The organism is Micrococcus sp. EWR3.9.1 (genome assembly GCF_052615555.1).
In genome coordinates, this window is sequence record NZ_JBQXFD010000006.1 from 1 (window position 1) to 111,156 (window position 111,156).

The following is a 111,156-nucleotide window of genomic DNA, read 5'->3' on the forward strand; positions in this document are numbered from 1 at the left end:
AAGATGAACTCGCGGTCGTAGGAATCGCGACCGCCCAGGGGAGCGACGCGCTCCTCTATGGCCTTCAGGTTCAACCTCGCCACTGCAGTCCCTTCGTCAGGTACACGATCGTGCACTCACCACCCTAAGGTCGGAGGCTCACCGCGATCAGCAGGCTCTCCGATCACCGACAACCCAACCGAGCAGGTAGCCGGCTACGTCGCCGCGGTAGCGGTATCGTCGGGGCCTTTCGCTGATCTGGCGGTGACTCCAGCGGTGACGTCGATCCCGATGCAGCCATGACTCGCTGCACTGTCGGTCACATGAAGCTTCATGCATCGGCCGCCCCGATGTGGGCGCCTACTGCACGAGATCGACCGCGTCAGGATCGAGCGTCGCAAACGCTTCCCGCATCTCTGTCGTCACGTCCAGGCCCAAGCTCTCAACCTGACGCAGCGTGGCCTGCCGCCCATTCGTGTGTCGGCTGTATGGGGCAACGGCCTCAACAGAGTCGGCATCGACTTCGCGCGCGAGCACGAGTTCAAACGTCTCTGCCGCGAAGATCAGGAACACCGCAGTGTCGAAGTCGAAGCTCCGAAACGGGCTGAACTTCCCCGACCGCCCGACCACGCGGCCACCCATTGCCTTGACCTGGACCCGGCGACCACTCTGATCCGTCACGTCGTGCGACTTCGTCGAGTTGGGTTCTAGGACAACACCCCGCGCGGCCAACACCACCTGCTAAGCGATGTCGCCCAGCGGTTTGTTGTTGGTACGCACCAGACCACGCCCGCGCAGTTCGGAGACAATGGATGCCTCGAGTTGAAGTAACTCCCTCACCCGAAGGGTTTTGAGATCCGGGACCCCATCCATTGCTTTCGTGGCTCAGGAGCTCAAACGTTGAACCGGAACTCCACCACGTCGCCGTCGCGCATCACGTAGTCCTTGCCCTCCATGCGCACCTTGCCGGCGGCCTTGGCGTCGGCCATGGAGCCGGCGGCGATCAGATCGTCGAAACTCACGATCTCCGCCTTGATGAAGCCGCGCTGGAAGTCGGTGTGGATCACGCCGGCGGCCTCGGGCGCCGTCGCCCCCACCGGAATCGTCCAGGCGCGCGTCTCTTTCGGCCCCGCCGTCAGGTACGTCTGCAGGCCGAGGGTGGAGAAGCCCACGCGGGCCAGCTGGTCCAGCCCGGACTCGTCCTGCCCGGCCATCTCCAGCATCTCGGCCGCCTCCTCCTCGGAGAGCTCCACGAGGTCGGACTCGAGCTTGGCGTCCAGGAACACGGCGTCGGCGGGGGCCACCAGATCCCGCAGCTCCTGCTGCTTGGCCTCGTCCCCCAGCACACCCTCGTCCGAGTTGAACACGTAGATGAACGGCTTGGCGGTGAGCAGGCTCAGCTCCCGCAGCCGGTCCATGTCCAGCTTGTCCTTGTCCTTCGCGGCGAAGATCGTCTCGCCCCGCTCCAGCACCGCGAGCGCGGCCTTGAGCGCCTCGAGGTCGGCGGGCTCCTTCTTCTTGCCCTTGACCTCCTTCTCGACGCGCGGGATCGCCTTCTCCACGGTCTGCATGTCCGCGATGATCAGCTCGGTGTTAATGGTCTCCATGTCCGAGGCCGGGTCCACCTTGCCGTCCACGTGGACGACGTCGCCGTCGTCGAACGCGCGCACCACCTGCGCGATGGCGTGGGCCTCGCGGATGTTCGCCAGGAACTGGTTGCCCAGGCCCTCCCCCTCGGAGGCGCCCTTCACGATGCCGGCGATGTCCACGAAGCTGACCGTGGCCGGCAGGATGCGCTCGGAGCCGAAGATCTCGGCGAGCTGCGGGAGGCGCTCATCCGGCAGGTTCACCACGCCCACGTTCGGCTCGATCGTCGCGAACGGGTAGTTCGCCGCGAGCACGGTCTGGCGCGTCAGCGCGTTGAACAGGGTCGACTTGCCCACGTTGGGCAGTCCCACGAATCCGATAGTCAAAGCCACAGTCCGGCAGTCTACCGGCGGGCCCGCCGCGGCGGAGGCGTCCCGCACCGGCCCCGTTCCGTGGGCAGAACCGGCAGCCCCGCCCGCTCCGTGGGCAGAAAGCGCGCTCTCCCCTGTTCCGGAGGCAGAACCGGCAGGGTTTTCGCTTCCGGGGGCAGAAACCCTTGCTTTTCTGCCCACGGAACCCAGAGGCCCGGCGGCCACGGGGCCCGGCAGCCCCAGCCCCCGCCCCCACGCGCCCACGGAACCCAGAGACCCGCACCGCCCAGCACGCATCCCCGCCCAGATGACCGATCTGTAGGGTGGGCGGGCCGCCCAGACCCCGACGAGAGGACGCACACCTGTGTCTGCCGACCAGAGGACGACAGCCGAGACCGCAGGGCCACCGGGTCCCCCCCCTCGCCAAGTCCCGCGGCACCGTGCGCCTGCGCTCCAACGACTACCGGGACAAGCCGGCCGTGGACCCGCGCTACTTCACCGACCCGGAGGGCCATGACATGGCCGTCGCGGTCGCCGGCATCCGGCTGGCCCGGGAGATCGTCTCCCAGCCGGCCATGGCGGCGTGGGCGGGGCGCGAACTGGCCCCGGGCGAGCAGGCGCAGACGGACGAGGAGATCGCCGACTACGTGCGCCGCACCCACAACACCGTGTACCACCCGGTGGGCTCGGTGCGCATGGGCGCCGAGGACGACGCCATGAGCCCGCTCGACGCCCGTCTGCGCGTCAAGGGCGTGACGGGGCTGCGCCTGACCGCCACGCAGATGCGGCGGGCCCCCGGTGGGGGGCCCGCCGCATCTGCGTTCGGGGGACGGACCGCGCGCCGGCCGCGCGCGGCTCCGTCAGAGGCCGGTCACTCGCCGGTGGTCTCGGCGGTCTCGCCCTCCACGGTCTGCCCGGCCACGGGGGCAGCACCGCCGTGGGTGACGGAGATCTTGCGGGGCTTGGCCTGCTCCGCCACCGGGATGGTGAGGGTCAGGACGCCGTCGCTGTAGTCGGCCTGGATGCGGTCGAGGGCGAGGCCCTCGCCCAGGGTGAGCTGGCGGGCGAAGGTGCCGGCGGAACGCTCACGGGTGAGCCAGCGTCGGTCCTCGCGGGCCGGGTCCTCCTTGCGCTCGGCGCGGACGGTGAGGGTGCGCTCCTCCACGTCCACGTCGATGGAGGCCGGGTCGACGCCGGGCAGCTCGACCTCGGCGACGAAGACGTCGCCCTCGCGGTACAGGTTCATGGGCATGGACACGGTGCCGGTCGCGCGGGGCGTCAGACCGTTCACCAGGCGCTCCATCTCACGGAACGGATCGATAGGACGGGCCATGTCGGTTCACTCTCCTCGGTATTCGGGTGGGCGCCGCTGACACCGCGGCGTCTGACCACTACAACAGCACGCCCGGCGAGCCTATTCCAGAAATCTACGTGAAGTTCGATCAACTTCCAGGCGGGCGGTCAGGACCCTCCCGGCCCGGGGTCAGCCCGCCGAGGCGATCTCGCTCTCCACCACCCACTTGTGGTTCCTCATCCGCATGCCGTCGGACTCGTAGTCCACCATGTAGACGGTCTCATCCGTCGAGGAGTGCACCGTGCCCTCCGCACCCTGCATGCCCGGCATGTGGTCAGCCGCGAGGGTGACCGCCGCGCCGTCGGGCAGGCGTTCGGCGCCCGCGTCCTCCAGCTCCTCCTGGACGACCCACTTGTGGTCCGTCACCTCGGGCCCGCCCGTCGTCGGCCGGTAGTCTACGGAGTAGGCGGTGGTCTCGTACGCGCCCACGACGGTGGCGGCGGCCCCCTCCATCCCGGGCATGTGGTCCGCCATGAGGGTGACCTCGGTGCCCACGGGGTGGGCCGGGTCCGCGGCGGGCTCGATGCCCTCGGGGGCGGGGCCGCCGTCCATCGCGTGGCCCGCGTGCCCGCCGTGGGAGGACGACGTCGCCGCCTCTTCCCCTCCCGTCGCGCAGCCGGTGAGCGCGAGCAGACTCGCCGCAGTCACGGCGACGGTCCTGGTCCAGAAACGCATGGTCATCGTCCGGTGTCTCCTTCGTCATCGGTGGTCTGGGGGGCCTCGAGGTGCCCGAGCGCCGCACGGAACGCGGCCTCCGCCGTGTCGCCGTAGGGCACGAACAGCACCTCGTCCACGGTGCCGCCCACCTCGTCCGCCATCGCGTGGCAGGTCTCGACGGCGATCCGCGCCGCGTCCTCCATGGGCCAGCCGTAGATCCCCGCGGAGATCGCCGGGAACGCGACCGTCCGGGCGCCGAGCCCGGCCGCCACCTTCAGGGACTCGCGGTAGCACGAGGCGAGGGTGTCGGACTTGTCGATCGTCTTGGCCCACACCGGGCCCACCGTGTGGATGACCCAGCGCGCGGGCAGGCGCCCCGCCGTCGTCGCCACGGCCTGGCCGGCGGGCAGCCCCTCCGGCAGGTCGGTCTCGCGCAGGCGGCGGCACTCGGCCAGGATCTCGGGACCGCCACGCCGGTGGATGGCGCCGTCCACGCCTCCGCCGCCGAGCAGGGTGGAGTTGGCGGCGTTGACGACGGCGTCCGCGTGCGTGGCCGTGATGTCCCCGGGGGCGATGGTGAGCTGCATGGGTTCACGCTAGGCGCGGGTGGGCGCCGTCGGACAGGGCCGGTAGCCTCGGCCCCATGAGCACCCCGACGCCCACCGGACCGACCCCCACGCCTCCCGGCGGCGAGCTGCTGCCGCTGATCAGCCTCGCGGTGGAGCACGTGTTCGACACGCTCGGCCGGCAGTCCGTGTTCGCCCCGACGATCCTCGCCGTCGCCGCCGACGGCCAGCGCGGCATGTGGGAGCACCCGGACCTCGAGCCCGAGCAGGCGGCCGCCACGGTCGCGACGATCAGCCCGCGCCCCACGCGGGCGGTGGCCGTGTTCGACGGCGAGATCGAGACGGCGGACGGACCCCGCCCGGCCGTCGCGGTGGAGGCCTTCGACGCCGCCGCCCTGGCCTCGACCCGCATGGTCTTCCCGTATCTGCCCGGTGTGGCCGCGGCGGGCATCGCCGCCCGCGTCGACGGCGACCCGCAGGTCGTGGCCAACGGCCCCAACCCGCTCTTCGGCTGAGCCGCCCACCACGACGACGGCGCGCCGCGGCCTACCGTGTCCGTGCGGCCTGCGAGGGTGGGGGCATGGAGATCCTCAACCTGCTGCTCGCCCTCATCCTCGGACTCGTGCTGGGCGCCCTGGTGGGCGCGTGGCTCATGTGGCGCCGGGCGGCCGGTGGCGGTGAGGAAGCCCGCCGGGCCCAGGCCGAGCTGGCCGCGCTGCGCACCGAGCACCAGGGGGCGCGAGAGGAGCTCGCGGCCGCCCGGGCGGAGCAGCGCGCGCTCACGGCCGCGCGCGCCGAGGACGCCGAACGCCGACGCGCGGAGTCCCAGGTGATGTCCACGCTCGCGCCGCTGGGCCAGCGGCTGGCGGCGCTCCAGGAGCAGGTGAGCGTGCTGGAACGGGATCGGGCCTCCCAGTTCGGCCGACTCGGGGAGCAGCTCCGCGCCGCCGCGGCCACCGACCGGGACCTGCTGAACCAGACCACCTCGCTCATGGCCACCCTCAAGTCCACCTCCGCCCGGGGCCACTGGGGCGAGGCGCAGCTGCGGCGGGTCGTCGAGGCGGCGGGCATGCTCCACCACGTGGACTTCACGGAGCAGGCCACGCTGTCCGGCAGGGACGGCGAGCGCCTCCGCCCGGACCTCGTGGTGTCCCTGCCCGGCGGCAAGGCCATGGCCGTGGACGCCAAGGCCCCCATCGGGGACGCGCTGGCCGCCGAGGCCCTCGCGGATGAGCCCGGCGAGGAGGCGTACGAGCGGCGCCAGGCGCTGGCCGCCCAGCACGCCGCGGCCGTGCGCCGCCACGTGGACCAGCTCTCCGCGAAGTCCTACTGGGACGGCCTCGAGCACTCCCCCGAGCTGGTCCTGTGCTTCCTGCCCGCCGAGTCGCTCCTGGCCGCGGCGCTGGACGCGGACCCCGGGCTGCTGGACCACGCGTTCTCCCGGAACGTCGCGCTCGTCGCCCCCGTCTCCCTCCTGACCGCCCTGAAGTCCGTGGCCTACGCGTGGCGGCAGGACACCCTGGCCGAGAACGCCCACACCGTGGTGGCCAGCGCGAAGGACCTCTACGAGCGTCTCGGCACGCTCGGCACCCACCTGGACCGCATGGGCGGCTCCCTCAAGACCGCCGTGGACCGCTACAACCAGCTCGTCGGCAACGTCGAGTCGCGCGTGCTCCCCGCCGCCCGGCGCCTCCGCGACGCCGACCCGGGCCTGGCCCCCACGCCGGACATCCGCACGCTCGAGTCCGCGCCCCGGCCCCTGGCCGCCCCGGAACTGGTCGCGGGCGTGGAGGAGGACGAGCTGCGCCGTCGTCGGGCGGAGACGGCGCGGGAGGCGTGAGCGGGGCCGGGCGGATGGGCCGTCGCGGCCCTGACGTCGTCTTTCCGTGTCCCAGGCCACTTGCTACCGTGAAACTCACAGAGAATTGCCAGGCCGCGCCGAGGGCCTGACTTGATGAGGAGGCCCCGTGGAGTCCCGATCGACCCCCCCGCCGAGCAACGTCAACGAGCACGTCTCCCGCTTCAACCCCCGGGCGGCCGCCCAGGAGTTCGAACACGAGCTCTCCCCGGGCATGCGTGACGAGCCGCTGACCGGCGGCGAGAACGTCAAGCGCATCATCGGCCTCGTGGCCGGCCCCCTGCTCGCCGTCGCCCTGTTCCTGCTGATGCCGGGCGACCTCGGCGTCTGGCCCCGCCTCGTCGCCGCCACCGCCGTGCTCATGGCCGTGTGGTGGATGACCGAGGCCCTGCCCATCCCCGCCACCGCCCTGCTGCCGCTCGTGGTCTTCCCGCTCGGCGTGCCCGCCGAGGAGTCCGACGGCGGCATCACCTTCGACGCCGTCGGCGCGAGCTACGGCAACAACATCATCTTCCTGTTCATGGGCGGCTTCATGCTCGCCCTGGCCATGCAGCGCTGGAACCTGCACCGGCGCATCGCGCTCGGCGTCCTGACGTTCATGGGCGCCAGGACCGTGAACCTCGTCCTGGGCTTCATGATCGCCACCGGGTTCATCTCCATGTGGGTGTCCAACACCGCCACCGCCGTGATGATGCTCCCCATCGGCGTGTCCATCCTCGTGCTCGTCCAGCGCTACGGCACGGACGGCGCCCTGACCGGGGACGAGGCAGCGGACCAGGCCGACCGCCCCGCCGCGCCCGCATCCGCGCCCGGCGAGGCCCCCACGCAGGCCGAGATCCGCTCCCTGACGAAGACGAACTTCGGCACCGCGCTCATGCTCGGCATCGCCTACGCCGCGTCCATCGGCTCGCTCGGCACCATCATCGGCACCCCGCCCAACACCCTGCTCGCGGGCCACATGGCCGCCGAGCACGGCGTGGAGATCGGCTTCGGCCAGTGGATGCTGGTCGGCGTGCCGATCGCCGTCGTGCTGCTCTTCGCGTGCTGGTTCCTGCTCACCCGCGTGCTGTTCCGCCCCGAGATCGACGAGGTCCCCGGCGGCCGCGACCTGATCGCCACCGAGCTGGCCCGCCTCGGCCGCATGAGCGCCCCCGAGGCCAAGGTCCTCGCCGTCTTCATCCTCGCCGCGCTGGCCTGGATCACCGTGCCGCTGATCTCCGAGTACGTCCTGGGCCTGGAGTCCCCGCTGCTCTCGGACGCGGCCATCGCCATGGTCGTCGGACTCATCCTGTTCCTCCTGCCGGCCGGCGGCGGGGCCGGGCGCGGCGTGCGCCTGCTCGACTGGGAGGCCGCGAAGGAGCTGCCGTGGGGCGTGCTCCTGCTGTTCGGCGGCGGCCTGGCCCTGTCCGGTCAGTTCTCCAAGTCGGGCCTGTCCACGTGGCTCGGTGAGCAGGTCAAGGGCCTCGGCGACATCCCCGTGTGGGTGCTCGTGGTGATCGCCGCCGTCGGCATCCTGCTGCTGACGGAGATGACCTCGAACACGGCCACCGCGGCCACGTTCCTGCCCGTCGCCTCCGGCGTGGCCCTGGGCACCGGCGTCCCCCCGCTCATGCTGGCCGCGCCCGTCGCCCTCGCCGCGACCTGCGCGTTCATGCTGCCCGTGGCCACCCCGCCGAACGCCATCGCGTACGGCTCCGGCTATGTGACCATCGGCCAGATGGTGAAGGGCGGCGTGTGGCTGAACATCATCGCCGCCGTGCTCATCTCCATCGCGTCGATGACCCTGCTCGTCTGGGTCTTCGGACTCTGAGTCCTGACCACCCGCCGGCCCGGCACGCTGAGGCCCGGGCACACCGAGGCCCGCAGACTCGCCGCTACGTCGGCGTCGCGACGGCGAGTCTGCGGGCCTCAGCGAGGAGACGAGGGGCGCGGTCAGGCCTCGGCGTCGCGGCGGCGTCCGCCGAGGGCGCGCCCGTCGTCGCCCACGCGCTTCATCTCGGCGCGCAGCTCCTTGGGCAGGGAGAAGATGATGTCCTCCTCGGCGGTCACCACCTCGTCCACCTGCCCATAGCCGTACTCGGCCAGCAGCGCGAGCACCTCCTGGACCAGCACCTCGGGCACGGACGCGCCCGAGGACAGGCCCACGGTGGCCACGCCCTCGAACCAGGACTCGTCCACCTGGTTGGCGAAGTCCACGCGCTCGGCGCGGGAGGCCCCGTACTCCGCGGCGACCTCCTTGAGGCGCACCGAGTTCGAGGAGTTCGCCGAGCCCACGATGATCACCAGGTCGCACTCCGGCGAGATCGACTTGATGGCCGCCTGCCGGTTGGAGGTGGCGTAGCAGATGTCGTCCGAGGGCGGGTCCTGCAGGTGAGGGAACCGCTCGCGCAGCACGGAGACGATCTCGAGGGTCTCGTCCACGGAGAGCGTGGTCTGGGAGAGCCAGATCAGGTTGTCCGGGTCCTCCACCTGGACGGTGCGGGCCTCGGCCACGTCGTTGATCACCGTGGTGTGCTCGGGCGCCTCGCCGAACGTGCCCTCGACCTCCTCGTGACCGTCGTGGCCGATCAACAGGATCCGCTTGTCCTGCTTGGCGAAGCGCACGGCCTCGCGGTGCACCTTGGTCACGAGCGGGCACGTGGCGTCGATGGTGCGCAGGTTGCGCTGGGCGGCCTCCTCGACGACGGCCGGGGACACGCCGTGCGCGGAGAACACGGTCAGGGCGCCCTCGGGCACCTCGTCCAGCTCGTCGACGAACACCACGCCGCGCTCGGTCAGGGTGTCCACGACGTGCCGGTTGTGGACGATCTCCTTGCGCACGTACACGGGGGCGCCGTGGTGCTCGAGGGCCTTCTCGACGGCGACGACGGCACGGTCCACGCCGGCGCAGTAGCCACGGGGGGCGGCCAGCAGCACGCGCTTCTCACCGGACACGGGCGCGGCCGCCTCCACCTCCTCACGGGAACGACGAACGCGCGGGACCTGCGGCATCCCGAGGCCGACGGCGGACGGACGGGCGGAGACGGAGGGAGCGGACATGCCCTCCATGCTATCGGCCGGGACGCAGACCGCGCCCGGGCTTCGCCGCGGGCTCAGCGCGACGTGTCGTCGGCCGCGGTGTGGGAGCGGCCCACCGCGGGGGACCGTCCGCCCGGGCGGCACGGACCCGGCCACGCCGAGCGACCCCGAGCTCGGCCAGGGCCAGCAACAGGCCCGCGGCCAGCACGATCCAGCCCAGGGTGGTCAGGGTCTGGGGGTAGGAGGCGACGGCGGCCGCGAACGCCGGGCGGGCGGCCTCCTCCATCTGCTGGACGAACGCGGCCACCCCCGGGGAGGCCCCCTCGGGCGCCGTGAGGTGGACCGCGTCCGGACCCAGGCGGGCGCCGCCGATCAGCCCGCCGGCCAGGGCGACCGCACCCGCCACGGCCACGGCGAGACCCCGTCGCCCTCGGGGGGCGAGCAGCAGGGCGCCCACGAGCGCCAGCACGGACGCGGCGGCGGCCCAGCGCCAGTGCGCGGAGGCGTCCACCCAGCGGTGCACGGTGGCCCGGTCCGTGCCGGCCAAGGCGTCGATGCGCGCGTCCATGCGCAGCGCGGTGCTGTCCCGCAGGTCCGCGGCGCGGTCGTACAGGGGTGCCAGCAGCGTGTCCGCGGCCCAGTCGCCGACGTCCGCGCCCGCGATCGTCTCCAGCAGCGCCTGCCCGGGCAGGTCGAACCGGTCCTCGCGCAGGTCACGTTCGATGTCGCCCAGGGCGGCGGTGATCCCGGACTGTGCTACGGGACCGAACGGGATGGTCACGTCCGCGCCCGAGCCGGGCTCGTCCGCGCCCTGCGGGTCCTCGAGCTGGGCGAGCCAGGCGCGCCGGGCCTCGTCAGCGGTGTCGGACCAGCCCTGCACCACCTGCGGGTCGTCCGCCACGCGCTGGGCCAGCGGGCGCAGCAGGTCCTCGGCCGCCTGGGCCAGCGGGTCCGGCACCTGCTCGGGGACGGCGTCGTGCACGACGTCGTCGATCACCCCCGGCACGGCGGCGCGGACCTCGGGGTCCACGGCGACCTGCTCCGTCACCCCGCGCAGCAGCTCCGGGCGGTGCGTCGCCTCGTCGACGAGGGCACCGGCCGTCGCGAGCACCGCCAGCAGGCCCGCCAGGGCCGCGACGAGGACACTGAGAGTGGTGCGCATGGGGGGGTCCTTCCATTCCGTTCCGTTCCGACCCCGTCGAGCGTACTGATCCTGGCCGGACGTTCCCCGGTCTGAGCGCCCGACCGGGCCGGCGGCGGGTCCGGGGGACGCCCGGGCGCCGTCTTGCGCGTCCGGCGAGGGCGGTACGGTGGGCCCGTGCCCGGGCGGACCGGGCGCGGACAGGAGGGACCCGGATGGACCAGCCCGTGACCGAGGGCGCCTCGGCGGCGTCGGACATGCCCGTCTCGGCGCCCGCCCGCGCGGGCGAGACCTCCGCCGAGCGGCCGTGGCCCCTGCGCCGGCTCTCCGAGAACCTCAAGGCCCACATCGAGCGCGCGCCCGCCACGTGGATCGAGGGCCAGCTCATCGAGTTCAAGAACAACCGCGGCAACGTCTACATGACCATGCGGGACCTCGAGGAGGAGGTGTCCCTGCCGCTCACCGCCTGGCGGAACGTCGCCATGACCCTGGACGGGACCGTCCAGCAGGGCTCCCGCGTGGTGGCGCGCGTAAAGCCGAACTTCTGGCTCAAAGCTGGGCGCCTGTCCATGAACGTGCAGGAGATGCGACCGGTCGGCCTCGGCGATCTGCTGGCCCGCGTGGAGCTGCTGCGCCGGGCCCTCGCCGAGGAGGGGCTGACCTCCCCCGCGCGCAAACGACCCCTGCCCCTGCTCCCCCACCGGATCGGGCTCATCACCGGCCGCGACTCGGACGCGAAGAAGGACGTGCTGCGCAACACCCTGCTGCGCTGGCCCGCCGCCGAGTTCGAGATCCGTGAGGTCGCCGTGCAGGGCGCCGAGGCCCCTCGGCAGGTGGCCGCCGCGCTCGCCGAGCTCGACGCCGACCCGGCCGTGGACGTCATCGTCATCGCCCGCGGCGGCGGCGCGCTCGAGGAGGTCGTGCTCCCCTTCTCGGACGAGGCGCTGGTGCGCGCCGTGGCGGCGGCGCGCACGCCCGTCGTCTCGGCGATCGGCCACGAAGCGGACCGCCCGGTCCTCGACGACGTCGCCGACCTGCGTGCCTCCACCCCCACGGACGCGGCCAAGCGGATCGTCCCGGACGCGGCCCAGGAGGCCGCCGGACTCGCGGATGCGCGTCTGCGGCTGGCCGCGGCCGTCGAGCGCCGCGTGCGCGCCGAGGCCGAGGGGCTCGCGGCCCTGCGCTCCCGGCCCGTGCTGGCCCGTCCGCACGTGATGGTGGACACCCGGCAGGAGGAGACGGACCGGTGGCGCGAGCGCGGCCGGTCCGCCCTGGGCCACCGGCTCGTCCGCGAGGAGGACGCCCTCACGCAGCTGCGCGCCCGCGTCCGCGCCCTGTCCCCGCAGCGCACCCTGGACCGCGGCTACGCCGTGGTCCAGCACGCCGGACAGGTCGTGCGCGACGCGGACCAGGTCGCCCCGGACGACCGGCTCGACATCCTCGTGGCGGCCGGACGGATCGCCGCGGACGTCGTCGCGACGCACCGGACCACCCCGACCCCATCCCACGAGAGGACACGACAGGCATGAGTGAGCAGGGCATGGAGCAGACGCAGGACGCGGGCCGCCCGAGCGGGGTGGAGGGCTTCACCTCCGCGGACGTCTCGGACGTGGCCCAGATGAGCTACGAGCAGGCGCGCGCCGAGCTGATGGAGACCGTGGGGCGGCTGGAGGCCGGTGGCGCCGGCCTGGAGGAGTCCCTGGCCCTGTGGGAGCGCGGGGAAGCGCTGGCCGACCGCTGCCAGGCCTGGCTCGACGGCGCCCGCGCCCGCCTCGACCAGGTGCGCGGCGAGGCCGCCCCCGACGCCAGCTGACCCCGCCCCCCACTTTCGTTCGGGAAACGGCGGCCTCCGCCACGCTTTCGTTCGAGAAACGGTGGGGGCGGGGGCCATCGGCCCCCGCCCCCACGCGGCTCGCTCCCGACGTCGGTCAGGCGGTCTGGTCCTCGTGCTTGCCCTCGCTCAGCTCCTCCACGAGCTTGGCGTTGAAGGCGTCGAGGTCGTCCGGGGAGCGCGAGGTGGTCAGCCCGTTGTCCACGACGACCTCCTCGTCCACCCACTGGGCGCCCGCGTTCTTCAGGTCAGTCTTCAGGGACGGGTAGCTGGTCAGGCGGCGGCCCTCCACGACGCCGGCCTCGATCAGGGTCCACGGGGCGTGGCAGATGGCCGCCACCGGCTTGTGCTGCTCGAAGAAGGCACGCACGAACGCCTGGGCGTCCTTGTTGATGCGCAGGGCGTCCGCGTTCAGGGTGCCGCCCGGCATCACGAGGCCGTCGAAGTCCTCGGCCTTGGCGTCCTTCACCGTCGTGTTCACCTCGAAGGACTCGCCGTGATCCCAGTCGGACTGCATCGCGGTGATGGTGCCGGACTTCGGCGAGACGAGCACGGGGGTCGCGCCGGCGGCGATCACGGCCTCCCACGGGGAGGTCAGCTCGACCTGCTCGACACCGTCGGTCGCGAGGAACGCGACGGTCTTGCCGGTCAGCGGGGCGTTCTGGACAGCGTTCTCGGACATGGGTCCACCTTTCGGATCGGATCCGGCACGCCTCTGCGGCGCCCGGTGTTCCCCATCAACTCACTGCGGCCCCGGGCCTGGCAAGGTCCGGCCACCACTTCCCCGCCCACCGCGACGACGGCGGCGCTCAGCCCGCCAGCAGGCGACGGCGGGCGGCCGCGACGTCGAAGTCGGCCTTCGGCCAGTCCAGCCCCATCCCCTGCAGGGTCTCGATGATCAGCTGCTGCACCGCCAGCCGCGCGAACCACTTGCGGTCCGCCGGCACGATGAACCACGGCGCGTCCTCGGTGTCCGTCCGCTCGATCGCGATCCGGTACGCGTCCATGTACTGGTCCCAGTACGCGCGGTCGTCGAGGTCGCTCTCGCTGAACTTCCAGTGCTTCGTGGGGTCGTCCAGGCGGGCCAGCAGGCGCTCGGCCTGCTCCTCCGGCGAGATCCGCAGCATCACCTTGACGATCCGCGTCCCGGCGGCGCGCACGGCCGCCTCGAACTCGCGGATCGCCCCGTATCGCTCCTCCACCTCGGCCAGCGGGGAGAGCCCGCGCACGCGATGCACGAGCACGTCCTCGTAGTGCGAGCGGTCGAACGCGGAGACGAGGCCGGGCCGAGGCAGGTGCGGGCGGATGCGCCACAGGAAGTCGTGGGCGCGCTCCTCCGCTGTCGGCGCCTTGAACGCGTGCACGTGGACGCCCTGCGGGTCCATCGCCCCGATCACGTGGCGCATGATCCCGCCCTTGCCGGCGGTGTCCATGCCCTGCAGGACGACCAGCAGGGACGGCGCCTCCGCCACGGGCGCGTGGCGCACCGACTGGGCGAACAGCAGTTCCTGCAGGTCGGCGAGCGCCCGGCCGCGCGCGGCCAGGTCCTTCTTGCCCTTCGCCTTGTCCCCGCCGTAGCCGGGCGTCGCGGCGGCGTCGACGTCGGCCGGGCCCCGGACCTCGTCCCCGCGGCGGGCGGCGAACAGCTCCCGGGCGGGGGCGCCGAAGACGCCGTCGTCGGTGGGGCGGGCGGGTCCGCCCGCCTCGGCGGCCGGGGTGTCAGCCATGGCGCTCCCTCCAGTCCTCGAGGAAGTCCTCGAGGCGGTCCAGGGCCACGTCCAGGTCCTTCACGCTGGGCAGCGTGACGAGCCGGAAGTGGTCGGTGTACGGGTAGTTGAATGCCCCGCCGTGCGAGACGAGGATCTTCTTCGCCCGCAGCAGCTCGATGACGAACGCCTCGTCGTCGTCGATCGCGTAGACCTCCGGGTCCAGCCGCGGGAACAGGTAGAGGGCGCCGTGGGCCGGCTGCACGGACACGCCGGGGATGGCGTTCAGGCGGTCCTGGGCGAGGTTGCGCTGCTCGAGCAGCCGACCGCCGGGCAGGACGAGGTCGTCGATGGACTGGTAGCCGCCCAGTGCCACCTGGATGGCGTGCTGCGCGGGCACGTTGGCGCACATCCGCATGTTGGCCAGCAGGGTCAGGCCCTCGAGGAAGTCGGCGGCCCGGTGCTTCGGCCCGGACACGGCCACCCAGCCGGAGCGGTAGCCCGCCACCCGGTATGCCTTGGACAGGCCGGAGAACGTCAGGGTGAGCACGTCGTCGGACAGGCCGGCGGCGTTGATGTGGCGGGCGCCGTCGTAGGTGATCTTCTCGTAGATCTCGTCCGCCATGAGGACGAGGTTGTGGCGGCGGGCGACGTCCACGATGCCCTGCAGCACGGCGCGGGAGTAGACCGCGCCAGTGGGGTTGTTCGGGTTGATCAGGACGATGCCCTTGGTGCGCTCCGTGACGAGGGACTCGATGTGCTCGAGGTCGGGCTCCCAGCCCTCCTCCTCGACGCAGCGGTAGTGCACCGCTCGGCCCCCGGCCAGGGTGGTGGCGCCGGTCCACAGCGGGTAGTCGGGCGAGGGGACGAGGATCTCGTCGCCGTCGTCGACCAGGGCCGTGAGGACCATGGTGATCATCTCGGAGACGCCGTTGCCGATGAACACGTCGTCCACGCCGATGTCCCGGATGCCCCGGGACTCGTAGTACTGCGAGACGGCGGTGCGCGCCGAGTAGATGCCCTTGGAGTCCGAGTAGCCCTGCGCGTGCGGCAGGTGCTGGTGCATCGCCGCCAGGACGGCGTCCGGCGCCTCGAAGCCGAACGGGGCCGGGTTGCCGATGTTCAGCTTCATGATCCGGTGGCCCGCGGCCTCCATCCGCTGCGCCTCCTCCAGGATGGGGCCGCGCACGTCGTAGCGGACGTTCAGCAGCTTGGCGGACTGGCGGATCTGGCGGGGACGCGGGGTCGGCATGCCCTCCATCATGGCACTCCCCGGGCGGTGTGCGTCACAGTCGCGCTCGTGCGACGCGGGCCGGCGCCCCGCCTCCGTGCGGGCTCAGAACCAGGAGCCGCGGGGCACGAACCAGTCCTCAGGCGCGTCCTCCAGGCCATGGTCCACCAGCCAGTACTGCGCGGCCTCGGCGGCCGGAAGCGGGTCGGCGCCCGTGGTGAGCCGTTCGAGCTCCCGCAGACCGTCGCCGTCGAGGGCGGACATCACCTCGGCGATGCGCCGCTCGGCGTCGTCATCCAGCGTCGCGGCGGAGCCGACGGCGGTCAGCCGCCCCTCCGGGAGCACGCGGCCGTCGTCCTCGAGCGGGACGAGCGTGTTCGCGTCGATCTCCGGATCCGTGTCGGTCAGCAGCGCGACCTGGGCCTCGTCCGCGACGAGGGCGGCGCTCGGGTCCTCGGTGTCGGCCAGCCAGGTCTCGGGTCGGCAGCCGGCGAGCCGGTCCAGGCGGGCGCGCAGGGCCGTGGCCGCGTCCGGATCCGCCGCGGCGGTCAGGGGCGGGGGTGCGACGGCGGTGAGCGACTCGCACCGGCCGTTGAGGTCCGTGATCGACTCGAGCTCGAGCCGGGCCGCGGTGGTCTGGGTGACGACCGCGGTCAGGCGCAGCACGCCCGCCGACGAGGACAGCACCGCCGGGGCCTCGTCCTGCGGTGTCCCCGCCGCGGACGTCTGCCCGGCGAGCAGCGTCTCCAGGACGCGCCCGGCCGCCGGGGCGTCGGCCGCGGGGTCGCCGACGGGCAGCGCGGTGGGGCTCGGGGCGGCGGTCGAGGCGGTGGCCGAGGCGGTGGGCACGGCGTCCGTGGACGGGCCGGCCTCCATCCCGGTCGGCGTCGACGCCGGCGACGGCGGGGACGGCAGCGCCGCTGCGGGGTCGGCGGCGGTGGCCAGGGCCAGGGTGTCCACGACGGCGACCGTGTCCCCGCCGGCGGCGGACCACGCCGACTGCTCCACGGCGACGCCGTCCTCGTCCGCCACGGCGTGGCCGTGCAGGCGCAGGTGACGGGCCAGGACCGCCGCGACGGCGCCCTCCAGGCCCTCGCCGCCGTGCACGACCGTGATCGGGGTGCCTGACGCGGAGGGCGTCGGCGGGGCGTCCGCCTGCCGCGCGCACGCCCCCAGGGCCAGCGACAGCACGAGGGCGGAGGCGGCGAGGGCCGTCGGGCGGCGGTGGGCGGGGCGGCTCACGTGTCCACCCCGGCACGGGCGAGCGCCTCGGTGACCCAGGAGGCGGTGCGCAGCTCGCTGAGCTCCGCGAGGTCGAACCAGCGTGCGTCCGTCGAGGATCCGCCGACCTCAGGGCGCAGGACGCCGCCCGTGATGCGGGCGGTGTAGAGGACCTGCACGGTGAGCAGGGGCAGCGGCTCGCCCCGCAGGCGCTTCTCCACCGGGATCGTCCCGGTCGTGACGCCCAGCAGGCCCGTGAGCTCGGCGGTGTGGCCGGTCTCCTCCCAGACCTCGCGCAGGCACGCCTCCTCCGGGCTCTCGCCGAGCTCGATGCCGCCGCCGGGCAGCGTCCACTGCAGGAACTCGGGCCCCTGCCACGAGCTGAGCAGGACGCGGCCGCCGTCCACGATCAGGGCGTAGGCGCCGGCGCGCGTCTGGAACGGGCCGGCGGGGTGTGCTCCGGCGGCGTCCGGGGCGGCGGGGGTGGTGCTCATGGCTGCGGACTCCTGGCGGCAGTGGGACGGCCCGCGGCGGGCGACGCTGCGGGCCCGGCCAGTCTACGAGCACCGCCCACCGCGAACAGCGGCACGGTCCACCGACCCGCGCCCTAGGCTGGAGGACCACCCGTCCCACCCCCCGGAAGGAGCCGCGCCCGTGGACACCCCGCAGGACCCGCCCCACCGGGACGACCCCTCCGGCGGCCCCGTGGAGCCGGCCGTCGACGCCGCCCTGGACCGGGTGCGCGCCCTGCTCCGGCAGGCCCGCGGCACCGCGGCGCCCGACGCCCCGACCGCCCTGGACGCCCGAGGCTGGTGGGAGCTCTCCCTCGAGGCCGCGCTGCGCGACGAGCCCCGGGAGTCCGCCCGCCTCGCCGACTCCGGTCTCGCCGCGCTCGGGCCCGGCCAGGACGACGTCCGCCTCGCCCTGCTGCGGGCGCTCGCGGTCGCCGCGGGCCAGGTCGGGGACGAGGCCGCCCTGACCCGCTGGGTGGAGGCCCGGGCGGCGCTGCTGCGCCACCTCGGCCGGCCCCGGCAGGCCGGGCTCGAGTCCCAGCTCGGCGCCGCCCTCGTGCGCGACCCGGACACGGTCGAGGCGGCGGTGCTGGCCGGCGTCGTGGAGGACGAGCCGGGCGCTCCCGGCGAGGACCCCGGGGACACCGTCCTGCCCGAGGCCGCCCTGGCCCTGGCCGTGCACCCCGTGCACACCGGGGACCTGGACGCCGCGCTCGAGCTGGCCCGCCGCGTCATCGCCGTCCTGGGCGGGCTGCGCGCGGCCGGTGCCCTGCTGCCCACCGGCTCGTGGTCCAGCGCGCACCTGCTGCTCGCCCGCCTGCACCTGTGGCGGGGCGAGCACGCCGAGGCGGACGCGGCGGCCGCCGTCGTCACCGCGCTGCCCGCCGCCCGGGCCGTCCTGGCCTCCGCCACCACGGTGCGGGCGATCGCCGCCCATGAGCTGGACCGTCCGACGGCGGCCCTCGACCTGGCGCTCGAGGCGGCGGAGCGGATGGCCTCGGTCGGTCTGCGGCGCGGCGCGGCCTCCGCGGCGGCCCTGGCCGGGCGCGTGGCCGGCGACCTCGACGGGTACGAGGAGGTCGCCGTGGCCGCGTGGGAGCTGGCCTCCGTGCACGCGGAGAAGGCCGAGGCGCCGGAGGCCTCGAGCCTGAGCTACTGGTGGGCGCACCAGCTCGTGCTCGCCGGCCGCGCCGACGAGGCCGAGCCCCTGCTCGCCCGGTTGGTGCGCCGCGAGGCCACCCACGGCCGGGACGTCGAGCAGGCCCGCGCCCTCGTGGACCTCGGCCACGCGCACCACGACCAGGACCGCGCCGAGAACGCGCTGCCCCTGTGGCGGGAGGCGGCCGGCCTGTTCGAGGCCCACGGCCAGTGGGAGGACGCCGCGCGCACGCTCCTGGCCGCCGGCGCCCTCGTGAACCGCGAGCGCGACGAACGCACCCGGCCCTCGGCCCTCGACCTGTTCGAGCGGGCGGTCGCGGCCGCGCGCCAGGCGGTGGACGAGGACCCGGCGGTGCTGCCGGCCGCGCTGCACGCGCACGGGTACCTGCTGTGCGAGTCCGGCCAGGCGGAGGGCCTCGACCTCCTCGAGGAGGCGCTCGCCCTCGTGCGGGACGCCGGCGCCGACTGGCAGGTGGCCGACTACACGGACACCCGCGCCCGGGCCCTGTGGTCGCTCGAGCGGGGGCCGGAGGCGATCGCCACCGCGCTGCAGGCCGCCGACCTGTTCACGGCCGCCGGGGACCGCGAGGGCGCCGCGCAGGCCGAGCTCTTCGCCGCCTACGTGGTGGCCGAGGACGGCAGCCCCGAGCAGGCCGCGACGCTCTTCCGCCTGGTGTGCGACTCCACCGACTCCACGCTCGTGCGCCTCGGCGCGCTCACGGGCCTGCACCAGTGCCTGTCCGCCCTCGGGGACCACGACGGCGCCGCGCGCGTCCGGGACGAGCTCGACGCGCTCCGGGAGGGGCTCGGCGCGGACTGACCGCCGCTCGAGGGGGTGGCCGCCATCGCGGGTCAGAGGCCGACGCGGGCCAGGGCGGCGTCGGCGGCGGCCCGGCGGGCGGACCGCACGGCGCGGGGCGCGGTCGGCTGCGCCGCGAGGGCGGCGAGCACGGTCGCGACGCGGGCCGCCAGCGCCACCTCGTCGACCTCGCTGCGGGCGTGGCGCCGGAACCGTGCGGCCACGGCGCGCAGCGCGGCGCCGCCGGCACCGAGGTCCACGGCGCCCGCCTCGAGATGGGCGATCAGGACGGCCCAGTCGTCCACGCGGTGCCCCATGCCCAGGTCGTCGGCGTCCAGCACGCCGGTGATCCGCTCCCCCGCCGCGTCCACGTGCAGGTTCCCCGGGTGCAGGTCGCCGTGCACGGGCACACGTGGGCCGGGATCCCCGGCCGCGAGCGCCGCGCGGAGCCGGTCGGCCCGGGCTGCGACCTCGTCCTGGGCCTCGGGGTCCAGCACGACGGCGGCCCACGTGGCGTGCTCGAGCAGGATGGCGGGTCCGCCGTCGTCCGTGTCGGCGCACCCGGCCGCCCCGGCCGTGGGGCCGGCCGGGCCGGGGGGCTCCTCGGGCACCGGCGGCAGCCGGTCCAGCAGCGCGGCGACCCGCGCGGGGTCGAGGCCGGCGGCCTCGGGCCCGGCCAGCAGCGCCCGCCAGGGCAGGCCCGGCACGCTCGCGAGCGGGAGCACCCCGTGCTCCGGCGTCGCGAGGACGGCGGGCACCGGCACCCCGGCCGCCCCCGCGGCGGCCTGCCGCCGGGCGACCCGTGCGGCGCGCGCGGGCGGGAGCACCTTCAGGAACGTGCGGGCCGCGACGCCGTCGTCGCCGGTCGCCTCGACGGCCAGGACCGCGCGGTCCCGCGGCCGGTAGCCGCGCCACGTGAGGCGGGCCCGGCCCGGCGCCGTGCCGAGCAGGGCCGCGAGCGCGTCCGGGTCGGCGGTCAGCGTGAGGCCTGGCAGGACGGGGTCGGCGGGGGCCCACCACCACAGGGTGCCGTCCTCCAGGATCCCGCGCTCGCCCGGGACGGGCGGGCACGCCGCGGCGGGGACGTCGGGGTGCCGGGGGTCGCGGGCGAGGACGAGGGTGCGGGAGCGCACGCGGGCGTCGCCCGCGCGTCCGGTCATCACGTCCAGGTCCAGGACGCGCGCGAGCCGACGCCCCCGCTGCAGGTGCAGGGCGTCGGCTCGGGTGCGCAGCCAGCGCTCGCCCGACGCGCGGACGGCCTGGCGCGCGGCGGCTCGGTCGATGCTCACGGGCGCGGCCGCCCGGCGGGGCTCAGCAGGCCCGGCGCCGCGCCAGGACGTTGTCCAGGTCCAGGGCGGCGATGTCCTGCTCGGCGGCGGCGCTGATCTGATCGTCCGCCGTGCGCGCGGCGTCTGTGAGCCGGGTGTCCGCGCCGGTGGGGGCGGGGGTCTCGAGCGGCGCCGGCAGGGGGCGGGCCATCTCCGGTGCGTCCAGATAGGTGGGGCGCGGCACCGCGGGGATGGTCACGACGCGGTCCGCTGCGGGGGCGGCGGCGGAGGCGGTCACCACCACGGGCTCGACCCGGGGTGCGGCGGGCGCGGCGGCCGGGCGCGGCGCCTCGGTCTCGAAGGCCAGCACGGTCTCCAGCACGCGGCGGTCCCGCTCGGGGTCCGCGGGCGGGGCCTGCCGCTCCTCGGCCGCCGGGGCGGCGGGGCGCTCCGGGACGACGACGGCGGCGGGCCGGGCACGACGGGTGCGGTCGCGGACCGCGAGGGCCCGCAGGCCGGCCAGCCCGGCCACGGCGAACAGGAGCGACCAGCCGGCCAGGGCGAGCGTGCCCGCGCCGAACGCCGCGGCGAGACCGGCCACGAGGAACACGAGCAGGGCCACGAGGGCGGCGAGGAACAGCGCCGTGCGCCCCCACCGGATGTGCAGGCCGGTCCGGCCGCGGGCGGCGCGCGCCGCGTCGGCGGCGGCGCTCAGGCGGCCCGAGAACCGGGCGGTCAGGGCACGGACGGCGGGCGAGCTCTGCAGGCGGTGCATGAAGGACCTCGGCATCGACGGGCGGGCGGGGGCGGACGCGAGACGATGGCGGCGCAGCACGAGCCGCCAGGCCAAGAAGGCCACGAGGGCCACGATGACCAGCGACGCGCTCACCCGGGCGTCGGCCAGCGCGTCGAGCGCGGCCTGCACGGCCCTCGTCGGCGCGGTGGTCTCGTCCATGCGGTCAGCCTAGCGCCGGGGGCGGACCGGTCCGGCCATCGCGGCGTGTCCGCACGCGGCGTGTCCCGCCGGGCCGCTCAGGGGCGCGGCCGGGTGGCCAGCCACCCGGCCAGCAGGCCGTCGGGGACCTCCTCGGCGGTCACCGCGAACGTCCGGTGGTCCCGCCAGGCGCCGTCCACGTGCAGGTACGCGCGCCGCAGGCCCTCGTCGCGCAGGCCGAGCTTCGCCACGACCCGCAGGCTGGCCGCGTTCTCCGGGCGGATGTTGACCTCGACCCGGTGCAGACCGGCGCTGCGGAACGCCCAGTCCGTCGCCATGGCCACGGCCGTCGGCGTCAGCCCCCGACCCGCCTCGCGACGGTCGATCCAGTAGCCGATCGAGCCGGAGAGCACCGAGCCGTACTGGATCCCGCCCAGGGACAGCAGCCCCACCAGGCGGTCCCGGTCCGGGCGGTCGTCGTCGAGGGCCATGCCCCACGTGTAGGCGCTGCCGTCCCGGCCCTGGCGGCCGTGCCAGCGGACCATCTGCCCGAACGACGCCGGACCCGCGCCCGGCACGGGGCTCGTCGCATCCCACGGCGTCAGCCACTCGCGGTTGTGCGCCCGCTGCTCCTCCCACGCCTCCCGGTCCCGCCTCCGCAGCGGCCGCAGGGCGAGGGTGCCGTGCCGCAGGGTCACGGGCCAGGGGGAACGCTGCCAGGACATGGCGTCGATCCTATGCGCGGCCGGGCGCGGCACCGGTGCGGCGGGCATCATGGGGACATGCGCACTCCCCCTCCCGTGCCCGAGCCCGCCGCCACGGGCCCCGTCGCCGGCGTCGACGACGTCGTGGACGCCAAGGCCGCCCTGCGTGCGCGCCTGCGCACCGCCCGCCGCGACCGCTCCCCCGCGCGCCGCGCCGCCGAGTCCGCGGCCGCCGTCGAGCACCTGTGGGCGTGGCTGGGTCCGCGCGTGGCCGCGGCGACCGCGGACGGGACCGCCCCGGTGGTGGCCACCGTGCTGCCGATGGCCACCGAGCCGGACACCGGTGGGCTGCGCACCCGCCTGCTGGCCGCGGGGGCGCGGGTGCTCGTCCCCGTGATCGAGCCGGAACGACGCCTGAGCTGGGCCTCCTGGCACCCGGGCGTCGCGACGGCGCGCGCGGCGAACGCCCCCGTGGACGAGCCCGTGGGCGAACGGCTCGGGACCGACGCGCTGGCGGCGGCGACCGCGGTGGTCATGCCGGCGCTCGCGGTGGCCGAGGACGGGATGCGCCTGGGCCAGGGCGGGGGCTACTACGACCGCTTCCTCGCCGAGCTGCCGCGGAGCGTGCCGACCGTGGCCCTCGTGTTCGAGGACGAGCTGCTGCCGGCGGGCGCCATCCCTGCCGAGCCCACGGACCGGCCCGTGGACGGCGTCGTCACCGCGGCCGGGCTGCGCTGGGTCTGAGCCCGGCCCGCGGCGCGGAGTAGCATCGGGGGTCGGATCCCCCCAGAACCGCGCGCCCCGGCGCGCCCCGAGCGAGCTGGAGCTGAGCATGCCCACCTACGCCTACCGCTGCAAGGACTGCGGCCACGCCTTCGACGTCGTCCAGGCCTTCACCGACGACGCCCTCACCGAGTGCCCCGCGTGCGGCGGCGTCCTGCGCAAGCAGTACGGCTCGGTCGGCGTGAGCTTCAAGGGCTCCGGGTTCTACCGGACCGACTCGCGCTCCGGCACGGGCGGCACCGGCTCGGCCGGCGGATCGACCTCGGACTCGGCCGCCGGGTCCTCGACGTCCTCGACGTCGTCCTCGTCCTCCGCCCCCGCGGACTGACCCGGCCGCATCGGGCCGGCTCAGCCCCAGTGGGGCGGGCGCTGCTCGCGCAGCCAGCGGTCGCGCTCGGCCTCGGCCGCACCGGTCTCGACCCCGGCCTCATGTCCGGTCGGCGCGGTCGCCGGCGACGTCCCGGCCTGCCCGGTCAGCCGGGGCATCCCGGGCAGGCGCGGCTCGCGGCCGTCGGCGGCTGCCGGGCCGGTGCCCGGGGCGTCCGCCCGGCGCGGGCCGCGGCGGCGCGGCGCGCCGTCAGCGGGCATCGTCGTCGGTCTCGTCCGTCTCGTCCGCCGGCTCCACGCCCAGCCGGTCGGCCAGCTCGCGGGCCACGGACTCCGGGTCCGCGAACACGTCGATCGACCACAGGGTCCGGGGCTCCCAGCCGCGGGCCTCGAGCCCCTCGGGCAGGGTCCGCGAGCGCTGCCGCACCGTGAGGGCGCGGTACACCTCGCCACCGTCGCCGGCCAGGGCCAGCGGACGGGGCGCCTCGTCCTGGTCCGCGCGCGGATCGAGCACGGCCAGGTCCATGACGCCGGCGTAGCGGGGCAGGACCCGGGCGCCGTGCTCCTCGAGCCGGTCGCGCAGATCGGCCAGCAGCGGATCGCCCCCCATGCCCACGGGGTCCGCGGCGTCGTCGCCCAGGTAGGCCTCGAGCAGCCGCAGGAACCAGAGGGCGCCGCCGTCGAGCCGGTCCTCGTCCAGGTCCGCGGCGCGCAGCGCCGAGACGAGGTGCAGGCGCCGGCGGGCGCGGGTGAGCGCAACCGTGACCATGCGCTCGCCGTCCGGGTCGGAGAAGGCGCCGAAGTGGTGCACCACGCGGCCGTGCGGGGTGCGGCCGTAGCCGGGGGTGAGGATCACGGCGTCACGCACCACGGAGGCGGCGCGCACGACCGGCACGATCACGAACGGCTCGGCGTCGGCGGCGTCCTCGCCGCGGCCGCGGGCGAGGAACTCGTGGGCCCACGGCGCCTGCGCGGCCGTGGCCTGCACGGCGGCGGCCACCCTGCGGGCGTGCTGCTCGGACACCGTGACCACGGCCAGGGACTGCTCGGGCCGGTCGCGGATGTGCTCGAACACGCGCTCCACGGTGCGGGCGACCTCGGCGTTCGTGGACTCGACCACGTCGCCGCCGGTCATCGGGATGCCGGTGCCCTCGGGCAGGTACTCGGCCGTGACGGCACGATCCCGGCCGGTGGCCTCGCCCGCGGTGGGCAGCGCGTCCAGGGCGCCGTCATAGGCGAGCGCGGAGAGCAGGCGCACGAGGCGCCGCTCGAGGGGGCGGTGCACGGTGCGCAGCGGCAGGGTGGGCAGCACCTCGTCCAGCGCGTCGTGGGCCGAGCGCAGCGGGCGCAGGGGCCCGGCGGTCGCCGTCGGGTCCACGGACACCTGGAACGACTGCGGGCGCCCGATGACCGGGTCGCCGAGGGCCACCACCTGGGGGGCGCGGGTGAGCGCGCCCATCGCGGTGGCCAGGGCGGTCGCGTCGGCCTCCAGCAGCACGACGACGTCGGCGCGCCACTCCGGGGGGAACTCGGACAGGGCCATGGGCGAGGTGGTGACCACCGGCACGAGCGGCTGCAGGAGCTCGGGGGTGATCGTGGCCAGGGACTCGACCGTGGGGCTGCCCTGCTTGAGCAGGGTGCGCAGCACGGCCGCGTCCGCGCGATAGGTGCGCAGCGCCTCCCGCCAGCGCGCGGCCAGCGCGGCGGAGAGCCGGGCGCCGCCGCGCTCGAGATGGGCGCGGTCCAGGTCGCGGAACCCGCGCTCGACCTCCGCCAGGTCCGTGCCGCTCATCATGGCCAGGAAGTCGTCCCCGGAGATCATCGCCTCGAGCGCGGACTGCCACCACGCCAACTCGAGCTCGGCGGTCAGGGCCTCGGTGGGCACCTCGCGGTCGCGCAGGTCCTCGAGCAGCTCCGCCAGGCCGTGGTCGCGCAGGCTGTCCAGCACGAGGGTGCGCTCGGGCAGCGTGGCCAGGGTGTCGCGGTCCGCCACGAGCCCGTCGACGGCGGCCACGAGGTCGTCCACGTCCCGCTCCTCCAAGGGCGCCTCGGCCACGGCCTCCGGGGCGAGGACGCCCTCGAGCCGGCGCAGGCGCTCGCGCACCTGGCCGACCTGGCCCATCACGTGCTCGCCCTGGTCCGGCACCTGCGGGGGCGTGCCCGGCTCGGCGGCGTGGCGGTTCCAGTCCTCCAGGACGGCGGCGGCGTCCACGAGGGCGCCGTGCAGGTCCGTGGGCTGCACGCCCGGGCGGACCGCGTCCTTCGCCGCGCGGCGCAGGCGGGACCGGGTCACCGAGGACATCTCGACCAGGTGGAGGCGCCGCCACGAGCTGGTGGCGGTCGCCGCGACCAGCTGGGGCACGTCGAGGGAGAACACCTCGGGGGTGAACTCGGTGAGGGTGCGGGCCACACGGCGGTAGAGGTCCGCCTGCTCCGCCCAGCCGGCCACCGTGCGCTCGGGGCGCAGGCCGGCCTGGGCGGCGGCGGTGTCCACGGCGCGCCGGGTGGTGTGCAGGGCGGCCGCCAGCTCGTCGGCCAGCTCCGAGGCGGCCTCGGTCTCCTGCACGTTGCGCACGCGGGCGCCGAACCAGCGGCTCTCGGTGGCGGCGGCCGAGAACGCGCCGAGCTCCCCGGCGCGCACGAGCTGCTCGCCCACGGCCTGCCGGTTCACGGTGGAGTCCAGCACGGAGCGCTTGAGGCGCACGGTGGTGGCCGGCGGCGTCTCGAGCCCGGTCAGGGCGGCCAGGGCCTGCATCGCCTGGAACGGCGAGCAGCCCCAGCGGGGGCGGACGTGGTGCAGTGAGCCGACGTGCTCCTGCAGCCGGCGCCGTCGTTCGGTCAGGGCGGCCTCGTCCCGGGCGGTGTCGGGGTCCACGGCCCGCTCGGAGCGCAGGACGGCCTGCACGAGCTGGCGGCGGAGCAGCTCGGGGTCCGCGTTGGCGGGCACATCCAGCGCGATCGAGCGCAGGTCCGCCTCCTCGAGGCGGTCGAGCACGTCGGCCAGGGCGGCGGAGCGCTCGGCCACGACCAGCACGCGCCGACCCTCCCAGGCCAGGCGCGCGGCCAGGGCGGCGGCGGTCTGGGTCTGCCCGGTGCCGGGGGCGGCCGCCACCACGAGGGACTCCCCCGCCGCGGCGTGCTCGAGCACGCGTGCCTGGGCGGCGTCGACGTCGACGACGAGGCGCTCGTCCGCCGGGGCGACGTCATCCTCCGCGGGCGCGCCCGTGGGCTGCAGCGCCGCCGGGCGGGGCACCATGCCGGTCCCGGCGTCGTACAGGGCCTGCACGACCGGCAGATCCTCGAGGGAGGCGGGCAGGGAGGCGGTCTCGCCGAGGTCCGCGAACGTGGAGACGAGCAGGCAATCCTGGATGTGCAGGTCCGCGATCGCGGCGGTCTCCTCGCGCAGGCGGGCGAACGCGGGGGCGGGCTCGAGGCGCGCCGTGGCGTAGGCGGCCTGCTGGTACGCCTCGGGGTCCAGGGCGATGCCGTGGTGCCGGCGCAGGTTCCGCACGAGCGCCGGGTTCAGGCGGGCCGGCTCGGTGATCTGGACCTCCAGCTCGTCCCGGCCCCGGGCGCCGCGGCGCACCGTCAGGGCCACGCGGGCCAGCAGCACGGGGGCGGAGCGGCGCTCCCGCCGACCGTCCTCCTCGGCCGTCCACGTGGCCACGCCCACGGCGAGCGCGCCGACGTCGATGCCGCGTTCCTCCGCCAGCTCGCGGACCTTGGCGCGCAGGCCGAGGGAGACCTCGTGCGCCGCGTCCAGCTCCGGGCCGGCCGGCAGCAGGGTGGACAGGCGGGTGCGCCGCCCCAGCAGCAGCTGCGAGACGCCGGAGGAGTTCGCCTCCGTGAGGTCGATGCTGTTGGCCGCCGAGGGCGCGAACCGCAGCATCGTGTCGTTCTCGGCGCCCGAGCCCAGGGAGGACACCCAGGCGGCCGGGTCGGGGCGGGTCTGCCCCTCGTCGGGGCGTGCGGCGGCGCGGGCGCGGGCCAGGCGCGGGAACTCCTGCTCGGTCACGTGCGTGCGGTCCTTCCTCCGTCGCCTGGGTCCAGGCGGTCTTCGTGCGGACGGCCGCCCCGGTCAGGGGCGGCCGGATGCGGCGCCGGACGCGCCGCTCACTCCCACTCGATGGTGCCCGGCGGCTTGCTGGTCACGTCGAGCACGACGCGGTTGACACCGTCGACCTCGTTGGTGATGCGGTTCGAGATGCGGGACAGGACGTCGTCCGGGATCCGCGCCCAGTCCGCCGTCATGGCGTCCTCGCTGGTGACGGGGCGCAGGACGACCGGGTGGCCGTAGGTGCGGCCGTCACCCTGCACGCCCACGGAGCGCACGTCCGCGAGCAGCACCACCGGGCACTGCCAGATCTGGCGGTCCAGCCCGGCCGCGGTGAGCTCGGCGCGCACGATCGCGTCCGCGCGGCGCAGCAGATCCAGGCGCTCCTGGGTGACCTCGCCGATGATGCGGATGCCCAGACCCGGGCCCGGGAACGGCTGGCGGTGCACGATGCCCTCGGGCAGGCCGAGCTCGGCGCCCACGGCGCGGACCTCGTCCTTGAACAGCTCGCGCAGCGGCTCGCACAGCTCGAACTCGATGTCGTCCGGCAGGCCGCCCACGTTGTGGTGGGACTTGATGTTGGCCGCCCCGTCCCCGCCGCCGGACTCGACGACGTCCGGGTAGAGCGTGCCCTGCACGAGGAAGCGGACCTCGGTGGCGTCCGGGTCGTGCTCGGACTCGAGGACGATGTCCGCCTGCGCCTTCTCGAAGGTGCGGATGAACCGCTCGCCGATGATCTTGCGCTTGGCCTCGGGGTCGGTGACGCCGGCCAGCGCGGACAGGAAGTCCTCGCGCGCGTCCACCATCACGAGGCGGGCGCCGCCGTGGGCCTCGCCGAAGGCCTGCTCGATCTCGGCGGACTCGCCCTCGCGCATGAGGCCGTGGTCCACGTAGACGCAGGTGAGGCGGTCGCCGATGGCGCGCTGCACGAGGGCCGCGGCCACGGCGGAGTCCACGCCGCCGGACAGGCCGCAGATGGCCCGCTTGTCCCCGATCTGCTCGCGGATGCGCTCGACCTGCTCCTCGATCACGTTGCTGACCGTCCAGTCCGCGCCCAGGCCCGCACCCACGTGCAGGAACTGTTCGAGCACACGCTGGCCGTGGGAGGAGTGGCCCACCTCGGGATGCCACTGCACGCCGTAGATGCGGCGCTCGCGGTCCTCGAACGCGGCGACGGGGGCGCCCGCGGTGGAGGCCGTCACGGCGAAGCCCTCGGGCGCCTGCGTCACGGCGTCCCCGTGGGACATCCACACGACCTGCTCGAGGTCCTGGCCCGCGAACAGCACGGAGTCGGCATCCACCGAGTCCAGGCGGGTGGAGCCGTACTCCCGGGTGCCGGTCTGGGCCACGGTGCCGCCGAGGGCGTGCGCGATCGACTGGAAGCCGTAGCACAGGCCCAGCACGGGCACCCCGGCCTCGAGCAGCGCCGGGTCCAACTGCGGGGCGCCGGGCTCGTACACCGACGACGGCCCGCCCGAGAGGATCAGCGCCGCGGGCTTGCGCTCCAGGATCTGCGCCGCCGGGGTGGAGGCGGGCACGACCTCGGAGTAGACGTTGGCCTCGCGCACACGACGCGCGATGAGCTGCGCGTACTGGGCGCCGAAGTCCAGCACCAGCACCGTGGGCATCACGTCGCTGAGCGGGGCGGGGGTGTCGGGGTGGGGGGCGTTCTGCGTCACCCGTCCAGGATAGTCGAGGCGATCAGTAGCGCCGCGCGGCGTCCGGGAAGCGGTGCAGCTCGTCCCGGACCACGCGGGTCATGCGCTTCTCCACCACGAAGGACAGGAACGGGACGACGCCGCCGCCGGCCATCGCCAGCAGGCGCAGCGGCTCCCAGCGCATCAGGGACCACAGGCGGAACGAGGCGAGCAGGTACACCACGTACATCCAGCCGTGGGCGATGAGGATGAACAGGGACAGGTTCACTCCCCCGGTGACGCTGTCCGTGGGGTGCAGCCCCAGGCCGTTGGCGTCTCCGTCCAGGGTGGTGCCGCCCGCGTAGAGCTCCACGTGCATGCCGTACTTCAGCACCATCTCCGCCACAAGCAGCAGGAGCATGATGCCGGTGATCCACGCGCACACCACGTAGAGGCGGGTGGCGGAGCGGATCTGCTGCTGGGTGCCGGCGAAACGGCGCTGCTCCCGGCCCGGCCGCGGGGGCGGCTCGGGCAGGTCGGCCTCCGTGATGTCCTCGGGATCCGGCAGGCTCGCGGGGTCCACCGGTTCGGGGCCGGGGTGCTGGGTGCTCATCGGCTCTGCTCCTCTCGGGGCCCACGGGGGCCCGGGTCGCGGGGGTCGGGGCGCGCGGCCCCGTCGTCGTCGTGGTCCTGGCGTGGGTGCGCCGCGGCCTGCGCCGCGACGGCCCGCTCCTTGGCCTCGCGCGCGGCCGCCCGGCGCCGCTCGAGCTCCTCGGCGCGCCACTGCGCGGCCCACTCCTCGTCGAGCCGGCGCTCGTGCTCGTCCCGGACGTGGTCGTCGCGGACGAACCGCCACCACAGGAACAGGGCGAAGCCGGCGAAGAGCATCCACTCCACGGCGTAGAAGACGTTGAGCCAGATGATCTGGGTCTCCTCCGGCTGCGGGGCCACCCACACCGGCTCGAGCCCGCCGGGGCCGGCCGCGCCCGTCTCGGCGCCCGCGGCGTCGACCATCTCGAACGCCGCGACGTACGCCGCGTAGGACGGCTCGTCCCACACGTTCACCAGCTGGGCCGGGGCCAGGCTGCGGTACAGGAGCCGGTCGGCGGTGTCCTCGGCCGTGGCCTCGCGCGGCAGGGGCCCGTCCGGGGGCAGCAGGCGTCCGGTGACGGTGACCTGCCCGGCGGGCGCGGGGTCCACGACGTCGGCGTCGGCCGACCAGCCGCGGACCACCGGGACGACCTCGCCGTCCGGGGCGCCGGCCACCCGCAGGGCCGTGACCGTCCAGTAGCCGTCGCGGCCGTTCAGCAGGCGCGGGCCGACCAGGACGTCCGTGCCGGGCACGAACTCCCCCTCGACCGTGACCACCTGGTCGGCCTGCGAGCCGAGCAGGGCCTCGTAGGGGCGCACGTGCTCCAGGAACGGCACGGCGTGCTCGGTCTGGGTGCGCGGCGGCGGCGCGTTCGTCTCCGCGGACTCGAACTGCCACTTGGACAGCGCCACGAAGACCGCAGCTGCCACGAGGGCCAGCACCAGGGTGGCCAGCCAGACGGGCTTGAGGGCGGTGCGCAGCACGCCGTATCAACTCTTCCGGTCGGGGTGCCGCCACGCGGCGGCGGGGATCAGACGGTCTGGGTGGGGGTCACGAGGACCTCCACCTTCTGGAAGTCCTTGAGCTCGGTGTAGCCGCAGGTGGCCATGGCGCGCTTCAGGCCGCCCATCAGGTTGGACGTGCCGTCCGCGTGGCGGCCGGGCCCCCACAGGACCTCCTCCAGCGGAGCCACCTGGCCCACCTGGGTGCGGTGCCCGCGCGGCAGCTCCGGGTGGGCGGCCTCGAGGCCCCAGTGCCAGCCGCCGCCGGGGGCGTCGGTGGCGCGGGCCAGGGCGGCGCCCAGGACGACCGCGTCCGCGCCCATGGCGATCGCCTTGACGATCTCCCCCGAGGTGGAGACGCCGCCGTCGGCGATCACGTGCACGTAGCGGCCGCCGGACTCGTCCATGTAGTCGCGGCGCGCCTCGGCGATGTCCGAGATGGCCGTGGCCATCGGCACACGGATGCCCATGGCGCGGCGCGTGGTGGTGGACGCGCCGCCGCCGAAGCCGACGAGCACACCGGCCGCGCCGGTGCGCATCAGGTGCAGGGCCGGCGTGTAGCCGGCCGCCCCGCCCACGATCACGGGCACGTCCAGCTCGTAGATGAACTGCTTGAGGTCCAGCGGCTCCTGGGTGGAGGAGACGTGCTCGGCCGAGACGGTGGTGCCGCGGATGACGAACAGGTCCACGCCCGCCGCCACGACGGTGCGGTAGAACTCCTGCGTGTTCTGCGGGGTCAGCGAGCCCGCGACGACGACGCCGGCCTCGCGGATCTGCGCGAGGCGCTCGGTGATCAGATCGGGGCGGATGGGGGCCGCGTAGGCCTCCTGCAGCTTGCGGGTGGCCTCGGTCCCGGCCGGGCCGGCCTGGAGGGCGGCGATCTCCTCGAGCAGCGGGCGCGGGTCCTCGTGGCGGGTCCACAGGCCCTCGAGGTTGAGGACGCCGAGACCGCCCAGCCGCCCCATCGCGATGGCGGCCTCCGGGCTCATCACGGAGTCCATGGGCGCACCGATCACGGGCATGTCGAACGTGTAGGCGTCGATGCGCCACGTGAGGCTGACGTCCTGGGGATCCCGGGTGCGCCGCGCGGGCACCACGGACACGTCGTCGAGGGAGAAGGCCCGGCGGCCGCGCTTGCCGCGGCCGATCTCAATCTGGTTCGTCACCGGGCCAGCCTAGCCCAGGCGCCACGGGGGCGGCGCCGATCGTGTCGTCGGCGCCGCCCCGTCCGGGGGCTCCCCCGGACCCGACGTGCAGGTCAGCGCGAACGGTAGTTCGGGGCCTCGACGGTCATCATGATGTCGTGCGGATGGGACTCCTTCAGGCCCGCCGCGGTGATGCGCACGAAGCGGCCGTTCTCCTTGAGATCGGTCACCGTGGACGCGCCTGTGTAGAACATCGTCTGGCGCAGGCCGCCCACGAGCTGGTGGACCACTGAGGCGACCGGGCCCCGGAAGGGCACCTGGCCCTCGATGCCCTCGGGGATCAGCTTGTCCTCGTCCGGCACGTCCGCCTGGAAGTAGCGGTCCTTGGAGAAGGAGCGCGTGCCGTTGCGGGTCTGCATGGCGCCCAGGGAGCCCATGCCGCGGTAGGTCTTGAACTGCTTGCCCTGGTAGAACACGAGGTCGCCCGGGGACTCGGCGGTGCCGGCCAGCAGGGAGCCGAGCATCACCGAGTCGGCGCCGGCCACGAGAGCCTTGCCGATGTCACCGGAGTGCTGCAGGCCGCCGTCGGCGATCAGCGGGACGCCCGCGGGGCGCGTGGCCTTGGCCGCCTCGTAGATGGCGGTGATCTGGGGGACGCCGACGCCGGCCACCACACGGGTCGTGCAGATCGAGCCCGGGCCCACGCCCACCTTCACGGCGTCCGCGCCGGCGTCGACGATCGCCTTGGCGCCCGCGTAGGTCGCGGCCTGACCGCCGATGACGTCGACGTGCGCGGCCGCCTTCTCCTTCTTCAGGCGCGCGATCATGTCCAGCACGCCGTGCGTGTGGCCGTTCGCGGTGTCCACCACGAGGGCGTCCACGCCCGCCTCGACGAGCGCCATGGCGCGCTCCCAGCCGTCGCCGAAGAAGCCGACGGCGCCGCCGACGCGCAGCCGACCCTCGTCGTCCTTCGCGGCGTCCGGGTACTGCTCCGCCTTGTCGAAGTCCTTGATGGTGATCAGGCCGGTCAGGCGGCCCGCATCGTCCACGAGCGGCAGCTTCTCCACGCGATTCTGGGAGAACAGGCGGATCGTCTCGGCGCGCGAGACGCCCTCCTGCGCGGTGACCAGCGGCATGCGGGTCATGGCGGTGTCCACCGTGCGGGTGGCCCACTCCTCGCGCGGGATGAAGCGGGTGTCGCGGTTGGTGATGATGCCCAGCAGCGTCATGTCCTCGGCCACCACCGGCAGGCCCGAGACGCGGTACTGGGCGCACAGCTCGTCCAGGTCGGCGAGCGTGGCGTCGGGGCCGATGGTCACGGGGTCCTTGATCATCCCCGACTCGGAGCGCTTCACGGTGTCCACGTGGCGGGCCTGGTCCTCGATGGACAGGTTGCGGTGGATGATGCCCATGCCGCCCTGGCGGGCCATGGCGATGGCCAGGGGAGCCTCGGTCACGGTGTCCATCGCCGCGGAGACGATGGGGATGTTCAAGCGGATGTTGCGGGTCAGCCGGGTGCCCGGGTCCGCGTCCGCGGGGATCACGTCGGTGGCGTTGGGCAGCAGCAGGACGTCGTCATAGGTGAGGCCGAAGAAGCCGAAGGGATCCGAGGAGGAGTGGACGGGCTCGGGGCTGGGACCGGTGCTGGTGGTGGTCACGAAGACGCCTTTCGGGACGGGTGTTTCCGCGATTCTATGCCCGGGGGTCAAACCGGCGACCCGGGTGCGGGCCACGTCACAGGGCCTTCGCACTGGGCCACGCGGGGACGAGACGGACGTCACCACGACGTCACATGGCGCAATCCGTTTCGGCGTCATGGTATTGGACTGCCTAACCTCCCCGGATGAGCACCGCACAGTCCTCCCCCGCACCGGCGCCCCGACGCCGGCTCCCCGCCTGGACGTCGAACTTCGGCTGGCAGATCGCCGCCGCCCTCGTCCTCGGCCTCGTCCTGGGCCTGATCGCCCGCGCGACGGGGCACACCGCCGAGCACCCGACCTGGCTCGGTGAGACGCTGGCCACCGTCGGCAGCATCTACATCAGCCTGCTGAAGGCCGCGGTCGTCCCGCTGGTCTTCTTCGCCGTCGTCGCCTCCATCGCCAACCTGGCCCAGGTGACCAACGCGGCCCGCCTGGCCGCCAAGACCCTGCTCTGGTTCGCCATCACGAGCCTGATCGCGGTGCTCATCGGCCTCGCCGTCGGCGTCGTGCTGCAACCGGGCGTGGGCACCGGCCAGACCGCGCCGGCGTCGTACCAGGCCAAGGACGTCGGCTGGCTCGACTTCCTGACCTCCCTGGTGCCGGCGAACTTCCTCGGCCTGACCGTCAAGACCACGGCGGGCGAGGACGGCGCGCTGGCCTCCTCCCCCACGTTCAACGTGCTGCAGATCCTCGTGATCGCGATCGTCGTGGGCGTGGCCGCGCTCAAGGTCGGCGAGAAGGCCGCCCCGTTCCTCACGTTCTCCCGCTCGGTGCTCGCGATCATCCAGAAGCTGCTGTGGTGGATCATCCGCCTGGCACCGATCGGCACCATCGGCCTGCTGGGCAACGCCGTGGCCTCGTACGGCTGGTCCACGATGGGCACGCTGGCCAAGTTCGTGGTGGCGGTCTACGTGGGCCTGGCCCTCGTGATGCTCGTGGTGTACCCGCTGCTGGCGCGCCTGCACGGGCTCTCCGTCAAGCAGTTCTTCACCGGCGTGTGGCCGGCGTTCCAGCTCGGCTTCGTCTCCCGCTCCTCCCTCGGCACGCTGCCCGTCACCCAGCGGGTGGCCGAGCGCAACTTCGGCGTGCCCACCGGCTACGCCTCCTTCGCCGTTCCGCTGGGCGCCACCACCAAGATGGACGGCTGCGCCGCGATCTACCCGGCGATCGCGGCCGTGTTCGTGGCGCAGTTCTACGGGGTGGACATGACGATCGGGCAGTACGCGCTGATCGTGCTGGTCTCGGTGCTGGGCTCCGCCGCCACCGCGGGCACCACCGGCGCCACGGTGATGCTCACCCTGACGCTGTCCACCGCGGGGCTGCCGCTGGAGGGCATGGCGCTGCTGCTCGCCGTGGACCCGATCGTGGACATGGGCCGCACCGCCACCAACGTGGCCGGCCAGGCCCTCATCCCCGCCCTGGTGGCCCAGCAGGAGGGCATCCTGGACCGCTCCCGCTACGACGCCCCGCACGCGGACGTCATGGCGGACGAGGACGAGGAGATCGTGGAGGCGCGCGCCGCCCGGACGAACGGCTCCCGCGAGGAGCTCGTCGGCTCGCAGGACTCTGGGCCCCGGCGATGAGACCGCCGAGGCCCCCTGGAGACCAGGGGGGCTCGGCCGTACCGGTGAGCGCGGTCGTCGGTCAGGCGACCTCGATGCCCGGCTCTGTGCCGCCCGCCGCGGTGGAGTTCGTCAGGACGAAGGTGGTGGACGCGTCGCCAGAGGTCACGATGAAGGTGGTGCCCTCGTCCGTGCCGTCGGAGCCCTTGCGGAGGTACCCCGTGGTCCCGTCGTCCAGCGCCACCTGGCCGTTGGCATCCGTGGTCAGGGTGATGGTGGCGCCGACGCCACTGCTGAAGGGGCGCGTGGTGGCCAGGGCGTCGTCTGAGCTGACCGCCCGGTCGGACACGAAGTAGAACGTGTTCTCGTTACCCCGGTAGTTGGAGATAGTGAGGGTGACCGGCTGGTTCGGCACGGGCAAGCCGTTGGCGTCCCTGATGGTCACCACGACACCCTGGGCAATGAAGCCGGAGTAAAAGATCAAGTCGCTCCAGCGCGTGATGGGCGTATCGACCTGGATGGTGGCGGGCGCCCCGGGAGAGGCGGCACGCGCGGGTGCGCTCACCGCGACGGCGACGGCGGGAGCACCCCAGGCCAGGGCGGTGGTGACGTGGCGGCGGGAGGGGTTCTGAGCAGTCATAATACTTCCAATCGGGAGGATTAAAGGGCACCGTGCAGGCCGACGGGTGCCAGCACCTTCCATTGAGCGCCCTCTAGGAGGATCGTAGGGGGCGAAGCCTCAATCTCTCCACTGATGAACCCTCGCCTGCCTGGCCGGCCGCATGAGGGAGGTCACGTCGCTCGCATGACGCCCCCGCCCGGGGCCTCAGCCGACCGGGACCCGGACGCGCGGGCCTACCCTGAACGGGTGGGCACCCCACTGCAGCAGGCCTCCGACCTGTCCCCGGACCGCTCCGGCCCCGCGATCCCCGCCCCGGCTTCGCGGACCCGCACCCGGCTGCGCCGGTTCGTGCACGAGGTCACCTACCAGCACGGCATCCACCCGGCCCTCGTGCCGGGCGTCTCGATCGAGGACCAGCAGGTCCGCTACCGCGTGGACAAGGTCGTCCTCCTCGTCGTCGGCGCCCTGGTGCTGGGATTCGTGGCCTGGGGCGTCACCCGACCCGACGACGTCCTGGCCGTCTCCAGCGCGGCCCTGTCCTGGGTCATGACGAACCTGGGCTGGATATTCTCGCTGCTGGCGATCGGCCTGGTCGTGTTCCTCCTGGCCCTGGCCTTCTCCCGCTACGGGGACATCACCCTGGGCCTGGACGGCGAGAAGCCCGCGAGCTACGCGGCCGTCACCGGGGCCATGGCCCAGGCCGCGCTGCACTGGGGCGTCAACGCGTGGGTGATCTACGCCGTGGTGGGCCTCGCGGTGGCGTACGTGTCCTACCGCCGCGGACGTGTGCCGCTCATGAGCTCCATCCTCATGCCGCTGTTCGGACGCGGCGACCGCACCGACTCGTTCGGCGCCCGCCTGATCGACTCCCTCGCCATCATCGCCACCCTCTTCGGCACCGCGGCGTCCCTGGGCATCGGGGCGCTGCAGATCGGCCGCGGGGTGGAGATCGTGACCGGCTGGTCCCCGGGGGCAACCTGCTGGCCATGGGCATCATCGTGCTGCTGACCATCGGGACGATCGCCTCCGCGGTCTCCGGGGTGGCCCGCGGGATCCGCTGGCTCTCCAACGTCAACATGGTGCTGGCCCTGGCCCTCGCCGTCTTCTTCTTCGTGGTGGGGCCCACCGCGTTCATCCTCAACGTGATCCCCGGCGTCCTCATGGACTACGTCGGCGAGATGCCGGACATGCTCGGCGCCAGCATGGCCGAGGGGCCGGCGATGCAGACCTTCCTCTCCTCCTGGACCACGTTCTACTGGGCCTGGTGGGTCAGCTGGGCGCCCTTCGTGGGCGTGTTCGTCGCGAAGATCTCCCGCGGCCGCACCATCCGCCAGTTCGTCCTGGGCGCGCTGTTCATCCCGGCGTCCGTGATCATCGCGGCGTTCACCGTCATCGGCGGGACCACCATCTGGCTGCAGCGCGAGCGCGGGGCCATCGCCCCCGACGGCACGGCGGCCTCGATGCCGGCGCCCGCGGAGATCTTCTGGACCGTCCTGGACCAGTTCCCGGGCGCGCGGCTCATCGCGCCGCTCGTGATGGTCATGCTCGCCATCTTCTTCATCACGACGGCGGACTCCGCCTCCCTCGTGAACTCGCAGCTGTCGCAGCGGGGCGCGCCCCGGCCGAACCGCCTGGTCACCGCGTTCTGGGCGCTGTGCATGGCGGGCATCGCCGTCGTCATGCTCCTGACCGGCGGCGACACGGCGCTGACGGGCCTGCAGAACCTCATCACCGTCACGGCCCTGCCGTTCTCCGTGGTGATCGTCCTCATGGCGGTGGCCCTCTACCGGGAGCTGCGCCACGATCCGCAGGCCCTCCGGGAGCAGTACGAACGGGCGGCCCTGCAGAAGGCGGTGCGGCACGGCATCGAGGACCACGGCGACGACTTCACCCTGGCCGTGGAGCCCGTCCCCACCGGCAGCCAGTACGCCGTGGGCGCGGAGTTCGACTCTACCGCGGCCGAGGTCACGGACTGGTACCGGCGCACCGACGAGGACGGCAATCCCGTGGACTACGACTACGCCACGGGCGAGTACCTCGAGGAGGCCGACCGGCGCGGATGAGCCGCCCCTCCCCGCCCCGGTGACGAGGCCGCCCCCGCACCTTCCGGCCGGAAGGTGCGGGGGCGGCGTCGTCGAGGGGAGCGGTCTCGGCTCGGACGGGCCGGGGCCGGCTCAGTGCTGGTGGTCGGCCTCGTCCTCCTCGGCGGGCTTGTCCGCCACGAGGGTCTCGGTGGTCAGCACGAGGGCCGCGATGGAGGCGGCGTTGGCCAGCGCGGAGCGGGTCACCTTGACCGGGTCGATCACGCCGTCGGCGATCAGGTCGCCGTAGACGCCGGTCTTCGCGTTGAAGCCGTGGTTCGGCTCCAGCTCGGCGACCTTGGAGACCACCACGTAGCCGTCCTCGCCCGCGTTCTGGGCGATCCAGCGCAGCGGCTGCTTCAGGGCCTTGCGGACGATGTCCACGCCCACGGCGGCGTCGCCGGTCAGGGCCTGGACGTCGGCGTCGGTGTCGAGCGCGGTCAGCGCGTTGATGAGCGCGGTGCCGCCGCCGGCCACGATGCCCTCCTCGAGGGCGGCGCGGGTCGAGGACACGGCGTCCTCGATGCGGTGCTTGCGCTCCTTGAGCTCCACCTCGGTGGCGGCGCCCACGCGGATCACGCCGATGCCGCCGGAGAGCTTGGCGAGACGCTCCTGGAGCTTCTCGCGGTCCCAGTCGGAGTCGGTCGCGGCGGCCTCGGCCTTGATCTGGGCGATCCGGGCCTCGACGTCCTCGGGCGCACCGCCGCCGTCGACGATGGTGGTCTCGTCCTTGGTGACGGTGATGCGGCGGGCGGAGCCGAGCACGTCCAGGTCGGCCTGCTCGAGCTTCATGCCGAGGTCCGGGGAGACGACCTGGGCGCCGGTGAGGATCGCGATGTCCTGCATCATGGCCTTGCGGCGGTCGCCGAAGCCCGGAGCCTTGACGGCCACGACGTTCAGGGTGCCGCGGATCTTGTTGACCACGAGGGTGGACAGGGCCTCGCCCTCGATGTCCTCGGCGATCACGAACAGCGGCTTGTTGGCCTGCACGACCTTCTCCAGCAGGGGCAGCAGCTCCTGCACGTTGGAGATCTTGCCCGAGTTGATCAGGACGTAGGCGTCCTCGAGCACGGCCTCCTGACGCTCGGCGTCGGTGACCATGTACGGGGACAGGAAGCCCTTGTCGAACTGCATGCCCTCGGTGACGTCCAGCTCGGTGGAGGTCGTGGAGGACTCCTCGATGGTGATGACGCCGTCGGTGCCGACCGTTTCGAACGCGCGGGCCAGCAGCTCGCCGACCTCGTCGTTCTGGGCCGAGATGGCGGCCACGTGGGCCACCTCCTTGCCCTCGACCGGGCGGGCGTTCTCCTGCAGGCGCTGCTCGACGGCGGCCACGGCCACCTCGATGCCCCTCTTGACCTCGCCCGGCGCGGCGCCGGCGGCGACCTGGCGCATGCCCTCGTTCACGAGCGCCTGGGCCAGGACGGTGGCGGTGGTGGTGCCGTCGCCTGCGATGTCGTTGGTCTTGGTGGCGACCTCCTTGGCGAGCTGGGCGCCCATGTTCTCGTACGGGTCCTCCAGCTCCACCTCACGGGCGATCGTGACGCCGTCGTTGGTGATGGTGGGTGCGCCCCACGCCTTGTCGAGCACCACATTGCGGCCCTTGGGGCCGAGGGTGACCTTGACGGTGTCGGCGAGCTTGTCGATGCCGGCCTGGAGGGCGCGGCGTGCGTCGTCGTTGAAAGCCAGCTGCTTGGCCATGACGGACGCTCCTTTCGTTCAGGGAGTCAGGGGGTGCGGGGACGCGAGGGGCCCGGGGCGCGCGCACCGGTGCGGTGCGCGCCGCTCACCGGGCCCGTCGCGGCGGGGTCACTTGGTGACGACGGCCAGCACGTCGCGGGCGGAGAGCACCAGGTACTCCTCGCCGCCGACCTTGACCTCGGTGCCGCCGTACTTGGAGTACAGCACCACGTCACCCTCGGCGACGTCGACCGGCACGCGGTTGCCGTTCTCGGCGACCCGGCCCGGGCCCACGGCCACGACCTGGCCCTCCTGCGGCTTCTCCTTGGCGGTGTCCGGGATCACGAGGCCCGACGCGGTGGTCTGCTCGGCCTCCAGGGGGCGGACAACGATGCGATCCTCGAGGGGCTTGATGGAGACAGACATGCTGCACACTCCTTCTTCGTCGACGTGCGGCTCCGGCGGGCTCGCCGGTCCGCTGATGCTGTGGTCTGCGGGTGCGCCACGGGCGTCAGACCCTCCGTCGTCGCGGTGCCGGACGGTCCACCTCGGGCATTGGCACCAGGTACCCCCGGGTGCCAGCCCCGATTCTACTCCGGGTTTTGGCACTCCTTCAACATGAGTGCCAGCCGTGTCCCCGCCGTCCGCCGAGGGCGGAGGTCGGTGGCACGATGCGGTGGGGCGGCGGGCGGGGCGGGTTCCGGGCCCAGGAGCACACGGAGTGGTCACGACTGCGGCCGGGATCCTGTCCCTCCCCCACTCCCCACCCTGCCCCCCCGCCACCCTCCGTGGGCAGAAACCGCACCCCCGCCACCCTCCGTGGGCAGAAACCGCACCCCCGCCCACCGCGTGGGCAGCATCCGCAGGTTTTCGATCTCCGTGGGCAGAAGCGCCCTCTCTTCTGCCCACGGATGTTGCGTGGGCGGAACTCCTCGCAGTTCTGCCCACCGAGCCATGACGACGTCGTCCCGACGGGACAACCGGCCGTCGCCGAGTCCTGCACAGCCGGCCCACCCCGCGCCGTTGTGCACAGACACGCGGCCCGCCCGGCCGCCGTCGGACCGACCGCGTCAGGGTCGACCCATGTCCTTCGCCCCCGATCTCCCCCTCGTCCCCGTCTTCACCACCCGCGACGTGCTCGAACGCGGTCTGCCGCCCAGCCGGGTGCGGCGGTCCGACGTCCTCCGCCTCGCCCGCGGCATCCACCGTCGCCGTGACATGCCGCTGCGCACCTGGGAGTCGGCCGGGCTCCCGCCGCCGCACCACGGGGTCGGCCTCGACCTGCTGACCGCCCTCCTGCGGTCCCGTCCCGACGCCGTTCTCTCCCACGAGACGGCGGCGCACCTCCACGGCCTCCCGCTTCCCCCGGGCGGGGCCACGCGACGCGCCGCCGTCGAGATCACGTTGCACCGCGGCACCGCACGGGCGCGGATCCCCGGCGTTATGGAGCACCGCAGACCCCTGCCCGCCGGCCACGTCACCTCCGTGCTCGGGCTACGGGTGACGACGCCGGAACGGACCTGGCTCGATCTGTGCTCGATCGGCCACCCCTGGGACGAGGCATCCCTCGTGTCGGCGGGTGACCACCTGGTCCGTCACCCCTGGTCCCCGCGCGGCCGGCGGCCTCCCATCACCACGGTCACCGCGCTGCACGAGGCGATGCGGCCGCTCGGGCGGTTCGTCGGAAGACCGCGGGCGACGGCGGCGCTCGAGCGCGTACGGGTGGGTGCCGACTCGCCGCAGGAGACCCGGCTGAGGCTGGCGCTCGTCGAGGCGGGGCTGGGCGAGCCGACGCTGCAGCACGTGTTCGACCCCGGGCGGCGGAACGCCCCCGAGGCCGATCTGTGGTTCGAGGACTGCCGGCTCGTCCTCCAGTACGACGGCGAGGTGCACCGGAGTGCCGAGCAACACGCCCGGGACGCCCGACGAGACCAGTACTACGCGGAGCGTGGGCAGATGACCCTGCACGTCACGGGCCGGGACGTCGGCGAGGGATATGCGCGGGTGATCGAGGCCGTCCTCAGACGACGAGCACAGGTCTCGAACGGCTGGGATGCCTGACGTCGTCGTCGCGTATGGCCCTGCCGTCCATGCGCAGGGGTTCCGTGGGCAGAAGCGAGGGTGCTTCTGCCCACGGAACCTGGAAACACGCGGGTTCTGCCCCCGGAAGGCGAGACCCGGCGGGTTCTGCCCACGGAACGCTCGCGTCGGCCGGGCACCCGACCCCCGCCCGGACCGACCCGGGCCGGCCTCACCGTCGCCCGCCTCAGTAGTACACGGCGAGCGGCCCGTGCGGTCCGTCCACCACGCTGCAGGGGGTCTTGAAGATCCGCTCCAGCACCTCAGGGCGCAGGATCTCGGCCGGGGTGCCGGTCTCCACCACCTGGCCGTCGCCCATGGCCACGATCCGGTCGGCGTAGTGGGCGGCGAAGTTGATGTCGTGCAGCACGATCACCACGGTCCGGCCCAGCTCGTCGGCGGCCCGGCGCAGCTGCTGCATCATCTGCACCGAGTGCTGCATGTCCAGGTTGTTCAGCGGCTCGTCCAGCAGCACGTACTCGGTGTTCTGCGCCAGCACCATCGCCACGTACGCCCGCTGCCGCTGGCCGCCCGAGAGCTGGTCGAGGTACCGGTTCTCGAACGGGCCGAGGTTGAGGAAGTCGATCGCGTCGGACACGTGCCGCTCGTCCTCCAGGGTCAGCCGCCCGCGCGTGTACGGGTAGCGCCCGAACCCCACGAGCTGTCGCACGGTCAGCCGCGTCACGAAGTGGTTCTCCTGCCGCAGGATGGACAGGGTCTGCGCGATCCTCCGGGACGGCATCGTGGTGATGTCGTGCCCACCCACGGCGATCGTCCCGGCGTCGGCGTCCTGCAGCCGGCCGATCATCGTCAGCAGCGTGGACTTGCCCGCCCCGTTGGGCCCCACGAGCGCGGTCACTCCCCCGGCCTGGATGTCCAGGTCCACGGGTCCGATGCACACCTCGTCGCTGTGGCGCTTCACCACGCCGCGCAGCTCGATCACAGACGTCCCTTTCTCATCACGACGATCAGGAAGGTGATGCCGCCGATCAGCTCGATGACCACCGTGACCGCACCTCCCGCGTAGAACACGTGCCGCAGCACGAAGTAGGCGCTCGTGAGCACCGCGTACCCGGCCAGCGCCGCCACCGGGAGGATGAACCGGTGGTCGTGGGTGTCGACGAGGCTGTACGCCAGCGTCGCCACGAGGAAGCCGAGGAACGTCATCGGGCCCACGAGCGCGGTGGTCATGGCCATCAGCACGGAGACCAGCAGCAGCGTCACCATGAGCTCGCGCCGGTGGTGCAGGCCCAGGTTGGTCGCGGCGTCGGCGCCGAGCGCCAAGGTGTTCAGGCGGCGGGAGCGCAGCCACAGCAGCGCGCACACGACGACGGCGATGGGCGCGGCGATCGCCACGTACTCGGTCCGGGCGTTGGAGATGTTGCCGAAGAGCCGCGCGCTCAGCAGGTCGAACGAGTTCGGGTCCAGCAGTCGCTGCATGAACGTGCTCAGCGCGGCCAGCCCGCCGCCCAGCACCACGCCCACGAGCAGCATCAGATGGACGCTGCCATAGGGCCGGGACAGCAGCCACGAGTACAGGGCCGTCGCCAGCGCCACCATGAGCGCGGCCTGGGCGAGGAACGGCCCCACCCCGGTCAGCACCGCGACGCCGGCGGCCCCCAGCACGTACACGGCGGCGGTCGACACGGCGGTGTAGAGCGCCTCGAACCCCATGATCGAGGGCGTGATGATGCGGTTGCCCGTCACCGTGTGGAAGCTGACGGTCGCGAAGGAGTGGCACAGCGCCACGATCCCGATCACGCCCAGGGACTCCACGCGCATCCGCGCGATCATCCAGAACGCGCGTGAGCCGGGTTCGGCCTCGTTGCCCCAGAGCAGGACCCCGGCGGTGGAGAGCACGGCGACGGCGGCCAGCACCGCGACGACGACCGCATACCTCCGGCGCTCGGCGGCGGTGACGAACGCGCCGGACCGGCGCGGGGCGTCGGCGTCGACGGGCCCGGCGGCGGTGGCGCCGCCGAGCGGGGCGGGGAGGCGACCCGGGGCGGTCGCGAGCGGCTCAGCCATGCTTGGCCTGCCTCAGCAGCAGGGCGAGGAACACGATCGCGCCCACGAGGCCCAGGATCAGCGAGATGGGCACCTCGAACGGGGCGATCACGGTGCGCCCGATCAGGTCGCAGACGATCACGATCCACACGCCGACCATGACCACCCAGGGCAGATTCATGCGCAGGTTGTCGCCACGGACCATGGACACGAGGTTGGGGACCACGAGCCCCAGGAACGGGAGGGCCCCGATCACCACGGTGACCACGCCGGTGGCCACGGCCACCATGGCCACGCCGGTGAGGATCACGGCGTCGTAGTTGAGGCCGACGTTCGTGGCGACGTCCTTGCCGAGGCCGGCCACGGTGAAGCGGTCCGCGATGACGAAGACCGCCACGCACACGATCAGCACGAGGAAGAGCAGCTCATACCGGCCGCGGACCACGGAGGTGAACGAGCCGGCGAACCACGCGCCCACCTGCTGCAGCATGTCCGTCTGGAGGGCGAGGAACGTCGAGGCGGCGCCCACGACGGCGCCGAGCATGATGCCCACGATCGGCACGATGAGGGAGGACTGCAGGCGCACACGCCGCAGGAAGAGGAAGAACACGAGGGTGCCGACGAAGGCGAAGAGGATGGCCCCGGCCATCCGGGTCACCAGGCCCGCCCCCGGCACGAGCACCATGGTCACCAATAAGCCGAGACCGGCCCACTCGGTGGTGCCCGTGGTGCTGGGCTCCACGAAGCGGTTCTGCGTCATGAGCTGCATGATCAGCCCGCACATCGCCATCGAGGCGCCGGCCAGCACGAGGGCGACCGTGCGCGGCACGCGCGTGATGGCGAACATCTCGCGTCCGCCCTCCGCGCCGACGTCGTACACGCCCACGAACAGCGAGACCACGATGAGGGCCGCGGTCACCACGACGCCGACCAGCAGCGGCCAGGTGCGCTGCCAGCGGGTGCGCTCGGGCCGCAGGACGGCGGGCGGGACCCAGCACACGCGGTCGCCCCGCCCCGGCTCCTCGAGCCGGGGCGGGGCGTCGGCGACGTGGTGACGCACGTCGAGGATCACTGCGCGCCTTCGAAGGCCTTCGCGAGGTCCTCCATGACGGTGGTGTGGTTCTGGATGTCCTCGGCGACGTAGAAGTCGGCGGGCAGGTAGACGATGTTGCCCTCCTTCACCGCGGTCACGTCCTGGAGGGCCTCGGAGCGCTCGATCAGCTCGGCGGCGGTGGCGTTCTCCTCGCCGATGGCGGCGTCGCGGTCCATGACGATCAGCCAGTCCGGGTTCGACTTCGCGATGGCCTCGACGGAGATGTCGTCGCCCTGGTGGTTGTCGGTGCCCGACTGCTCGAGGGCCGGGGTCAGCTCCAGCATGTCGAAGAACGGGCCGATGGCGCGACCGGTGCTGGGCGCGACGTACGACAGCTCTCCGCCCGAGGCGATGAGGCCCATGACGGTCTGCTCGGGGTCGTAGGCGTCCTTGGCGCGCTGGGTGGCGGCGTCGAAGTCGGCGATGAGCTTCTCGGCATCGGCCTCGTGGCCGGTGGCCTCGCCCAGCAGGGTGGTCAGCTCCTTCAGGCCCTCGTCCATGGGGGTCTGCGTGACGTCGAAGTCCGTGTCCACGACGGCGGCGTCGCCGGTCAGCTCGTCGATCTCGGCCTTGCGCTCGTTGAACCGCTGGCCGTTGAACACGACGTCCGGCTCGGCGGTGACGAACAGCTCCATGTCCGGCTCCCGGTGGTTGCCGATGTCGGCGACCGAGTCGTCCTGGAGGTAGGAGGGCCCGCCCTCGCCCTTGTACATGATCTGCTTCGGCGCGGCCGACAGCTCGACGCCCCAGTCGTCCAGCGTGCGGAAGGTGCGGTTGTCCGTGGCGATGACGGAGTCGACCTCCTCCGGCAGGGTGACCTCGGCGCCGGACATGTCGGTGACGGTGACCCCGGCCGCGATGCCGCCCGAGGCGGCCGAGGAGCCGCCGGCGGCGCTCGCGGAGGCCGAGGACTCGCCGGAGGCGCTCGCGGAGGACGAGCCCGTGGCCGCGCCGCCGGCGGAGCAGCCGACGAGGGCGAGGGCCGCCACCGAGGTCAGGGCGAGACGGGCGAGGCGGGGGGCGCGGGCGGAACGCGGCATGGTTCTCCTTCTGGGCGGCGGGGCTGCCCCGGGATGAGCAGTCGGGGTGGTGGGCGCGCTCCCGTGGAGGTGAGCCTTTCCTCAGTCGAATACCGTACACGAGGGTGCCGTAATCCCCCAACGGGGGTTCGACGGCTCCCGCCGCCCGGAGCCCGTGGCCTCGAGCCCCGTCAGTCCAACGGCGTGACCTCGAGGGCGAACCGCGACCGACCCACGCGCGCCAGCACGAGGGTGGCGTGCCGTCCGGCCCCGCCACGCCGGCCCGGCTTCGCCCCGCCGAGGACGGCGCGACGCACCTCCTCGGGCGTCTCGCGGATGCCCCGCTTCTTCACGTCCAGCCGGCCCACCCCGGTCTCCTTCGCCCAGCGCCGCAGGGAGGCCAGGTGGAAACCGTGCACCGCCTCGATCCGATGGGCGCGGGCCAGGCCGTCGTGCACGGGCTCGGGCGCGACGAGGTAGGCCAGGTGGGGGTCCAGCTGCCGCGTCGGCACGGGCCAGGACGCGGCCAGGTCCGTCACGAGTCCGGCCCGGATGACCGCGCCGTCCGGCTCGTGCAGGACCGCGCCGACGAGCCCTGCCATGCCCTCCTCCCCCACGGCCTCGACCTCGGGCGAGTCGCCGAAGTCCGCGCCGGAGACGAGCTGCGCCGTCGTCGTCTTCCCGCCATGGACGGTCATGACGCGCGCCGCCCGCCGCACCCCGGGGCGGGCCGCCGCGTTGAACCATAGGGCGGCCTCCACGACGTCGCCGTCGACGCTCACCCACTCGGCCTCGGCGCCCGCCGGCACGGCCTCGTGCGGGAGCCCCGGGCCGAGCTTGACACCCACGGGGACGCCCGTCGCGGCGATGTCCGTCACGACGCTCAGGGGCGGGGAGAACGCCTCGGGGTCGAACACGCGCGCGGACCCGCCCCCGCCGACCTGACGGCGGGCGGGGTCCAGCCACACCGCGTCCGCCTGGGCGGGCACGTGGGCGCGGGCCCAGGCCACGGCGTCGCCGTGCACCACACGCGCACCGCGGTGGCCGGCGAGGTTCACCTCGGCGGCCGCGGCGACGACGGCGTCCCGCTCCACCGCCACGACGTCCAGGCCCCGGTCGGCGAAGGCGCGCGCGTCCAGGCCGAGACCGCAGCCCAGGTCGGCGACGCGCCGGGCCCCCGCGGCCGCCAGCCGGTCCGCGTGCAGGCCCGCGACCAGCGGGCGGGTGGCCTGCTCCAGGCCGTCGCGGGTGAACAGCATCCGGCGCGCCTCCGGCCCGAGGCGGGCCTCCGCTCGGGACCGCAGCGCGGCCTGGGTCAGCGCGGCGGCCACGCGCTCGGGAGGATGCCCGGCCGCACGCAGGCGGGAGGAGACCGCGAGCGCGTCGGCCTCGCGGTACCCGGCGAGGGAGTCGAGCAGCGCGCGGCCCTCCGGCTCGAGGACGGGGGCCAGGGCGGTGGCGTCCGCCTCCGAGGCGGCGGCCGTGGGGCGCGGCGGGCGGGAGGCGGGGCGGGGACGGGCCATGCGCCCCACCCTAGGTCCGAAGCGTGGACACCAGGCGCAGGCCCATCACGGGCTTCTAGGATGGGCGGCATGACTCTGCCCTTCGCCGACTCCGCGCAGTCCACTCTCGGAATCGAGTGGGAGCTCGCGCTCGTGGACGCCGTGTCCGGCGAGCTGCGCTCCGAGGCCCCGGACCTGCTGCGCGCCCTGCATGTGGCCGAGGGCCTGGCCGACGACGACGTGAACCCGCACATGACCAGCGAGCTCCTGCAGAACACGGTGGAGCTCGTCACGGGCGTGCACGAGCGCGTCGACGCCGCGACGGCGGACCTCGGCCGGATCGCCGCGCGCGTGGCCGACGCCGCGGCGGCGCGGGGCATCTCCCTGTTCTGCCAGGGCACGCACCCGTTCGCGGACGCGATCGCGCAGCCCTCGACACCCAGTGAGCGCTACGACCGCATGCTGGATCTCACCCAGTACTGGGGTCGGCAGCTGCTGATCTTCGGCGTGCACGTGCACGTGGGCCTGGACGACGTCTCCAAGGCCATGCCGGTGGTGAACGGCCTGGTCAACCGCGTGCCGCACCTGCTCGCACTCTCGGCCTCCTCCCCCTTCTGGGCGGGCACGGACACGGGCTACCAGTCCCAGCGCACCCTCCTGTTCCAGCAGCTGCCCACGGCCGGCCTGCCGTTCCAGTTCCAGGAGTGGGAGGACTTCGAACGCTGCGTGGCCCAGATGGAGCAGGTGGGCATGATCGCGGACGTCACCGAGTGCCGCTGGGACGTGCGGGCCGTGCCCCGCCTGGGCACGGTGGAGATGCGCGCGTGCGACGGCCTGGCCACGCTCGAGGAGATCGCCGCCGTGACCGCCTACACGCAGTGCCTCGTGGATGACCTGTCCGCGAGCCTGGAGCGCGGTGAGACGGTCGAGGTCCTGCCGCCGTGGCACGTGCAGGAGAACAAGTGGCGCGCCGCCCGGTACGGCATGGACGCCACCGTGATCGTGGACGCCCGGGGCACCCAGGTCCCGCTGGCGGAGCACCTGCCGGCGGAGATCGAGCGACTGACCCCGGTCGCCGAGCGGCTGGGCTGCGCGGCGGAGCTCGCCGGCGTCCAGGCGATGATCGACGACGGCGGCGCCGCGGCCCGGCAGCGCCGGATTGAGAAGGAGGCGGCCGCCGCGCCGCCGGCCGAGGGCCAGGACGCAGGAGACTCGGTGGCCCCGCTGCGCGCGGTCGTGCTGGACGCCGCCGCCCGCACCCGCGCGTCGCTGGACGGCCGCACCGGCTGAGCGGCCGTTCCCCCGGCGAGGTGGCGGCCCCGCCGCCCCTGCAGGCTTCCGCCGCCCCGCCCGGCGCGGCTACGGTCGCACCATGCGAGCACTCACATGGCAGGGAAAGCGCAACGTCGCCGTCGAGGACGTCCCGGATCCGCGGATCCAGGAGCCGACGGACGCGATCATCGAGGTCACTTCGACCGGCATCTGCGGGTCGGACCTGCATCTGTACGAGGTCCTGGGGCCGTTCATGGACGCGGGGGACGTGATCGGCCACGAGCCGATGGGCATCGTCCGCGAGGTCGGGTCCGAGGTCACCCACATCCGGCCCGGTGACCGGGTGGTCGTGCCCTTCACCATCTCCTGCGGCCGGTGCTGGATGTGTCAGCGCGGGCTGCAGTCCCAGTGCGAGACCACCCAGGTGCGGGAGCAGGGCTCCGGCGCCGCACTCTTCGGCTACTCCCGGCTCTACGGCTCCGTCCCCGGCGGGCAGGCCGAGCTGCTGCGCGTGCCCCACGCGGACTACGGCCCCGTGAAGGTGCCGCACACCGGCCCGGATGAGCAGTGGCTGTTCCTCTCGGACGTCGTCCCCACCGCCTGGCAGGGGGTCCAGTACGCGAACGTCCCCGACGGCGGCACGCTCGCGGTGCTCGGCCTCGGCCCCATCGGCCAGCTGGCGGCGCGCATCGGCGTGCACCTGGGGTACCGGGTGATCGGTGTCGACCCGGTCCCCGAGCGCCGCGCGATGGCGGCCCGGCACGGCATCGAGGTCCTGGACGCCGACGGCGGCGAGGCCGAGGTGCTCCGCGAGCGCACCGGCGGCCGCGGCCCCGACGGGGTCGTGGACGCGGTCGGCATGGAGGCGCACGCCTCCCCGGCGGGGCATGCGGCCCACACCGCCGTGGGCCTGCTGCCCGACGCGCTCGGCCGGGCGGCCATGAAGACCGCCGGCGTCGACCGCCTGAGCGCCCTCCACACCGCGATCGACGCGGTCCGGCGCGGCGGCACGGTGTCGCTCTCCGGGGTCTACGGCGGCATGAAGGACCCGATGCCGATGCTCACCCTGTTCGACAAGCAGGTCACCCTGACGATGGGCCAGTGCAACGTCCGCCGCTGGGTGGACGACCTGCTGCCCCTGCTCGACGACCCGTCCGACCCCCTCGGCGTGCTCGACCTGACCACGCACACCGCCCCGCTCGAGGACGCGCCCGCCCTCTACGAGACGTTCCAGAAGAAGGAGGACGGCTGCGTCAAGGTGGTCCTGAAGCCGTGAGGATCGTCGTCCTGGGCGCGACGGGCAACGTCGGCACCGCTGTCCTGCACCGCCTCCAGGCCGCGGACGAGGTGAGCTCGATCGTGGGCGTGAGCCGTCGCGGCCCGGATCGGGCCGGAGCGCCCTACGACGGCGTCGAGTGGCACCGCCTGGACGTCGCGGAGCCCACGGCGGCGGGGCGGCTGCAGGACATCGTCGCCGGCGCGGACGCCGTCGTCGACCTGGTGTGGGTGATCCGCCCCAACCGCGACCGCGACCACCTGCGCGCCGTCAACGTGGCCGGCAACGAGCGGGTGTTCCGGGCCGTGGCCGAGGCGGGCGTGCCCCACCTGGTCTACGCGTCCTCGGTGGGCGCGTACGGGCCCGGGCCGAAGGGCCGCGCCGTGGCCGAGTCCCACCCCACCACCGGGGTCCCCACCTCGCACTACGCCGCGCAGAAGGCCGAGGTCGAGTCGATCCTCGACGGCGTGCAGGCCGAGCACCCCGAGCTGCTCGTGACCCGGCTGCGCCCCGGGCTGATCTTCCAGTCCGCCGCCGGGCCCGAGATCAAGGACTACTTCCTGGGCGACCTCGTCCCCGCCCGGCTGGTCGCGCGCCTGCGCACTCCGGTGCTGCCGTTCCCGCGGGGCCTGCGATTCCAGGCGCTCACGGCCCAGGACGTGGCGGACGCGTACTGGCGCGTGATCGCCCATCGGGCGGGCGGGGCCTTCAATGTGGCCGCCGAACCCGTGCTGGACGCGCACACCCTGGGCACCGTCCTCGGGGCGCGCCGCATCCTGGAGCTGCCCGTGGGCCTGTTCCGAGCGGCCGCGGCGCTGACCTACCGGGCACGGCTGCAGCCCACCGACCCGGGGTGGGTGGACATGGCGGCGGCGGTGCCCATCATGGACACCACGGCCCTGCGCGCCGCGACCGGCTGGTCCGAGACCACCGACGCCCGGGAGGCGGTCCGCCTCGTGCTCGACCATCTCGACGGCGCCGAAGGCCTCGGCAACGCCGGGCACCGCTCGCACTCGCCCACGGAATGAGGACGATGACCATCACCCGCCGGGCCGCCCTGACGGGCCTGCTCGGGGGCGCCGCCCTCGGGTTCACCGCCTGCACCTCCTCCGGCTATCCCGCCGACCCGGACGGCACCCTGGACCGCGTCACGGGCGGGGTGCTGCGCGCCGGCGTCGTGCACCACCCGCCCCACGTGGACGCCTCGGGCGCCGAGCCCGTCGGCCCCGAGCCCGACCTGATCCGCGGCTTCGCCGCGGCGCACGACGCACGCGTCGAGTGGACCGTGGCCGGGGAGGAGGCGCTCATGACCGCACTGGAGAAGGGCGACGTGGACCTGGTGGCCGGCGGCCTGACCTCGGCGTCCCCGTGGACGTCGCACGCGAGCATCACCCGCGACTACGCCGAGGCGCAGGGTCCGGACGGCGAGCCGGTGAAGCTCGTGATGGCCGTGCCCCTGGGTGAGAATCAGATGCTCACGGCCCTCGAGGCGTACTTCGACCAGCGCGCAGCGGAGGCTGCCCGATGACGCGGCAGGACACCCGCGAGAGGGGGCCGAGCGGGCGCCGGTTCGGCGCCACGGAGCTGCCCCCGGAGATCGAGCGCGTGGTCCAGCAGGCCAAGCGGCTCGAATGGGCGACGCTGGGGGTGCTGGTGGTCACGATCGTCCTCGTGGCGGTCGTGATGGGCTCCTCGCAGGCCATGCGTGCCGCGTGGATCGAGGACCTGCTCTCCCTGATCCCGCCGATCGCGTTCCTCGTCGCCCTGCGCGTGGCCCGCATGGCCCCGACGCGGGCCCGGCCCTACGGCTCTCACCGGTCCGTCGGGGTGGGGCACCTCGTGGCCGCCGTCGCCCTGTCCGTGATGGGCGTGGTCCTCGTCGGCGACTCCGTGCTGGGCCTGGTGACGGCGGAGCACCCGCCCATCGGCACGTTCGACCTGTTCGGGCACACCGTGTGGCAGGGCTGGTTCATGATGGCCGTGATGGCCCTGTCCGTGCCCGGGCCCATGATCCTCGGCCACAAGAAGCTCAAGCTGGCCGAGCAGCTCCACGACCGCGTGCTGTACGCGGACGCGGACATGAACAAGGCGGACTGGCAGACGGGCGTGGCGACCATCGTCGGCGTGGCCGGCATCGGCCTGGGCTGGTGGTGGGCGGACTCCGCTGCGGCGATCTTCGTGGGCGTGAGCATCGTGCTGGACGGCTGGAAGAACCTGAAGGAGGCCGTCACGAACCTGGCAGACCGCCGCGCCGCCACGATCGACGGCGCCCGACCGCACCCGCTCATCGACCGTGCCGAGCGGGTCGCCTGGGCGGAGCCGTGGGTGCGCCACGCGGGCGCCCGCGTCCGGGATGAGGGCCACGTGTTCCACGTGGAGATGTTCGTGGTGCCGCACGAGGGGGCGGACGTGACGGTGGCCCGCTGCTGCGCGCTGCGGGACGCGATCACCGCCCTGGACTGGAAGCTGCAGGACGTCGTCGTCGCCCCGGTGGACGAGCTGCCTGCCGAGGTGCACGGCGGTCGGTCCGGGGAGCATCAGACGGGCGAGGAGTAGCCCGGGCCTCAGCCGTGCAGGAACCGTCCCTCGAGAGTGGCGGAGGTGATGCGCTGGACCTCGCGCTGCTGGTCGGCGGCCCTCTGACGCAGAGCGTGCATCTCGGCGGCGTCGACCGCCGGCAGGTGCGACGCGAGCTGTTCGAGGACGTGCCACATCGCGGACTTGGCCTGGAGCATGCCCTGCAGCAGGTCCAGTTCGATCTGCGTCCAGCCGGAGCCGCGCGTGCGCAGCGCGTTCACGGGGTTGAGGCGTCCACCGACCTCGGCCGCCGCGCCGGCGGCCCGGTCCACCAGGGGGGTGCGGAGGCCCAGTTCGCCGATGAGCGCCTCGAGGCGGTCCTGGTCGTCCTGGACGGCGTCGCCGAGGCGGCGCAGCGCGGCCTCCTGCGGGGTGCCGGCCCAGGTCTGCTCGGCGGCGCGGAACGCCTTCACACCGGAGCGGGAGCCGAGCAGGTGCTGATTGAGGAAGTCCTCCAGCATCTGCTCGTCCACGGCGGCGGAGGTGGACTCGGGGCGGGGGTGCTCATGGCCGGTCATGGGCCCTGTGTACGAAACGTGCGGGCGTGGCGGCAAGGGGCCGGGCGCGCTCAGACGCTGACGACCTCGACCGGCTGCCCCGGGTCCGCGCCGAACCACGCGTCGGAGGGGGCGACGCCGTCGCGCACCAGGCGTGCGCCGAGCGCGGCGACCATCGCCCCGTTGTCGGTGCACAGGTCCACGGGCGGGACGGTCAGCTCGATGCCCGCGGAGCGGCACCGGTCGGCGAGCAGGGCGCGCAGGCGCGAGTTCGCCGCGACGCCGCCGCCGAGCATCAGGTGGGTGAGCCCGTGCTCGCGGCAGGCGCGGACGGCCTTGGCGGTGATCACGTCCGCGACGGCCTCCTGGAAGGAGGCGGCGATGTCCGCGCGCGGCACCTCGAGGCCGCGGGCCTCGAACTGCTCCACGGCGCGGGAGACGGCGGTCTTCAGCCCGGAGAAGGACCAGTCGTGCCGGTGCGGGCCGGGCTCCTCGGCGCTGCCGACGAACTTGCCCGCGGTGAGCCCGCGCGGGAAGCGGAAGGCCGTCGGGTCGCCCTGGGCGGCGAGCCGGTCGATCACGGGGCCCCCGGGGTAGCCCGCCCCGATGAGCCGGGCGACCTTGTCGTACGCCTCGCCGGCCGCGTCGTCGATGGTCGAGCCCAGCAGCTCGACCTCGGAGCTGATCCGGCCCACGCGCAGGATCTCGGTGTGCCCGCCGGAGACGAGCAGCGCGCCCAGGTCCGCGGGCAGGTCGTCCCACTGCGCGGGCCGCACGCCGTCCAGCATGCCGACGCCCACGTGCGCCACGAGATGGTTGATGCCGTAGAGGGGCGTGCCGAGGGCCGTGGCGAGCGCCTTCGCCCCCGCGACCCCCACCATGAGCGCGCCCGCCAGACCCGGGCCGGAGGTGACGGCGATCGCGTCGAGGTCCTCGAGGGTGACGTCGGCGGTGTCCAGGGCGCGGCGGATCGTGGGCACGAGGGCCTCGAGGTGGGCGCGGGCGGCGATCTCCGGGATCACGCCGCCGAAGCGCACGTGCTCCTCGACGGAGGAGGCGACCTCGTGGGCCAGCAGGGCGGTGCCGCGGACGACGCCGACGCCGGTCTCGTCGCAGGAGGACTCGATGCCGAGCACGAGGGGGGCTGCGGTGGCGGTGGGCATGGGCTCCAGTCTAGTGAGCGGCCCGGTCACAGGGCCTTGCGCATGATCACGGCGTCCTCGCCGCCCGGGTAGTAGCGGCGGCGCACATGCAGCTCCTCGAATCCGTGGCGCGCGTAGAGCCGCCGGGCGGCGGCGTTGGAGGCCCGGACCTCGAGCATGAGCGAGCTCGCGCCGCGCGCCGCGGCCTCCGCGGCCATCCAGCGCAGCTGGGCCGCCCCGATCCCCCGCCCCTGCGCCGCCGCGACCGTGCCCACGGTCTGCACGTCGGCGACGTCGCCGACCACCATGATCCCGCCGTAGCCGACGATCTCGCCGGGGGCGGGGCCGTCGTCGTCCGTGGAGCCGGGCGCGGCCACATCGCGGACGACCACGCGGTAGTCCCGGGTGGGCGGGCGGCCGTGCGCGTCCCGTCCGCCGGCGGGGCCGGTCTGGGCGAGCTCCTTCTCGTAGAAGTGCGCGGGCCAGGCGTCGAGCGGGAAGAGCGTGGCCTCGTGGGCGAGCACCTCGGGGATGTCCCACACGGTCATGGGGCGCAGCAGGTACCCGGGCGGCAGCCCGTGCTCCTCCTCGGCCGGGCGCCCGTCGCCGGCCGGGGCCGGCTCGGCCGGGCTCACGCGCCCGCCCGCTTGCGGGGGCCGGGGACCTTGGCGTCGGACTCGCGCAGGTAGAGCGGCTCGGCGGGCACGAGGCCGCGGCCGCGCCGCAGGGCGAGCTCGGCCACCTGCCCCACCCCGACGGCGGACGGCGTGGCCGTCTCCCAGCCCGGCACCGCGCGCAGCGCCTCGGGGTAGAGCCCGGCCCCCGCGCCGTAGACGGGCAGCGGGGTGACCTCGTCCGCCGGCGAGACGAAGGGGCCGTGCAGCAGGGTCGACTGCCCGCCGACCTGCGCGTAGTGGGCCCAGTAGACCTCGCGGCGGCGGGCGTCCGTGGCGACCACGAACTCCTCGATCCCGTGGCGGAAGGCGTCGACGCCGGCCGCGTGGGCGAGCGCGTCGAGGCTGCGGACCCCGTGCACGGGCACGTCCCAGGCCAGGCCGAGGGCGGCCGCCGTCGCCAGGCCCGCGCGCAGCCCCGTGAAGGGTCCGGGGCCGACGCCGACCGCGAGCGCGTCCAGCGCGGTGCCGGTGACGCCGGCCTCGCCGAGCACGGTCTGCACCGCGGGGGCGAGCACCTCGGCGTGGGCGTGGGTGTCGTCCGTGGCCCAGCGCGCGAGCTCCTCACCGTCCCGCAGGACGGCGACGGAGGCGGCGGCGGAGGAGTCGATCGCGAGGAGCAGGGCCATGGCGGCCAGTCTACGGAAGCACGACGCCGGCCCAGCGCGGGCCGCGGCCGGTCACGATGGCCGAGCGCAGCTCCTCGGCCTGGCTTCCGTCCTCGTCGGAGAAGTCGGTGACGATGCCGTCCTCGCCCTCCCCCGCGGAGGCGGCGGGGGCGTCCTCACCCCCGCGGGCCCGGACGATCTCGATGTCCAGCCACGAGGCGTCCGGGTCCTCGGGGAACCCGGCGAGGGACTCGGCCATGCCCCGGCCCCACTCGACGACGGTCACGGAGCGGTCCACGCTCGCGTCCAGGTCGAGGTCCGTGAGCTCCCCCGCCGAGCGCAGCCGGTACGCGTCCACGTGCACGAGGTCCGGGGCGCCCGCCGGGGCGTCGGCCGGGGCGGGGTGGACGCGGGAGAGGACGAACGTCGGCGAGACCACGCCGGAGGCCACGCCGAATCCGCTGGCCAGCCCCTGGGTGAAGGTCGTCTTGCCCGCGCCGAGGTCGCCCGTGAGGATCAGCACGTCGCCGGCGCGGAGCACCGCGGCGAGGGCGCGGCCGAACGCCCGGGTGCCCTCGGCGCCCTCGAGCGGGACCGTCGCCGTCAGCACGGGCTCGGGCAGGGTCGGGCCGGGGGCGGGGATCGCGTGGTCGCTCATGGGCGGGCCTCCTGGGTCGGTGTGGGGTCCACGTGCTGCCGGTCCACGCGGCCTCCGATGCGGGTCACCAGCTCGTAGTTGATCGTCCCGGCGGCCGCGGCCCACTCCTCCACCGGGATGCCGGAGGCCGGTCCGAACAGCTCGACGGCGTCGCCGGGCGCGTCCGCGGCGTCCGGGCCGAGGTTCACCACGAACTGGTCCATCGCGATGCGGCCCACCACGGGGACGGTCCGGCCGCCGACGTGGACGCGCGTGCCCTCGACGACGCGCGGGACGCCGTCGGCGTAGCCGACGGGCACGAGCCCGAGGGTGGTGGGCTCCGCCGTGACGTGGCGGAACCCGTAGGACACGCCCTGCCCGGCGGGGACGGCCTTGACGTTGGCCAGGACGGTGACGAGGGACATGGCCGGGCGCAGCCCGAGCTCGGCGGCGGTGACGTCCGCGAACGGGGAGAGCCCGTACAGGCCCAGGCCGACGCGCACCATGTCCAGGTGCGTGTCCGGCCGGGCGAGGGTGGCGGGCGTGTTGGCCAGGTGCCGCAGCAGTGGGTGGCCGAGCGTCTCGGCGGCCTCGGCGGCCATCCGCTCGAACCGCAGCAGCTGCGCCGTGGTCTCGGCGGCCCGGTCCGGCTCGTCCGCCACGCCGAGGTGGGAGAACACGCCCTCCACCCGCACGAGGCCCGCGGCCTCGAGCTCGGCGGCACGCGCGACGAACGCGGGCCACCGCTCGGGCGTGCAGCCGTGGCGACCCAGGCCGGTGTCCGCCTTCAGGTGCAGGGCGGCGCGGGCCTCGGGTCCGGCCCCGCCGCGGGCCCGCAGCCCGCGGACGGCGTCGGCGACGGCGTCGAGGTCCCAGCCCGAGACGCCGAGGGTCACCTCCGCCTCCACCGCGGCGGCGAAGTCCGTGGCCCCGGTGTGCAGCCACGCGAGCACGGGCAGGCGCACCCCCGCCGCGCGCAGGGCCAGGGCCTCGCGCACGTGGGCCACGCCGAGCCGGTCCGCGCCGGCGGCCGCGGCGGCGCGGGCGACGGCCACCGCGCCGTGGCCGTAGGCGTCGGCCTTGACGACGGCGGTCAGCAGCGGCCGGCTGCCGTCCGGGCGGCGGATCCGCTCCTGCAGCACGCCCACGTTGTGCCGGACGGCCGCCAGGTCGATGCGTGCGGCGCGCTCGGTGTCCACCGGGCTGACGTCGGCGCGGCTCATCGGACGGCCTCCGGCTCGGCGTCGTCCGGCCACCACAGGCGCGCGACGCGCGCCCCCAGCGCGGTCGGCAGCGTGGCCGTGGTGATCCGTCCGGCGCGGGCCTGCTCGGCCCCGGCCCGGGCGTGCAGCCAGGCGGCCGCCGCCGCGAGCCGAGCCGTGGGCGCCGGGCCCGGATTCTCCCCGGCCCGGCGCGCCCGCGAGCGCCGCGCCACGTCCGCGGCCAGGACGGCGCCGATCGCCCCGGAGAGCACGTCGCCGGTGCCGCCCATCGCGAGGTCGGGTCCGCCGCCGGTCACGGCCCACGCCTCGCCGTCCGGGGCGACCACGAGGGTGCGCGGACCCTTGAGCAGGACGGTGGCGCCGTGTTCGGACGTCCACGCGCGGAGGGCGGCGAGCGGGTCGGCGGCGTCGGCGCCGTCCGCGGGGACGCGCTCACGCAGGCGGGACCACTCCCCGGCGTGCGGTGTCAGGACCACGGGCGTGCCGGCAGCGCGCAGCGTCCGCAGCTCGGCGGCGGTGACCAGGTCCAGGGCCGAGGCGTCGGCGACCAGGGCCGCCTCCGGCCGTTCCTCGAGCGCGGCGAGGACGCCGGCCCAGCGCCGCCGCGCGTCGTGCTCGGTGTCCAGGCCGGGACCGGCCACCCAGGCGTCCGCGCGCGACGGCTCGGGCCCCTCCGCCGAGACCAGCGCCTCGGGGTGGGCGGCGAGCACCAGGTCCCGGGTGGTCTGCGGGCCGGCGTGGTGCACCATGCCCGCGCCCGCCTGCAGCGCGCCCGCGCTCGCGAGCACGGCGGCCCCCGGGTAGCGCTCCGATCCGGCGACGACGGCCACCACGCCGCGCGTGTACTTGTGGGCCTCGGCCGCGGGGGCCGGGTGGGCGGCCCGTGCGGCGGCCTCGTCCATCACGCCCAGCCGCGTGGCCGGCGACGTCGGCAGGTGCGGTCCCAGCCCGATGTCCACCACGTGCACGACGCCCGCGCGCGCGGCCCCCTCCCCGAGGACGAGGCCGGACTTGAGGGCGCCGAACGTCACGGTCGCGTCCGCGGACAGGGCCTCCCCCCGCACCTCGCCGGTGTCCGCGTCCACACCGGAGGGCACGTCGCACGCCAGCACGAGCGCGTCCGCCGGCAGGGCGCGCGCCGCGGCGGGCAGCTCATACTCGCCGGTGAAGCCCGTGCCGAGCACGCCGTCCACCACGAGCGCGGCCTCGGGCGGCACCGCGTCGGCACGTCGTCCCCCGGCCGCCCGCAGCGCAGCCCAGCCCTCGGCGTGCCAGCGCGGGACGCCGTCGTCGTCCCGGCGGACGGGCACGGCGACCGCGGCCACGCCCCGGCGGCGCAGGAAGGCGAGGGCGAACAGCGCGTCCCCGCCGTTGTTGCCGGGGCCGACGAGGGCGGCCACGGTCGCCCCGGCCACGGGGCCGCGCTCACGCAGCAGGGCGGCGGCGTGCTCGGCCAGGGCCCAGGCGGCGGCGCGCATCAGCTCCGGGCCGCGCCCGGCCGCGAGCAGGGGCTCCTCGGCCGTGCGCACGGCCGAGCCGGTCACGGCGATGCGGGTCAGGTCATCGGCGGTCATGCGGACTCCTCCTCGGCCGCGCGGCGTTCGGCGACCACGTAGGCGGTGGCGACGTCCCCGTCATGGCTGAGGGAGAGGTGCCAGTGGGTGATGCCCAGGGCCTCGGCCTGGGCCTGCACGGTGCCGGTCAGGTGCACGGTGGGGCGGCCGTCGCCGTGGTCCGGGCGCGGGATCCAGCAGTGGTGCCATATCATCCCGGGCGGGGCGCCCATGGCCTTGGCGATCGCCTCCTTGGCGGCGAAGCGCGCGGCCAGCGAGCGCAGCGGCAGGTCCCGCTCGTCCTCGGTGAACAGGCGTGCGCGCAGCGCCGGGGTGCGCTCGAGCTGCGCCCGGAACCGCGGGACGTCCACCACGTCCACCCCCACGCCGACGATCACGCCGCCCCCGCCCGCCGGGCGCCCACGACGACGGCGCCGGCCTCGTCCCCGACGGGCTGCCCGCGCAGTCGCTTGGCCAGGTCGAGCGGCCACTGCAGCACGCCGGGCAGCTGCTGGTCGCAGCCCGGCGTGAGCATCGCCTTCCCGTAGGCCAGCACGCCGTAGACGCCGTGCTGCAGGCGGCCGAGCCGGTCGAAGCCGGCGTCGAACGCGTACAGGGACACACGGCCCTCCTCGGGTGTGAGGCACCGCTCCGCCAGCAGCCGCGCACGCTCCACGTGCTGGTGGAAGGTGAGCACGCCCAGGTGGTGCAGGCCCAGCTCGCGCATGCGGTCGGCCGCGTGGACGACCTCGCCCTGGGTGGTCACCGGATCGGGCGCGAAGCACTCGACGGTGACGCCTTCCAGCCGCGGGTCGCGCTCCTCCGGGCCGCCGCACAGCTTCTCGTGCCCGTCCGGCCCCAGGTACGCGGAGACGAAGAGCCGGTCGGTGACACCGGACGCGGCGAGCTCGATCGCGGCGTCGTAGACGCGGGGCTGGCTGTAGAGGACGAGGAGGGCGTCCACGCGCGGTGCGTCGTCCGGGTGCGGGTCCGTCACGGCGTGCGTGGCCCATCCCGCGCCGAAGGCCAGTCCCAGCGCCGCCAGGGTCGCCACGGTGGCGCAGAGGGCCCGCGCCCACCGCGGCAGGCCACGGCGGACGCGCCCCCGGTCGACCCGCTCGTTCATGCGCCCTCGGGGACCTGCCGCAGCACGACGGTGGAGCGGGCCGGGAGCTCAAGCACGTCCCCGGCACGCACGCGGGGGTGCGAGCCGCTCGGGGCGACGTGGGACGAGGTGTCCACGACGACCTCCCACTCGGCCGGGAACGTGGGCCCGGGCAGGGTGTACGGCACGGGCTCCCACCACGCGTTCATGAGGACGTAGAAGTCCCGGTAGGGCTCCTCCCCTTCCTCGTCCCCGCGGGGGAGCGTGTGCCCGTTGAGGTAGAAGCCGATCGACCGGGCCTCGGCGCCCCAGTCGTCCTCCGTCTTGGCGGTCGCGTCCGGCTCGAGCCACACGATGTCCGGCAGGGGCGCCTCGATGTCGCGGGCCGCGGGGCGACCGTCGAAGTGGTGGCGACGGCGGAACACCGCGTGGTCACGGCGCAGCGCGATCAGGTCGCGGGTGAACGCCACGAGCGAGTCGTCCATGGCGGACCAGTCGATCCACGAGATCTCGTTGTCCTGGCAGTAGACGTTGTTGTTGCCGCCCTGGGTGCGGCCCAGCTCGTCGCCGTGGCTGATCATGGGCACGCCCTGGCTGATCAGCAGGGTGGCCAGGAAGTTGCGGCGCTGGCGGGCGCGGAGCGTCACGACCTCGGGGTCGTCGGTCTCCCCCTCCACGCCGCAGTTCCACGAGCGGTTGTGCGCCTCGCCGTCGTTGTTGTCCTCGCCGTTGGCCTCGTTGTGCTTCTCGTTGTAGGAGACGAGGTCGCGCAGCGTGAAGCCGTCGTGGGCCGTGACGAAGTTCACGGACGCACCGGGGCCGCGCCCGTCCCCCTCATAGAGGTCGGCCGAGCCGGTCAGGCGGGTGGCGAACTCGCCGAGGGTGCCGGGCTCGCCGCGCCAGAAGTCGCGTACCGCGTCCCGGTACATGCCGTTCCACTCGGACCAGAGGCCGGGGAAGTTGCCCACCTGGTAGCCGCCCCAGCCCACGTCCCACGGCTCGGCGATGAGCTTGACGGTGCGCAGCACCGGGTCCTGGCGGACCACGTCGAAGAACCCGGAGAACATGTCCGGGCCCTGCTCCCCCTCCACCCGGGTGAGGGTGGTGGCCAGGTCGAACCGGAAGCCGTCCACGTGCATCTCGGTGACCCAGTAGCGCAGGGAGTCCATGACCAGCTGGAGGGCCTTGGGGCTGGAGAGGTCCACCGAGTTCCCGGTGCCCGTGTAGTCCATGTAGTGCCGCTCGTCGCCCTCGACGAGGTGGTAGTAGCCGGCGTTGTCCAGCCCGCGCAGGCTGAGCATGGGGCCCTTGTCGTTGCCCTCGGCCGTGTGGTTGTAGACCACGTCGAGGATCACCTCGAGACCAGCGGCGTGCAGGTCCTTCACCATCTGCTTGAACTCGCGGACCTGGCCGCCCACCTCCGAGGAGGAGGCGTAGGCGGCGTGCGGGGCGAAGAAGCCGAGCGTGTTGTAGCCCCAGTAGTTGCTCAGCCCCTTCTCCTGCAGGGTGGCGTCGTTGACGAACTGGTGCACGGGCATCAGCTCGACGGCGGTCACCCCGAGCTCGGTCAGGTGGCGGACCACCTCCGGGTGGGCCATGCCCGCGTAGGTGCCGCGCAGCTCCTCGGGGACGGCGGGGTGCAGCTTGGTCATGCCCTTGACGTGGGTCTCGTAGATCACCGTGTCCGTGAGCTCGACGGCGGGTGGGGCGTCATCGCCCCAGTCGAAGTCCTCGGCGACGACGACGCCGAGCATGCTCGTGCCCAGGTTGTCCGAGGTGTCGATGCGGTCCGGCTCGTCGAAGTCGTACGAGTGGTGCTGCTGGCCCCACTCGTAGTCGCCGGTGAACGCCCGCGCGTACGGGTCCACGAGGATCTTGGCCGGGTTGTGCCACAGGCCGCGGGCGGGGTCCCAGGGGCCGTGCACGCGGTAGCCGTAGCGCTGCCCGTGGCCGATGCCCGCCACGTGGGCGTGCCATGTGGTGCCGTGCCGCTCCTCGAGAGGGATGCGCGTCTCCGTGCCGTCGTCGGCGACGAGGCACAGCTCGACCGCCTCCACCTCGCGGGAGACCGCGAGGGCGAAGTTGGTGCCGGTCTCGTCCACGGTGGCCCCGAGGGGGTACGGCTGGCCGATCTCCACTGTGTGCATGACTCTCCGGGGTCTCGTCGTGCGGCCCGCCGGGTGCGGCGGGCCTCCTGGGGGAGTCTACTGGCGCGGGAGGACACCGTCCCGGACGCGTCGCGGGCCCGGCCGCTGTGTGGCGGCCGGGCCCGGCAGGAGAGGTCTCGGTGGCCTCAGCGGCGGATCACTCCACCGTGACGGACTTGGCGAGGTTGCGCGGCTGGTCCACGTCGTAGCCCTTCGCCGTGGCGAGCTCGAGGGCGAAGATCTGCAGCGGGACCGTGGTCAGCAGCGGCATGAGCATGGGCTGGGTCTCGGGGACCTCGAAGACGACCTCGGCCTGGCCGCGCACGGCCGCGTCGCCGCGCTCGGCGACGGCGAAGGTGCGGGCGCCGCGGGCGCGGACCTCCTGGATGTTCGAGACCACCTTGGCGTGCAGCGAGTGACGGTCCAGGGGCGAGGGCATGACCACGAAGACCGGCTGGCCGTCGTCGATCAGGGCGATCGGGCCGTGCTTGAGCTCGCCCGCGGCGAAGCCCTCGGCGTGGATGTAGGCGAGCTCCTTGAGCTTGAGCGCGCCCTCCATGGCCACCGGGTAGCCGACGTTGCGGCCGAGGAACAGGACGGAGGTGGCGTCGGCCATCGAGCGGGCGAGCTCCTTGACCTGGTCCTTGGCGGCGAGGATCTCCTCGATCTTGCCGGGGATCGCCCCGAGGTCCGCCAGGATGTCCTTGATCTGGCCGCTGAACAGCTTCTTGTTCAGCTGGGCCAGGTACAGGCCCAGCAGGTAGGCGGCGGTGATCTGCGCCAGGAACGCCTTGGTGGAGGCGACGGCGATCTCGGGGCCGGCGTGCGTGTAGAGCACGGCGTCCGACTCGCGCGGGATCGTGGAGCCGTTGGTGTTGCAGATGGACACGGTGCGGGCGCCCTGCTCCTTGGCGTAGCGGACCGCCATGAGGGTGTCCATGGTCTCGCCGGACTGGGAGATGGACACCACGAGGGTGTGCGGGTCGATGATCGGGTCCCGGTAGCGGAACTCGTGGGAGAGCTCCACCTCCACGGGGATCCGGCACCAGTGCTCGATGGCGTACTTGGCCACCGTGCCCGCGTAGGCGGACGTGCCGCACGCCAGGACGATGATCTTGTCGACCGCCTTGAGCTCCTCGGGGTCGATCCGCAGCTCGTCCAGCGTCAGGGTGCCGGTGGCGTCCGTGCGGCCCAGCAGGGTGTCCTGCACGGCCTGGGGCTGGTCGTGGATCTCCTTCTCCATGAAGGTCTCGAAGCCGCCCTTCTCCGCGGCCGAGGCGTCCCAGTCCACGGTGAAGCGCTTGCCCTCGGCGGGGCCGCCCCGGAAGTCCGAGATCTCGACGGCGTCGGCCGTGATGGTCACGACCTGGTCCTGCTCGAGCTCGATGGCCTCGCGGGTGAAGTCGATGAAGCCGGAGACGTCCGAGCCGAGGAAGTTCTCCCCCTCGCCCAGGCCGACGACGAGCGGCGAGTTGCGGCGCGAGGCCACCACGCGGTCGGGGTGGTCCACGTGCACGGCCAGCAGGGTGAAGGCACCCTCGAGGCGCTGGGAGGCCAGCTGCATGGCGCGGGTCAGGTCCTGGCCGGCCGCGTTCCGATAGACGTCGGCGAGCAGGTGGGCGGCCACCTCGGTGTCCGTCTCGGAGAGGAACTCGACGCCCTTGGCGAGCAGCTCCTCGCGCAGCTCGGCGTAGTTCTCGATGATGCCGTTGTGGATGAGCGCCAGCCGGCCCTCGTCCGCCACATGCGGGTGGGCGTTGCGGTCGGTGGGGCCGCCGTGGGTGGCCCACCGGGTTTGGCCGATGCCGACGAGGCCGGTGGGGGTGGGGTGCTCGGCGAGCTCCTCGGCGAGGTTGGCGAGCTTGCCCGCCTTCTTCCGGTGGTACAGCTGACCGCCGTCCACCACGGCCACACCGGCGGAGTCGTATCCGCGGTATTCAAGACGACGCAGGCCCTCCATCAGGACGTCGAGAGCGCCGTGCTCACGATCCGACTGGGGCTGGCCGATGTATCCGACGATTCCGCACATGCGCACGAGAATACCGGGCTGGACCCGACTTCGGCGCACGGCGGGCCGCGTCACCCCGTCCGGGACGAGAACCCCGCGGGGTTGGCCTCCTGCCAGGCCCAGAGGTCCCGCACCATCGCGGTCACATCGCGTCGGGCGTGCCAGCCCACCTCGGCGCCGATCGCGTCCACGGCGGCGCACGACTCGGCGATGTCCCCGGGCCGGCGCTCGACCACGCGGTAGGGGATGCGGCCGCCCGTGACCGCCTCGAAAGCGCGCACCATCTCGAACACGGTGACGCCCTCGCCCCGGCCGATGTTCCAGACCCGGGTCGTCGTACCGCCCCCGGTCGCCACCCGGGCCGCGAGCCATTCGAGCCCGGCCACGTGCGCCTCCGCGAGGTCCATCACGTGGATGAAGTCGCGCACGGCGCTGCCGTCGCGCGTGTCGAAGTCCGCGCCGAACACCCGCAGCTCGGGGTACGCGCCGGAGGCCACCCGCGCCACGAAGGGCATGAGGTTCGCCGGCACCCCGCTCGGGTCCTCGCCCAGCCGCCCGGAGGGATGCGCGCCGACCGGGTTGAAGTAGCGCAGCATCGCCAGCCCGCCGCCGTCGACCGTGGCGCAGACGTCGCGCAGCACCTGCTCCGCCATGAGCTTGGAGTGCCCGTAGGGCGAGACCGGGTCTGTGGCGGCGTCCTCGGCGACCGGCACCGGCGCGCGGTCGCCGTACACGGTCGCCGAGGAGGAGAACAGGACCGTGCGGGCGCCGGCCGCGAGCGCGGCCTCGGCGACGGCGGCCGTGCCGCCCACGTTCACGTCGTAGTAGGCGGCGGGGCGGGTCATCGACTCGGTGGGCGACTTCAGCCCGGCGAAGTGCACGAGTGCGGCCGGACCGAAGTCCGCGAGCGCCCCGCGATAGTCCTCGGGGCGGCGGATGTCGGCCACGTGCAGGCGCAGCCGCGACCCGCCCAGGCGCGTTCCGGCGAGCTCGGCGACGCGCTCGAGCGACGTCGTCGTCGCCGTGACCAGGCTGTCCAGGACGAGGACGTCGTGGCCCGCCTCGAGCAGCGTGAGCACGGTATGGGATCCCAGGTATCCGGCGCCGCCGGTCACGAGAACGCGCATGGGCCGATCCTATCCGGGCCCTGTGACGTCACGCGGGGGCCCGCTCCGGGCGGGCCGCGGCCATAATGGATCGGGTGACCTACACCCCCCCGACCTCCGAGCTGCCCCTCGTGGGCCCCGAGGAGCCCGCGGACGCCGTGCCCGACGGCCACCAGCGCTCCCCCTTCGTGGAGCTGGACCGCCAGACCTGGGCCCGTCTCGCCTCGGAGATGGCGCAGCCCTTCGACCAGGCGGACGTGGAGCGTCTGCGCGGCCTCGGCGAGCATCTGTCCCTTCGCGAGGTTGCCGAGGTCTACCTTCCGCTCTCGCGCCTGCTGAGCATCAACGTGGAGGCCTCCGCGGCCCTGCGCAGCGCGACCAACGCGTTCCTCGGCGAGCGGACGGGGCGCACCCCGTACGTGATCGGGGTGGCCGGGTCGGTCGCCGTCGGCAAGTCGACGACGGCGCGCGTGCTCCAGGAGATGCTGCGCCGCTGGCCGACCACGCCGCGCGTCGAGCTGGTCACCACGGACGGGTTCCTGCACCCCAACGCGGTGCTGCACGAGCGCGGCATCCTGTCCCGCAAGGGCTTCCCCGAGTCCTACGACCGCCGCGCGCTGCTGCGCTTCATGGCGGACGTCAAGTCCGGGGCGCAGGAGGTGCGCGCGCCCGTGTACTCGCACATCACCTACGACATCGTGCCGGGCGAGGAACAGGTGGTGCACCGTCCCGACGTGCTGATCGTGGAGGGACTCAACGTGCTGGCCCCGCCGCGCACCCGGGCCGACGGCACCGCCGGGCTCTCCGTCTCCGACTTCTTCGACTTCTCGGTGTACGTGGACGCGCGCGCGTCCTGGATCCGGTCCTGGTACATCGACCGGTTCATGGGTCTGCGCTCGGGGGCCTTCGCCGACCCGCGCAGCTACTTCCACCGGTACTCCTCCCTGTCGGACGCCGAGGCTCAGGCGACGGCCGAGTCCATCTGGGACTCCATCAACGGCCCGAACCTCGAGCAGAACGTGCGCCCGACCCGCGGGCGCGCCCGGCTGGTGCTCACGAAGAACGCGCAACACGAGGTGACCCGCGTGCTGCTGAGGAAGGTCTGACCCATGCGTCGCACCCTCCCTCTCGCCGCGCTGGCCGCGCTCGCGCTGCTCGCGGCCGGTTGCGGCACGCCCGCCGCGTGCCCGTCCTCGGCGACGCCGGCTTCCGGCTCCGCGAGCGCGGCCGCGTCGTCCCGCGCCGCCTCGAGCACGGCGCCGTCGTCGAGCACGCACGCCGACCCGGCCGCCCTCGACGTCGTCGTGAACAAGACCCGCCCCGTGGCCCCGCCCGACTGGGCGCCCTCGGATCTGCTGGCCGTGCCCGGCAGCGAGCTGCCCCTGCGGGCGGAGGCCGCGACGGCGGCCGGCGACCTGCTGGATGCCGCCGCGGCGGCGGGCCACCGCCTCACCACCCTGAGCGCCTACCGCTCGTACGACTACCAGGTCCGGACGTACGGCCACTGGGTCGACGAGCTGGGCCGCGCCGAGGCCGACCGCGTCTCGGCGCGTCCGGGGCACTCCGAGCACCAGACCGGCCTGGCCTGGGACGTGGGCGACGCCGCGACCCCCGCGTGTGACCTGGAAGCGTGCTTCGGCGACACCGCCGCGGGCCGCTGGGTGGCCGCGCACGCCGCCGAGCACGGGTTCGTCATCCGCTACCCCGCCGGGGCCGAGGACGTGACGGGCTTCGCCCACGAGCCCTGGCACCTGCGCTATGTCGGGTCCGCGGAGGCGGCCCGGGTCGAGGCGGTCGGCGGCGTCCTCGAGACCGCATGGGGTCTGCCTCCGGCGCCCGACTACGCGGACTGAGACGCACGGCTCGCTCGACGCTGTACCGCGCCGCCTTCGTCACACGTAGGATTCTCGCCATGCTCCAGGGATTCAAAGACTTCATCATGAAGGGCAACGTCCTCGACCTCGCCGTCGCCGTCATCATCGGCGCCGCCTTCGGCAAGATCGTGAACGCGCTCGTCGAGGCGGTCCTCATGCCGCTCATCGCCGCCGCCGTGGGCTCGCCGAACTTCGACTCGTTCGCCGTGCTGACGGTCAACGGCAACGACGTGAAGTTCGGTGTGCTGCTCACCGCCATCGTCAACTTCCTGCTCATCGCCGCGGCCGTGTACTTCGCCATCGTGATGCCGATGAACAAGATGGTCGAGGCCCGCAACCGCCGCCTCGGCATCGACCCCGCCGAGGAGGAGGTGCCCGCCGACGTCGCCGTGCTCACCGAGATCCGCGACCTGCTCGCCGAGCGCCGCGGCGGCCCCACCTCCGGGACCACCGCCCTCTGATCTCCCCCTGTCCGACGCCGAAGGGCCCGGGACGACTCACGCGAGTCGCCCCGGGCCCTTCCTTCATGCCCTCGGCGGCACCGGGGCCGTGCCCTCAGGGCCGCGACGTCGTCCGGTCCGCGCTGGACCCGGCGTCCGGGGCGACCTCCGAGTCCTGCCGGTCCGGATCCAGGCACGGCAACCACTCCACGGGGGCGCTCTGCCGCGCACACACGGGCGCGTCCACGGCGAGGAACGCGGCCGACCACAGGACCGCCAGCCCCGCGAGCAGCCCCGCGAACAGGGTCCAGCGGCGGGGCCGGGGGGCCGCGTCCGACGTCATCGGTCCGGTCAGTCGTGCAGGCGCAGCTCGCGCTGCACGACGTCGGCCAGCACCTGGGCCTCCCGGCCGGCGGTCTCCTCGTCCGGGGCCTCGACCATGACGCGCACGACCGGTTCCGTGCCCGACGGGCGCAGCAGCACGCGGCCGGTCTCGCCGAGGCGGGCCTCCGCCTCGGCGACCGCCGCCTGGACGGCCTCGTCCTCGGCGGCGCGGGACTTGTCCACGCCGCGCACGTTCACGAGGACCTGGGGCAGCCGGTCCATCACCGCGGCCAGCTCGGAGAGCGGGGTGCCGGTCTCGGCGACGCGCGAGGCGAGCTGCAGGCCGGTGAGGACACCGTCACCGGTGGTGGCGTGGTCCGAGAAGATCACGTGGCCGGACTGCTCGCCGCCGAGCGAGTAGTCGCCGAGCTTCATGCCGGCCAGGACGTAGCGGTCGCCCACCTGGGTCTCGACGAGCTGGACGCCCTCCCGGCCCATGGCCAGCTTCAGGCCCAGGTTGGACATGACGGTCACGACCAGGGTGTCGTCCCGCAGGACGCCGCGGTCCTTGAGGGCCACGGCCATGACGCCCATGATCTGGTCGCCGTCGACGACCTCGCCGCGCTCGTCCACGGCGAGGCACCGGTCGGCGTCGCCGTCGTGCGCGATGCCGAGGTCCGCGCCGTGCTCGCGCACGGCCGCCTGGAGCTTCTCGAGGTGGGTGGAGCCGTAGCCGTCGTTGATGTTGAGCCCGTCCGGGGACGCGCCGATCACGACGACCTCCGCGCCGGCGGCGCGGAACGCCTCGGGCGAGCAGCCGGCGGCCGCACCGTGTGCGCAGTCCAAGACGACCTTGAGCCCGTCCAGCCGGTGCGGGAGGGTCTGCAGGAGGTGGAGGACGTAGCGGTCCTCGGCGTCCGCGAAGACGCGCACGCGGCCCACGTCCGCGCCCTGGGGCCGCCGCGGCGTCACGCCCTCGAGGTGACGGATGATCTCGTCCTCCTGCGCGTCGGTCAGCTTCTCGCCGCCGCGCGCGAGGAACTTGATGCCGTTGTCCGGGGCCGGGTTGTGGGAGGCGGAGATCATCACGCCGAAGTCGGCGTCCAGGTCCCCCACGAGATAGGCGGCGGCGGGGGTCGGCAGCACGCCCGCATCCCACACGTCCACGCCCGAGGACGCCAGGCCCGCCTGCACGGCGGCCGCGATGAACTCACCGCTGATGCGCGGGTCCCGGGCCACGACGGCGACCGGGCGTCGGCCGGCGTCGAAGGCCTCCGCGCCGAGGACGGGCGAGGCGGCCTGGGCCAGCTGGACGGACAACTCCACGGTGAGGGTCTCGTTGGCCAGGCCACGGACGCCATCGGTTCCGAACAATCTCGACATGATCAGTCAGTGTAGGGGCCGCCCCTGCGGCCTGCATCACGGGAGGGTCACGAAACGGGCCGGGGGGCGGTAGCATCGGACCGGTCGAGCCCCCGCGGCCGCGCCCGTCCGCTCACATCCGCCCGGGAGGCCCCGCCCCGAACCCGAAGGACCTCGATCCATGCCCGACGTGACCCCGCCCCCGCCCTCCCGTTCCTGGACGCGCCGCAGCGTGCTGGGCGGCACGGGCCTGGCGATCGCCGCCGGCGTGGCCGGCTGCGGGCGTGATGAGCAGGCCGAGCAGAGCTCGGAGGGCGACGAGCAGGCCACCCGCCTGCCCGCCCCGGACATCATCACCACCGCGCAGTGGGGCGCCATGCAGCCCAACTACTACCTGCAGACCCTGAACGAGCGCCCCTCCTACCTGGTGATCCACCACACCACCACTCCGAACGTCACGGACGGCTCCCGGGAGGCGGCGGAGAGCATCGCGCAGGTGATCCAGAACGCGCACATGGGCTCCGCGAACGACTGGGGCGACACCGGGCAGCACTTCACCGTCTCCCGCGGCGGCTTCGCGATGGAGGGCCGCCACGGCTCCCGGCACGCGCTCGAGGGCGGACAGACGTTCATGCTCGGCGTCCACGCGCTCGGTTTCAACGCGTATGCGCTCGGCATCGAGTGCGAGGGGCTGTACATGCTCAACCCGCCGCCGCAGAGCCTCTACGCCGGCCTGGTGCCGCTCGCCGCCTACATCTGCCAGCAGTACGAGCTGCCGCCGTCCCGCATCATCGGCCACCGCGACGTCACCGCCACCAGCTGCTGCGGCGACGCGTTCTACGCCAAGCTGCCGATCCTGCGCGAGGACGTCCGCCTCTCCCTGGCCTCGGGCGAGTACCACGTCTCGGAGGACTTCGGGGCGGACAACCTCTTCGACGACGCACACGTCACCCCGGAGTACCTGGAGGAGGAGCGCGGCTGAACCCGCACCCGCCCCCGCACACGACGGCGCCCCTCACCGGAAGATGAGGGGCGCCGTCGTGTGCGGCCCGGTCAGCGCACGCGCGGGAACGATCCGCCGGAGACCTCCCCGTACTCGGCCAGCTCGTTGGCCGGGCCGCAGACCTGCGGGGCGGGACGGTGGACGATGCGCTCGTCCTTGTCCGGGTAGGGCAGCGTGTGCAGCACATGGCGGATGGCCTCGAGGCGGGCGCGCTTCTCGTCGTTCGACTTCACGACGGTCCACGGGGCGTCGGCCGTGTGCGTGTAGAAGAACATGGCCTCCTTCGCGTTCGTGGAGTCGTCCCACTTGTCCCGGGAGGCCAGGTCGGTGGGCGAGAGCTTCCAGCGACGCACGGGGTCGGTCTCCCGCGCGGCGAAGCGGTTGAGCTGCTCACGCTGGGACACGGAGAACCAGAACTTGATGATGTGCACGCCGGAGTTGACGAGCATGCGCTCCAGCTCAGGGGTCTCGCGCATGAACTCGAGGTGCTGGATGTAGCGCTGGAAGTACCACTGCGAGGCCTCCTCCTCCGTGGGCTTCTCCAGGGCCACGGTCCGGGCGCCGCGGGGGTTGAGGTGCTCGTTGAAGCGCTTGATGGCGCCGCCCTTGCCGGCGGCGTCGCGGCCCTCGACGATGATCAGGACCTTCTGGCCGGTCTGCTTGACCCAGAGCTGCATCTTCAGCAGCTCGATCTGCAGCTCACGCTTGCGTCGCTCGTCGCTCTTGAGGCTGAGCTTGGGCTTGTACGGGTAGCCCTCACGCCAGGCCTGCGGGTCCGGGGTGGGGTCTTCTTCTCCCCGCCGAGCGTGCGGCCGAGCTCCCGGATCTCGTCCACCTCGGCGGCGTCGTCACGGGTCACGGCGAAGGGGTCCTGCGCGGCGTGCTCCACGCCGTGCTCGCCACGGGTGCGGGGTCAGGCGTAGGACTCCTGTTCTCGGCCACGGCGGCTCCTGAGGGTGTCTTCGACCGGACCGCGCACCGGACGGGCGAGCGGCCCGTCAGGGCGTCGTCGCCATGCGTCATCGTTTTGCCTCTGGGTCAGGTGCCGCCGGCCCACGGAGACCGCGGACGCCCCGCCCCGCTCGTGAGGAGCGGGACGGGGCGTCGGCGGGGGCACGGTGGGGACACCGTGCGGCGCAGGATCAGCGCTTCGAGAACTGCGAGGCCTTGCGGGCCTTCTTGAGGCCGGCCTTCTTGCGCTCGATGACGCGCGCGTCGCGGGTCAGGAAGCCGGCCTTCTTGAGCGCCGGGCGGTTGTGCTCGCGGTCGATCTCGTTGAGGGCGCGGGAGATGCCCAGGCGCAGCGCACCGGCCTGGCCGGAGGGGCCGCCGCCGTGGATGCGGGCGATCACGTCGTAGGCGCCGGTCAGCTCCAGCAGCGTGAAGGGGTCGGAGACCTCCTGCTGGTGCAGCTTGTTCGGGAAGTAGTTCTCCAGGGCGCGGCCGTTGATGGTCCACTGGCCGGAGCCGGGGACGAGGCGCACGCGGGCCACGGCCTCCTTGCGGCGGCCGACGGCGGAGCCGGGCACGGTCAGGGCCGGGCGCTCGGAGGCGGCGGGGGCCTCGGCGGTGGCGGTGGACTCAGAGGTGTAGCTCGTCAGCTCCACGTCGTCGTTCTCGTTGATGCTCATGGTTCTCCTCAGGGAAGGTCTGCGTCAGTGGCCCGCCGGGGTCACTGGGCGACCTGGCCGATCTCGAAGGTCTGGGGCTGCTGGGCGGTGTGCGGGTGCTCGGCGCCCTTGTACACCTTCAGCTTGGAGAGCTGCTGGGCGGCCAGCGAGTTCTTCGGGAGCATGCCCTTGACGGCCTTCTCCACGGCGCGGACCGGGTTGGTCTCGAGCAGCTCGGCGTAGGACTGCGACTTCAGGCCGCCCGGGTAGCCCGAGTGGCGGTAGGCGCGCTTCTTCTCGAGCTTGGCGCCGGTGAGGGCGACCTTCTCGGCGTTCACGATGATGACGTAGTCGCCCATGTCCATGTGGGGGGCGAACGTCGGCTTGTGCTTGCCGCGCAGGAGGGCGGCGGTGTGGGAGGCCAGGCGGCCGAGGACGACGTCGGTGGCATCGATGATGTGCCACTGACGGTCGGCGTCACCAGGCTTGGGAGAGTACGTACGCACGTTGTCTGCCTTCAGGGTCGGTGGTGGTCCACAGCACCTGCCCGCCGGGTCGTGATTCCGGCGCGCTCGCGCTGTCAGTTCTCCGTGCGCGCCGGTCCCCCAGGTGAGGGCTGGAAGGCGTCCGGGCCCGATGCCCCGGGGGTGCGGCGCGAGCTGAAGGCCATGCAACTGAGCCACTCGCGGCACGACGCATCCGGGTGCGGGCATGCGCAACGTCCACCCATCCTACCGAACGCGGGCCCCGGAGCCAAAAGCCGCCACCGCGGGCCACCCGGCTCACAGGGTCCGCTTCGCCCGGGTGTCCTCGGCGCGCCGGCGCAGCTCCTTCTCCTCGTCGGGATAGCCGACGGCGTGCAGCGTCAGCCCCCCGGGCGGGGCGAGGCGCACCTCGGAGTCGCGGGCCGGCCTCGCCACCCGGTGCGCGAGCCAACCGGGCTCGCGTGCCCCCTCCCCCACCTGGAGCAGCGCCCCGACGATCGCCCGGACCATGTTGTGGCAGAACGCGTCGGCCCGGATCCGGACGCGCACGACGCCGTCCTCATCGCGTCGCACCTCCAGGTGCTGGACCTCGCGGATGGTCGTGGCACCCGCGCGGGGCCGGCAGAAGGACAGGAAGTCGTGCAGTCCGAGGACGGCGTCGGCCTCCAGCGCCATGAGGCGATCGTCCAGGGCGGCGCCGTGCCAGTGGGTGAAGCCCCGCGTGCGCGGATCACGCGCGGCGGGTGCGTCGTCGATCCGGTACTCGTACTCGCGCCACAGCGCGCTGAACCGCGCGTCGAAGCCCGCGGGGGCCCGCCGCGCCCCGTGCACGACGACGGCCCCGCCCCACCCGGAGAGCACCCCGCCGAGGCGTCGGGTGAGGGAGGTGGCCGGCTCCAGGCCGGGCCGGCCGCGGGTCAGGCCCGCCCACTCCGTCTCGGCCAGGTCGAGGTGGACGACCTGGCCGCGCGCGTGCACCCCCGCGTCGGTGCGACCGGCGACCACCGTGCGCACGGGCCGGCGCAGGATCCGCTCGAGCCCGTCCTCCAGCGCACCCTGGACCGAGTCGAGACCGGGCTGGCGGGCCCAGCCGTGGAAGGTGCCGCCGTCGTAGGCCAGGTCCAGGCGGACTCGCACGGACGCGGGTTCCCCGGGCGCCGGCGGGGCGTCCGGGCGGTGCTGCTCGCTCATGCTGCTCCTCACGCGGGGCGGGGCCGGGACGGCAGAGGGCCGCCCACCGAGTGGTGGGCGGCCCTTCGCCGATGCGTCGTCACGGGGACGGACGCGGACTCAGGCGATGGCGTCAGGCCATCTTCTGGGCGGCCTCGCCACCCGCGGGCTCGAAGCCCGCGGCCTTGGCCTCCTCGACGGTGGAGAACCAGACCTCGGCGGTGGTCTGGTCGTACCAGCGCGAGCCGGGGACGTGGTACTTCTTCGAGCTGGCGTTGCCCTTGATGGTGGCTTCGGCCGGAGCCGAGCCGTCCTCGTTGGTGGGCACGGCGCCGTCGATCTCGGCGGCGGTCTCCTGCGACTCGGCCACGGTGACCTCCTCGGTGGCGGCCGGGTCGACGGCCTCCACCGGGGCGGACTCGGCCGGGGCGGCCGGCGCGGACGCGGCGGCCTGCTCGGCCTCACGCACCACGGCCTGCTTGCCGGAGATCGGGTCCATGATCAGCTCGATCACGGCCATGGGCGCGTTGTCGCCATGGCGGTTGCCGATCTTGGTGATGCGGGTGTAGCCGCCGTTGCGCTCGGCCATCGCGGGGCCGATCACGGTGAACAGCTCGTGCACGACCGCCTTGTTGGTGCGGTTCTTGGCGGCGATGAGACCCTGCACCTTGCGGCGGGCCGGCAGATCACCCTTCTTGGCGAAGGTGATCAGGCGCTCGGCGTACGGGCGCAGGCGCTTGGCGCGGGTGAGCGTCGTGGTGATCGACTTGTGCTCGAACAGCTGGGCGGACATGTTCGCCAGCATGATGCGCTCGTGGGCCGGGCTGCCGCCCAGACGCGGACCCTTGGTGGGGGTAGGCATGGTGTTTCTCCTCGGGTGGGACCCTTCAGCCGGCTGCGGCGTCGGGTCGAAGATGTCAGGTGGTGCGGAATCGGCTCAGAAGTCCGAGAACGGGTCGTCGTCCATCTGGCGCGCGTGCGCCTGCGGGTCGTAGCCGGCCGGCGAGTCCTTGAGGGACAGGCCCAGCTCCTGGAGCTTCTCCTTGACCTCGTCGATGGACTTCGCGCCGAAGTTGCGGATGTCCATCAGGTCGGCCTCGGAACGGCCCACGAGCTCGCCCACGGTGTGGATGCCCTCGCGCTTGAGGCAGTTGTACGAGCGCACGGTGAGCTCGAGCTCCTCGATCGGCTGGGCCAGGTCGGCGGAGCCCTCGACGACCTCGGGCTCGTCACCCAGGTCGATGCCCTCGGCCTCGACGTTGAGCGAGCGGGCCAGGCCGAACAGCTCGACCAGGGTGGAGCCGGCAGAGGCCACCGCGTCACGCGGCAGCATGTTCTCCTTGGTCTCCACGTCCAGGATCAGACGGTCGAAGTCGGTGCGCTGCTCCACACGGGTGGCCTCGACCTTGAAGGTCACCTTGAGGACCGGCGAGTAGATGGAGTCGACCGGGATACGGCCGATCTCCGCGTCCGCGGACTTGTTCTGGGCGGCGGTCACGTAGCCGCGACCGCGCTCGATGGTCAGCTCCATGTCGAACTTGCCCTTCGCGTTCAGGGTCGCGATGTGCAGGTCCGGGTTGTGGATCTCGACGCCGGCCGGCGCGGTGATGTCCGCGGCGGTGACGACGCCGGCCCCCTGCTTGCGCAGGTAGGCCACCACGGGCTCGTCGTTCTCCGAGGAGACGGAGAGCTTCTTGATGTTGAGGATGATCTCGGTGACATCCTCCTTGACTCCGTTGACGGTGCTGAACTCGTGCAGCACGCCGTCCACGCGGATGCTGGTCACGGCAGCACCGGGGATCGACGAGAGCAGAGTGCGGCGCAGGGAGTTGCCGAGGGTGTAGCCGAAGCCGGGCTCCAGGGGCTCGATGACGAACCGGGAACGACGGTCGGAGACGACCTCTTCGGTCAGCGTGGGGCGCTGTGCAATGAGCACGGACATTTCCTTTCGGCGAGCGTCCGCCATATGACGCACGCGGTGGGTGGAAACGAGGACGGGGTGGGGGCAGGTCCGCAGACCTGTCCGCGTCCGCCCCGGGCGGGGCGGACGCGGACACAGCGCTCAGGTCAGACGCGGCGGCGCTTCGCCGGGCGAGCGCCGTTGTGGGCCATGGGGGTGACGTCCTGGATGGACCCCACCTCGAGGCCGGCGGCCTGCAGGGAGCGGATGGCGGTCTCGCGGCCCGAGCCCGGACCCTTCACGAAGACGTCCACCTTCTTCATGCCGTGCTCCTGCGCACGCTTGGCGGCCTGCTCGGCGGCCATCTGCGCGGCGTACGGGGTCGACTTGCGCGACCCCTTGAAGCCGACCTCGCCGGACGAGGCCCAGGAGATGACGGCACCCGTGGTGTCCGTGATGGACACGATGGTGTTGTTGAACGTGCTCTTGATGTGGGCCTGGCCCACGGTGATGTTCTTGTTGGCCTTGCGACGCGGCTTGCGGGCAGCCGATGCGCGAGTCTTGGGGGGCATGTGATTCTCCTCCGGGAAAGCTGCTGGTGCTGATGCTGCGGGCGGGGCGTCCGGACGTGGACGCGGTCACCGCCGGTGCAGGATCACTTCTTCTTGCCGGCGACCGTCTTCTTGGGGCCCTTGCGGGTACGGGCGTTGGTCTTCGTGCGCTGGCCGCGCACCGGCAGGCCGCGGCGGTGGCGCAGGCCCTCGTAGGAGCCGATCTCCACCTTGCGACGGATGTCGGCGGCCACCTCGCGGCGGAGGTCGCCCTCCACCTTGTAGCTGCCCTCGATGTGGTCGCGCAGCTGCACCAGCTGCTCGTCGGAGAGGTCCTTCACGCGGATGTTCGGGTCGATGCCCGTGGCGGCGAGGGTCTCCTCAGCGCGGGTCTTGCCCACACCGTAGATGTACGTGAGTGCGATGATCACGCGCTTCTCGCGCGGAATGTCAACGCCTGCAAGACGAGCCATGTGGCCGTCCTCCTGTTCTTCTGCAGCAGGGGTCTGCACCAGGGACGTCCCGTACGACGCGGCACTGGGCCTCGCGGACCCGTCGTCGCGGCGCCGGGGAAGATCCGGCGTGCTCCGCGGCGGGCGTCCGCCGTCGTCGGTCTCCGGCCCCTGCGGCCGGAGGTGGGGGCCCTCCCCTCACGGGGTGGACCGCTGTCCCTGCTGTTCGGCCCGATGGCCGGTGGGTGGTGTGGTCAACGCGACGGCGTCGCTCCCCGGGCTCCCGGGGAGGCGATCAGCCCTGGCGCTGCTTGTGGCGCGGGTTCGAGCAGATCACCAGCACGCGGCCCTTACGGCGCACGACCTGGCACTTGTCACAAATCCGCTTCACGCTCGGCTGAACCTTCACGGCTCTTCCTCCTGCGCTCGCTTGGACGGGGGTTCTTACTTGTATCGGTACACGATCCGACCCCGGTTGAGGTCGTACGGGCTAAGCTCCACCACGACGCGATCCTCGGGGAGGATGCGGATGTAGTGCTGACGCATCTTTCCGGAGATCGTGGCGAGCACGACGTGCTCGTTCTGCAGACGGACCCGGAACATCGCGTTCGGCAATGCCTCCGACACCGTGCCCTCGACCTCGATGACACCTTCCTTCTTAGCCATGTCCTCCACAATCGTCATGCCCCGGGCACGGCCGCGGAGGGCCGGATGACGGGGCGGGAACGGGTCTGCTCGCCGGCGCACACGAGTGCGCGCACACGAACAACGTTCGATGATACCGCATTCTCGGTCTGAGAACCAGCACGGACGACGACGGCCGCCCGGCCCGCCGGACGGGCGGGACGGACGGCCGGCAGATCAGGCCCCCTCACTCCCCCGGCGGAACCGGGACCACGCCGAACCGGGCGAGCTCGGAGGCGCCGCCGTCGGGCGCGGTGAGCACCCACAGGCCGCCGTCATGCCGGCAGACCGAGTGCTCCCACTGGCTCGCGCGGGCGCCGTCGAGGGTCACCACGGTCCAGTCGTCCTCGAGCACCTTGGTGTCGATGGAGCCGCGCACCAGCATCGGCTCGATGGCGAGCGCCAGACCGGGGCGGATCTTGGGCCCCTGGTGGCCGGTGCGGTAGTTGAACACGTCCGGCGGCAGGTGCATGGCCGAGCCGATGCCGTGCCCCACGTACTCCTCGAGGATGCCGAGCTCCTCACCCGGCTGCGCGGAGACGAAGTCGTCGATGGCGTCCCCGATGTCCCCGACGTGGGTGGCGGAGGCGAAGGCCGCGATGCCGACCCAGAGTGCCTCCCGCGTGATCGCCGAGAGGCGCTCGTCGGCCGGGTCCGCGGTGCCGGCCGCGGAGGAGCCCAGGATCACCGTGCGGGCCGAGTCGGCGTGCCAGCCGTCCACGATCGCGCCCCCGTCGACCTTCAGCACGTCGCCGGTCTGCAGGACCCGGTCCCCGGGGATGCCGTGCACGACCTCGTCGTTGACCGAGGTGCAGATCGAGGCCGGGAAGTCGTAGTAGCCCAGGAAGTTGGAGGTCGCACCGCGTTCGGCCAGGACGCCCGCGAACACGGCGTCCAGCTCCGCGGTGGTGACGCCCGGCGCGGCCGCGGTCAGCGTGGCGTCCAGGGCCTCGGACAGGACCACCCCCGCGCGCTGCATGGCCTGCAGCTGGGGGGCGGTCTTGAGCTCGAGCGAGCGGCGGCCGATCACGGGGTCAGGACTCCGCGCCCGGCTGGATCACGGGCAGGGAGCCCGTGGCGGCGCGCACGGAGTACACGGCCTGCAGCAGGCGCTCGGTGACGTCGTCGATCTGCCCGGTGCCGTCCACGCGGGCGACGATGCCGCGCTCCACGTACTCCTGGATGACGGACTCGGTCTCGCGGTGGTACAGGTCCAGGCGGTGCTCGATGACCTCCTGGGTGTCGTCCGCGCGGCCCTCGATCTCGGCACGCTTGAGCAGACGCTCCACGAGCTCCTCGTCGGGCACCTCCAGCTCGACGACGGCGGACAGCGACTGGCCGGACTCGGCGAGCATGGCGTCCAGCGCCTCGACCTGGCCCTTCGTGCGCGGGTAGCCGTCCAGCAGGAAGCCGTGCTCCGCGTCGGCCTGGGCGATGCGGTCCGCGACCATGCGGTTCGTGACCTCATCGGGGACGAAGTCGCCGTTGTCGATGTACTTCTTGGCCTCGACGCCGAGCGGCGTCATCGACTTCACGTTGTGGCGGAAGATGTCACCGGTGGAGATCGGGACGATCCCCATCTTGTCGGCGATCCGGGTGGCCTGGGTGCCCTTGCCGGAACCGGGAGGGCCCATGAGCAGCATGCGGGTCATCGTGTGTTCCTCACTGTCGATACGGACGGCGTTGCGGGATCGGGTCGGGGCTCAGCGCAGCAGGCCCTCGTAGTGGCGCTGCTCCATCTGTGCGCTGACCTGCTTCACGGTCTGGAGGCCGACGCCCACCATGATGAGGATGGACGTGCCGCCGAGCGGGAAGTTCTGGCTGGTGCCGATCACCGCGAAGGCGATCAGCGGGATCATGGCCACGATACCGAGGTAGAGGGCGCCCACGAACGTGATGCGGCTGATGACGTACTGCAGGTAACGCTCGGTGGGCCGTCCGGCGCGGACGCCGGGGATGAAGCCGCCATAGCGCTTCATGTTGTCCGAGATCTCCACCGGGTTGAACGTGATGGACACGTAGAAGTACGTGAAGCCGATGATGAGCAGGAAGTACAGTGCCATGTACACCGGGTGGTCGCCGGAGCCGAAGTACCGGCTCAGCCACGTGATCCACGGGGCCGGCGCACTGCCGTCCTGCGGCGTGTTGAACTGGATGAGGATGCCCGGGAGCATCAACACGGAGGAGGCGAAGATGACCGGGATGACGTTGGCCATGTTCACCTTGACCGGGATGTAGGTGCTCGACCCGCCCACGGTCCGCGAGCCGATCTGCCGCTTGGCGTACTGGACCGGGATCCGGCGCTGCGACTCCTCCACGAAGACGATGGCCAGCATGGTGAGCAGGCCGATCCCCATGACGATCGCGAAAACGCGCCAGCCCTGCGTCTGGACCACCTGGCCGAGGCCGGCCGGGAAGCCCGCCGCGATGGAGGTGAAGATCAGCAGGGACATGCCGTTGCCCACGCCGTTCTCGGTGATCCGCTCGCCGAACCACATGACGATGAGACATCCGGTGGTCAGGGCGATGACCACGAGCAGCACCGTGAGGATGGAGCCGTCGCGCAGCAGCGGCAGGCTGCATCCGAGCAGGGCCCCGGTGCGGGCCAGCGAGGCCATCGTGGTCGCCTGCAGCAGGGCGAGGGCGAGGGTCAGGTAGCGGGTGTACTGCGTCAGCGTCGCCTGGCCCTGCGGGCCCTCCTGGTGGAGCTGCTCGAAGCGCGGGATCACCACGCGCAGCAGCTGCACGATGATCGACGCCGTGATGTAGGGCATGATGCCGAGCGCGAAGACGGACACCTGCAGGAGCGCCCCGCCCGAGAACATGTTCACGAAGGAGTACAGGCCGCCCTGGGCGTTGCCCGCCGCGAGACACTGCTGCACCGCCGGGTAGTCCACCCCGGGGGCCGGCACGAAGGCGCCCATCCGGTAGACGGCGATGAGCGCGAGCGTGAAGGCGATCTTCCGCAACAGGTCAGGCGTCCGGACGATCCGGGCGATGGCCTTGAGCACGAGTCCTCCTGCGGTGGTCCTGTGGGGCGCGCGCCGGCCGCGGGGCGGGGCACGAGACGGCGGCCACACCGGGGCGGCCGCTGTGCGAGTCTACACGGACGGACCGAGGGCCCTGGTCCGGAGCGGCTGCTCCGGGCCAGGGCCCTCGGTGGATGGGTCGGCGTGTCAGAGGGTCTCGGTGGACCCGCCGGCGGCCTGGATCTTCTCCACGGCGGACGAGGAGAAGGCGTTCGCCTTCACCTGCACGGCCGCGGTGATCTCCCCCGCGCCCAGCACCTTCACGGGCTGACCGCGACGGACGAGGCCCTTGGACACGAGCGCGTCCACGGTGATCTCACCGCCCTCGGGGAAGTGCGCGGAGAGCTTGTCCAGGTTCACGACCTGGTACTCCGTGCGGAACGGGTTCTTGAAGCCGCGGAGCTTCGGCAGACGCATCTGCAGGGGCAGCTGGCCGCCCTCGAAGCCCGCACGGACCTGGTAACGGGCCTTGGTGCCCTTGGTGCCGCGACCGGCGGTCTTGCCCTTCGACGCCTCACCGCGACCCACGCGGGTCTTGGCGGTCTTGGCACCGGGGGCCGGACGCAGGTCGTGGACCTTGATGGCGTCGTTGTCAGCCATGGTTGACCTCCTCCACGGACACCAGGTGCGGCACGGTGTTGACCATGCCGACCGTCACCGCGTCGGCCTTGCGGGTGACCTGGTGGCCGATCCGCTTCAGGCCCAGCGAGCGCAGGGTGTCCCGATGGTTCTGCTTGGAGCCCGTGACGCCGCGGGTCTGGGTGATGACCAGGGTGGCGTCCGAGGGCTGGATGTTCTTGCGAGTGGGCTCAAACACGGCTCACGCACCTGCCTTCGCGCTCTTCTGGGCGCGATCGTTCTCCATGGTGCGCAGCATCGCATGGGGGGCGATCTCGTCCAGGGCCTTGCCGCGGCGGGCGGCGACGGCCTGGGGCTCTTCCAGCTTCTTGAGGGCGTCCACGGTGCCGCGCACGATGTTGATCGCGTTCACGGAGCCCATGGACTTGGAGAGCACGTCGTGGATGCCGGCGCACTCGAGCACGGCGCGCACCGGACCGCCGGCGATCACGCCGGTACCCGGGGAGGCCGGGCGGAGCAGCACGACGCCGGCGGCGTCCTCACCCTGCACCAGGTGCGGGATGGTGGAGCCGACGCGGGGGACGCGGAAGAAGGACTTCTTGGCCTCCTCCACGGCCTTCTGGATCGCAGCGGGGACCTCCTTCGCCTTGCCGTAGCCGACGCCGACGGTGCCGTCGCCGTCACCCACCACCACGAGGGCGGTGAAGGAGAATCGGCGGCCGCCCTTGACGACCTTGGAGACGCGGTTGATGCCCACGACGCGCTCGAGGAACTGGTCCTTCTCGTCGTCCTGGGCGCCACGACGGTTGCGGTCGTCGCGACGGCCGCCACGACGATCGCCGTCACGGCCACCGCGGCCGCCGTCGCGACCGCCGCGGCCACCGGCGGCGCGCTCGGTGGTCTGGCTCGCCGAGCCCGACCCGGTCTCGGAGACGGTGGTCTCGGTGCTCTCGGTCACCTGAGTGTCCTTCTGGTTGATGTTCTCGGTCACAGCTGCAGCCCACCCTCTCGCGCACCGTCGGCCACGGCCGCGACGCGCCCGTGGTACTTGTTGCCGCCGCGGTCGAAGACCACGGCCTCGATGCCGGCCGCCTTGGCACGCTCGGCGACGAGCTCGCCCACGCGCTTGGCCTTGGCCGTCTTGTCACCCTCGAGCGCACGCACGTCGGCCTCCATGGTGGAGGCGTACGCGAGCGTGCGGCTCTGCGTGTCGTCCACGACCTGCACGAACATGTGCCGTGCAGAGCGGTTGACGACGAGGCGGGGACGGACGGTGGTGCCGGAGATCCGCTTGCGCACCCGGAGGTGGCGGCGGGTGCGGGCGTTGAACTTGCCCTTGCCCTTCACCTTCAGAGTAGACATCACTTACCTGCCTTTCCGGCCTTGCGGCGGATCTGCTCGCCCGCGTAGCGCACGCCCTTGCCCTTGTACGGGTCGGGGCGGCGCAGCTTGCGGATGTTGGCGGCGGTCTCGCCGACCTGCTGCTTGTCGATACCGGCGACGGTGACCCGGTTGCCCTCCACCGTGAAGGTGATGCCCTGGGGCGCCTTCACCGGGACAGGGTGGGAGTAGCCCAGGGCGAACTCGAGGTCCTGGCCCTTGGCCTGCACGCGGTAGCCGGTGCCGACGACCTCGAGCTGCTTGGAGAAGCCGTTGGTCACGCCCTCGACCATGTTGCTGATGAGGGTGCGGGTCAGACCGTGCAGGGAGCGGGACTCACGCTCGTCGTCGGGGCGGGCCACGGTGACCTGCCCCTCCTCGAGGGTGGCCGTGATGGGCGTGGGCAGCGAGTGCTCGAGCTGGCCCTTGGGGCCCTTCACGGAGACGCGGTCGCCGTCGATGGTCACATCGACGCCGGCGGGGATGGTGATCGGGAGACGTCCGATTCGAGACATGTCAGTTCAGCCTTTCTTCCGTCTTGCCCGTCACCAGACGTAGGCGAGGACTTCTCCGCCCACGCCCTTCTTGGCGGCCTGCTGGTTCGTGAGGAGACCAGAGGAGGTGGACAGGATGGCGATGCCGAGGCCGCCCAGCACGTGGGGCAGGTTCGTGGACTTCGCGTACACGCGCAGGCCCGGCTTGGAGATGCGGCGCAGGCCGGCGATCGCACGCTCACGCTGCGGGCCGAACTTCAGGTCGATGGTCAGCTTCTTGCCGACCTCGGCCTCCTCCTCGCGCCAGTCCTGGATGTAGCCCTCGGCCTTGAGGATCTCGGCGACGCGAGTCTTCAGCTTCGAGGACGGCATGGACACGGTGTCGTGGTAGGCCGAGTTTGCGTTGCGCAGACGGGTCAGCATGTCTGCGACGGGATCGGTCATGGTCATGTGGGCTTCACGCCCTTTCTCGCCGTGGTTTCCGCCACCGGTTCACCGGTGGAGGACCTGTGGCGTGGAGGTCTTACTGGTCGGTCTTGAACGGGAAGCCCAGCGCCTTCAGCAGCGCGCGGCCCTCGTCGTCGTTCTTGGCGGTCGTCACCACGGTGATGTCCATGCCGCGCACGCGGTCGATCTTGTCCTGATCGATCTCGTGGAACACGGTCTGCTCGGACAGGCCGAAGGTGTAGTTGCCGTTGCCGTCGAACTGGCGGTCGGACAGGCCGCGGAAGTCACGGATGCGCGGCAGCGCGAGCGTGACCAGGCGGTCCAGGAACTCCCACATGCGATCGCCACGGAGGGTGGCGTGGGTGCCGATGGGCATGCCCTCACGCAGCTTGAACTGCGCGATGGACTTGCGGGCCTTGGTGATCATCGGCTTCTGGCCGGTGATGGCGGTGAGGTCGGTGACCGCGCCGTCGATGATCTTGGAGTCCTTGGCGGCCTCGCCGACGCCCATGTTGACGACGACCTTCACAAGGCCCGGCACCTGCATGACGTTCCCGTACTGGAACTGCTCCTGCAGGGCGTCGCGGATCTCCTCGCGGTACTTGGTCTTCAGACGCGGGGTGACCTTCTCGGTCTGCTGCACCTCGGTCATCACAGCTCCTTCCCCGAGGCCTTGGCGAAGCGGACCTTCACGGTCTTGCTCACGCCGTCCTTCTCGACGGTCTCGAAGCGGTAGCCCACACGGGTCGGCTTCTTGGTCTCCGGGTCCACCACGGCCACGTTCGAGATGTGGATCGGGGCCTCGACGACCTGCAGGCCGCCCTCGGTGGAACCGTTGTTGTCCTGGCCGGCGCGCAGGTGCTTGGTCACGCGGTTCACGCCCTCGACGAGCACGCGCTCATCCGTCGGGAACACGCGCAGGACCTTGCCCTGCTTGCCCTTGTCCTTGCCACTGATGACCTGGACGAGGTCGTCCTTCTTGATCTTGGCCATGAGGTCAGATCACCTCCGGGGCGAGCGACACGATCTTCATGAACTTCTTGTCACGCAGCTCGCGACCCACGGGGCCGAAGATGCGCGTGCCACGGGGCTCGCCGTCGGTCTTCAGGATGACCGCCGCGTTCTCGTCGAACTTGATGTACGAGCCGTCGGGACGGCGGGACTGCTTGCGGGTGCGGACCACCACGGCCTTGACGACGTCGCCCTTCTTGACGTTGCCGCCGGGGATGGCGTCCTTCACGGTGGCGACGATGGTGTCGCCGATGCCTGCGTAGCGGCGTCCGGAACCGCCGAGAACACGGATGGTCAGGATTTCCTTCGCACCGGTGTTGTCGGCGACCTTGAGCCGCGACTCCTGCTGGATCACTTGTCTCTCCTAGCGTCGCGCCGGTTCTCCCCCACGATGGGCGAGCCTTGCGGAACGGTTGAACGGGCATCCCGGGACGCTTACCCCTCCCCCGAGGCGGGCCGCCCGCCGTCGTCCCCCGACGACGCGTGTTCAGACAGCGTCGGGGAGGTCGAGAGCGGAGGGGCGCGCAGGGCAGGGCCGAGGCGGATCCGGGATCGGTGTGCGCGGCCCTCGGCACACAGGATGGATGGTCCTGCCAACGAGAGGGCGCACGAATATCAGAGTCTAACGCACAAGGCCGCCCCGTGCCAGTGCACGGGGCGGCCCTCTGCGTCGCCGGCCCTCAGGGGGCCGGGTCGATCACTTGGCGCGCTCGACGACCTCCACCAGGCGCCACCGCTTGGAGGCGGACAGCGGGCGGGTCTCGGCGATGCGGACGCGGTCGCCCACGCCGGCGGTGTTGTCCTCGTCGTGCGCCTTCACGCGCTTCGAGGTCTTCATCACCTTGCCGTAGAGCGAGTGCTTCTTGCGGTCCTGGACCTCGACGACGATGGTCTTGTCCATCTTGTCGGACACGACGATGCCACGGAGGGCCTTGCGGTAGCCGCGCTCCTCGGAGACGGCCGGGGTCTGCTCGGTCACTTGGCAGCCTCCTCGTTCTTCTCGGCCTGCGCCTCGGCGGCGACATCGCCGCGGATGCCCAGCTCGCGCTCGCGCAGGATCGTGTAGATGCGCGCGATGTCACGCTTGACGGACTTCAGCCGACTGGCGTTGTCCAGCTGGCCGGTGGCGGCCTGGAAGCGCAGGTTGAACAGCTCCTCCTTGGAGGACTTCAGGGCCTCCAGCAGGCGGGCGTTGTCCATCCCGTCCAGGGACTCGACGTTCAGATCCTTGGTGCCGATCGCCATGGGATCACTCACCACCCTCTCGACGGATGATACGGGCCTTCAGCGGCAGCTTGTGGATGGCCAGGCGGAGCGCCTCACGGGCGACGTCCTCCGTGACACCCGACAGCTCGAAGAGCACGCGTCCGGGCTTGACGTTGGCGACCCACCACTCCGGCGAGCCCTTGCCGGAGCCCATGCGGGTCTCGGCGGGCTTCTTGGTGATCGGACGGTCCGGGTAGATGTTGATCCAGACCTTGCCGCCACGCTTGATGTAGCGGGTCATGGCGATACGGGCGGCCTCGATCTGACGGTTGGTCACATAGGCCGGCGTGAGCGCCTGGATGCCCCACTCGCCGAACGTCACGGTGGTGCCGCCCTTGGCGGCGCCGGAACGCTTGGGGTGGTGCTGCTTGCGGTGCTTGACGCGACGGGGGATCAGCATCAGGCGTTGCCTCCTTCAGCGGGAGCGGCGGCCGGGGTCTCGGCGCCGGCGCCGGCGTTCTCCTGGCGGGGAGCACGCTCGGCGCGATCGTTGCGACGACGACGCTCGCCGCCGCCACGGCGCTCGCCGCCACGGCGCTCGCCGCCACGGCCACGGCCGGAGGGCTGCGCGGCCTCCTTGGCCGCGAGCTCCTTGGCGGTCAGGTCGCCCTTGTAGATCCAGACCTTCACGCCGATGCGGCCGAAGGTGGTCTTGGCCTCGAACTTGCCGAAGTCGATGTTCGCGCGGAGGGTGTGCAGCGGCACGCGACCCTCGCGGTAGAACTCCGAGCGGCTCATCTCGGCGCCGCCGAGGCGGCCGGAGCACTGGATGCGGATGCCCTGCGCGCCGGCGCGCATGGCGGACTGGATCGCCTTCTTCATCGCACGGCGGAACGCCACGCGGGAGGCGAGCTGCTCGGCCACACCCTGCGCCACCAGCTGGGCATCGGTCTCGGGGTTCTTGACCTCGAGGATGTTCAGCTGGATCTGCTTGCCGGTGAGCTTCTCGAGCTCACCGCGGATGCGGTCGGCCTCGGCGCCGCGGCGGCCGATCACGATGCCCGGACGCGCGGTGTGGATGTCCACGCGCACGCGGTCACGGGTGCGCTCGATCTCCACCTTGGAGATGCCGGCGCGCTCCATGCCGGTGGTCATCAGCTCGCGGATCTTGACGTCCTCCTTGAGGAAGTCAGCGTAGCGCTGGCCCTCCTTGTGGGAGTCCGCGAACCAGTGCGAGACGTGGTCGGTGGTGATGCCGAGGCGGAACCCGTTGGGGTTGATCTTCTGTCCCATTGTCAGTTCCCACCCTTCTCGTCCTTGGACGCCACGACCACGGTCACGTGGCTCGTGCGCTTGTTGATGCGGTACGCGCGGCCCTGAGCACGGGGCTGGAACCGCTTCATGGTCGGGCCCTCGTCCACGAAGGCCTCGGTGATGTAGAGGGCGTCCTCGTCGAAGGCCTGGCCCTCGCGGTCCGCCTTGACACGGGCGTTCGCCACCGCGGAGGTCACCAGCTTGTACACCGGCTCCGAAGCGCCCTGCTGGGCGAACTTCAGGATGGCCAGTGCTTCGGTGGCCTGCTTGCCACGGACCAGGTCGACGACGCGCCGGGCCTTCATCGGCGTCACGCGCAGGTGGCGCGCAATTGCCTTGGCTTCCATTGCTTCTCTCTTTCGATTCTCGAGAAGGTCAAGCATGCTGTGCCCTCAGGCTCAGCGACGCTTGCCCTTCTTGTCGTCCTTCACGTGGCCGCGGTAGGTCCGGGTCGGGGCGAACTCGCCCAGCTTGTGACCCACCATGGACTCGGTGACGAACACCGGGACGTGCTTGCGTCCGTCGTGGACCGCGATGGTGTGACCCAGCATGTCCGGGATGATCATCGACCGGCGGGACCAGGTCTTGATGACGTTCTTGCTGCCCTTCTCGTTCTCGGCCAGAACCTTCAGGTAGAGGTGCTGATCGACGAAGGGGCCCTTCTTCAGGCTGCGAGGCATGTCTTCCCTGCTCCCTTATCGCTTGTTCTTGCCGGTACGACGGCGACGCACGATGAGCTTGTCGCTTTCCTTGTTCGGACGACGCGTGCGGCCCTCGGGCTTGCCGTTCCGGTTGACGGGGTGACGACCGCCGGAGGTCTTGCCCTCGCCACCGCCGTGCGGGTGGTCGACCGGGTTCATGACGACACCGCGGACGGTCGGGCGGACGCCCTTCCAGCGCATGCGGCCGGCCTTGCCCCAGTTGATGTTCGACTGCTCGGCGTTGCCGACCTCGCCGATCGTGGCGCGGCAGCGCACGTCGACGTTGCGGATCTCCCCGGAGGGCAGGCGCAGCTGGGCGTACTTGCCCTCGCGGGCGACCAGCTGCACGGAGGCGCCGGCGGAGCGGGCCATCTTGGCGCCGCCGCCGGGGCGCAGCTCCACCGCGTGGATGGTGGTGCCCACGGGGATGTTGCGCATCGGGAGGTTGTTGCCGGGCTTGATGTCGGCGTTCGGGCCGGCCTCGACCACGTCGCCCTGCTTCAGCTTGGCCGGGGCCAGGATGTAGCGCTTGGCGCCGTCCGCGTAGTGCAGCAGCGCGATGCGGGCGGTGCGGTTCGGGTCGTACTCGATGTGCGCGACGGTGGCGGGCACGCCGTCCTTGTCGTGGCGACGGAAGTCGACCAGGCGGTACTGGCGCTTGTGGCCGCCGCCCTTGTGACGAGTGGTGATGCGGCCGGTGTTGTTGCGGCCGCCGGTCTTGTGCAACGGACGGAGAAGGGACTTCTCCGGCGTGGACCGGGTGATCTCTGCGAAGTCGGCCACGGACGAGCCGCGCAGGCCCGGGGTGGTCGGCTTGTACTTACGGATAGCCATGTGTCAGTTCCTCGATTAAGTGGTCTCCGCACGCCGATCAGGCGAGCGGACCTCCGAAGATGTCGATGGTCCCGTCCTTGAGCGTGACGATGGCACGCTTGGTGGACTTGCGCTGGCCCCACCCGAAGCGGGTGCGACGGCGCTTGCCGGAACGGTTCAGGGTGTTGACCGAGGCCACGTCGACGTTGAAGATGCGCTCCACCGCCTGCTTGATCTCGGACTTGTTGGAGCGGGGGTCGACCAGGAAGGTGTACTTGCCCTCGTCGATCAGACCGTAGCTCTTCTCCGACACGACGGGAGCGATGATCACGTCGCGGGGATCCTTGTTGATGGAGCCGCTCACTGGGCATCCTCCTTCTTGGCGCCGGAAGCCTGGGCCACGTACGCCTCGTAGGCCGCCTGGGTGAACACGACGTCGTCGGAGACGAGCACGTCGTAGGTGTTCAGCTGGTCGGCGTACAGGGTGTGGACCGCAGGCAGGTTGCGGGCGGACAGGGCGGCGACGTCGTCGGCCCGGTCGATCACCAGCAGCACGTTCTTGCGGCCGGTGTTCAGGGACGCGAGGCCCGCCTTGGCGGCCTTGGTGGACGGGGTGGTCCCGGACACGAGGGCCTCGATGACGTGGACGCGGCCGTTGCGGGCGCGGTCCGACAGGGCACCGCGCAGGGCGGCGGCCTTCATCTTCTTGGGGGTCCGCTGCGAGTAGTCGCGCGGGGTGGGGCCGTGGACGATGCCACCGCCGGTCATGTGCGGGGCCCGGATGGAGCCCTGACGGGCGCGGCCGGTGCCCTTCTGCTTGAACGGCTTGCGACCGGCACCGGACACCTCGCCGCGGCGCTTCGTCTTGTGCGTGCCCTGGCGGGCGGCGGCGAGCTGGGCGACGACGACCTGGTGCATGAGCGGCACGTTGGACTGCACGTCGAAGAGCTCGGCGGGCAGATCGACCTGGATGGTCTTCACGGAGTTCTCAGCCATGGTCTCAGGCTCCCTTCACGGCGCTGCGGACGAGCACGACCTGGCCCTTGGAGCCGGGCACCGCGCCCTTGATCAGCAGGAGGTTGTTCTCCACGTCGATGCCGTGGAGGGTCAGGTTCATGGTGGTCTGGCGCTCGGCGCCCATGCGACCGGGCATGCGCTGGCCCTTGAACACGCGGCCGGGGGTGGACGCGCCGCCCACGGAGCCGGGCTTGCGGTGGTTCTTGTGCGCACCGTGCGAGGCGCCCACACCGGCGAAGCCGTGGCGCTTCATGGCGCCGGCGAAACCCTTGCCCTTGGTGGTGCCCACGACGTCGACCTTCTGGCCGGCCTCGAAGACCTCCACGGTCACGTCCTGGCCGAGCGAGTACTCGGCGGCGTCGGCGGTGCGCAGCTCGACGAGGTGGCGACGCGGGGTCACGCCGGCCTTCTCGAAGTGACCGGCCAGGGGCTTGGTCACGCGGCGGGGATCGATCTGGCCGTAGGCGATCTGCACGGCGGTGTAGCCGTCGGTCTCCTCGGAGCGCAGCTGGGTGACGACGTTCGGGTCTGCCTTGACCACGGTCACGGGGATGAGCTTGTTATCCTCATCCCAGACCTGGGTCATGCCGAGCTTCGTGCCCAGCAGGCCCTTGATGTTCTGGGTGTTGGTCATAGTCTCTCAGCACCTCCCTCTCAGAGCTTGATCTCGATGTTGACGTCCGCGGGCAGGTCCAGTCGCATGAGCGAGTCGACGGCCTTCGGGGTCGGGTCGATGATGTCGATGAGCCGCTTGTGGGTGCGCATCTCGAAATGCTCGCGGCTGTCCTTGTACTTGTGGGGAGAACGGATAACGCAGTACACGTTCTTCTCCGTCGGCAGCGGCACGGGGCCGACCACCGTCGCGCCTGCGCGCGTGACCGTGTCAACGATCTTGCGGGCCGAGACGTCGATGACCTCGTGGTCGTACGACTTCAGCCGGATGCGGATCTTCTGTCCCGCCATGGCGTCACGCCTCTCTCGTCGGGTGTGCTGTTCCTGTCCCTGTGCGGCGGATCGGGTCCGCCTTCTTGTCCTCCACCCGCGCGGGGCGAATCCGGTCGGACCGGGTTCCTCGCCGCCGTCGGACTCCGGTCCACGCGGTCGGGCGTGTCGCATTCCTGGGAGGGCACACGCCCGCGGCGGATCGGAGTGGTGACGTCACATCTGGGCCGAGCTGCCGCCGCGAGACACACGACGACAGCGCAATGGCGCTTGAGCAACCGAATCAGTATAGACAGAACCGGGCCCGGTCCGCCAATCGGCGAGCCGGGCCCGGCAGTCCCCGGGGCTCAGCGGCCCCACTCGGTGGGCGGGCCGGCGTTGAGCAGCAGCGTGAAGACGACGGCGACCACGGCGACCGCCACAAGCGCGCTGACCACTGGATGACGCAGCACCACGACGAGGAGCCGTTCGAGGGGCCTCCGCTCCCCCGGCGCACGGTCCACGACCTGCCACCGCGGGGCCGGCTCGCCGCGCCGCCGCTGGGCCCGCTCGAACGGGACCGTCATGAACGGGACGATCGTCGAGCCGAGGCCGAGGAGCCCGCGGGTCACCGGCCATCGCCCGTCGATCCACACGGCGACCGTCACCACGAGGTAGCAGAGGAACACGAAGCCGTGGACGCCGCCGGCGACCGGCACCACCCGCTCCGTGACTCCGCCGTACTTGAGGCACATGGCGATCAGCAGGCCGGCCCAGGTGAACATCTCGGCCATCGCCGTGATGGCGAACAGGCGGCGCGGGCTGGGCAGGCTCACCGCTCCAGCTCCCCGCCGCGATTCGCGCGCCGGATGCGTCGGGCACGGTCGATCTCGGGACGGAAGGTCCGCAGCGCCCAGCGCACGGCCACGGCGGCCACGGCGAGCACCACGATGAGGATGAGCAGTTCAGGCATGTCCTCAGCCTAGCGGCCGCCGCCGCGCCGTCGTCAGACACGGCGACGCCCCCGCCTCCGGCAGACCCGGAGACGGGGGCGTCGCGCGTCAGCGGCTCAACGGAGCCACGAGACGGGATGCGTCAGATCACTTGGTGATCTTGGTGACGCGGCCGGAGCCCACGGTGCGGCCACCCTCGCGGATGGCGAAGCCGAGGCCCTCCTCCATGGCGATCGGCTGGATGAGCTCGACCGACATCTCGGTGGTGTCGCCGGGCATGACCATCTCGGTGCCCTCGGGCAGCGTGATGACGCCGGTGACGTCGGTGGTGCGGAAGTAGAACTGCGGGCGGTAGTTCGAGTAGAACGGGTTGTGACGCCCACCCTCGTCCTTGGACAGGATGTAGACGTTCGCCTCGAAGTTGGTGTGCGGGGTGATGGAGCCCGGCTCCACCACGACCTGGCCGCGCTCGACGTCGTCGCGCTTCAGACCGCGCAGCAGCAGACCGCAGTTCTCGCCGGCCCAGGCCTCGTCGAGCTGCTTGTGGAACATCTCGATGCCGGTGACGGTGGTCTTCTGCACGGGGCGGATGCCGACGATCTCGACCTCGGAGTTGATCTTCAGGGTGCCGCGCTCGGCGCGACCGGTCACCACGGTGCCACGGCCGGTGATGGTGAAGACGTCCTCGATCGGCATCAGGAACGGCTTGTCCTTGTCACGCACCGGGTCCGGGATGTACTCGTCCACGGCATCCATGAGATCCTCGACGGACTTGACCCACTTGGGGTCGCCCTCGAGGGCCTTCAGACCGGAGGTGCGGATGACCGGGGCCTCGTCGCCGTCGAACTCCTGGGAGGACAGCAGCTCGCGGACCTCCATCTCGACGAGCTCGAGGAGCTCCTCGTCCTCGACCATGTCCGACTTGTTCAGGGCCACGAGCAGGGCCGGCACGCCGACCTGGCGGGCCAGGAGCACGTGCTCACGGGTCTGGGCCATCGGGCCGTCGGTGGCGGCGACCACGAGGATCGCACCGTCCATCTGAGCGGCGCCGGTGATCATGTTCTTGATGTAGTCGGCGTGACCGGGGGCGTCCACGTGGGCGTAGTGACGCTTCTCGGTCTGGTACTCCACGTGGGAGATGTTGATGGTGATACCGCGCTGACGCTCCTCGGGGGCGGAGTCGATCGTCGCGAAGTCACGGGCCTCATTCAGGTCCGGGTACTTGTCGTACAGGACCTTCGAGATGGCGGCGGTCAGCGTGGTCTTGCCGTGGTCAACGTGGCCGATGGTGCCGATGTTGACGTGCGGCTTCGTCCGCTCGAACTTTGCCTTTGCCACTAGTTCCTCCTAAGAACTGGTTCATCGTCAAGAAGACTGCTCAGCCGCCTGGGACGTGCTGACAACTTGACCGAGTCTACTCGGATGGTACGGGGTTGGGGAAATCCCGGCCTCACGAGGGCCAGTCCGGTTCCAGGCCGTCGGGACCGCCGAGAGCGGACCGGACCTGACCCGTCCTGATCGCGGACCGCCGCGCCGGGGAGGGCGGTCCGGTCGCCCCGGGTCGGCCGCGGCTGCGGCGGCCGACCCGGGGCAGGTCGTTCAGAGCAGGTGACCTGCGGTCACTCGCCCTGGGACTTCTGGACGATCTCGTCCGCCACGGCCTTGGGGACCTCGGCGTAGGAGTGGAAGGTCATCGAGTACACCGCGCGACCCTGCGTCTTGGAGCGCAGGTCGCCGATGTAGCCGAACATCTCCGACAGCGGCACGAGGGCGTTGACCACCTTCACGCCGGTGGCGTCCTCCATGGACTGGATCTGGCCGCGGCGGGAGTTCAGGTCGCCGATGACGTCGCCCATGAACTCCTCGGGGGTGCGGACCTCCACGGCCATCAGCGGCTCGAGGATGATCGGGGTGGCCTTGCGGACACCCTCCTTGAAGGCCTGGGAGCCGGCGATCTTGAACGCCATCTCCGAGGAGTCGACGTCGTGGTACGCACCGTCGAGCAGGGTGGCCTTCACGCCGACCATCGGGTAGCCGGCCAGCACGCCGAACTTCATGGCGTCCTGGATGCCCGCGTCCACCGAGGGGATGTACTCGCGGGGCACGCGACCGCCGGTGACGGCGTTCTCGAACTCGTAGACCTCGCCCTCGGCGGTGTCCAGGGGCTCGAAGGACAGCTGCACCTTGGCGAACTGGCCGGAGCCGCCGGTCTGCTTCTTGTGCGTGTAGTCGACCTTGTCGACCTTGCGCTTGATGGTCTCGCGGTACGCGACCTGGGGCTTGCCCACGTTGGCCTCGACCTTGAACTCGCGCTTCATGCGGTCCACGAACACGTCCAGGTGGAGCTCGCCCATGCCGCCGATCTCGGTCTGACCGGTCTCCTCGTTGAGGTTCACGCGGAACGTGGGGTCCTCGGCGACGAGCTTCTGGATGGCGGTGGAGAGCTTCTCCTGGTCACCCTTGGTCTTCGGCTCGATGGCCACGGAGATCACGGGCTCCGGGAAGGTAATCGACTCGAGGATGATCGGGTTCGCGGGATCGCACAGGGTGTCGCCCGTGGTGGTGTCCTTGAGGCCGATCACGGCGTAGATGTGGCCGGCGACCACCTCGTCCACCGGGTTCTCCTTGTTGGCGTGCATCTGGAACAGCTTGCCGATGCGCTCCTTCTTGCCCTTGGTGGCGTTGAGGACCTGCGCACCGGACTCCAGGCGGCCGGAGTACACGCGGATGAAGGTCAGCGTGCCGAAGAAGGGGTGCGTGGCGATCTTGAAGGCGAGCGCCGAGAACGGGGCATCCTTCGACGGCTCGCGCTCCAGCACCACCTCCTCGTCGTTCACGGCGTGGCCCTTGACGGGGCCGGCGTCCAGCGGGTTCGGCAGGTAGGCGACCACGGCGTCCAGCATCGGCTGCACGCCACGGTTCTTGAACGCGGAGCCGCAGAACACCGGGTAGGCCTCGGCGTTCACGGTCAGCTGACGCACGCCGGCCTGGATCTCCTCGACGGTGAGCTCCTCGCCCTCGAGGTACTTCTCCATGAGCTCCTCGGAGGTCTCGGCGACGGCCTCGACGAGCTCGTTGCGGTACTCCTCGGCCTTCTCCTGGAGCTCGGCGGGGATCTCGCGGGTCTCGTAGGAGGCGCCCATGGTGACGTCGCCCTTGGCGTCGCCCGGCCACACGAAGGCCTTCATGGAGATCAGGTCGACGACGCCCACGAAGTCGTTCTCGGCGCCGATCGGCAGCTGCATCACGAGCGGACGCGCGCCGAGGCGCTTCACGATCGTGTCGACGGTGAAGTAGAAGTCCGCGCCCAGCTTGTCCATCTTGTTGACGAAGCAGATGCGGGGGACGTCGTACTTGTCCGCCTGACGCCACACGGTCTCCGACTGGGGCTCCACGCCCTCCTTGCCGTCGAACACGGCGACGGCGCCGTCGAGCACGCGCAGCGAGCGCTCCACCTCGACCGTGAAGTCCACGTGGCCGGGGGTGTCGATGATGTTGATCTGGTGGTCGTTCCAGAAGCAGGTCACCGCGGCGGAGGTGATGGTGATGCCGCGCTCCTTCTCCTGCTCCATCCAGTCCGTCGTCGCGCCGCCGTCGTGGGTCTCGCCCAGCTTGTGGTTGACACCCGTGTAGAACAGGATGCGCTCGGTGGTGGTGGTCTTGCCGGCATCGATGTGGGCCATGATGCCGATGTTGCGGACCTTGTGCAGGTCAGTCAGCACGTCCTGTGCCACGGTGTCTCCCTTGGTCGGGTGGAATGGGGGGCTCGTGAGGTGGATGCGGTGGGTGGCCCGTCCGAGAGGACGCACCGGCGGCCCGAGGCGCGGATCGCGCGCCCCGGGCCACACGGATCACCAGCGGTAGTGGGCGAAGGCCTTGTTGGCCTCGGCCATCTTGTGGGTGTCCTCGCGACGCTTCACGGCACCGCCCAGGCCGTTCGAGGCGTCCAGGATCTCGTTCATCAGGCGCTCGGTCATGGTCTTCTCACGGCGGGCCTTGGAGAAGCCGACCAGCCAGCGCAGGGCCAGGGCCGTGGAGCGGCCCGGCTTGACCTCGACGGGCACCTGGTAGGTGGCGCCGCCGACGCGGCGGGAGCGCACCTCGAGGGCCGGCTTGATGTTGTCCATGGCCTTCTTGAGGGTGGCCACGGGATCGGCGCCGTTCTTGGCACGGGCGCCCTCGAGCGCGCCGTACACGATGCGCTCGGCGGTGGACTTCTTGCCGTCGACGAGCACCTTGTTGATCAGCTGCGTGACCAGCGGGGAGCCGTAGACGGGATCGACGACGAGGGGGCGCTTCGGCGCAGGACCCTTACGAGGCATTACTTCTTCTCCTTCTTGGCGCCGTAGCGGGAGCGGGCCTGGCCGCGGTTCTTCACGCCCTGGGTGTCGAGGGCGCCGCGCACGATCTTGTAGCGCACGCCGGGCAGGTCCTTCACACGACCGCCGCGGACGAGCACGATCGAGTGCTCCTGCAGGTTGTGGCCCTCGCCGGGGATGTAGGCGGTGACCTCGATGCCGCCGTTCAGGCGCACACGGGCGACCTTGCGCAGCGCCGAGTTCGGCTTCTTGGGCGTGGTGGTGTACACACGGGTGCACACGCCACGACGCATGGGGTTCCCCTGCAGGGCAGGGGCCTTCGTATTGACGACCTTGGGTGAGCGGCCCTTGCGGACCAGCTGCTGAATCGTAGGCACTCTTCAGCCTTCCTGTGTTCGGTGATCGCTGACGTGATCGACCGGCGCCCGGGGCGCCGGCTGCTCGTTCCTCTGCTCTGCCTCTCCCTGTGGGGGCTCGCAACGAGCAGACGTCCGCAGGCGTGCAAAAGTGTGGCATCTGCCGCGCAATGACCCCGCGACCCGGACAGCGTCCAATTTGCCACACGAAAAACAATCCTTGACAGCATAGCACGCTCCGGCGTCGTCGACGAGCCGGCCCTGCACGGACAAGGGCCCGCCCCTCCCCCGCGTGAGCGGCGGAGCGGCGGGCCCCTGAGGGACGCAGGTCAGGCGCGGAAGTCGCCCCCGCGGCCGTAGTCGTCGAGCGAGACGGCGTGGAAGTCGTTCTCGCCGAGCGACTGGTCCAGGCCCGGGTAGTCGAAGTCCGCGAAGCCGGCCGGCGAGGCGAACAGGTTGGCCTTCGCCTCCTCCGTCGGCTCCACGACGGTCTTCGTGTAGCGGTCCAGGCCCGTGCCGGCCGGGATCAGCTTGCCGATGATCACGTTCTCCTTCAGGCCCAGCAGCGGGTCGGACTTGCCCTCCATGGCCGCCTGCGTCAGGACGCGGGTCGTCTCCTGGAAGGACGCGGCCGACAGCCACGAGTCCGTGGCCAGCGAGGCCTTCGTGATGCCCATCAGCTCGTCGCGGCCGGAGGCCGGCTGGCGGCCCTCAGCGACGGCGGCGCGGTTGGCGGCCACGAAGCGCGCCCGGTCCGTGAGCTCGCCCGGCAGCAGGTCGGTGTCACCGGACTCGATGACGGTGATGCGACGCAGCATCTGCCGGACGATGACCTCCACGTGCTTGTCGTGGATGCCCACGCCCTGGGACTGGTACACGTTCTGCACCTCGTCCACGAGGAACCGCTGCGCGGCCCGCGGGCCGAGCACGCGCAGGACCTGCTTCGGGTCCACGGCGCCGGCCACGAGCTGCGTGCCCACCGGCACGTGCTCGCCGTCGGCCACGAGGATGCGCGCACGGCGCAGCACCGGGTAGGCGATCTCCTCGGAGCCGTCGTACGGCGTGAGCAGCAGGCGCACGGACGCCTCGGTGTCCTCGATGGTCACGCGGCCGGCGACCTCGGAGATCGGGGCCACGCCCTTCGGGGTGCGGGCCTCGAAGAGCTCCTGGATGCGGGGCAGACCCTGCGTGATGTCGTCCGCCGAGGCCACACCGCCGGTGTGGAACGTGCGCATGGTGAGCTGGGTGCCCGGCTCACCGATCGACTGGGCCGCGATGATGCCGACGGCCTCGCCGATGTCCACCAGCTGGCCGGTGGCCATGGAGCGGCCGTAGCACTTCGCGCAGGTGCCCACGGCGGACTCGCAGGTCAGGACCGAGCGGACCTTGATCTCCGTGACGCCGGCGGCCACCAGCTCGCCGATCAGCACGTCGCCCACGTCCGCACCGGCCGAGGCCAGCACCGTGCCGTCCTCGCCCGTGACGTCCTGGGCCAGCGTGCGGGCGAAGGCCGAGTTCTCGACCTGCTCGTGGGCCACCAGCTCGCCGTCGGCGTTCGGGGCGGCGATCGTGACGGACAGGCCGCGCTCGGTGCCGCAGTCGTCCTCGCGGACGATGACGTCCTGGGACACATCGACGAGACGACGGGTCAGGTAGCCCGAGTTCGCGGTCTTCAGCGCGGTGTCCGCGAGGCCCTTGCGGGCGCCGTGGGTGGCGGAGAAGTACTCGAGCACGGACAGGCCCTCGCGGTACGAGGACTTGATCGGACGCGGGATGATCTCACCCTTCGGGTTGGCCACGAGGCCGCGGATGCCCGCGATCTGGCGCACCTGGAGCCAGTTGCCTCGCGCACCGGAGGACACCATGCGGTTGATGGTGTTGAGCTCCGGCAGGCCGTCCTTCATGGCCGCGGCGACCTCGTCGGTGGCCTTGTTCCAGATGTCGATCAGCTCGGAGCGACGCTCGTCGTCCGCGATCAGGCCCTTGTCGTACTGCTGCTGCACGCGCTGGGCCTGCTCCTCGTAGCCCTCCATGATGGCGGCCTTGTCGAAGTCGGAGGTGATGTCCGAGATCGCCACGGTCACACCCGACCAGGTGCCCCAGTGGAAGCCGGCGTCCTTGAGGTTGTCCAGCGTCTGCGCGGTGACGACCATCGGGTAGCGCTCGGCCAGGTCGTTGACCAGCTGACCGAGGGTGCCCTTGGTCGCCTGCTTGTCCAGCCACGGGTAGTCGTCCGGCAGCAGCTCGTTGAACAGCACCTTGCCCAGGGTGGTCTCGATGAGGGCGATCTCGCCCTCGGACCAGCCCTCGGGGGCCGGCACGTCCGCCGACGGCACGAAGCCCTCGACGCCGATCCGTGCGGGCGCGTTCAGGTGCAGGTCGCCGCCGTCGAACGCCATGATGGCCTCGCCGACGGTCGCGTACAGGTTGCCCGCGCCGACCTCGTCCGGACGCACCGTGGTGAGGTGGTTCAGTCCGATGATCATGTCCTGGGCCGGCACGGCGACCGCGCGGCCGTCCGAGGGCTTCAGGATGTTGTGGCTCGAGAGCATGAGCAGGCGCGCCTCGGCCTGGGCCTCCGGCGACAGGGGCAGGTGGACCGCCATCTGGTCGCCGTCGAAGTCCGCGTTGAACGCGGAGCAGACCAGCGGGTGCAGCTGCAGGGCCTTGCCTTCCACGAGCTGCGGCTCGAAGGCCTGGATGCCCAGACGGTGCAGGGTGGGGGCGCGGTTCAGCAGGACCGGGTGCTCGGTGATGACCTCCTCGAGCACGTCCCAGACCTGCGGACGGAAGCGCTCCACCATGCGCTTGGCGGACTTGATGTTCTGCGCGTGGTTCAGGTCCACGAGACGCTTCATCACGAACGGCTTGAACAGCTCCAGCGCCATCTGCTTCGGCAGGCCGCACTGGTGCAGCTTGAGCTGGGGACCCACCACGATGACCGAGCGGCCCGAGTAGTCCACGCGCTTGCCGAGCAGGTTCTGACGGAACCGGCCCTGCTTGCCCTTGAGCATGTCGGAGAGTGACTTGAGCGGGCGGTTGCCCGGGCCGGTCACCGGCCGGCCGCGGCGGCCGTTGTCGAACAGCGAGTCCACGGCCTCCTGCAGCATGCGCTTCTCGTTGTTGACGATGATCTCGGGCGCGCCGAGGTCGAGCAGCCGCTTCAGGCGGTTGTTGCGGTTGATCACGCGACGGTACAGGTCGTTGAGGTCGGAGGTCGCGAAGCGGCCGCCGTCCAGCTGCACCATCGGACGCAGCTCCGGCGGGATCACCGGGACGGCGTCCAGGACCATGCCCTCGGGCGAGTTGTCCGTGGTCAGGAACGCGTTGACGACCTTCAGGCGCTTCAGGGCACGGGTCTTGCGCTGGCCCTTGCCCGTCTTGATGGTCTCACGCAGCATCTCGGACTCGGCCTCGAGGTCGAAGGTCTGCAGGCGACGCTGGATCGCCTCCGCGCCCATCGAGCCCTCGAAGTACTGGCCGTACTTGTCCCGCATGGCGCGGTACAGACCCTCGTCGCCCTCGAGGTCGGCGACCTTGAGGTTCTTGAAGCGGTCCCAGACCTGCTCCTTGCGGTCCAGCTCCGCGTCCGCGCGCTTGCGGATCTGCGCCATGGTCTTGTCCGCGGCGTCGCGGGCCTTCTTCTTCTCGGCGGTCTTGGCGCCCTCGGACTCCAGCTTGGCCAGGTCCTTCTCGAGGTCGGCGGCCACCGCGGCGATGTCGGAGTCACGCTGGTCGGCCAGGACACGGGTCTCCTGGTCGTACTCGGCCTGGAGGTTGGCCAGGTCACGGTGCCGGGCCTCCTCGTCCACCGAGGTGATCATGTACGCCGCGAAGTAGATGACCTTCTCGAGGTCCTTCGGCGCCAGGTCCAGCAGGTAGCCCAGGCGCGAGGGCACGCCCTTGAAGTACCAGATGTGGGTGACCGGCGCAGCCAGCTCGATGTGGCCCATGCGGTCGCGGCGCACCTTCGAGCGGGTCACCTCGACGCCGCAGCGCTCGCAGATGATGCCCTTGAAGCGCACGCGCTTGTACTTGCCGCACGCGCACTCCCAGTCACGGGTGGGGCCGAAGATCTTCTCGCAGAAGAGTCCGTCCTTCTCCGGCTTCAGGGTGCGGTAGTTGATGGTCTCCGGCTTCTTGACCTCGCCGTAGGACCAGCGGCGGATGTCCTCCGCCGTGGCCAGGCCGATGCGCATCAGGCCGAAAGAGTTGTCAGTGGACATGCTGTTCACGCTCATGCTCCGGTGAACTCCCTTGGTTCAGTGGTTCTCAGGTGACGTCTTGTGGATGCGGGATCGGGCCCGGCTCAGACTTCCTCCACCGAGCTCGGCTCGGCGTGGGAGAGGTCGATGCCCAGCTCCTCGGCGGCGCGGTAGACCTCGTCCTCCGCGTCGCGCATCTCGATGGCCTGGCCGTCGGCGGAGAGGACCTCCACGTTCAGGCAGAGGGACTGCATCTCCTTGATGAGCACCTTGAAGGACTCGGGAACACCCGGCTCCGGGATGTTCTCGCCCTTGACGATGGCCTCGTAGACCTTCACGCGGCCGTGGATGTCGTCCGACTTGATGGTCAGCAGCTCCTGGAGGGTGAACGCCGCGCCGTACGCCTCGAGCGCCCACACCTCCATCTCGCCGAAGCGCTGGCCGCCGAACTGGGCCTTACCGCCCAGCGGCTGCTGCGTGATCATCGAGTACGGGCCCGTGGAACGGGCGTGGATCTTGTCGTCCACCAGGTGGTGCAGCTTGAGCATGTACATGTAGCCCACGGACACCGGGTCCGGGAACGGCTCGCCGGTGCGGCCGTCGAACAGCTGCGCCTTGCCGCTGTCGCTCATGAGACGGTCGCCGTCGCGGGTCACGTTCACGTGGCCGAGCAGGCCCGTGATCTCGTACGCCTCGGCGCCGTCGAACACCGGGGTGGCCACGTTGACCGGACCGGACTGCCGCGGGAAGTTCGGCAGGTCCTTGATCCACTCCGGCTCGCCCTGGATGTCCCAGCCGCGCGAGGCGGCCCAGCCCAGGTGCAGCTCCATGACCTGGCCGAGGTTCATGCGGCCGGGGACGCCGAGCGGGTTCAGCACGATGTCCACCGGGGTGCCGTCCGCCAGGAACGGCATGTCCTCGAGCGGCAGGATCTTCGAGATGACGCCCTTGTTGCCGTGGCGGCCGGCCATCTTGTCGCCGTCGGTGATCTTGCGCTTCTGCGCCACGTAGACGCGCACCAGCTGGTTCACGCCCGGGGGCAGGTCGTCGTCCTCGTCGCGGTCGAAGATGCGCACGCCGATGACGGTGCCGGACTCGCCGTGCGGCACCTTCAGGGACGTGTCGCGGACCTCGCGGGACTTCTCGCCGAAGATCGCGCGCAGCAGGCGCTCCTCCGGGGTCAGCTCGGTCTCGCCCTTCGGGGTCACGCGGCCGACCAGGATGTCACCGGCCTCCACCTCCGCGCCGATGTGGATGATGCCGCGCTCGTCGAGCTGCGACAGCACCTCCTCGGACACGTTGGGGATGTCGCGCGTGATCTCCTCGGCGCCCAGCTTGGTGTCGCGGGCGTCGACCTCGTGCTCCTCGATGTGGATCGAGGTGAGGACGTCCTCCGAGACCATGCGCTGGGACAGGATGATCGCGTCCTCGTAGTTCAGGCCCTCCCAGGGCATGAACGCGACGAGGAGGTTCTTGCCGAGCGCGAGCTCGCCGTTGTCCGTGGCGGGACCGTCGGCGATGATGCTCAGCGGCTCCACCCGCTCGCCCTCGGACACGCGCACCCGCTGGTTGTAGGCGTTGCCCTGGTTCGAGCGGGCGAACTTCATGATCGGGTAGTGCGTGGTGGTGCCGTCGTCGTTCATGACGGTCACCAGGTCCGCGGCCACCTCGGTCACGACGCCGCCCTGGGTGGCCGTCACGGAGTCGCCCGCGTCCACGGCCACGTACTTCTCCATGCCGGTGCCCACGTAGGGGGCCTCGGAGCGGAGCAGCGGCACGGCCTGACGCTGCATGTTCGCGCCCATGAGCGCGCGGTTGGCGTCGTCGTGCTCGAGGAACGGGATGAGGGCGGTGGCCGCCGACACCATCTGGCGCGGGGACACGTCCATGTAGTCGATCTCGTCCACGGTCGAGAGCACGGGCTCGCCGTCGCCGCCGCGCTGGCGGCAGAGCACGAGCTCCTCCTCGAACCGGCCGTCCTCGTCCACCGGGGCGTTCGCCTGGGCGATCTGGAAGGCCAGCTCGTCGTCGGCGGTCAGGTAGTCCACGGTGTCCGTGACCCGGCCGTCGACCACGCGGCGATACGGGGTCTCGATGAAGCCGAAGGAGTTGATCCGGCCGAAGGTCGCCAGCGAACCGATGAGGCCGATGTTCGGGCCTTCCGGGGTCTCGATGGGGCACATGCGGCCGTAGTGCGACGGGTGGACGTCACGGACCTCCATGCCGGCACGGTCGCGGGACAGTCCACCCGGGCCGAGCGCGGACAGGCGGCGCTTGTGCGTCAGGCCGGCCAGCGGGTTGTTCTGGTCCATGAACTGGGACAGCTGCGAGGTGCCGAAGAACTCCTTGATCGCCGCCACCACGGGGCGGATGTTGATCAGGGTCTGCGGGGTGATCGCCTCGACGTCCTGGGTGGTCATGCGCTCACGCACGACGCGCTCCATGCGGGACAGGCCGGTGCGGATCTGGTTCTCGATCAGCTCGCCCACCGCGCGGATGCGACGGTTGCCGAAGTGGTCGATGTCGTCGATCTCCACGCGCACGTCCACCGGCTCGCCGTCGCGCGTGCCCTTGATGGCGGTCTCGCCGGCGTGCAGCGCGGCGATGAAGTGCACCATCTGGACGATGTCGTCCTCGGTGAGCACGGACGCGTTGGGGTCGCCGAGGTGCACGTCCACGCCGAGCTTGCGGTTGAGCTTGTAGCGGCCCACCTTGGCGAGGTCGTAGCGCTTCGGGGTGAAGTACAGGTTGTTCAGCAGCGCCTGCGCGGCGTCGACGGCGGCCGGCTCGCCCGGGCGCAGCTTGCGGTAGATGTCGAGCAGGGCCTCGTCCTGGTCCGCGGTGCCGTCCTTCTCGAGGGTGGCGCGAATGGAGTCGTAGTGCCCGAACTCCTCCAGGATGCGGGACTCGGTCCAGCCCATGGCCTTGAGCAGCACCGTCACGGGCTGCTTGCGCTTGCGGTCGAGGCGGACGCCGACCTGGTCGCGCTTGTCCACCTCGAGCTCGAACCAGGCGCCGCGCGAGGGGATGATCTTCGCCGAGAAGATCTCCTTGTCGGAGGTCTTGTCCGGAGTGCGCTCGAAGTAGGCGCCCGGGGAGCGGACCAGCTGGGAGACGACGACGCGCTCGGTGCCGTTGATGATGAACGTGCCGTTGCGGGTCATCAGCGGGAAGTCGCCCATGAAGACGGTCTGCTGCTTGATCTCGCCGGTCGTGTTGTTCATGAACTCGGCCTTGACGTACAGCGGGGCGGAGAAGGTCGCGTCGCGATCCTTGCACTCCTCCTCCGTCATCTTCGCGTCGGCGAACTCCGGCTCGGCGAAGGACAGGGACATGGTGCCCTGGAAGTCCTCGATCGGGGAGATCTCCTCGAAGATGTCCGTCAGTCCCGAGGTGACGGGCACGGAGTGGTCGTCGGCGGCCAGGGCGGCGTCGACGCGCGTGGCCCACCGCTCATTGCCGATCAGGCGGTCGAACGACTCGGTCTGCAGCGCCAGCAGGTCCGGCACGTCCAGCGGCTCGGAGATCTTGGCGAAGGAGACGCGTCCGGCGGAGGCGCCGGATCGCGGGGAGACGGTAGCGGTTTCGTTGGAGGTGCTCGAGGCGACCACGTAGGATCCTTCCACAGGCCTTCTGGGTTCCGTTCGCTCCCCTGCCGCGAGACGGCGGCGCCGGCCCACCGCTATATGAAGGCCGTGCGGAACCGTGCGAGCCACGGCGGGACGCGGGGTCCTGTGGGCAGCACGGAACAGGGGAGATGCAAAGATCCATCCTATCCCCGCCCGTCGCCCCTGTCCAGTCGCGGATGCGTGACCTGGAACGCCACGAGGCCCCCGGTCCGCAGTGCGGGTCCGGGGGCCTCGTGAGGAAGCGTGATGCGGCTCAGGCCGCGATCATCACTTGAGGGTGACGGTGGCGCCGGCGCCCTCGAGCTGCTCCTTGGCCTTCTCGGCGGCCTCCTTGTTGACGCCCTCGAGGACGGGCTTGGGGGCGCCGTCCACCAGGTCCTTGGCCTCCTTCAGGCCGAGGGAGGTGAGGGCGCGCACCTCCTTGATGACGCCGATCTTCTTGTCGCCGGCGGCCTCGAGGATGACGTCGAACTCGTCCTTCTCCTCGGCGGCGGCCTCGGCACCACCGGCGGCACCGCCGGCGGCGGCCACGGCCACGGGGGCGGCGGCGGTGACGTCGAACTTCTCCTCGAACGCCTTGATGAACTCGGACAGCTCGATGAGGGTCAGCTCCTCGAACGCGGCGAGCAGCTCTTCGGTGGTCAGCTTGGCCATGATGGCTCCTTTACGGGTACGTCTTGACTACGTTGTGAAGTGGTGGGCCGTGCAGCCCGGGGCGGGCTGCTCAGGCAGCCTCGCCCTGCGCGGCGCGCAGCGCCTCGACCGTGCGGACGGTCTTGGACAGCGGCGCCTGGAACAGGGCGGCAGCCTTGGACATGCTGCCCTTCATCGCGCCGGCGAACTTGGCCAGCAGCACCTCGCGGGACTCGAGGTCCGCGAGCTGCTTGATGCCGGCCTCGTCCAGGGGCTGGCCATCCATGTAGCCGCCCTTGAGCACGAGCTTCTCGTGATCCTTGGCAAAGTCACGCAGGGCCTTCGCGACGTTGACCGGGTCCCCGGTCACGAACGCGATCGCGGTGGGACCGGACAGGTGAGCCTCGAGGCCCTCCAGACCGGCGTCCTTGGCCGCGATCTCGGCCAGCGTGTTCTTCGCCACGGCGTAGGTCGCGTCCTGACGGATGGAGTCACGCAGCTGCTTGAGCTCCGCCACCGTCAGGCCACGGTATTCCGTCAGAACAGCGGCGCTGGACTCACGGAACAGGTCCGTGAGCTCAGCCACCGCCGACTCCTTCGCGGACGTCGCCATGGCACTCCTCTCGATGATGCGTGGGAACCGCCACCCCGAGACGAGAAAACGCCCCGTGCAGATGCACGGGGCGCGGCGGGAGCATCGACGCGGTCGGACCCGAAGGGTCGACGAGCGGATGCGAGCGTGGCTCACGTTCACCTGCGCGGGCCGTCTCCGTCAGGGAGATCCTTCGGTGGAGTCTGCCCGGAGGCAGGGCACCACGACCGGCGGTCTTCGGTACGCACCAGCGTACACGTCCGGGGCGGGCCCGCAAAATCGACCCGGGACGACGTCGGCCGGTCGTCCCCGCTGCGGGGACGACCGGCCGACGTCGTGGGCCCCGGTCGCCGGGGCCGCGTGGCTCAGAGCTCCGAGGAGTCCACCGAGGTCACGTTCGGGTCCATGGGCACGCCCGGGCCGAAGGTGGTGGCCACGGTGGCCTTGGAGATGTAGCGGCCCTTGGAGGAAGACGGCTTCAGACGCAGGACCTCCTCGAGGGCTGCGGCGTAGTTCTCCACCAGGGCCTTGGCCTCGAAGGAGGTCTTGCCGATGATGAAGTGCAGGTTGGAGTGCTTGTCGACGCGGAAGTCGATCTTGCCGCCCTTGATGTCGGCCACGGCCTTGGCCACGTCCGGGGTCACGGTGCCGGTCTTGGGGTTCGGCATCAGGTTGCGGGGGCCGAGCACCTTGCCCAGACGACCGACCTTGCCCATGAGCTCCGGGGAGGCCACGGCGGCGTCGAAGTCCACCCAGCCCTCGGAGATCCGGGCGATCAGGTCGTCGTCACCCACGACGTCCGCGCCGGCGGCGCGGGCGGCCTCGGCGCGGTCACCGGTGGCGAACACGACGACGCGGGCGGTCTTGCCGGTGCCGTGGGGCAGGCTCACGGAGCCGCGGACCATCTGGTCGGCCTTGCGGGGGTCGACCGAGAGGCGGAGGGCCACCTCCACGGTGGCGTCGATCTTGGAGGGGTTGGTCTCCTTGGCGAGGCGGATCGCCTCCACCGGCGAGTACAGATCCTCGCCGATCGCGGCCTTGGCCGCCTTGTATGCCTTGCTGCGCTGTGCCATCTGCGTTCTTCTCCTTGTGCAGTCGTGGTCTGCGGGCCGCGCTCGGCCCTGCCACTGGAAGGGGGTGGGGGTGGGCGTCAGCCCTCGACGGTGATGCCCATCGAGCGGGCGGTGCCCGCGATGATCTTGGCGGCGGCCTGCACGTCGTTGGCGTTCAGGTCCTCCATCTTGGTCTGGGCGATCTCCTCGCACTGGGCCTGGGTCAGCGTGCCGACCTTGGCCGTGTGCGGGGTGGCGGAGCCCTTGGCGACGCCGGCGGCCTTCTTGATGAGCTCGGCGGCCGGCGGAGTCTTGGTCACGAAGGTGAACGAGCGGTCCTCGTACACGGTGATCTCGACCGGGACCACGTTGCCGCGCTGCGACTCGGTGGCGGCGTTGTACGCCTTGCAGAACTCCATGATGTTCACGCCGTGCTGGCCCAGGGCGGGGCCAATGGGCGGGGCCGGGTTGGCGGCGCCGGCCTGGATCTGAAGCTTGATCAGACCGGTGACCTTCTTCTTGGGAGCCATGAGTGGATCCTTCTCTCACTGGGGGACCCTCGGCGCAGGAGCGCACCGGGGGCGGTGGCCGCCGTGGCGCGGCGGCCGGTGCCGCGTCCGGGCCGGCAGGCGGCCGGCCCGGTGCGGAAGCGTCGGGTGTCCTCAGATGGCCTTGGTCACCTGGTTGAAGGACAGCGTCACGGGGGTCTCGCGCTCGAAGATCGAGACGAGCACCACGAGCTGCTGGGCTTCCGGCTTGATCTCGGAGATCGTGGCCGGGAGGGTCTCGAACGGGCCGTCGTTGACGGTGACCGACTCGCCGACCTCGAAGTCCACGTGGATCGCAGGGGCGGCGGGCGCACCGGACTCGACCAAGGCGGGGACGGCCAGGCCGGCCTTCTCGGCGGCGCGGGCGGCCTCCTGGATCACGGACGGGGCGAGCATGTCGTACACCTCGTCCAGGCTGAGCGGCTGCGGGTGGTGGGCGTCGTTGCCCACGAAGCCCGTGACGCCCGGGGTGTGCCGCACGACGCCCCACGAGGCGTCGTCGAGGTCCATGCGGACGAGCACGTAGCCCGGGATGCGCACGCGCGAGACGATCTTGCGCGTGGTGTTCTTGATCTCCACGACCTCCTCCATGGGGACCTCGATCTCGTAGATCGAGTCCTCCATGTCCTGGGTCAGGATGCGGGCCTCGAGGTTCGTCTTCACGCGCTTCTCGTAGCCGGCGTAGGTGTGGACGACGTACCAGTCGCCGGGCTGGCGGCGCAGGCGGGTGCGCAGCTCCTCGGCGGGGTCCACGGCGGGCTCGTCGTCGGCCTGCTCCTCGACGGGGGTCGGCGCGTCCTCGCCCTCGGCGACGGCCAGGTCGGCCTCCTGCACGGTGGCCTCGGCGGTCTCGTCACCGCTGCCGGCGGCCTCGTCCAGGGCGTCCTCGACGGGCGTCCCGGCGTCCTGCGCGGTCTCGGCGGTCTCCTCGGCCACGGCGTCCTCCGACATCGGGACGGACTCCTCGGCGGGCTGACGATCCAGTTCCTGCTCGGACACGGTTCCTGCTTTCTGCTGACGGACGGCGGGCCCTGCCGTCGGGGAGGGCCCTCACGGGCGTGCGGGGGGACGCGTCCTGCGATGTCGGGACCGTCCGCGCCGGGCTCAGAGGCCGCCGGCGCCGAACAGGAGACCCGCCACGGTGCCGAACACCCAGTCCAGCCCCATGACCAGCAGGATCATGAACGCCACGAAGGCGAGCACCACTCCGGTCGTACGCAGCAGCTCCTCGCTCGTGGGGGTGACGACCTTGCGGAGCTCGTCCACCACCTGGCGCAGGAACAGCGCGATCCGCGCGAACAGCCCGCGACGCTGCCTGCTCGGCGTGGGGGTGGGTCCCCCGCCGTTCGCCGCCATCTCAGTCACGTGGCCTCACTCGTCGGATCGCCGAATCGCTTTCTACACGTCCGATGCCGAGCACGAGGCCCGGCATCGAGCAGGGCAGACAGGACTCGAACCTGCAACCTGCGGTTTTGGAGACCGCTGCGCTACCAATTGCGCCACTACCCTTCGGACCGACGGAGCCGGCCGAACCCTCGCGGGATCGACCGTGAACGCGGTACCGGAGACCCAGGATACGCCATCGGGCGGCGGGAGTCGAACGGGTCCCGGGCAGTCAGTACCCTGGCAGGACGGAGCCCCGCTCCGCCCCGCCCTCCCCGTCGAGCTCGAAGAAGGTCCCCATGGCCGCGCCCGCCCGCCGCGTCTCCGCCCGTCTGTCCGCCATCGCGCCCTCCGCCACCCTCGCCGTCGACGCCCGCGCCAAGGAGCTCAAGGCCGCCGGGCGCCCGGTGATCGGCTTCGGCGCCGGCGAGCCCGACTTCCCCACCCCGGACTACATCGTGGAGGCCGCCGTCGCCGCGGCCCGGGACCCGAAGAACCACCGCTACTCCCCCGCCTCCGGCCTGCCCGAGCTGCGCGAGGCGATCGCGGACAAGACGCTGCGCGACTCCGGCGTATCCCTCGAGGCCGCCCAGGTGCTGGTGACCAACGGCGGGAAGCAGGCCGTGTACAACGCCTTCGCCGCGCTGCTGGACCCGCAGGACGAGGTGCTCGTCCCCGCCCCCTACTGGACCACCTACCCCGAGGCGATCCGCCTGGCCGGCGGCGTGCCGGTGGAGGTGTTCGCCGGCCCCGAGCAGGGCTACAAGGTCACCGTGGACCAGCTCGACGAGTCCGTCACGGACCGCACCAAGGTGCTCCTGTTCGTCTCCCCCTCCAACCCCACCGGCGCCGTGTACTCCCCCGAGGAGACGGCGGCGATCGGCCAGTGGGCACGGGAGCGGGGGCTGTGGGTGGTCACCGACGAGATCTACGAGCACCTGACCTACGACGGCATGCCGTTCACCTCGATCGTCCGCGCCGTGCCCGAGCTGGCGGAGCAGTCCGTGATCCTCAACGGCGTCGCCAAGACCTACGCGATGACGGGCTGGCGCGTCGGCTGGATGGCCGGTCCGCTGGACGTGGTCAAGGCCGCCACGAACCTGCAGTCCCACGCCACCTCGAACGTGGCCAACGTGTCGCAGCGGGCCGCGCTGGCCGCCATCGCCGGCCCGTTGGACGCCGTGGCGGAGATGAAGACGGCGTTCGACCGCCGGCGCCGGGCCATGGTCGAAGCCATGGACGCCGTGCCGGGCTTCCACTGTCCCACCCCGCAGGGTGCGTTCTACGCGTACGTGGACGTGCGGGAGGCGCTCGCGAAGACCTACCGCGGCGGCGTCACCCCCGCGACGTCGGCCGAGCTGGCCGCCTTCATCCTCGACGAGGCGGAGGTCGCCGTGGTCCCGGGCGAGGCGTTCGGCCCGTCCGGCTATCTGCGACTGTCCTACGCGCTGGGCGATGCGGACCTCGCCGAGGGCGTCGAGCGCATCCGCGCCCTGCTCAGCGCCTGAGCCGCACACCCCACCCCTGAGCCCCGCGACGCCGCGTGCCGCGGGGCTCAGGCGTATCCGCGGCGCGCGGCCCAGCGGGTCAGCTCGTGGCGGTTGGAGAGTTGGAGCTTGCGCAGCACGGAGGACACATGGGTCTCGACCGTGCGGTCCGAGATGAACAGCTCCGCCCCGGCCTCCCGGTAGGTGTAGCCGCGGGCGATCAGCCGCATGACCTCCCGCTCCCGTGCCGAGAGCCGGTCGAGGTCCTCGTCGGGGGCCGCAGCCCCGCTCGTCGCCGCGGCGGGGACGGGCGGGGACGCGGGCGCCGTGCCGCGGAAGGCGTCGAGGACGAACCCGGCCAGTCGGGGCGAGAACACGGCATCGCCGTCGGCCACGCGGACCGCCGCGTCCGCCACCTCCACGCCGGAGGCCGTCTTGGTGATGTAGCCGCGGGCCCCCGCACGGATCACGGCGACGACGTCCTCGGCCGCGTCCGAGACGGACAGTGCCAGGAACCGCTGCGCGGGTCGGCGCGCGAGGACGCGTTCGGCCACCTCCGCTCCCCCGCCGCCGGCCCCGCCGGGCAGGTGCACGTCCAGCAGCACCACATCCGGCACCAGGTCCAGCACGGTGCGGACGGCCTCGTCCACGTCCCCGGCCTCGCCGACGATGGCCAGTCGGTCCGGGTCCAGGTCGGCGCGCAGGCCGGAGCGGAAGATCGCGTGGTCGTCCACGATGACGGCCGTGCGCGGGGCGGGGTCGGTCATGGGTGCTCCTGTCCGGCGCGCGCTCGCGCTCCCTCGGGCTCGGTCAGCGTCAGGTGGACCTCGGTGCCGCCCGGGCCGGACCGGATGCGGGCGGCCCCGCCGGCACGCTCCATGCGGCCGAGGATCGACTCCCGCACGCCGAGCCGGTCGGCCGGGACCGTGTGCAGGTCGAAGCCGGGGCCACGGTCCCGGACGAACACCTCCGCGACGGTGCGGCCATGGTCGTCCTCACCGGCCTCCGCGAAGACCTGCGCGTCGCCGGCGTGCCGGGCCGCGTTCTGCATGGCCTCGCGTGCCGCGGCCGCGAGCGGCTCGAGCCACGCCCCGGCGGCCCGGCCCACGGCCACGACCTCCACCCGGGACCCGTGTGCGTCCTCGACGGCGGCGGCGTGCTCTTCGAGCGCCTCCGCCAGGGAGCGCGGGCCGCCACGGGAGTCCAGGGCGAGGAACTGACGCAGCTCACGCTCCTGGGCGCGGGCCACCCGGGCCACCGCGTCTGCGTCATGGGCGCGCCGCTGGATGAGGGCGAGGGACTGCAGCACCGAGTCGTGCAGGTGCGCCGCGATCTCGGCGCGCTGGACCTGCACCGCGAACGCGGTCCGCTCCGCGTCGCGTCGGCGCAGCCAGGCCAGGACGTAGGGCATGGCCACCAGCGCCGCGCCGGCGAGCATCGCGACGGCGGCCAGCAGGGCCCGCCACAGCTCGCCCGAGCTCACGGCGCCCAGGACGATGGCCAGCACCGCCAGCAGCACGAGGGCCGTGCCGAGCACGAGGCGGACCAGTCGTCCGCTCCGCCCGGCCCGGGGCCCGCCCGCCAGGTCGAGCTGCATCCAGGCCAGGCCGAGGCCGATCACGAGGACGGCCACCGGGCCCACGAGCGCCCAGTCGACGGCGAGGCCGAGGCCGTCCGCGACGGTCAGCACGCCCACGCCGAGCACCACGGCGGCCAGCAGGACCGGCCAGCCGCCCTCGCGCACCCGCTCGAGCACCTCGGGGGCGCGACCACGCAGGGTGGGGGCGTCGGCGGCGGGAGCGCCGTCCGGGCCCTCCTCCGGCATGAGCAGCCAGAGCCACACGTACAGGGCCAGGCCCGCGCCGCCCATCAGGCTCAGCAGCGCCAGGGCCGCGCGGACACGGCCGACGGGCACCCCGAGATGCCGGGCGAGCCCCGCGGCGACGCCGGACACCGGGCGGTCGGCCCCGTGCCGCATCAACGGCGGACGTGGGGCCTGCGCGGGCGCGGACGGGGTGGGCATGCCCCCATCCTGCCGCGTCGGACGGGGTGACACATCCGGGGAGGATTCCGGGAGTTCCCGGATGGGCGGGGGCCGCGGGCGGACGAGGATGGAGACATGACGAGCACACACGACCCGTTCACCGGCCCCGGCCCCCACGTCGCCCCCGACGGAGCCACTGCGGGCGAGACCGGCCCCGACGGACTGGACGCCCTGCCGGGCTGGTTGCGCCGCGCCGTCCTGGGCTGGGGCGTGCGCCGCTCGCCGGCCTCGTGGGTCGGCGGGGTGCTCGGCGGCGTGGCCGAGCGCTACCGCATCGACCCGCTGCTCGCCCGCGGCGTGTTCGTCGCCGTATGCATGGTCTCCGCGGGCCTGGGCCTGCTGGCCTACGCGGCCGCCTGGGCCGTCCTCCCCGACGCCGACGGACGCGTGCAGTTCGGCCGCCTGCGCCGCGGGGAGTGGCAGGACGCCACCGTGGCCATCGGCGTGATCGGGGCGATCGGCGCCCTCAACCTGCTGCTCGGCGCCGGGTTCACCCTCATCGCCCCAGCCGTGGGCGGCCCCGGCTCCCTCGTGGGCCTGGGCGCGCTGGCCGTGCTCGTCTGGTGGCTCGTGACCCGTTGGGA

At 72.4% G+C, this 111,156-nt stretch carries 115 protein-coding genes, 1 tRNA gene and 2 pseudogenes (1 of these 118 only partly in view); 24 read left to right on the top strand and 94 right to left on the bottom strand.

The features are described from left to right. Positions 1-339 precede the first annotated feature (339 nt). The gene (locus ACUJ8O_RS05290) at positions 340-660 is read right to left on the bottom strand and encodes a hypothetical protein (protein ID WP_233569914.1); all 321 of its coding nucleotides are present in this window, start codon (positions 658-660) and stop codon (positions 340-342) included. Positions 661-872: 212 nt separating this feature from the next. Then, a complete protein-coding gene (ychF, locus tag ACUJ8O_RS05295; protein ID WP_036317047.1) occupies positions 873-1,958 on the bottom strand; it encodes a redox-regulated ATPase YchF in 1,086 nt (361 codons plus the stop codon). Between the two features lie 401 nt (positions 1,959-2,359). Between ychF and ACUJ8O_RS05300 the strand changes: the two are divergent. After that, positions 2,360-2,707 (top strand): annotated as a pseudogene (locus tag ACUJ8O_RS05300) (GMC oxidoreductase); the annotation flags it as partial. 101 nt (positions 2,708-2,808) lie between these two features. Here ACUJ8O_RS05300 and ACUJ8O_RS05305 read toward each other — a convergent pair. From ACUJ8O_RS05305 to ACUJ8O_RS05315, 3 genes are all read right to left on the bottom strand, one after another. Then, positions 2,809-3,270, bottom strand: coding sequence for an Hsp20/alpha crystallin family protein (locus ACUJ8O_RS05305; RefSeq protein ID WP_036317045.1), 462 nt, complete (start codon positions 3,268-3,270; stop codon positions 2,809-2,811). A gap of 150 nt (positions 3,271-3,420) precedes the next feature. Beyond that, positions 3,421-3,972: a YdhK family protein gene (locus ACUJ8O_RS05310; RefSeq protein ID WP_020626858.1), complete on the bottom strand. Its 552-nt coding sequence runs from the start codon at positions 3,970-3,972 to the stop codon at positions 3,421-3,423. Beyond that, positions 3,969-4,535: an O-acetyl-ADP-ribose deacetylase gene (locus ACUJ8O_RS05315; RefSeq protein ID WP_036317043.1), complete on the bottom strand. Its 567-nt coding sequence runs from the start codon at positions 4,533-4,535 to the stop codon at positions 3,969-3,971. The genes ACUJ8O_RS05310 and ACUJ8O_RS05315 overlap by 4 nt, the downstream gene beginning before the upstream one ends. A gap of 56 nt (positions 4,536-4,591) precedes the next feature. On the opposite strand from ACUJ8O_RS05315, the gene ACUJ8O_RS05320 reads away from it, so the two are divergent. The 3 genes from ACUJ8O_RS05320 (at position 4,592) to ACUJ8O_RS05330 (ending at position 8,182) form a co-directional block, all read left to right on the top strand. Further along, the gene (locus ACUJ8O_RS05320) at positions 4,592-5,029 is read left to right on the top strand and encodes a hypothetical protein (protein ID WP_095347598.1); all 438 of its coding nucleotides are present in this window, start codon (positions 4,592-4,594) and stop codon (positions 5,027-5,029) included. A gap of 65 nt (positions 5,030-5,094) precedes the next feature. Beyond that, positions 5,095-6,354 carry a DNA recombination protein RmuC gene (gene rmuC / locus ACUJ8O_RS05325; RefSeq protein WP_095347599.1) on the top strand — a complete coding sequence of 420 codons (1,260 nt, stop codon included), beginning with the start codon at positions 5,095-5,097 and terminating at the stop codon, positions 6,352-6,354. A 127-nt stretch (positions 6,355-6,481) separates the two neighbouring features. Beyond that, the gene (locus ACUJ8O_RS05330; RefSeq protein ID WP_095347600.1) at positions 6,482-8,182 is read left to right on the top strand and encodes an SLC13 family permease; all 1,701 of its coding nucleotides are present in this window, start codon (positions 6,482-6,484) and stop codon (positions 8,180-8,182) included. 122 nt (positions 8,183-8,304) lie between these two features. Here ACUJ8O_RS05330 and ACUJ8O_RS05335 read toward each other — a convergent pair whose 3' ends face one another. Both ACUJ8O_RS05335 and ACUJ8O_RS05340 read right to left on the bottom strand, forming a co-directional pair. Continuing rightward, a complete protein-coding gene (locus ACUJ8O_RS05335) occupies positions 8,305-9,411 on the bottom strand; it encodes a 4-hydroxy-3-methylbut-2-enyl diphosphate reductase (RefSeq protein WP_445373214.1) in 1,107 nt (368 codons plus the stop codon). Positions 9,412-9,421: 10 nt separating this feature from the next. After that, positions 9,422-10,552, bottom strand: a complete 1,131-nt coding sequence (locus ACUJ8O_RS05340) for a hypothetical protein (RefSeq protein ID WP_445373215.1) — start codon at positions 10,550-10,552, stop codon at positions 9,422-9,424. A 194-nt stretch (positions 10,553-10,746) separates the two neighbouring features. Here ACUJ8O_RS05340 and xseA point away from each other — a divergent pair, with 194 nt between their 5' ends. Further along, complete coding sequence (gene xseA / locus ACUJ8O_RS05345; protein ID WP_445373216.1) at positions 10,747-12,060, top strand: exodeoxyribonuclease VII large subunit; 1,314 nt, start codon at positions 10,747-10,749, stop codon at positions 12,058-12,060. Then, entirely contained in the window at positions 12,057-12,344 is a 288-nt protein-coding gene (locus tag ACUJ8O_RS05350; protein ID WP_445373217.1) for an exodeoxyribonuclease VII small subunit, read from the top strand. Before xseA ends, ACUJ8O_RS05350 begins: the two co-directional genes overlap by 4 nt. 115 nt (positions 12,345-12,459) lie before the next feature. Here ACUJ8O_RS05350 and ACUJ8O_RS05355 read toward each other — a convergent pair whose 3' ends face one another. From ACUJ8O_RS05355 to ACUJ8O_RS05375, 5 genes are all read right to left on the bottom strand, one after another. Continuing rightward, positions 12,460-13,044: a type 1 glutamine amidotransferase domain-containing protein gene (locus tag ACUJ8O_RS05355; RefSeq protein ID WP_445373218.1), complete on the bottom strand. Its 585-nt coding sequence runs from the start codon at positions 13,042-13,044 to the stop codon at positions 12,460-12,462. Positions 13,045-13,171: 127 nt separating this feature from the next. Next, positions 13,172-14,089, bottom strand: coding sequence for a PPK2 family polyphosphate kinase (locus ACUJ8O_RS05360; protein ID WP_041104363.1), 918 nt, complete (start codon positions 14,087-14,089; stop codon positions 13,172-13,174). Further along, entirely contained in the window at positions 14,082-15,320 is a 1,239-nt protein-coding gene (locus ACUJ8O_RS05365; protein WP_041104371.1) for a pyridoxal phosphate-dependent aminotransferase, read from the bottom strand. The genes ACUJ8O_RS05360 and ACUJ8O_RS05365 overlap by 8 nt, the downstream gene beginning before the upstream one ends. Before the next feature lie 84 nt (positions 15,321-15,404). After that, positions 15,405-16,541 (bottom strand): glycine betaine ABC transporter substrate-binding protein, encoded by a 1,137-nt coding sequence (locus ACUJ8O_RS05370; RefSeq protein WP_036316612.1) that lies wholly within the window; start codon positions 16,539-16,541, stop codon positions 15,405-15,407. Further along, entirely contained in the window at positions 16,538-17,014 is a 477-nt protein-coding gene (locus tag ACUJ8O_RS05375; RefSeq protein ID WP_036316610.1) for an NUDIX hydrolase, read from the bottom strand. The genes ACUJ8O_RS05370 and ACUJ8O_RS05375 overlap by 4 nt, the downstream gene beginning before the upstream one ends. 160 nt (positions 17,015-17,174) lie before the next feature. Between ACUJ8O_RS05375 and ACUJ8O_RS05380 the strand changes: the two genes are divergently transcribed. Continuing rightward, complete coding sequence (locus ACUJ8O_RS05380) at positions 17,175-19,010, top strand: hypothetical protein (RefSeq protein WP_445373219.1); 1,836 nt, start codon at positions 17,175-17,177, stop codon at positions 19,008-19,010. A gap of 32 nt (positions 19,011-19,042) precedes the next feature. On the opposite strand, the gene ACUJ8O_RS05385 is transcribed toward ACUJ8O_RS05380, so the two are convergent. From ACUJ8O_RS05385 to ACUJ8O_RS05395, 3 genes are all read right to left on the bottom strand, one after another. Continuing rightward, positions 19,043-20,278, bottom strand: coding sequence for a phosphotransferase (locus tag ACUJ8O_RS05385; protein WP_078025892.1), 1,236 nt, complete (start codon positions 20,276-20,278; stop codon positions 19,043-19,045). A 22-nt stretch (positions 20,279-20,300) separates the two neighbouring features. After that, positions 20,301-21,212 carry a hypothetical protein gene (locus ACUJ8O_RS05390; protein WP_078025893.1) on the bottom strand — a complete coding sequence of 304 codons (912 nt, stop codon included), beginning with the start codon at positions 21,210-21,212 and terminating at the stop codon, positions 20,301-20,303. Between the two features lie 77 nt (positions 21,213-21,289). Next, positions 21,290-21,916 (bottom strand): GNAT family N-acetyltransferase, encoded by a 627-nt coding sequence (locus ACUJ8O_RS05395; RefSeq protein WP_078025894.1) that lies wholly within the window; start codon positions 21,914-21,916, stop codon positions 21,290-21,292. Positions 21,917-21,973: 57 nt separating this feature from the next. Here ACUJ8O_RS05395 and ACUJ8O_RS05400 point away from each other — a divergent pair, with 57 nt between their 5' ends. Together ACUJ8O_RS05400 and ACUJ8O_RS05405 are read left to right on the top strand one after the other, a co-directional pair. Next, a complete protein-coding gene (locus ACUJ8O_RS05400) occupies positions 21,974-22,639 on the top strand; it encodes a 5-formyltetrahydrofolate cyclo-ligase (RefSeq protein WP_231119486.1) in 666 nt (221 codons plus the stop codon). Positions 22,640-22,727: 88 nt separating this feature from the next. Next, positions 22,728-23,006: an FmdB family zinc ribbon protein gene (locus ACUJ8O_RS05405; RefSeq protein ID WP_041104378.1), complete on the top strand. Its 279-nt coding sequence runs from the start codon at positions 22,728-22,730 to the stop codon at positions 23,004-23,006. Between the two features lie 20 nt (positions 23,007-23,026). Here the strand turns inward: ACUJ8O_RS05405 and ACUJ8O_RS05410 are convergent, their stop codons facing one another. The 7 genes from ACUJ8O_RS05410 to guaB form a co-directional block, all read right to left on the bottom strand. Then, positions 23,027-23,266 carry a hypothetical protein gene (locus ACUJ8O_RS05410; RefSeq protein WP_152743778.1) on the bottom strand — a complete coding sequence of 80 codons (240 nt, stop codon included), beginning with the start codon at positions 23,264-23,266 and terminating at the stop codon, positions 23,027-23,029. After that, positions 23,256-27,020: a DUF4011 domain-containing protein gene (locus ACUJ8O_RS05415; protein ID WP_445373220.1), complete on the bottom strand. Its 3,765-nt coding sequence runs from the start codon at positions 27,018-27,020 to the stop codon at positions 23,256-23,258. Before ACUJ8O_RS05415 ends, ACUJ8O_RS05410 begins: the two co-directional genes overlap by 11 nt. A gap of 98 nt (positions 27,021-27,118) precedes the next feature. Continuing rightward, positions 27,119-28,738: a glutamine-hydrolyzing GMP synthase gene (gene guaA / locus ACUJ8O_RS05420; RefSeq protein WP_078025897.1), complete on the bottom strand. Its 1,620-nt coding sequence runs from the start codon at positions 28,736-28,738 to the stop codon at positions 27,119-27,121. A gap of 22 nt (positions 28,739-28,760) precedes the next feature. Continuing rightward, positions 28,761-29,309 (bottom strand): DUF3817 domain-containing protein, encoded by a 549-nt coding sequence (locus ACUJ8O_RS05425; protein WP_078025898.1) that lies wholly within the window; start codon positions 29,307-29,309, stop codon positions 28,761-28,763. After that, the gene (locus tag ACUJ8O_RS05430; RefSeq protein WP_078025899.1) at positions 29,306-30,271 is read right to left on the bottom strand and encodes an SURF1 family protein; all 966 of its coding nucleotides are present in this window, start codon (positions 30,269-30,271) and stop codon (positions 29,306-29,308) included. The genes ACUJ8O_RS05425 and ACUJ8O_RS05430 overlap by 4 nt, the downstream gene beginning before the upstream one ends. A gap of 47 nt (positions 30,272-30,318) precedes the next feature. Next, positions 30,319-31,455 carry a GuaB3 family IMP dehydrogenase-related protein gene (locus tag ACUJ8O_RS05435; RefSeq protein WP_078025900.1) on the bottom strand — a complete coding sequence of 379 codons (1,137 nt, stop codon included), beginning with the start codon at positions 31,453-31,455 and terminating at the stop codon, positions 30,319-30,321. A 92-nt stretch (positions 31,456-31,547) separates the two neighbouring features. After that, positions 31,548-33,092: an IMP dehydrogenase gene (gene guaB / locus ACUJ8O_RS05440; protein WP_078025901.1), complete on the bottom strand. Its 1,545-nt coding sequence runs from the start codon at positions 33,090-33,092 to the stop codon at positions 31,548-31,550. A gap of 185 nt (positions 33,093-33,277) precedes the next feature. On the opposite strand from guaB, the gene ACUJ8O_RS05445 reads away from it, so the two are divergent. After that, positions 33,278-34,717, top strand: a complete 1,440-nt coding sequence (locus ACUJ8O_RS05445; protein WP_095346389.1) for a dicarboxylate/amino acid:cation symporter — start codon at positions 33,278-33,280, stop codon at positions 34,715-34,717. Between the two features lie 61 nt (positions 34,718-34,778). Here the strand turns inward: ACUJ8O_RS05445 and ACUJ8O_RS05450 are convergent, their stop codons facing one another. Next, positions 34,779-35,336, bottom strand: coding sequence for a hypothetical protein (locus ACUJ8O_RS05450; RefSeq protein ID WP_095346387.1), 558 nt, complete (start codon positions 35,334-35,336; stop codon positions 34,779-34,781). Between the two features lie 228 nt (positions 35,337-35,564). On the opposite strand from ACUJ8O_RS05450, the gene ACUJ8O_RS05455 reads away from it, so the two are divergent. Continuing rightward, positions 35,565-36,326 (top strand): BCCT family transporter, encoded by a 762-nt coding sequence (locus ACUJ8O_RS05455; RefSeq protein WP_306452701.1) that lies wholly within the window; start codon positions 35,565-35,567, stop codon positions 36,324-36,326. Continuing rightward, positions 36,305-37,381 carry a BCCT family transporter gene (locus ACUJ8O_RS05460; protein WP_306452700.1) on the top strand — a complete coding sequence of 359 codons (1,077 nt, stop codon included), beginning with the start codon at positions 36,305-36,307 and terminating at the stop codon, positions 37,379-37,381. The genes ACUJ8O_RS05455 and ACUJ8O_RS05460 overlap by 22 nt, the downstream gene beginning before the upstream one ends. Positions 37,382-37,492: 111 nt before the next feature. Here the strand turns inward: ACUJ8O_RS05460 and groL are convergent, their stop codons facing one another. Both groL and groES read right to left on the bottom strand, forming a co-directional pair. Next, positions 37,493-39,100 carry a chaperonin GroEL gene (gene groL, locus ACUJ8O_RS05465; protein WP_095346385.1) on the bottom strand — a complete coding sequence of 536 codons (1,608 nt, stop codon included), beginning with the start codon at positions 39,098-39,100 and terminating at the stop codon, positions 37,493-37,495. 108 nt (positions 39,101-39,208) lie between these two features. Beyond that, positions 39,209-39,505 (bottom strand): co-chaperone GroES, encoded by a 297-nt coding sequence (gene groES / locus ACUJ8O_RS05470; protein WP_002857590.1) that lies wholly within the window; start codon positions 39,503-39,505, stop codon positions 39,209-39,211. 657 nt (positions 39,506-40,162) lie between these two features. Here groES and ACUJ8O_RS05475 point away from each other — a divergent pair. After that, positions 40,163-41,140, top strand: coding sequence for a hypothetical protein (locus tag ACUJ8O_RS05475; protein ID WP_445373221.1), 978 nt, complete (start codon positions 40,163-40,165; stop codon positions 41,138-41,140). Between the two features lie 205 nt (positions 41,141-41,345). On the opposite strand, the gene ACUJ8O_RS05480 is transcribed toward ACUJ8O_RS05475, so the two are convergent. From ACUJ8O_RS05480 to ACUJ8O_RS05500, 5 genes are all read right to left on the bottom strand, one after another. Beyond that, the gene (locus tag ACUJ8O_RS05480; protein ID WP_170748263.1) at positions 41,346-42,101 is read right to left on the bottom strand and encodes an ATP-binding cassette domain-containing protein; all 756 of its coding nucleotides are present in this window, start codon (positions 42,099-42,101) and stop codon (positions 41,346-41,348) included. Next, a complete protein-coding gene (locus tag ACUJ8O_RS05485; RefSeq protein ID WP_206495913.1) occupies positions 42,098-43,186 on the bottom strand; it encodes an iron chelate uptake ABC transporter family permease subunit in 1,089 nt (362 codons plus the stop codon). The genes ACUJ8O_RS05480 and ACUJ8O_RS05485 overlap by 4 nt, the downstream gene beginning before the upstream one ends. After that, positions 43,179-44,237, bottom strand: a complete 1,059-nt coding sequence (locus ACUJ8O_RS05490) for an iron chelate uptake ABC transporter family permease subunit (protein ID WP_206495912.1) — start codon at positions 44,235-44,237, stop codon at positions 43,179-43,181. The genes ACUJ8O_RS05485 and ACUJ8O_RS05490 overlap by 8 nt, the downstream gene beginning before the upstream one ends. Next, entirely contained in the window at positions 44,234-45,298 is a 1,065-nt protein-coding gene (locus ACUJ8O_RS05495; protein ID WP_095346378.1) for a siderophore ABC transporter substrate-binding protein, read from the bottom strand. The genes ACUJ8O_RS05490 and ACUJ8O_RS05495 overlap by 4 nt, the downstream gene beginning before the upstream one ends. 170 nt (positions 45,299-45,468) lie before the next feature. Then, positions 45,469-46,800 carry a class I SAM-dependent methyltransferase gene (locus ACUJ8O_RS05500; protein WP_095346376.1) on the bottom strand — a complete coding sequence of 444 codons (1,332 nt, stop codon included), beginning with the start codon at positions 46,798-46,800 and terminating at the stop codon, positions 45,469-45,471. Between the two features lie 69 nt (positions 46,801-46,869). Between ACUJ8O_RS05500 and ACUJ8O_RS05505 the strand changes: the two genes are divergently transcribed. From ACUJ8O_RS05505 to ACUJ8O_RS05525, 5 genes are all read left to right on the top strand, one after another. Beyond that, the gene (locus tag ACUJ8O_RS05505) at positions 46,870-48,069 is read left to right on the top strand and encodes a glutamate--cysteine ligase (RefSeq protein ID WP_095346374.1); all 1,200 of its coding nucleotides are present in this window, start codon (positions 46,870-46,872) and stop codon (positions 48,067-48,069) included. 82 nt (positions 48,070-48,151) lie between these two features. Beyond that, on the top strand, positions 48,152-49,327 hold the full coding sequence (locus tag ACUJ8O_RS05510; protein ID WP_145015318.1) for an alcohol dehydrogenase catalytic domain-containing protein: 1,176 nt from the start codon (positions 48,152-48,154) through the stop codon (positions 49,325-49,327). Beyond that, entirely contained in the window at positions 49,324-50,355 is a 1,032-nt protein-coding gene (locus ACUJ8O_RS05515; RefSeq protein WP_159228143.1) for an NAD-dependent epimerase/dehydratase family protein, read from the top strand. Before ACUJ8O_RS05510 ends, ACUJ8O_RS05515 begins: the two co-directional genes overlap by 4 nt. A gap of 5 nt (positions 50,356-50,360) precedes the next feature. Further along, complete coding sequence (locus ACUJ8O_RS05520; protein WP_159228144.1) at positions 50,361-50,855, top strand: ABC transporter substrate-binding protein; 495 nt, start codon at positions 50,361-50,363, stop codon at positions 50,853-50,855. Then, positions 50,852-51,883, top strand: coding sequence for a cation diffusion facilitator family transporter (locus ACUJ8O_RS05525; protein ID WP_371506781.1), 1,032 nt, complete (start codon positions 50,852-50,854; stop codon positions 51,881-51,883). Before ACUJ8O_RS05520 ends, ACUJ8O_RS05525 begins: the two co-directional genes overlap by 4 nt. A gap of 8 nt (positions 51,884-51,891) precedes the next feature. Here ACUJ8O_RS05525 and ACUJ8O_RS05530 read toward each other — a convergent pair whose 3' ends face one another. The 12 genes from ACUJ8O_RS05530 to galE all read right to left on the bottom strand — a co-directional run bounded on the left by ACUJ8O_RS05530 (position 51,892) and on the right by galE (position 64,625). Further along, positions 51,892-52,422 (bottom strand): hypothetical protein, encoded by a 531-nt coding sequence (locus tag ACUJ8O_RS05530; protein ID WP_095346370.1) that lies wholly within the window; start codon positions 52,420-52,422, stop codon positions 51,892-51,894. A 50-nt stretch (positions 52,423-52,472) separates the two neighbouring features. After that, complete coding sequence (tsaD, locus tag ACUJ8O_RS05535; protein WP_095346368.1) at positions 52,473-53,564, bottom strand: tRNA (adenosine(37)-N6)-threonylcarbamoyltransferase complex transferase subunit TsaD; 1,092 nt, start codon at positions 53,562-53,564, stop codon at positions 52,473-52,475. A 26-nt stretch (positions 53,565-53,590) separates the two neighbouring features. After that, positions 53,591-54,178 (bottom strand): GNAT family N-acetyltransferase, encoded by a 588-nt coding sequence (locus tag ACUJ8O_RS05540; protein WP_095346366.1) that lies wholly within the window; start codon positions 54,176-54,178, stop codon positions 53,591-53,593. Continuing rightward, positions 54,175-54,846, bottom strand: coding sequence for a tRNA (adenosine(37)-N6)-threonylcarbamoyltransferase complex dimerization subunit type 1 TsaB (gene tsaB / locus ACUJ8O_RS05545; RefSeq protein WP_134416853.1), 672 nt, complete (start codon positions 54,844-54,846; stop codon positions 54,175-54,177). The genes ACUJ8O_RS05540 and tsaB overlap by 4 nt, the downstream gene beginning before the upstream one ends. A gap of 10 nt (positions 54,847-54,856) precedes the next feature. Continuing rightward, the gene (gene tsaE, locus ACUJ8O_RS05550; protein ID WP_445373222.1) at positions 54,857-55,483 is read right to left on the bottom strand and encodes a tRNA (adenosine(37)-N6)-threonylcarbamoyltransferase complex ATPase subunit type 1 TsaE; all 627 of its coding nucleotides are present in this window, start codon (positions 55,481-55,483) and stop codon (positions 54,857-54,859) included. Next, positions 55,480-56,685: an alanine racemase gene (alr, locus tag ACUJ8O_RS05555; RefSeq protein ID WP_445373223.1), complete on the bottom strand. Its 1,206-nt coding sequence runs from the start codon at positions 56,683-56,685 to the stop codon at positions 55,480-55,482. Before alr ends, tsaE begins: the two co-directional genes overlap by 4 nt. Next, a complete protein-coding gene (locus ACUJ8O_RS05560) occupies positions 56,682-58,259 on the bottom strand; it encodes an NAD(P)H-hydrate dehydratase (protein ID WP_445373224.1) in 1,578 nt (525 codons plus the stop codon). Before ACUJ8O_RS05560 ends, alr begins: the two co-directional genes overlap by 4 nt. Continuing rightward, complete coding sequence (locus ACUJ8O_RS05565) at positions 58,256-58,636, bottom strand: holo-ACP synthase (protein WP_371506783.1); 381 nt, start codon at positions 58,634-58,636, stop codon at positions 58,256-58,258. Before ACUJ8O_RS05565 ends, ACUJ8O_RS05560 begins: the two co-directional genes overlap by 4 nt. Then, complete coding sequence (locus tag ACUJ8O_RS05570) at positions 58,633-59,364, bottom strand: hypothetical protein (protein WP_060973419.1); 732 nt, start codon at positions 59,362-59,364, stop codon at positions 58,633-58,635. The genes ACUJ8O_RS05565 and ACUJ8O_RS05570 overlap by 4 nt, the downstream gene beginning before the upstream one ends. Beyond that, the gene (gene glgX, locus ACUJ8O_RS05575; RefSeq protein WP_060973418.1) at positions 59,361-61,490 is read right to left on the bottom strand and encodes a glycogen debranching protein GlgX; all 2,130 of its coding nucleotides are present in this window, start codon (positions 61,488-61,490) and stop codon (positions 59,361-59,363) included. The genes ACUJ8O_RS05570 and glgX overlap by 4 nt, the downstream gene beginning before the upstream one ends. 157 nt (positions 61,491-61,647) lie before the next feature. Beyond that, positions 61,648-63,519, bottom strand: a complete 1,872-nt coding sequence (glmS, locus tag ACUJ8O_RS05580; protein ID WP_170748024.1) for a glutamine--fructose-6-phosphate transaminase (isomerizing) — start codon at positions 63,517-63,519, stop codon at positions 61,648-61,650. Between the two features lie 50 nt (positions 63,520-63,569). Continuing rightward, positions 63,570-64,625, bottom strand: coding sequence for a UDP-glucose 4-epimerase GalE (galE, locus tag ACUJ8O_RS05585; RefSeq protein WP_170748023.1), 1,056 nt, complete (start codon positions 64,623-64,625; stop codon positions 63,570-63,572). A gap of 74 nt (positions 64,626-64,699) precedes the next feature. Between galE and coaA the strand changes: the two genes are divergently transcribed. From coaA to mscL, 3 genes are read left to right on the top strand one after another with little or no spacing between them, the layout of a single operon-like run. Continuing rightward, positions 64,700-65,710, top strand: coding sequence for a type I pantothenate kinase (coaA, locus tag ACUJ8O_RS05590; RefSeq protein ID WP_036383009.1), 1,011 nt, complete (start codon positions 64,700-64,702; stop codon positions 65,708-65,710). 3 nt (positions 65,711-65,713) lie between these two features. Beyond that, a complete protein-coding gene (locus ACUJ8O_RS05595; protein WP_371506784.1) occupies positions 65,714-66,457 on the top strand; it encodes a M15 family metallopeptidase in 744 nt (247 codons plus the stop codon). 59 nt (positions 66,458-66,516) lie between these two features. Beyond that, entirely contained in the window at positions 66,517-66,939 is a 423-nt protein-coding gene (gene mscL, locus ACUJ8O_RS05600) for a large conductance mechanosensitive channel protein MscL (RefSeq protein ID WP_063190071.1), read from the top strand. A 94-nt stretch (positions 66,940-67,033) separates the two neighbouring features. On the opposite strand, the gene ACUJ8O_RS05605 is transcribed toward mscL, so the two are convergent. Further along, a complete protein-coding gene (locus tag ACUJ8O_RS05605) occupies positions 67,034-67,261 on the bottom strand; it encodes a hypothetical protein (protein ID WP_010080407.1) in 228 nt (75 codons plus the stop codon). Between the two features lie 8 nt (positions 67,262-67,269). Beyond that, positions 67,270-68,625 carry a phosphoglucosamine mutase gene (gene glmM / locus ACUJ8O_RS05610; protein WP_029248315.1) on the bottom strand — a complete coding sequence of 452 codons (1,356 nt, stop codon included), beginning with the start codon at positions 68,623-68,625 and terminating at the stop codon, positions 67,270-67,272. Between the two features lie 160 nt (positions 68,626-68,785). Between glmM and ACUJ8O_RS05615 the strand changes: the two genes are divergently transcribed. Next, complete coding sequence (locus ACUJ8O_RS05615) at positions 68,786-69,586, top strand: peptidoglycan recognition protein family protein (RefSeq protein WP_063190069.1); 801 nt, start codon at positions 68,786-68,788, stop codon at positions 69,584-69,586. A 71-nt stretch (positions 69,587-69,657) separates the two neighbouring features. On the opposite strand, the pseudogene ACUJ8O_RS05620 reads toward ACUJ8O_RS05615, so the two are convergent. From ACUJ8O_RS05620 to ACUJ8O_RS05855, 48 genes and pseudogenes are all read right to left on the bottom strand, one after another. Further along, positions 69,658-70,469 (bottom strand): annotated as a pseudogene (locus tag ACUJ8O_RS05620) (polyphosphate kinase 2); the annotation flags it as partial. A 280-nt stretch (positions 70,470-70,749) separates the two neighbouring features. Beyond that, the gene (gene rpsI / locus ACUJ8O_RS05625; RefSeq protein ID WP_036381561.1) at positions 70,750-71,238 is read right to left on the bottom strand and encodes a 30S ribosomal protein S9; all 489 of its coding nucleotides are present in this window, start codon (positions 71,236-71,238) and stop codon (positions 70,750-70,752) included. Positions 71,239-71,279: 41 nt separating this feature from the next. Beyond that, positions 71,280-71,723: a 50S ribosomal protein L13 gene (rplM, locus tag ACUJ8O_RS05630; RefSeq protein ID WP_036337972.1), complete on the bottom strand. Its 444-nt coding sequence runs from the start codon at positions 71,721-71,723 to the stop codon at positions 71,280-71,282. 276 nt (positions 71,724-71,999) lie between these two features. Then, on the bottom strand, positions 72,000-72,893 hold the full coding sequence (locus ACUJ8O_RS05635) for a tRNA pseudouridine synthase A (RefSeq protein ID WP_158184327.1): 894 nt from the start codon (positions 72,891-72,893) through the stop codon (positions 72,000-72,002). 112 nt (positions 72,894-73,005) lie between these two features. Further along, the gene (gene rplQ / locus ACUJ8O_RS05640) at positions 73,006-73,734 is read right to left on the bottom strand and encodes a 50S ribosomal protein L17, sunset domain variant (RefSeq protein ID WP_049160472.1); all 729 of its coding nucleotides are present in this window, start codon (positions 73,732-73,734) and stop codon (positions 73,006-73,008) included. A 75-nt stretch (positions 73,735-73,809) separates the two neighbouring features. After that, on the bottom strand, positions 73,810-74,808 hold the full coding sequence (locus ACUJ8O_RS05645; protein ID WP_049146318.1) for a DNA-directed RNA polymerase subunit alpha: 999 nt from the start codon (positions 74,806-74,808) through the stop codon (positions 73,810-73,812). A 131-nt stretch (positions 74,809-74,939) separates the two neighbouring features. After that, a complete protein-coding gene (gene rpsK, locus ACUJ8O_RS05650) occupies positions 74,940-75,344 on the bottom strand; it encodes a 30S ribosomal protein S11 (protein ID WP_002857513.1) in 405 nt (134 codons plus the stop codon). 83 nt (positions 75,345-75,427) lie between these two features. Then, positions 75,428-75,796, bottom strand: coding sequence for a 30S ribosomal protein S13 (rpsM, locus tag ACUJ8O_RS05655; RefSeq protein WP_017487821.1), 369 nt, complete (start codon positions 75,794-75,796; stop codon positions 75,428-75,430). 274 nt (positions 75,797-76,070) lie between these two features. Continuing rightward, a complete protein-coding gene (gene rpmJ, locus ACUJ8O_RS05660) occupies positions 76,071-76,184 on the bottom strand; it encodes a 50S ribosomal protein L36 (RefSeq protein WP_002857509.1) in 114 nt (37 codons plus the stop codon). Between the two features lie 35 nt (positions 76,185-76,219). Next, on the bottom strand, positions 76,220-76,441 hold the full coding sequence (gene infA, locus ACUJ8O_RS05665; RefSeq protein WP_010080397.1) for a translation initiation factor IF-1: 222 nt from the start codon (positions 76,439-76,441) through the stop codon (positions 76,220-76,222). Between the two features lie 205 nt (positions 76,442-76,646). Then, positions 76,647-77,489, bottom strand: coding sequence for a type I methionyl aminopeptidase (gene map / locus ACUJ8O_RS05670; RefSeq protein WP_158184326.1), 843 nt, complete (start codon positions 77,487-77,489; stop codon positions 76,647-76,649). A gap of 4 nt (positions 77,490-77,493) precedes the next feature. Beyond that, positions 77,494-78,111 carry an adenylate kinase gene (locus ACUJ8O_RS05675; protein ID WP_036381548.1) on the bottom strand — a complete coding sequence of 206 codons (618 nt, stop codon included), beginning with the start codon at positions 78,109-78,111 and terminating at the stop codon, positions 77,494-77,496. Positions 78,112-78,162: 51 nt separating this feature from the next. Continuing rightward, positions 78,163-79,470, bottom strand: a complete 1,308-nt coding sequence (gene secY / locus ACUJ8O_RS05680; protein WP_119217866.1) for a preprotein translocase subunit SecY — start codon at positions 79,468-79,470, stop codon at positions 78,163-78,165. Positions 79,471-79,635: 165 nt separating this feature from the next. Further along, positions 79,636-80,088, bottom strand: coding sequence for a 50S ribosomal protein L15 (gene rplO, locus ACUJ8O_RS05685; RefSeq protein ID WP_445373225.1), 453 nt, complete (start codon positions 80,086-80,088; stop codon positions 79,636-79,638). Beyond that, positions 80,081-80,305: a 50S ribosomal protein L30 gene (gene rpmD / locus ACUJ8O_RS05690; RefSeq protein ID WP_158184325.1), complete on the bottom strand. Its 225-nt coding sequence runs from the start codon at positions 80,303-80,305 to the stop codon at positions 80,081-80,083. The genes rplO and rpmD overlap by 8 nt, the downstream gene beginning before the upstream one ends. 3 nt (positions 80,306-80,308) lie before the next feature. Next, complete coding sequence (gene rpsE / locus ACUJ8O_RS05695) at positions 80,309-81,058, bottom strand: 30S ribosomal protein S5 (RefSeq protein WP_036337953.1); 750 nt, start codon at positions 81,056-81,058, stop codon at positions 80,309-80,311. Further along, complete coding sequence (gene rplR, locus ACUJ8O_RS05700) at positions 81,055-81,429, bottom strand: 50S ribosomal protein L18 (protein ID WP_002857498.1); 375 nt, start codon at positions 81,427-81,429, stop codon at positions 81,055-81,057. Before rplR ends, rpsE begins: the two co-directional genes overlap by 4 nt. Further along, a complete protein-coding gene (gene rplF, locus ACUJ8O_RS05705) occupies positions 81,429-81,962 on the bottom strand; it encodes a 50S ribosomal protein L6 (protein ID WP_002857496.1) in 534 nt (177 codons plus the stop codon). Before rplF ends, rplR begins: the two co-directional genes overlap by 1 nt. A gap of 30 nt (positions 81,963-81,992) precedes the next feature. Beyond that, complete coding sequence (rpsH, locus tag ACUJ8O_RS05710) at positions 81,993-82,391, bottom strand: 30S ribosomal protein S8 (RefSeq protein WP_002857494.1); 399 nt, start codon at positions 82,389-82,391, stop codon at positions 81,993-81,995. Between the two features lie 73 nt (positions 82,392-82,464). Then, positions 82,465-83,040: a 50S ribosomal protein L5 gene (rplE, locus tag ACUJ8O_RS05715; protein WP_036337950.1), complete on the bottom strand. Its 576-nt coding sequence runs from the start codon at positions 83,038-83,040 to the stop codon at positions 82,465-82,467. Further along, complete coding sequence (gene rplX, locus ACUJ8O_RS05720) at positions 83,040-83,381, bottom strand: 50S ribosomal protein L24 (RefSeq protein ID WP_002857489.1); 342 nt, start codon at positions 83,379-83,381, stop codon at positions 83,040-83,042. The genes rplE and rplX overlap by 1 nt, the downstream gene beginning before the upstream one ends. A 4-nt stretch (positions 83,382-83,385) precedes the next feature. Beyond that, positions 83,386-83,754: a 50S ribosomal protein L14 gene (gene rplN / locus ACUJ8O_RS05725; RefSeq protein ID WP_002857487.1), complete on the bottom strand. Its 369-nt coding sequence runs from the start codon at positions 83,752-83,754 to the stop codon at positions 83,386-83,388. A gap of 342 nt (positions 83,755-84,096) precedes the next feature. After that, the gene (gene rpsQ, locus ACUJ8O_RS05730; RefSeq protein WP_002857485.1) at positions 84,097-84,378 is read right to left on the bottom strand and encodes a 30S ribosomal protein S17; all 282 of its coding nucleotides are present in this window, start codon (positions 84,376-84,378) and stop codon (positions 84,097-84,099) included. Continuing rightward, on the bottom strand, positions 84,375-84,644 hold the full coding sequence (rpmC, locus tag ACUJ8O_RS05735) for a 50S ribosomal protein L29 (RefSeq protein WP_002857484.1): 270 nt from the start codon (positions 84,642-84,644) through the stop codon (positions 84,375-84,377). The genes rpsQ and rpmC overlap by 4 nt, the downstream gene beginning before the upstream one ends. A gap of 4 nt (positions 84,645-84,648) precedes the next feature. Next, entirely contained in the window at positions 84,649-85,065 is a 417-nt protein-coding gene (gene rplP / locus ACUJ8O_RS05740) for a 50S ribosomal protein L16 (protein ID WP_002857481.1), read from the bottom strand. Beyond that, on the bottom strand, positions 85,065-85,898 hold the full coding sequence (rpsC, locus tag ACUJ8O_RS05745) for a 30S ribosomal protein S3 (RefSeq protein ID WP_445373226.1): 834 nt from the start codon (positions 85,896-85,898) through the stop codon (positions 85,065-85,067). The genes rplP and rpsC overlap by 1 nt, the downstream gene beginning before the upstream one ends. 2 nt (positions 85,899-85,900) lie before the next feature. Continuing rightward, complete coding sequence (gene rplV / locus ACUJ8O_RS05750) at positions 85,901-86,266, bottom strand: 50S ribosomal protein L22 (RefSeq protein WP_002857477.1); 366 nt, start codon at positions 86,264-86,266, stop codon at positions 85,901-85,903. A 51-nt stretch (positions 86,267-86,317) separates the two neighbouring features. Then, the gene (gene rpsS / locus ACUJ8O_RS05755) at positions 86,318-86,599 is read right to left on the bottom strand and encodes a 30S ribosomal protein S19 (protein WP_002857475.1); all 282 of its coding nucleotides are present in this window, start codon (positions 86,597-86,599) and stop codon (positions 86,318-86,320) included. Positions 86,600-86,614: 15 nt separating this feature from the next. Continuing rightward, positions 86,615-87,454, bottom strand: a complete 840-nt coding sequence (gene rplB / locus ACUJ8O_RS05760; protein ID WP_010080386.1) for a 50S ribosomal protein L2 — start codon at positions 87,452-87,454, stop codon at positions 86,615-86,617. Positions 87,455-87,491: 37 nt separating this feature from the next. Continuing rightward, entirely contained in the window at positions 87,492-87,797 is a 306-nt protein-coding gene (rplW, locus tag ACUJ8O_RS05765) for a 50S ribosomal protein L23 (RefSeq protein WP_002857471.1), read from the bottom strand. Next, positions 87,794-88,429 (bottom strand): 50S ribosomal protein L4, encoded by a 636-nt coding sequence (gene rplD, locus ACUJ8O_RS05770; protein ID WP_036337947.1) that lies wholly within the window; start codon positions 88,427-88,429, stop codon positions 87,794-87,796. The genes rplW and rplD overlap by 4 nt, the downstream gene beginning before the upstream one ends. Before the next feature lie 4 nt (positions 88,430-88,433). Next, complete coding sequence (gene rplC / locus ACUJ8O_RS05775; RefSeq protein ID WP_036337944.1) at positions 88,434-89,084, bottom strand: 50S ribosomal protein L3; 651 nt, start codon at positions 89,082-89,084, stop codon at positions 88,434-88,436. Between the two features lie 20 nt (positions 89,085-89,104). Further along, entirely contained in the window at positions 89,105-89,413 is a 309-nt protein-coding gene (gene rpsJ, locus ACUJ8O_RS05780) for a 30S ribosomal protein S10 (RefSeq protein ID WP_002857463.1), read from the bottom strand. A gap of 326 nt (positions 89,414-89,739) precedes the next feature. Then, entirely contained in the window at positions 89,740-90,207 is a 468-nt protein-coding gene (locus tag ACUJ8O_RS05785) for a DUF3817 domain-containing protein (protein WP_095346332.1), read from the bottom strand. Further along, on the bottom strand, positions 90,204-90,344 hold the full coding sequence (locus ACUJ8O_RS05790; protein ID WP_162838057.1) for a hypothetical protein: 141 nt from the start codon (positions 90,342-90,344) through the stop codon (positions 90,204-90,206). Before ACUJ8O_RS05790 ends, ACUJ8O_RS05785 begins: the two co-directional genes overlap by 4 nt. A 127-nt stretch (positions 90,345-90,471) precedes the next feature. Then, positions 90,472-91,662, bottom strand: coding sequence for an elongation factor Tu (gene tuf / locus ACUJ8O_RS05795; RefSeq protein ID WP_095346330.1), 1,191 nt, complete (start codon positions 91,660-91,662; stop codon positions 90,472-90,474). A 281-nt stretch (positions 91,663-91,943) separates the two neighbouring features. Then, the gene (gene fusA, locus ACUJ8O_RS05800; protein WP_158183915.1) at positions 91,944-94,058 is read right to left on the bottom strand and encodes an elongation factor G; all 2,115 of its coding nucleotides are present in this window, start codon (positions 94,056-94,058) and stop codon (positions 91,944-91,946) included. 117 nt (positions 94,059-94,175) lie between these two features. Next, a complete protein-coding gene (rpsG, locus tag ACUJ8O_RS05805) occupies positions 94,176-94,646 on the bottom strand; it encodes a 30S ribosomal protein S7 (protein ID WP_010080379.1) in 471 nt (156 codons plus the stop codon). Beyond that, positions 94,646-95,020, bottom strand: a complete 375-nt coding sequence (gene rpsL, locus ACUJ8O_RS05810) for a 30S ribosomal protein S12 (RefSeq protein ID WP_002854787.1) — start codon at positions 95,018-95,020, stop codon at positions 94,646-94,648. The genes rpsG and rpsL overlap by 1 nt, the downstream gene beginning before the upstream one ends. Positions 95,021-95,328: 308 nt before the next feature. Next, a complete protein-coding gene (locus ACUJ8O_RS05815; protein WP_445373227.1) occupies positions 95,329-99,225 on the bottom strand; it encodes a DNA-directed RNA polymerase subunit beta' in 3,897 nt (1,298 codons plus the stop codon). An 83-nt stretch (positions 99,226-99,308) separates the two neighbouring features. After that, the gene (rpoB, locus tag ACUJ8O_RS05820) at positions 99,309-102,815 is read right to left on the bottom strand and encodes a DNA-directed RNA polymerase subunit beta (protein ID WP_036337930.1); all 3,507 of its coding nucleotides are present in this window, start codon (positions 102,813-102,815) and stop codon (positions 99,309-99,311) included. Between the two features lie 285 nt (positions 102,816-103,100). Further along, complete coding sequence (rplL, locus tag ACUJ8O_RS05825; protein ID WP_002854784.1) at positions 103,101-103,487, bottom strand: 50S ribosomal protein L7/L12; 387 nt, start codon at positions 103,485-103,487, stop codon at positions 103,101-103,103. A 70-nt stretch (positions 103,488-103,557) separates the two neighbouring features. Next, positions 103,558-104,079 (bottom strand): 50S ribosomal protein L10, encoded by a 522-nt coding sequence (rplJ, locus tag ACUJ8O_RS05830; protein WP_127434969.1) that lies wholly within the window; start codon positions 104,077-104,079, stop codon positions 103,558-103,560. 344 nt (positions 104,080-104,423) lie between these two features. Beyond that, positions 104,424-105,131, bottom strand: coding sequence for a 50S ribosomal protein L1 (rplA, locus tag ACUJ8O_RS05835; RefSeq protein WP_036337924.1), 708 nt, complete (start codon positions 105,129-105,131; stop codon positions 104,424-104,426). Positions 105,132-105,208: 77 nt separating this feature from the next. Next, on the bottom strand, positions 105,209-105,640 hold the full coding sequence (rplK, locus tag ACUJ8O_RS05840) for a 50S ribosomal protein L11 (RefSeq protein WP_010080374.1): 432 nt from the start codon (positions 105,638-105,640) through the stop codon (positions 105,209-105,211). 132 nt (positions 105,641-105,772) lie between these two features. Next, a complete protein-coding gene (gene nusG, locus ACUJ8O_RS05845) occupies positions 105,773-106,657 on the bottom strand; it encodes a transcription termination/antitermination protein NusG (RefSeq protein WP_036337921.1) in 885 nt (294 codons plus the stop codon). Positions 106,658-106,762: 105 nt separating this feature from the next. Continuing rightward, positions 106,763-107,014 carry a preprotein translocase subunit SecE gene (secE, locus tag ACUJ8O_RS05850; protein ID WP_002854774.1) on the bottom strand — a complete coding sequence of 84 codons (252 nt, stop codon included), beginning with the start codon at positions 107,012-107,014 and terminating at the stop codon, positions 106,763-106,765. Positions 107,015-107,094: 80 nt separating this feature from the next. After that, positions 107,095-107,167, bottom strand: a tRNA-Trp gene (locus tag ACUJ8O_RS05855). A gap of 173 nt (positions 107,168-107,340) precedes the next feature. Between ACUJ8O_RS05855 and ACUJ8O_RS05860 the strand changes: the two genes are divergently transcribed. Then, a complete protein-coding gene (locus tag ACUJ8O_RS05860; protein WP_078025933.1) occupies positions 107,341-108,549 on the top strand; it encodes a pyridoxal phosphate-dependent aminotransferase in 1,209 nt (402 codons plus the stop codon). A gap of 47 nt (positions 108,550-108,596) precedes the next feature. Here ACUJ8O_RS05860 and ACUJ8O_RS05865 read toward each other — a convergent pair whose 3' ends face one another. Both ACUJ8O_RS05865 and ACUJ8O_RS05870 read right to left on the bottom strand, forming a co-directional pair. Continuing rightward, positions 108,597-109,295, bottom strand: coding sequence for a LuxR C-terminal-related transcriptional regulator (locus ACUJ8O_RS05865; RefSeq protein ID WP_095353621.1), 699 nt, complete (start codon positions 109,293-109,295; stop codon positions 108,597-108,599). Beyond that, a complete protein-coding gene (locus tag ACUJ8O_RS05870) occupies positions 109,292-110,551 on the bottom strand; it encodes an ATP-binding protein (protein ID WP_036381519.1) in 1,260 nt (419 codons plus the stop codon). Before ACUJ8O_RS05870 ends, ACUJ8O_RS05865 begins: the two co-directional genes overlap by 4 nt. Positions 110,552-110,647: 96 nt before the next feature. On the opposite strand from ACUJ8O_RS05870, the gene ACUJ8O_RS05875 reads away from it, so the two are divergent. Next, a protein-coding gene (locus ACUJ8O_RS05875; RefSeq protein WP_036381516.1) for a PspC domain-containing protein crosses the window boundary here: on the top strand, positions 110,648-111,156 show its 5' end (the start). Its footprint extends 556 nt past the window's final position; 509 of the gene's 1,065 nt are visible here — the first part of the coding sequence; its start codon is at positions 110,648-110,650; its stop codon lies off the right edge, out of view.

Coding starts and splice junctions, on each gene's coding strand:
- ACUJ8O_RS05305 (WP_036317045.1), bottom strand. CDS start 3,270: ATGGCCCGTCCTATCGATCCGTTCCGTGAGATGGAGCGCCTGGTGAAC.
- ACUJ8O_RS05310 (WP_020626858.1), bottom strand. CDS start 3,972: ATGACCATGCGTTTCTGGACCAGGACCGTCGCCGTGACTGCGGCGAGT.
- ACUJ8O_RS05315 (WP_036317043.1), bottom strand. CDS start 4,535: ATGCAGCTCACCATCGCCCCCGGGGACATCACGGCCACGCACGCGGAC.
- ACUJ8O_RS05320 (WP_095347598.1), top strand. CDS start 4,592: ATGAGCACCCCGACGCCCACCGGACCGACCCCCACGCCTCCCGGCGGC.
- rmuC (WP_095347599.1), top strand. CDS start 5,095: ATGGAGATCCTCAACCTGCTGCTCGCCCTCATCCTCGGACTCGTGCTG.
- ACUJ8O_RS05335 (WP_445373214.1), bottom strand. CDS start 9,411: ATGTCCGCTCCCTCCGTCTCCGCCCGTCCGTCCGCCGTCGGCCTCGGG.
- ACUJ8O_RS05340 (WP_445373215.1), bottom strand. CDS start 10,552: ATGCGCACCACTCTCAGTGTCCTCGTCGCGGCCCTGGCGGGCCTGCTG.
- xseA (WP_445373216.1), top strand. CDS start 10,747: ATGGACCAGCCCGTGACCGAGGGCGCCTCGGCGGCGTCGGACATGCCC.
- ACUJ8O_RS05350 (WP_445373217.1), top strand. CDS start 12,057: ATGAGTGAGCAGGGCATGGAGCAGACGCAGGACGCGGGCCGCCCGAGC.
- ACUJ8O_RS05355 (WP_445373218.1), bottom strand. CDS start 13,044: ATGTCCGAGAACGCTGTCCAGAACGCCCCGCTGACCGGCAAGACCGTC.
- ACUJ8O_RS05360 (WP_041104363.1), bottom strand. CDS start 14,089: ATGGCTGACACCCCGGCCGCCGAGGCGGGCGGACCCGCCCGCCCCACC.
- ACUJ8O_RS05365 (WP_041104371.1), bottom strand. CDS start 15,320: ATGCCGACCCCGCGTCCCCGCCAGATCCGCCAGTCCGCCAAGCTGCTG.
- ACUJ8O_RS05375 (WP_036316610.1), bottom strand. CDS start 17,014: ATGAGCACCACCCCCGCCGCCCCGGACGCCGCCGGAGCACACCCCGCC.
- ACUJ8O_RS05390 (WP_078025893.1), bottom strand. CDS start 21,212: ATGGACGAGACCACCGCGCCGACGAGGGCCGTGCAGGCCGCGCTCGAC.
- ACUJ8O_RS05395 (WP_078025894.1), bottom strand. CDS start 21,916: ATGTCCTGGCAGCGTTCCCCCTGGCCCGTGACCCTGCGGCACGGCACC.
- ACUJ8O_RS05400 (WP_231119486.1), top strand. CDS start 21,974: ATGCGCACTCCCCCTCCCGTGCCCGAGCCCGCCGCCACGGGCCCCGTC.
- ACUJ8O_RS05405 (WP_041104378.1), top strand. CDS start 22,728: ATGCCCACCTACGCCTACCGCTGCAAGGACTGCGGCCACGCCTTCGAC.
- ACUJ8O_RS05410 (WP_152743778.1), bottom strand. CDS start 23,266: ATGCCCGCTGACGGCGCGCCGCGCCGCCGCGGCCCGCGCCGGGCGGAC.
- ACUJ8O_RS05425 (WP_078025898.1), bottom strand. CDS start 29,309: ATGAGCACCCAGCACCCCGGCCCCGAACCGGTGGACCCCGCGAGCCTG.
- ACUJ8O_RS05445 (WP_095346389.1), top strand. CDS start 33,278: ATGAGCACCGCACAGTCCTCCCCCGCACCGGCGCCCCGACGCCGGCTC.
- ACUJ8O_RS05450 (WP_095346387.1), bottom strand. CDS start 35,336: ATGACTGCTCAGAACCCCTCCCGCCGCCACGTCACCACCGCCCTGGCC.
- ACUJ8O_RS05460 (WP_306452700.1), top strand. CDS start 36,305: ATGGGCATCATCGTGCTGCTGACCATCGGGACGATCGCCTCCGCGGTC.
- groL (WP_095346385.1), bottom strand. CDS start 39,100: ATGGCCAAGCAGCTGGCTTTCAACGACGACGCACGCCGCGCCCTCCAG.
- groES (WP_002857590.1), bottom strand. CDS start 39,505: ATGTCTGTCTCCATCAAGCCCCTCGAGGATCGCATCGTTGTCCGCCCC.
- ACUJ8O_RS05475 (WP_445373221.1), top strand. CDS start 40,163: ATGTCCTTCGCCCCCGATCTCCCCCTCGTCCCCGTCTTCACCACCCGC.
- ACUJ8O_RS05485 (WP_206495913.1), bottom strand. CDS start 43,186: ATGGCTGAGCCGCTCGCGACCGCCCCGGGTCGCCTCCCCGCCCCGCTC.
- ACUJ8O_RS05495 (WP_095346378.1), bottom strand. CDS start 45,298: ATGCCGCGTTCCGCCCGCGCCCCCCGCCTCGCCCGTCTCGCCCTGACC.
- ACUJ8O_RS05500 (WP_095346376.1), bottom strand. CDS start 46,800: ATGGCCCGTCCCCGCCCCGCCTCCCGCCCGCCGCGCCCCACGGCCGCC.
- ACUJ8O_RS05505 (WP_095346374.1), top strand. CDS start 46,870: ATGACTCTGCCCTTCGCCGACTCCGCGCAGTCCACTCTCGGAATCGAG.
- ACUJ8O_RS05510 (WP_145015318.1), top strand. CDS start 48,152: ATGCGAGCACTCACATGGCAGGGAAAGCGCAACGTCGCCGTCGAGGAC.
- ACUJ8O_RS05520 (WP_159228144.1), top strand. CDS start 50,361: ATGACCATCACCCGCCGGGCCGCCCTGACGGGCCTGCTCGGGGGCGCC.
- ACUJ8O_RS05525 (WP_371506781.1), top strand. CDS start 50,852: ATGACGCGGCAGGACACCCGCGAGAGGGGGCCGAGCGGGCGCCGGTTC.
- ACUJ8O_RS05530 (WP_095346370.1), bottom strand. CDS start 52,422: ATGACCGGCCATGAGCACCCCCGCCCCGAGTCCACCTCCGCCGCCGTG.
- tsaD (WP_095346368.1), bottom strand. CDS start 53,564: ATGCCCACCGCCACCGCAGCCCCCCTCGTGCTCGGCATCGAGTCCTCC.
- tsaB (WP_134416853.1), bottom strand. CDS start 54,846: ATGGCCCTGCTCCTCGCGATCGACTCCTCCGCCGCCGCCTCCGTCGCC.
- tsaE (WP_445373222.1), bottom strand. CDS start 55,483: ATGAGCGACCACGCGATCCCCGCCCCCGGCCCGACCCTGCCCGAGCCC.
- alr (WP_445373223.1), bottom strand. CDS start 56,685: ATGAGCCGCGCCGACGTCAGCCCGGTGGACACCGAGCGCGCCGCACGC.
- ACUJ8O_RS05560 (WP_445373224.1), bottom strand. CDS start 58,259: ATGACCGCCGATGACCTGACCCGCATCGCCGTGACCGGCTCGGCCGTG.
- ACUJ8O_RS05570 (WP_060973419.1), bottom strand. CDS start 59,364: ATGAACGAGCGGGTCGACCGGGGGCGCGTCCGCCGTGGCCTGCCGCGG.
- glgX (WP_060973418.1), bottom strand. CDS start 61,490: ATGCACACAGTGGAGATCGGCCAGCCGTACCCCCTCGGGGCCACCGTG.
- glmS (WP_170748024.1), bottom strand. CDS start 63,519: ATGTGCGGAATCGTCGGATACATCGGCCAGCCCCAGTCGGATCGTGAG.
- galE (WP_170748023.1), bottom strand. CDS start 64,625: ATGCGCGTTCTCGTGACCGGCGGCGCCGGATACCTGGGATCCCATACC.
- ACUJ8O_RS05595 (WP_371506784.1), top strand. CDS start 65,714: ATGCGTCGCACCCTCCCTCTCGCCGCGCTGGCCGCGCTCGCGCTGCTC.
- mscL (WP_063190071.1), top strand. CDS start 66,517: ATGCTCCAGGGATTCAAAGACTTCATCATGAAGGGCAACGTCCTCGAC.
- ACUJ8O_RS05605 (WP_010080407.1), bottom strand. CDS start 67,261: ATGACGTCGGACGCGGCCCCCCGGCCCCGCCGCTGGACCCTGTTCGCG.
- glmM (WP_029248315.1), bottom strand. CDS start 68,625: ATGTCGAGATTGTTCGGAACCGATGGCGTCCGTGGCCTGGCCAACGAG.
- ACUJ8O_RS05615 (WP_063190069.1), top strand. CDS start 68,786: ATGCCCGACGTGACCCCGCCCCCGCCCTCCCGTTCCTGGACGCGCCGC.
- rpsI (WP_036381561.1), bottom strand. CDS start 71,238: ATGAGCATCAACGAGAACGACGACGTGGAGCTGACGAGCTACACCTCT.
- ACUJ8O_RS05635 (WP_158184327.1), bottom strand. CDS start 72,893: ATGAGCGAGCAGCACCGCCCGGACGCCCCGCCGGCGCCCGGGGAACCC.
- rplQ (WP_049160472.1), bottom strand. CDS start 73,734: ATGCCTACCCCCACCAAGGGTCCGCGTCTGGGCGGCAGCCCGGCCCAC.
- rpsK (WP_002857513.1), bottom strand. CDS start 75,344: ATGCCCCCCAAGACTCGCGCATCGGCTGCCCGCAAGCCGCGTCGCAAG.
- rpsM (WP_017487821.1), bottom strand. CDS start 75,796: ATGGCTCGTCTTGCAGGCGTTGACATTCCGCGCGAGAAGCGCGTGATC.
- infA (WP_010080397.1), bottom strand. CDS start 76,441: ATGGCTAAGAAGGAAGGTGTCATCGAGGTCGAGGGCACGGTGTCGGAG.
- ACUJ8O_RS05675 (WP_036381548.1), bottom strand. CDS start 78,111: ATGACCCGCATGCTGCTCATGGGCCCTCCCGGTTCCGGCAAGGGCACC.
- rplO (WP_445373225.1), bottom strand. CDS start 80,088: ATGGCTGACAACGACGCCATCAAGGTCCACGACCTGCGTCCGGCCCCC.
- rplR (WP_002857498.1), bottom strand. CDS start 81,429: ATGTCTACTCTGAAGGTGAAGGGCAAGGGCAAGTTCAACGCCCGCACC.
- rplF (WP_002857496.1), bottom strand. CDS start 81,962: ATGTCTCGAATCGGACGTCTCCCGATCACCATCCCCGCCGGCGTCGAT.
- rpsH (WP_002857494.1), bottom strand. CDS start 82,391: ATGACCATGACCGATCCCGTCGCAGACATGCTGACCCGTCTGCGCAAC.
- rplE (WP_036337950.1), bottom strand. CDS start 83,040: ATGACCGAGGTGCAGCAGACCGAGAAGGTCACCCCGCGTCTGAAGACC.
- rplX (WP_002857489.1), bottom strand. CDS start 83,381: ATGGCCAAGATCAAGAAGGACGACCTCGTCCAGGTCATCAGTGGCAAG.
- rpmC (WP_002857484.1), bottom strand. CDS start 84,644: ATGGCGATCGGCACCAAGGATCTGAACGTCGAGTCCCTGGACGGGATG.
- rplP (WP_002857481.1), bottom strand. CDS start 85,065: ATGCTGATCCCCCGTCGCGTCAAGCACCGCAAGCAGCACCACCCCAAG.
- rpsC (WP_445373226.1), bottom strand. CDS start 85,898: ATGGGACAGAAGATCAACCCCAACGGGTTCCGCCTCGGCATCACCACC.
- rplV (WP_002857477.1), bottom strand. CDS start 86,266: ATGGAAGCCAAGGCAATTGCGCGCCACCTGCGCGTGACGCCGATGAAG.
- rpsS (WP_002857475.1), bottom strand. CDS start 86,599: ATGCCTCGCAGCCTGAAGAAGGGCCCCTTCGTCGATCAGCACCTCTAC.
- rplB (WP_010080386.1), bottom strand. CDS start 87,454: ATGGCTATCCGTAAGTACAAGCCGACCACCCCGGGCCTGCGCGGCTCG.
- rplD (WP_036337947.1), bottom strand. CDS start 88,429: ATGGCTGAGAACTCCGTGAAGACCATCCAGGTCGATCTGCCCGCCGAG.
- rplC (WP_036337944.1), bottom strand. CDS start 89,084: ATGACCAACACCCAGAACATCAAGGGCCTGCTGGGCACGAAGCTCGGC.
- rpsJ (WP_002857463.1), bottom strand. CDS start 89,413: ATGGCGGGACAGAAGATCCGCATCCGGCTGAAGTCGTACGACCACGAG.
- ACUJ8O_RS05790 (WP_162838057.1), bottom strand. CDS start 90,344: ATGCCTGAACTGCTCATCCTCATCGTGGTGCTCGCCGTGGCCGCCGTG.
- rpsG (WP_010080379.1), bottom strand. CDS start 94,646: ATGCCTCGTAAGGGTCCTGCGCCGAAGCGCCCCCTCGTCGTCGATCCC.
- ACUJ8O_RS05815 (WP_445373227.1), bottom strand. CDS start 99,225: ATGTCCACTGACAACTCTTTCGGCCTGATGCGCATCGGCCTGGCCACG.
- rplL (WP_002854784.1), bottom strand. CDS start 103,487: ATGGCCAAGCTGACCACCGAAGAGCTGCTCGCCGCGTTCGAGGAGCTG.
- rplJ (WP_127434969.1), bottom strand. CDS start 104,079: ATGGCGACGTCCGCGAAGGAGTCGGCGGTGGCTGAGCTCACGGACCTG.
- rplA (WP_036337924.1), bottom strand. CDS start 105,131: ATGGCACAGCGCAGCAAGGCATACAAGGCGGCCAAGGCCGCGATCGGC.
- rplK (WP_010080374.1), bottom strand. CDS start 105,640: ATGGCTCCCAAGAAGAAGGTCACCGGTCTGATCAAGCTTCAGATCCAG.
- secE (WP_002854774.1), bottom strand. CDS start 107,014: ATGGCGGCGAACGGCGGGGGACCCACCCCCACGCCGAGCAGGCAGCGT.
- ACUJ8O_RS05860 (WP_078025933.1), top strand. CDS start 107,341: ATGGCCGCGCCCGCCCGCCGCGTCTCCGCCCGTCTGTCCGCCATCGCG.
- ACUJ8O_RS05865 (WP_095353621.1), bottom strand. CDS start 109,295: ATGACCGACCCCGCCCCGCGCACGGCCGTCATCGTGGACGACCACGCG.
- ACUJ8O_RS05870 (WP_036381519.1), bottom strand. CDS start 110,551: ATGCCCACCCCGTCCGCGCCCGCGCAGGCCCCACGTCCGCCGTTGATG.